This is a genomic window from Scytonema sp. PRP1 (assembly GCF_036697665.2).
GTDB lineage: Bacteria > Cyanobacteriota > Cyanobacteriia > Cyanobacteriales > Nostocaceae > Kalymmatonema > Kalymmatonema gypsitolerans.
Genome location: NZ_JBAHYJ020000030.1, coordinates 115,344 through 230,686, shown reverse-complemented (window position 1 = coordinate 230,686; position 115,343 = coordinate 115,344). Strand labels below are relative to the sequence as shown.

At 43.4% G+C, this 115,343-nt stretch carries 98 protein-coding genes, 1 tRNA gene and 8 pseudogenes (1 of these 107 only partly in view); 56 read left to right on the top strand and 51 right to left on the bottom strand.

The features are described 5' to 3' along the window. Positions 1–600, top strand: the 3' portion of a protein-coding gene (locus V5G28_RS06325; RefSeq protein WP_332994016.1) for a peptidoglycan-binding domain-containing protein. It extends 579 nt beyond the left edge of the window; only the last 600 of its 1,179 coding nucleotides appear in the window; its start codon lies beyond the left edge, outside the window; its stop codon occupies positions 598–600. 126 nt (positions 601–726) lie between these two features. Here V5G28_RS06325 and V5G28_RS06320 read toward each other — a convergent pair whose 3' ends face one another. From V5G28_RS06320 to lipA, 4 genes are all read right to left on the bottom strand, one after another. Continuing rightward, complete coding sequence (locus V5G28_RS06320) at positions 727–1,182, bottom strand: Fur family transcriptional regulator (protein WP_096566494.1); 456 nt, start codon at positions 1,180–1,182, stop codon at positions 727–729. Positions 1,183–1,545: 363 nt separating this feature from the next. Continuing rightward, positions 1,546–2,793 (bottom strand): RNA polymerase sigma factor SigC, encoded by a 1,248-nt coding sequence (sigC, locus tag V5G28_RS06315; protein WP_332994013.1) that lies wholly within the window; start codon positions 2,791–2,793, stop codon positions 1,546–1,548. A gap of 517 nt (positions 2,794–3,310) precedes the next feature. Continuing rightward, entirely contained in the window at positions 3,311–4,231 is a 921-nt protein-coding gene (locus V5G28_RS06310) for an NAD(P)H-dependent glycerol-3-phosphate dehydrogenase (RefSeq protein ID WP_332994011.1), read from the bottom strand. Positions 4,232–4,237: 6 nt separating this feature from the next. Continuing rightward, a complete protein-coding gene (gene lipA, locus V5G28_RS06305; protein ID WP_332994008.1) occupies positions 4,238–5,152 on the bottom strand; it encodes a lipoyl synthase in 915 nt (304 codons plus the stop codon). A 131-nt stretch (positions 5,153–5,283) separates the two neighbouring features. Here lipA and V5G28_RS06300 point away from each other — a divergent pair. The 7 genes and pseudogenes from V5G28_RS06300 to V5G28_RS36600 form a co-directional block, all read left to right on the top strand. Next, positions 5,284–5,357: transfer RNA gene (locus tag V5G28_RS06300), tRNA-Pro, on the top strand. Positions 5,358–5,788: 431 nt separating this feature from the next. Beyond that, the gene (locus V5G28_RS06295) at positions 5,789–6,034 is read left to right on the top strand and encodes a type II toxin-antitoxin system RelN family antitoxin (protein ID WP_332994006.1); all 246 of its coding nucleotides are present in this window, start codon (positions 5,789–5,791) and stop codon (positions 6,032–6,034) included. Continuing rightward, positions 6,024–6,401: pseudogene (locus V5G28_RS06290) on the top strand (type II toxin-antitoxin system RelE family toxin). The gene V5G28_RS06295 and the pseudogene V5G28_RS06290 overlap by 11 nt, the downstream one beginning before the upstream one ends. Positions 6,402–6,493: 92 nt before the next feature. Then, positions 6,494–6,694 (top strand): hypothetical protein, encoded by a 201-nt coding sequence (locus V5G28_RS06285; RefSeq protein WP_041040578.1) that lies wholly within the window; start codon positions 6,494–6,496, stop codon positions 6,692–6,694. Further along, positions 6,685–7,086 carry a type II toxin-antitoxin system VapC family toxin gene (locus V5G28_RS06280; protein WP_332994003.1) on the top strand — a complete coding sequence of 134 codons (402 nt, stop codon included), beginning with the start codon at positions 6,685–6,687 and terminating at the stop codon, positions 7,084–7,086. Before V5G28_RS06285 ends, V5G28_RS06280 begins: the two co-directional genes overlap by 10 nt. 339 nt (positions 7,087–7,425) lie before the next feature. Next, positions 7,426–8,276: pseudogene (locus tag V5G28_RS06275) on the top strand (IS701 family transposase); the annotation flags it as partial. A 51-nt stretch (positions 8,277–8,327) separates the two neighbouring features. After that, positions 8,328–8,489, top strand: a pseudogene (locus tag V5G28_RS36600) (DUF7219 family protein); the annotation flags it as partial. A gap of 117 nt (positions 8,490–8,606) precedes the next feature. Here V5G28_RS36600 and V5G28_RS06270 read toward each other — a convergent pair. From V5G28_RS06270 to V5G28_RS06260, 3 genes are all read right to left on the bottom strand, one after another. Then, positions 8,607–8,873 carry a hypothetical protein gene (locus tag V5G28_RS06270; protein ID WP_332994001.1) on the bottom strand — a complete coding sequence of 89 codons (267 nt, stop codon included), beginning with the start codon at positions 8,871–8,873 and terminating at the stop codon, positions 8,607–8,609. A gap of 558 nt (positions 8,874–9,431) precedes the next feature. Further along, positions 9,432–9,719: a hypothetical protein gene (locus V5G28_RS06265; RefSeq protein WP_332993999.1), complete on the bottom strand. Its 288-nt coding sequence runs from the start codon at positions 9,717–9,719 to the stop codon at positions 9,432–9,434. Between the two features lie 116 nt (positions 9,720–9,835). After that, complete coding sequence (locus V5G28_RS06260; RefSeq protein WP_332993996.1) at positions 9,836–10,024, bottom strand: hypothetical protein; 189 nt, start codon at positions 10,022–10,024, stop codon at positions 9,836–9,838. Between the two features lie 285 nt (positions 10,025–10,309). On the opposite strand from V5G28_RS06260, the gene V5G28_RS06255 reads away from it, so the two are divergent. Then, positions 10,310–10,651, top strand: coding sequence for a hypothetical protein (locus V5G28_RS06255; RefSeq protein WP_332993994.1), 342 nt, complete (start codon positions 10,310–10,312; stop codon positions 10,649–10,651). Here the strand turns inward: V5G28_RS06255 and V5G28_RS06250 are convergent. Further along, complete coding sequence (locus V5G28_RS06250; protein WP_332993992.1) at positions 10,595–10,957, bottom strand: DUF5615 family PIN-like protein; 363 nt, start codon at positions 10,955–10,957, stop codon at positions 10,595–10,597. The genes V5G28_RS06255 and V5G28_RS06250 overlap by 57 nt on opposite strands. Continuing rightward, positions 10,947–11,288: a DUF433 domain-containing protein gene (locus tag V5G28_RS06245; RefSeq protein ID WP_332993990.1), complete on the bottom strand. Its 342-nt coding sequence runs from the start codon at positions 11,286–11,288 to the stop codon at positions 10,947–10,949. Before V5G28_RS06245 ends, V5G28_RS06250 begins: the two co-directional genes overlap by 11 nt. Positions 11,289–11,484: 196 nt before the next feature. Between V5G28_RS06245 and V5G28_RS06240 the strand changes: the two genes are divergently transcribed. The 3 genes from V5G28_RS06240 to recJ all read left to right on the top strand — a co-directional run bounded on the left by V5G28_RS06240 (position 11,485) and on the right by recJ (position 15,482). Further along, entirely contained in the window at positions 11,485–12,309 is an 825-nt protein-coding gene (locus V5G28_RS06240; RefSeq protein ID WP_332993988.1) for a PD-(D/E)XK nuclease family protein, read from the top strand. Between the two features lie 26 nt (positions 12,310–12,335). Then, positions 12,336–12,974 (top strand): GNAT family N-acetyltransferase, encoded by a 639-nt coding sequence (locus tag V5G28_RS06235; protein ID WP_332993986.1) that lies wholly within the window; start codon positions 12,336–12,338, stop codon positions 12,972–12,974. 156 nt (positions 12,975–13,130) lie between these two features. Next, complete coding sequence (gene recJ, locus V5G28_RS06230) at positions 13,131–15,482, top strand: single-stranded-DNA-specific exonuclease RecJ (protein ID WP_332993984.1); 2,352 nt, start codon at positions 13,131–13,133, stop codon at positions 15,480–15,482. 24 nt (positions 15,483–15,506) lie between these two features. Here the strand turns inward: recJ and V5G28_RS06225 are convergent, their stop codons facing one another. After that, the gene (locus tag V5G28_RS06225) at positions 15,507–16,208 is read right to left on the bottom strand and encodes a YdcF family protein (protein ID WP_332993982.1); all 702 of its coding nucleotides are present in this window, start codon (positions 16,206–16,208) and stop codon (positions 15,507–15,509) included. Between the two features lie 299 nt (positions 16,209–16,507). On the opposite strand from V5G28_RS06225, the gene ctpB reads away from it, so the two are divergent. From ctpB to V5G28_RS06210, 3 genes are all read left to right on the top strand, one after another. Further along, a complete protein-coding gene (ctpB, locus tag V5G28_RS06220) occupies positions 16,508–17,851 on the top strand; it encodes a carboxyl-terminal processing protease CtpB (RefSeq protein WP_332993980.1) in 1,344 nt (447 codons plus the stop codon). A gap of 159 nt (positions 17,852–18,010) precedes the next feature. Next, positions 18,011–18,982, top strand: a complete 972-nt coding sequence (locus V5G28_RS06215) for a glycosyltransferase (RefSeq protein ID WP_332993978.1) — start codon at positions 18,011–18,013, stop codon at positions 18,980–18,982. 52 nt (positions 18,983–19,034) lie between these two features. Beyond that, complete coding sequence (locus V5G28_RS06210) at positions 19,035–19,730, top strand: response regulator transcription factor (protein WP_332993976.1); 696 nt, start codon at positions 19,035–19,037, stop codon at positions 19,728–19,730. Between the two features lie 820 nt (positions 19,731–20,550). Here the strand turns inward: V5G28_RS06210 and V5G28_RS06205 are convergent. Then, positions 20,551–20,832, bottom strand: coding sequence for an Npun_R1517 family heterocyst differentiation transcriptional regulator (locus V5G28_RS06205; protein ID WP_041040596.1), 282 nt, complete (start codon positions 20,830–20,832; stop codon positions 20,551–20,553). Positions 20,833–21,305: 473 nt separating this feature from the next. Between V5G28_RS06205 and V5G28_RS06200 the strand changes: the two genes are divergently transcribed. The 3 genes from V5G28_RS06200 to V5G28_RS06190 all read left to right on the top strand — a co-directional run bounded on the left by V5G28_RS06200 (position 21,306) and on the right by V5G28_RS06190 (position 22,780). Continuing rightward, positions 21,306–21,851: a LeuD/DmdB family oxidoreductase small subunit gene (locus V5G28_RS06200; protein ID WP_332993973.1), complete on the top strand. Its 546-nt coding sequence runs from the start codon at positions 21,306–21,308 to the stop codon at positions 21,849–21,851. Positions 21,852–21,903: 52 nt separating this feature from the next. Beyond that, the gene (locus V5G28_RS06195; protein ID WP_096566452.1) at positions 21,904–22,278 is read left to right on the top strand and encodes an NAD(P)H-quinone oxidoreductase subunit M; all 375 of its coding nucleotides are present in this window, start codon (positions 21,904–21,906) and stop codon (positions 22,276–22,278) included. 262 nt (positions 22,279–22,540) lie between these two features. Beyond that, a complete protein-coding gene (locus V5G28_RS06190; RefSeq protein WP_332993969.1) occupies positions 22,541–22,780 on the top strand; it encodes a hypothetical protein in 240 nt (79 codons plus the stop codon). Positions 22,781–23,069: 289 nt separating this feature from the next. Here V5G28_RS06190 and V5G28_RS06185 read toward each other — a convergent pair whose 3' ends face one another. Then, complete coding sequence (locus tag V5G28_RS06185) at positions 23,070–23,342, bottom strand: hypothetical protein (protein ID WP_096566450.1); 273 nt, start codon at positions 23,340–23,342, stop codon at positions 23,070–23,072. A gap of 794 nt (positions 23,343–24,136) precedes the next feature. Here V5G28_RS06185 and V5G28_RS06180 point away from each other — a divergent pair. The 3 genes from V5G28_RS06180 (at position 24,137) to V5G28_RS06170 (ending at position 29,032) form a co-directional block, all read left to right on the top strand. Beyond that, positions 24,137–26,470 carry a PP2C family serine/threonine-protein phosphatase gene (locus V5G28_RS06180; protein WP_332993965.1) on the top strand — a complete coding sequence of 778 codons (2,334 nt, stop codon included), beginning with the start codon at positions 24,137–24,139 and terminating at the stop codon, positions 26,468–26,470. 181 nt (positions 26,471–26,651) lie between these two features. Next, complete coding sequence (locus V5G28_RS06175; RefSeq protein ID WP_332993963.1) at positions 26,652–28,235, top strand: CHAT domain-containing protein; 1,584 nt, start codon at positions 26,652–26,654, stop codon at positions 28,233–28,235. A gap of 149 nt (positions 28,236–28,384) precedes the next feature. After that, positions 28,385–29,032 (top strand): hypothetical protein, encoded by a 648-nt coding sequence (locus V5G28_RS06170; protein WP_332993961.1) that lies wholly within the window; start codon positions 28,385–28,387, stop codon positions 29,030–29,032. A 227-nt stretch (positions 29,033–29,259) separates the two neighbouring features. Here V5G28_RS06170 and V5G28_RS06165 read toward each other — a convergent pair. From V5G28_RS06165 to V5G28_RS06135, 7 genes and pseudogenes are all read right to left on the bottom strand, one after another. After that, positions 29,260–30,668, bottom strand: a pseudogene (locus V5G28_RS06165) (PrsW family glutamic-type intramembrane protease). 245 nt (positions 30,669–30,913) lie between these two features. After that, complete coding sequence (locus V5G28_RS06160; RefSeq protein ID WP_332993958.1) at positions 30,914–31,513, bottom strand: DJ-1/PfpI family protein; 600 nt, start codon at positions 31,511–31,513, stop codon at positions 30,914–30,916. 220 nt (positions 31,514–31,733) lie between these two features. Next, positions 31,734–32,183 (bottom strand): nitrate reductase associated protein, encoded by a 450-nt coding sequence (locus V5G28_RS06155; protein ID WP_332993956.1) that lies wholly within the window; start codon positions 32,181–32,183, stop codon positions 31,734–31,736. A gap of 15 nt (positions 32,184–32,198) precedes the next feature. Then, positions 32,199–32,654 carry a phosphate-starvation-inducible PsiE family protein gene (locus V5G28_RS06150; RefSeq protein ID WP_332993954.1) on the bottom strand — a complete coding sequence of 152 codons (456 nt, stop codon included), beginning with the start codon at positions 32,652–32,654 and terminating at the stop codon, positions 32,199–32,201. Between the two features lie 101 nt (positions 32,655–32,755). Further along, positions 32,756–35,008 carry a molybdopterin oxidoreductase family protein gene (locus V5G28_RS06145; RefSeq protein WP_332993952.1) on the bottom strand — a complete coding sequence of 751 codons (2,253 nt, stop codon included), beginning with the start codon at positions 35,006–35,008 and terminating at the stop codon, positions 32,756–32,758. 470 nt (positions 35,009–35,478) lie between these two features. Next, on the bottom strand, positions 35,479–36,981 hold the full coding sequence (locus tag V5G28_RS06140) for a NarK family nitrate/nitrite MFS transporter (RefSeq protein WP_332993949.1): 1,503 nt from the start codon (positions 36,979–36,981) through the stop codon (positions 35,479–35,481). A gap of 167 nt (positions 36,982–37,148) precedes the next feature. Beyond that, a pseudogene (locus tag V5G28_RS06135) lies at positions 37,149–38,725 on the bottom strand (ferredoxin--nitrite reductase). 561 nt (positions 38,726–39,286) lie between these two features. Between V5G28_RS06135 and V5G28_RS06130 the strand changes: the two are divergent. The 3 genes and pseudogenes from V5G28_RS06130 (at position 39,287) to V5G28_RS06120 (ending at position 42,729) form a co-directional block, all read left to right on the top strand. Next, entirely contained in the window at positions 39,287–40,507 is a 1,221-nt protein-coding gene (locus V5G28_RS06130; RefSeq protein WP_332994054.1) for a HEAT repeat domain-containing protein, read from the top strand. 103 nt (positions 40,508–40,610) lie between these two features. Beyond that, positions 40,611–41,560, top strand: a pseudogene (locus V5G28_RS06125) (LysR family transcriptional regulator). A gap of 80 nt (positions 41,561–41,640) precedes the next feature. Next, on the top strand, positions 41,641–42,729 hold the full coding sequence (locus tag V5G28_RS06120) for an anthranilate phosphoribosyltransferase family protein (RefSeq protein WP_332993944.1): 1,089 nt from the start codon (positions 41,641–41,643) through the stop codon (positions 42,727–42,729). A 117-nt stretch (positions 42,730–42,846) separates the two neighbouring features. On the opposite strand, the gene rpsU is transcribed toward V5G28_RS06120, so the two are convergent. The 8 genes from rpsU to V5G28_RS06080 form a co-directional block, all read right to left on the bottom strand. Further along, positions 42,847–43,032, bottom strand: coding sequence for a 30S ribosomal protein S21 (gene rpsU / locus V5G28_RS06115; RefSeq protein ID WP_041040619.1), 186 nt, complete (start codon positions 43,030–43,032; stop codon positions 42,847–42,849). Positions 43,033–43,282: 250 nt separating this feature from the next. Beyond that, positions 43,283–43,612 carry an RNA recognition motif domain-containing protein gene (locus V5G28_RS06110; protein WP_096566424.1) on the bottom strand — a complete coding sequence of 110 codons (330 nt, stop codon included), beginning with the start codon at positions 43,610–43,612 and terminating at the stop codon, positions 43,283–43,285. Between the two features lie 397 nt (positions 43,613–44,009). Further along, on the bottom strand, positions 44,010–44,909 hold the full coding sequence (locus V5G28_RS06105) for an MBL fold metallo-hydrolase (protein ID WP_096566422.1): 900 nt from the start codon (positions 44,907–44,909) through the stop codon (positions 44,010–44,012). Between the two features lie 12 nt (positions 44,910–44,921). Next, complete coding sequence (gene panD, locus V5G28_RS06100; protein WP_332993939.1) at positions 44,922–45,305, bottom strand: aspartate 1-decarboxylase; 384 nt, start codon at positions 45,303–45,305, stop codon at positions 44,922–44,924. A gap of 101 nt (positions 45,306–45,406) precedes the next feature. Beyond that, the gene (locus V5G28_RS06095; RefSeq protein ID WP_332993937.1) at positions 45,407–45,928 is read right to left on the bottom strand and encodes an inorganic diphosphatase; all 522 of its coding nucleotides are present in this window, start codon (positions 45,926–45,928) and stop codon (positions 45,407–45,409) included. An 856-nt stretch (positions 45,929–46,784) separates the two neighbouring features. Next, positions 46,785–46,973 (bottom strand): hypothetical protein, encoded by a 189-nt coding sequence (locus V5G28_RS06090; protein WP_096566416.1) that lies wholly within the window; start codon positions 46,971–46,973, stop codon positions 46,785–46,787. A gap of 932 nt (positions 46,974–47,905) precedes the next feature. Further along, the gene (locus V5G28_RS06085; RefSeq protein ID WP_332993933.1) at positions 47,906–48,877 is read right to left on the bottom strand and encodes a DUF362 domain-containing protein; all 972 of its coding nucleotides are present in this window, start codon (positions 48,875–48,877) and stop codon (positions 47,906–47,908) included. Positions 48,878–48,947: 70 nt separating this feature from the next. Next, positions 48,948–50,384: an aspartate ammonia-lyase gene (locus V5G28_RS06080; protein ID WP_332993931.1), complete on the bottom strand. Its 1,437-nt coding sequence runs from the start codon at positions 50,382–50,384 to the stop codon at positions 48,948–48,950. Positions 50,385–50,624: 240 nt separating this feature from the next. Between V5G28_RS06080 and pgsA the strand changes: the two genes are divergently transcribed. After that, a complete protein-coding gene (gene pgsA, locus V5G28_RS06075) occupies positions 50,625–51,161 on the top strand; it encodes a CDP-diacylglycerol--glycerol-3-phosphate 3-phosphatidyltransferase (protein WP_332993929.1) in 537 nt (178 codons plus the stop codon). 104 nt (positions 51,162–51,265) lie between these two features. On the opposite strand, the gene V5G28_RS06070 is transcribed toward pgsA, so the two are convergent. From V5G28_RS06070 to V5G28_RS06060, 3 genes are all read right to left on the bottom strand, one after another. Beyond that, the gene (locus tag V5G28_RS06070) at positions 51,266–52,144 is read right to left on the bottom strand and encodes an SMP-30/gluconolactonase/LRE family protein (RefSeq protein WP_332994052.1); all 879 of its coding nucleotides are present in this window, start codon (positions 52,142–52,144) and stop codon (positions 51,266–51,268) included. 105 nt (positions 52,145–52,249) lie between these two features. Further along, entirely contained in the window at positions 52,250–53,548 is a 1,299-nt protein-coding gene (iscB, locus tag V5G28_RS06065) for an RNA-guided endonuclease IscB (protein WP_332994048.1), read from the bottom strand. Between the two features lie 142 nt (positions 53,549–53,690). Beyond that, positions 53,691–54,629 (bottom strand): NAD-dependent epimerase/dehydratase family protein, encoded by a 939-nt coding sequence (locus V5G28_RS06060; RefSeq protein WP_332993928.1) that lies wholly within the window; start codon positions 54,627–54,629, stop codon positions 53,691–53,693. Positions 54,630–54,901: 272 nt separating this feature from the next. Here V5G28_RS06060 and V5G28_RS06055 point away from each other — a divergent pair. The 4 genes and pseudogenes from V5G28_RS06055 (at position 54,902) to V5G28_RS06040 (ending at position 59,910) form a co-directional block, all read left to right on the top strand. Further along, a pseudogene (locus V5G28_RS06055) lies at positions 54,902–56,041 on the top strand (glycosyltransferase). 359 nt (positions 56,042–56,400) lie between these two features. Next, on the top strand, positions 56,401–57,108 hold the full coding sequence (locus tag V5G28_RS06050) for a sugar transferase (protein WP_332994045.1): 708 nt from the start codon (positions 56,401–56,403) through the stop codon (positions 57,106–57,108). 754 nt (positions 57,109–57,862) lie between these two features. Beyond that, complete coding sequence (gmd, locus tag V5G28_RS06045) at positions 57,863–58,942, top strand: GDP-mannose 4,6-dehydratase (protein ID WP_096566397.1); 1,080 nt, start codon at positions 57,863–57,865, stop codon at positions 58,940–58,942. A 23-nt stretch (positions 58,943–58,965) separates the two neighbouring features. Next, a complete protein-coding gene (locus V5G28_RS06040; protein WP_332993924.1) occupies positions 58,966–59,910 on the top strand; it encodes a GDP-L-fucose synthase family protein in 945 nt (314 codons plus the stop codon). A gap of 104 nt (positions 59,911–60,014) precedes the next feature. Here V5G28_RS06040 and V5G28_RS06035 read toward each other — a convergent pair whose 3' ends face one another. Then, positions 60,015–60,488, bottom strand: coding sequence for a GNAT family N-acetyltransferase (locus tag V5G28_RS06035; protein WP_332993921.1), 474 nt, complete (start codon positions 60,486–60,488; stop codon positions 60,015–60,017). Positions 60,489–60,720: 232 nt separating this feature from the next. On the opposite strand from V5G28_RS06035, the gene V5G28_RS06030 reads away from it, so the two are divergent. The 4 genes from V5G28_RS06030 to V5G28_RS06015 all read left to right on the top strand — a co-directional run bounded on the left by V5G28_RS06030 (position 60,721) and on the right by V5G28_RS06015 (position 66,520). Further along, positions 60,721–61,308: a 5-formyltetrahydrofolate cyclo-ligase gene (locus V5G28_RS06030; protein ID WP_332993919.1), complete on the top strand. Its 588-nt coding sequence runs from the start codon at positions 60,721–60,723 to the stop codon at positions 61,306–61,308. A 4-nt stretch (positions 61,309–61,312) separates the two neighbouring features. Continuing rightward, positions 61,313–62,143: a carbohydrate ABC transporter permease gene (locus V5G28_RS06025; protein ID WP_332993917.1), complete on the top strand. Its 831-nt coding sequence runs from the start codon at positions 61,313–61,315 to the stop codon at positions 62,141–62,143. Positions 62,144–62,739: 596 nt separating this feature from the next. Then, on the top strand, positions 62,740–65,427 hold the full coding sequence (locus tag V5G28_RS06020) for a U32 family peptidase (RefSeq protein ID WP_332993915.1): 2,688 nt from the start codon (positions 62,740–62,742) through the stop codon (positions 65,425–65,427). A 151-nt stretch (positions 65,428–65,578) separates the two neighbouring features. Then, on the top strand, positions 65,579–66,520 hold the full coding sequence (locus V5G28_RS06015; RefSeq protein WP_332993912.1) for a tetratricopeptide repeat protein: 942 nt from the start codon (positions 65,579–65,581) through the stop codon (positions 66,518–66,520). Positions 66,521–66,796: 276 nt separating this feature from the next. On the opposite strand, the gene V5G28_RS06010 is transcribed toward V5G28_RS06015, so the two are convergent. From V5G28_RS06010 to V5G28_RS05965, 10 genes are all read right to left on the bottom strand, one after another. After that, positions 66,797–67,627, bottom strand: coding sequence for a Nif3-like dinuclear metal center hexameric protein (locus tag V5G28_RS06010; protein ID WP_332993909.1), 831 nt, complete (start codon positions 67,625–67,627; stop codon positions 66,797–66,799). 39 nt (positions 67,628–67,666) lie between these two features. Next, complete coding sequence (gene trxA / locus V5G28_RS06005; protein WP_096566380.1) at positions 67,667–67,984, bottom strand: thioredoxin; 318 nt, start codon at positions 67,982–67,984, stop codon at positions 67,667–67,669. A gap of 297 nt (positions 67,985–68,281) precedes the next feature. Further along, a complete protein-coding gene (locus V5G28_RS06000) occupies positions 68,282–69,265 on the bottom strand; it encodes a tetratricopeptide repeat protein (protein WP_336229839.1) in 984 nt (327 codons plus the stop codon). 365 nt (positions 69,266–69,630) lie between these two features. Continuing rightward, the gene (locus V5G28_RS05995) at positions 69,631–70,323 is read right to left on the bottom strand and encodes a hypothetical protein (RefSeq protein WP_332993904.1); all 693 of its coding nucleotides are present in this window, start codon (positions 70,321–70,323) and stop codon (positions 69,631–69,633) included. A gap of 84 nt (positions 70,324–70,407) precedes the next feature. Beyond that, a complete protein-coding gene (locus tag V5G28_RS05990; protein WP_332993901.1) occupies positions 70,408–71,547 on the bottom strand; it encodes a fibro-slime domain-containing protein in 1,140 nt (379 codons plus the stop codon). Between the two features lie 138 nt (positions 71,548–71,685). Then, positions 71,686–71,925 (bottom strand): hypothetical protein, encoded by a 240-nt coding sequence (locus V5G28_RS05985; RefSeq protein WP_096566372.1) that lies wholly within the window; start codon positions 71,923–71,925, stop codon positions 71,686–71,688. Further along, positions 71,918–72,193 carry a hypothetical protein gene (locus tag V5G28_RS05980; RefSeq protein WP_096566370.1) on the bottom strand — a complete coding sequence of 92 codons (276 nt, stop codon included), beginning with the start codon at positions 72,191–72,193 and terminating at the stop codon, positions 71,918–71,920. The genes V5G28_RS05985 and V5G28_RS05980 overlap by 8 nt, the downstream gene beginning before the upstream one ends. A gap of 67 nt (positions 72,194–72,260) precedes the next feature. Then, positions 72,261–72,485 carry a hypothetical protein gene (locus V5G28_RS05975; RefSeq protein ID WP_096566368.1) on the bottom strand — a complete coding sequence of 75 codons (225 nt, stop codon included), beginning with the start codon at positions 72,483–72,485 and terminating at the stop codon, positions 72,261–72,263. A gap of 66 nt (positions 72,486–72,551) precedes the next feature. Beyond that, positions 72,552–72,785, bottom strand: a complete 234-nt coding sequence (locus V5G28_RS05970) for a hypothetical protein (RefSeq protein WP_096566366.1) — start codon at positions 72,783–72,785, stop codon at positions 72,552–72,554. Positions 72,786–73,047: 262 nt separating this feature from the next. Then, positions 73,048–73,485, bottom strand: coding sequence for a hypothetical protein (locus V5G28_RS05965; protein ID WP_096566364.1), 438 nt, complete (start codon positions 73,483–73,485; stop codon positions 73,048–73,050). Between the two features lie 823 nt (positions 73,486–74,308). Between V5G28_RS05965 and V5G28_RS05960 the strand changes: the two are divergent. After that, positions 74,309–74,764, top strand: a pseudogene (locus tag V5G28_RS05960) (TIGR00341 family protein); the annotation flags it as partial. A 217-nt stretch (positions 74,765–74,981) separates the two neighbouring features. Here the strand turns inward: V5G28_RS05960 and V5G28_RS05950 are convergent. After that, positions 74,982–76,127: an extracellular solute-binding protein gene (locus tag V5G28_RS05950; RefSeq protein ID WP_096566362.1), complete on the bottom strand. Its 1,146-nt coding sequence runs from the start codon at positions 76,125–76,127 to the stop codon at positions 74,982–74,984. An 855-nt stretch (positions 76,128–76,982) separates the two neighbouring features. Here V5G28_RS05950 and V5G28_RS05945 point away from each other — a divergent pair. Beyond that, on the top strand, positions 76,983–77,363 hold the full coding sequence (locus V5G28_RS05945) for a hypothetical protein (protein WP_096566360.1): 381 nt from the start codon (positions 76,983–76,985) through the stop codon (positions 77,361–77,363). A gap of 211 nt (positions 77,364–77,574) precedes the next feature. Here V5G28_RS05945 and cobT read toward each other — a convergent pair whose 3' ends face one another. The 3 genes from cobT to V5G28_RS05930 all read right to left on the bottom strand — a co-directional run bounded on the left by cobT (position 77,575) and on the right by V5G28_RS05930 (position 80,348). Further along, positions 77,575–78,798, bottom strand: coding sequence for a nicotinate mononucleotide-dependent phosphoribosyltransferase CobT (gene cobT / locus V5G28_RS05940; RefSeq protein WP_332993895.1), 1,224 nt, complete (start codon positions 78,796–78,798; stop codon positions 77,575–77,577). A 92-nt stretch (positions 78,799–78,890) separates the two neighbouring features. Further along, entirely contained in the window at positions 78,891–79,517 is a 627-nt protein-coding gene (locus V5G28_RS05935; protein ID WP_332993893.1) for a DUF2232 domain-containing protein, read from the bottom strand. A 132-nt stretch (positions 79,518–79,649) separates the two neighbouring features. Continuing rightward, the gene (locus tag V5G28_RS05930; RefSeq protein ID WP_096566354.1) at positions 79,650–80,348 is read right to left on the bottom strand and encodes a Crp/Fnr family transcriptional regulator; all 699 of its coding nucleotides are present in this window, start codon (positions 80,346–80,348) and stop codon (positions 79,650–79,652) included. A 936-nt stretch (positions 80,349–81,284) separates the two neighbouring features. Between V5G28_RS05930 and V5G28_RS05925 the strand changes: the two genes are divergently transcribed. After that, positions 81,285–85,847, top strand: a complete 4,563-nt coding sequence (locus tag V5G28_RS05925) for a hypothetical protein (protein WP_332993889.1) — start codon at positions 81,285–81,287, stop codon at positions 85,845–85,847. A gap of 488 nt (positions 85,848–86,335) precedes the next feature. Here the strand turns inward: V5G28_RS05925 and V5G28_RS05920 are convergent, their stop codons facing one another. Continuing rightward, a complete protein-coding gene (locus tag V5G28_RS05920; RefSeq protein WP_332993886.1) occupies positions 86,336–87,052 on the bottom strand; it encodes a biliverdin-producing heme oxygenase in 717 nt (238 codons plus the stop codon). 569 nt (positions 87,053–87,621) lie between these two features. Here V5G28_RS05920 and glmM point away from each other — a divergent pair. The 8 genes from glmM to V5G28_RS05880 all read left to right on the top strand — a co-directional run bounded on the left by glmM (position 87,622) and on the right by V5G28_RS05880 (position 97,601). After that, positions 87,622–89,094 carry a phosphoglucosamine mutase gene (gene glmM / locus V5G28_RS05915; RefSeq protein WP_332993885.1) on the top strand — a complete coding sequence of 491 codons (1,473 nt, stop codon included), beginning with the start codon at positions 87,622–87,624 and terminating at the stop codon, positions 89,092–89,094. Positions 89,095–89,647: 553 nt separating this feature from the next. Further along, positions 89,648–90,427 carry a glycosyltransferase family 2 protein gene (locus V5G28_RS05910; protein WP_332993883.1) on the top strand — a complete coding sequence of 260 codons (780 nt, stop codon included), beginning with the start codon at positions 89,648–89,650 and terminating at the stop codon, positions 90,425–90,427. Between the two features lie 256 nt (positions 90,428–90,683). Continuing rightward, positions 90,684–92,384, top strand: a complete 1,701-nt coding sequence (gene hpsL / locus V5G28_RS05905) for a hormogonium polysaccharide biosynthesis protein HpsL (RefSeq protein WP_332993880.1) — start codon at positions 90,684–90,686, stop codon at positions 92,382–92,384. Positions 92,385–92,444: 60 nt separating this feature from the next. Beyond that, positions 92,445–93,431 (top strand): hormogonium polysaccharide biosynthesis glycosyltransferase HpsN, encoded by a 987-nt coding sequence (gene hpsN, locus V5G28_RS05900; RefSeq protein WP_332994042.1) that lies wholly within the window; start codon positions 92,445–92,447, stop codon positions 93,429–93,431. Positions 93,432–93,542: 111 nt separating this feature from the next. After that, positions 93,543–94,718, top strand: a complete 1,176-nt coding sequence (hpsO, locus tag V5G28_RS05895; RefSeq protein WP_332993877.1) for a hormogonium polysaccharide biosynthesis glycosyltransferase HpsO — start codon at positions 93,543–93,545, stop codon at positions 94,716–94,718. A 213-nt stretch (positions 94,719–94,931) separates the two neighbouring features. Then, complete coding sequence (gene hpsP, locus V5G28_RS05890) at positions 94,932–96,125, top strand: hormogonium polysaccharide biosynthesis glycosyltransferase HpsP (RefSeq protein WP_332993875.1); 1,194 nt, start codon at positions 94,932–94,934, stop codon at positions 96,123–96,125. A 134-nt stretch (positions 96,126–96,259) separates the two neighbouring features. Then, entirely contained in the window at positions 96,260–96,898 is a 639-nt protein-coding gene (locus tag V5G28_RS05885) for a peroxiredoxin (RefSeq protein WP_332993873.1), read from the top strand. Positions 96,899–97,016: 118 nt separating this feature from the next. Next, entirely contained in the window at positions 97,017–97,601 is a 585-nt protein-coding gene (locus V5G28_RS05880) for a Uma2 family endonuclease (protein ID WP_332993871.1), read from the top strand. Positions 97,602–97,609: 8 nt separating this feature from the next. Here V5G28_RS05880 and V5G28_RS05875 read toward each other — a convergent pair whose 3' ends face one another. After that, positions 97,610–97,975 carry a CU044_2847 family protein gene (locus tag V5G28_RS05875; RefSeq protein WP_096566334.1) on the bottom strand — a complete coding sequence of 122 codons (366 nt, stop codon included), beginning with the start codon at positions 97,973–97,975 and terminating at the stop codon, positions 97,610–97,612. A gap of 75 nt (positions 97,976–98,050) precedes the next feature. Here V5G28_RS05875 and V5G28_RS05870 point away from each other — a divergent pair, with 75 nt between their 5' ends. Further along, entirely contained in the window at positions 98,051–101,320 is a 3,270-nt protein-coding gene (locus V5G28_RS05870) for an nSTAND1 domain-containing NTPase (protein WP_332993866.1), read from the top strand. A 55-nt stretch (positions 101,321–101,375) separates the two neighbouring features. Here V5G28_RS05870 and V5G28_RS05865 read toward each other — a convergent pair whose 3' ends face one another. Both V5G28_RS05865 and V5G28_RS05860 read right to left on the bottom strand, forming a co-directional pair. Then, positions 101,376–101,600, bottom strand: a complete 225-nt coding sequence (locus V5G28_RS05865; protein ID WP_332993863.1) for a hypothetical protein — start codon at positions 101,598–101,600, stop codon at positions 101,376–101,378. 46 nt (positions 101,601–101,646) lie between these two features. Then, entirely contained in the window at positions 101,647–101,769 is a 123-nt protein-coding gene (locus tag V5G28_RS05860; RefSeq protein WP_332993861.1) for a hypothetical protein, read from the bottom strand. Positions 101,770–101,896: 127 nt separating this feature from the next. Here V5G28_RS05860 and V5G28_RS05855 point away from each other — a divergent pair, with 127 nt between their 5' ends. From V5G28_RS05855 to V5G28_RS05845, 3 genes are read left to right on the top strand one after another with little or no spacing between them, the layout of a single operon-like run. Next, entirely contained in the window at positions 101,897–102,175 is a 279-nt protein-coding gene (locus tag V5G28_RS05855) for a hypothetical protein (protein WP_332993859.1), read from the top strand. 12 nt (positions 102,176–102,187) lie between these two features. Then, on the top strand, positions 102,188–102,403 hold the full coding sequence (locus V5G28_RS05850; RefSeq protein WP_332993857.1) for a type II toxin-antitoxin system HicB family antitoxin: 216 nt from the start codon (positions 102,188–102,190) through the stop codon (positions 102,401–102,403). Then, positions 102,403–102,630: a type II toxin-antitoxin system HicA family toxin gene (locus V5G28_RS05845; RefSeq protein ID WP_332993855.1), complete on the top strand. Its 228-nt coding sequence runs from the start codon at positions 102,403–102,405 to the stop codon at positions 102,628–102,630. Before V5G28_RS05850 ends, V5G28_RS05845 begins: the two co-directional genes overlap by 1 nt. A 400-nt stretch (positions 102,631–103,030) precedes the next feature. Here V5G28_RS05845 and V5G28_RS05840 read toward each other — a convergent pair whose 3' ends face one another. Continuing rightward, the gene (locus V5G28_RS05840; RefSeq protein ID WP_332993853.1) at positions 103,031–104,236 is read right to left on the bottom strand and encodes an argininosuccinate synthase; all 1,206 of its coding nucleotides are present in this window, start codon (positions 104,234–104,236) and stop codon (positions 103,031–103,033) included. Positions 104,237–104,395: 159 nt separating this feature from the next. On the opposite strand from V5G28_RS05840, the gene V5G28_RS05835 reads away from it, so the two are divergent. Further along, positions 104,396–104,950 (top strand): Uma2 family endonuclease, encoded by a 555-nt coding sequence (locus V5G28_RS05835; protein ID WP_332993850.1) that lies wholly within the window; start codon positions 104,396–104,398, stop codon positions 104,948–104,950. A gap of 7 nt (positions 104,951–104,957) precedes the next feature. Here the strand turns inward: V5G28_RS05835 and V5G28_RS05830 are convergent, their stop codons facing one another. Further along, positions 104,958–105,941 carry a cation diffusion facilitator family transporter gene (locus V5G28_RS05830; protein WP_332993848.1) on the bottom strand — a complete coding sequence of 328 codons (984 nt, stop codon included), beginning with the start codon at positions 105,939–105,941 and terminating at the stop codon, positions 104,958–104,960. 276 nt (positions 105,942–106,217) lie between these two features. Between V5G28_RS05830 and V5G28_RS05825 the strand changes: the two genes are divergently transcribed. From V5G28_RS05825 to V5G28_RS36595, 7 genes are all read left to right on the top strand, one after another. Then, the gene (locus tag V5G28_RS05825; protein WP_332993845.1) at positions 106,218–106,883 is read left to right on the top strand and encodes a hypothetical protein; all 666 of its coding nucleotides are present in this window, start codon (positions 106,218–106,220) and stop codon (positions 106,881–106,883) included. A 426-nt stretch (positions 106,884–107,309) separates the two neighbouring features. Next, the gene (locus tag V5G28_RS05820; RefSeq protein WP_332993842.1) at positions 107,310–108,320 is read left to right on the top strand and encodes a glycosyltransferase family 2 protein; all 1,011 of its coding nucleotides are present in this window, start codon (positions 107,310–107,312) and stop codon (positions 108,318–108,320) included. Between the two features lie 218 nt (positions 108,321–108,538). Continuing rightward, entirely contained in the window at positions 108,539–109,339 is an 801-nt protein-coding gene (gene rpsB / locus V5G28_RS05815) for a 30S ribosomal protein S2 (RefSeq protein WP_332993840.1), read from the top strand. A gap of 468 nt (positions 109,340–109,807) precedes the next feature. Continuing rightward, the gene (tsf, locus tag V5G28_RS05810; protein WP_332993839.1) at positions 109,808–110,749 is read left to right on the top strand and encodes a translation elongation factor Ts; all 942 of its coding nucleotides are present in this window, start codon (positions 109,808–109,810) and stop codon (positions 110,747–110,749) included. Positions 110,750–111,063: 314 nt separating this feature from the next. After that, positions 111,064–112,161 (top strand): primosomal protein, encoded by a 1,098-nt coding sequence (locus tag V5G28_RS05805; RefSeq protein WP_332993838.1) that lies wholly within the window; start codon positions 111,064–111,066, stop codon positions 112,159–112,161. Between the two features lie 248 nt (positions 112,162–112,409). After that, on the top strand, positions 112,410–114,902 hold the full coding sequence (gene recG, locus V5G28_RS05800) for an ATP-dependent DNA helicase RecG (RefSeq protein WP_332993836.1): 2,493 nt from the start codon (positions 112,410–112,412) through the stop codon (positions 114,900–114,902). After that, on the top strand, positions 114,899–115,069 hold the full coding sequence (locus tag V5G28_RS36595; protein WP_442994225.1) for a hypothetical protein: 171 nt from the start codon (positions 114,899–114,901) through the stop codon (positions 115,067–115,069). The genes recG and V5G28_RS36595 overlap by 4 nt, the downstream gene beginning before the upstream one ends. The last annotated feature ends 274 nt before the right edge of the window (positions 115,070–115,343 follow it).

Sequence of the window (115,343 nt, the reverse complement as noted above, 5' to 3'; positions counted from 1 at the left end):
GATGTCAGAATTCTGCAAGAACGATTGCGAATTGCAGGGTTTTTCACTGGTAATTCAACAGGGATATACGGTCCAATTACTGAAGATGCTGTTAAGCGGTTCCAAGAGACTTACAATTTAGCTCCTGATGGAGTCGTCGGATCAGCAACGCTAGCAAAATTACCAGCCCTTGGTGTCGGTTATGGAGATGATGCACCCAGTAAACCGCGTACTGCTGGAGACAAACTCCGCCTAGGAGACCGTGGTGAGGCTGTGAGAGTTCTTCAAGAACAATTAATTAAGGCAGGATATTTACAAGGAGAGCCAAACGCTTACTTCGGTCCTAACACAGCAGATGCTGTACGGCGCTTCCAAGAAGATAATTACCTCGCATCAAGCGGTATTGCTGGTCCAACGACCCGAGCCAAATTGTACAGCTTGGTCAATACTGGTTCCAATAGTGATTTCAGTGTTTTGGAAATTCAAAGACGACTACGGGATCGGGGCTTCTACAAGGGTTCTCTTAACGGTGTGATGGGAGATGAAACAAAACAAGCTATTAGACAAGCCCAACAATTCTACGGTATCAGTCTGAGTGATGTCAGAAGCGGACGCTATTAACATCCGCTTAAGTGTTGCTCGTATCGATACCTAACAGTTGGTTTACCTCCCATGATAGTAAGCTGACCGCTGGTATTTTCCAAGGTACTTGAAATAAAGGCTTTCCAGAATTTTAAAACCTAAGTGCTAGAGTGGCATGAGTGCCCTTTGGCACTTAGGACAAACAGCATGAATTGTCAACTGACAATCGAGCAGTTGAAAACCTTCTTTTTGAGCAGTTTTCGCTCCAATTTTTAATATCGAGTCGTTTTTGAACTCGATTGTGGTGTTGCACCTGACACAAATGAGGTGATGGTGGTGATGGGGGTAGGGTTGATTGAGTTCGTAATGCTTATGTCCTTCTCCCAGTTCCAACTCTCGCAAGATTCCCATCCGCGCCATCAACTTGAGGGTGCGATAAATAGTCGATAGGCTAATTCCCTCGTTTTCGGTTTCTAGCCTTTCGTAAAGGTCTTCAGCGCTGAGGTGTTCTCCTTGCGGAAGTTCTTGAAAAATGTGTAAAATAACCTCGCGCTGGGGTGTTAAACGCCAACCACGTTCATTAAGTTCTGCCTTTAGTGAGGCTGCTGTGTAGACTGTCATACTAATTTTTCTCAACAAAGCCCATTAGTTGCGAATATAGCAAAAGTTTGGACTAATTTGCAATAATCCAACAGTATTGAGAATAATTGCTAAATGTTTAAAGGTAGATGGTAAAGCCTTGACCACGCAAAAAAGTACGATCCCCGCCTGATAGAAGTCGTGGAAAAGGGCGAGCGTTGCTCCCCTGCAATTAGATGAAAATAACTTGCCATAAGGAACGTGCGAAGTTTTGGCAAGGGGGATCAACTTAGTCAACAGTCCAAAGTTAAAAGTCTTTGAGAACAGGTATTTTGCTCTTGTATGAAGAATTTATAATTTTCTTGACTGGTAACTATTGACTATTGACTATTGACTATCGACTAACTAGCTCAAAGACTCTAAGTAGTCGCGGATGAGATTGCGGCGCTTGGGTTGGCGCAGTTTCTGCAACGCTTTGGACTCAATTTGCCGTACCCGTTCCCGTGATAAATCAAGAGCGCGTCCAATTTCTGCCAATGAGTAAGGATGACCATCAGCCAAACCAAACCGCATCAGAATTACATCGCGCTCACGGCTCGTTAAATCTGCCAGAAGATTATGCAAGTCTCTTTGTAAAGATTCTCGCATGAGCGTTTGCTCTGGCGTGATGTTATCGGTTTCGAGTAATTCTCCTAACTCTGTGTCTTTGTCCTTACCAACTTTTGTTTCCAAAGAAACGGAACGAGGTACTCGCAAAAGAACTTCCCGGACTTGTGCAGGTGTCATGTCTAACTCTTGAGCAAGGTCTTCTAAAGTTGGGGTACGACCTTTTTCTTGGGCAATTTTCCGCTGAGCTTTTTTGATTTTGTTCAGCTTTTCTGTAATGTGAACAGGGAGGCGGATAGTACGGCTAGAAGTTGCGATCGCCCGTGTGATTCCTTGACGAATCCACCAGTAAGCGTAGGTGCTGAAGCGATAACCTTTGGTAGGGTCAAACTTCTCAACAGCTCGTTCCAAACCAAGAGTCCCTTCTTGGACTAAATCCAACAATTCCAAACCGCGATTTTGATACTTCTTAGCAACAGAGACAACGAGGCGAAGATTAGCCTTAATCATGTGTTCTTTTGCCTGGAGTCCACTGCTTTGAATTTTCTCCAGTTCTTCCACAGTGATTTTGGCAATTTCAGCCCAACGCCGTTTGCCTTGTCCTATGATCTGCTTAAGCTCGAACAGTTCTACACCAGCAGTACGAGCCCACCGTTCAAGAGAAGGACGATGTCCCAGCGCCGATGCCAAACGCTCTTGAGTTTCAATCAGCCTCAGATATGGTGCAATGACTTGATCTCCTTGCTCGGCGGCGTCAGACAGAAGTATCCGCATCCGCAAGTAGCGCTGGACTTTTTGAGCTTCTGCAACTTCTTCATCCCGTCCTAATAACCGAACGCGACCAATTTCCTGAAGGTATAGACGTACTAAATCTGTGCTGCGTCGATTAGGTGTAGCTAAGCTTGCAGGGTCAACAGAAGCTATCTCCAATTCTTCCAGTTCATCGATCGGCAACTCACTTTCATCAATTGTGAGTTCCGGGTCAAAGACCTGGTGGGACTGTTTGCTATTGTAAGCGGCATCTGCGTAAAAAGATGTTGCTGGCATAAAAATTCGTCTCAATGGCTCCAGGTAACAATAGATGACGTTCAGCTAATTAACTGTTGCTATTGTTCCCGTGATTCTTCAAGAACTAACACGGTAGAGGGTGACCTTTAGGTTTTTTTTTCAAAAAACCTTTACTGGTTTTTGTTAACACAGTGCCTCCGAAGGCTCGGTTGCAGTAGCTTTCCCATGAACCAATAGCTATTCAAATTCCCTACTGGGCGTTAAATTGCGAATGACGTAATAAAGATTTGAACCTTACATATTTTGACTGTCGCTTAGGAAGAAAAGTATAATCATATATCAGTGAAAAGTCCTGTTTTTATATGGATAGTCATATCTACATCGCTGTCTAGGTAGTTTCCTGAAGATTTACGAATTTTCCTTCAAAAATGATTAGTTCTGCGGTGAGGTCTAGGAAAGATGAGGGAGTGAGGGAGGTGAGGGAGATGAGGGAGATGAGGAACAGACTCCTTATTTTGAACTAAGAATTTCGCGAATTTTGAATTGATTTGCTCCCCTACTCCGGCTTCTTATCTCGCAGCATCAGTTCTAAAAGCCCTTGTCGGGGTGTGATTTCACCCTGAAGTAAACGATAAACTTGCTCGGTAATTGGCATAGGAATATTTTGCTGCTGAGATCGCTGTACTAAAACCTGAGTCGTATTAACTCCCTCAGCAGTTCCTTCTAAATGGGCGAGAATTTCTGCCAGTGTTTTACCACCAGCCAACTGGTAGCCCACTTGGTAATTACGACTCAAGGGACTGTTACAAGTTGCTAACAAATCGCCCAAGCCGGACAAACCGTAAAATGTTTCCATCTTCGCACCCCAATGCACACCGATGCGAACCATTTCTGTCAGCCCACGGGTGACTAAAGCAGCTTTAGCGTTCGTTCCCAACTGCAAGCCATCACATACACCTGCGGCGATCGCCATGACATTCTTCAGTGTCCCCCCCAGTTCCACTCCCAACGGGTCAGAATTGGTGTAAACCCGAAAACGATCAGAAGAAAACACCACTTGCACGAACTCTGCTGCAGTCATGACACTGCTTGCAACAACACTTGCTGCTGGTAATTCCTGTTCTATTTCTTTAGATAAATTGGGACCAGAGAGGACAACCACAGCATGGGCGCTTAAAGCTTCTTGCCAAATATGTGACGGCGTGCAAGTCGTTTCTGGGTCTAAGCCCTTCGTCGCCGTCACAAAAATCGTTTCTTCAGAAACGGGTAAAGACTGTATTTGGGTAGCTATAGCTCTTACGCCTTTCATCGACACAGCAGAAAGGACAATATCAGCACCTTGTATGACCTCCGCCAGCGTTTGCGAACTCCGACGTGACCACACGCGCACTTCATGACCATTTGCGATCGCCAGACTAGCAAGAGCGCTTCCCCAAGCACCTGCACCCAGAATTGCGACCAATTTTGAATTAGTCATTGGTCATTAGTCATTAGTCGTTAGTCCTTCCCCTGCTCCCTCATCTCCCTCACTCCGGGGGTAACGCTCCATCAATTGCCTCACTTGCTCTGCATGATATGAACTTCTTGTCAATGGAGAGGAGACAACTTGTAAAAATCCTAGCTCTTCACCGAAGACTCTCCAAGCAGTAAATTGCTCTGGGGTGATAAAATCATCGATTTTCAAATGTTTTTGACTGGGTTGGAGGTATTGCCCAATGGTCAAAATATCGCAATCCACAACTCGCAAATCTCGCATAACTTGGCGGACTTCCTCATCAGTTTCGCCGAGTCCCACCATAATACCGGATTTGGTGTACACACTAGGAGCAATTTGGCGAGAACGCTGCAATAATTCGAGCGATCGCTCATAGTTCCCTTGGGGACGCACCCGCCGATACAAACGCGGAACCGTTTCTGTATTATGGTTGAGAACTTCTGGATGTGCTTGGAGAATCAACTCTAGCGCCTCCCAGTGACCGCACAAGTCAGGAATGAGAACCTCAATAGTGGTTTGGGGTGAGATAGTGCGAATCGCTTCAATACATTTGACAAACTGCAAAGCCCCACCATCTGGCAAGTCATCTCGGTTTACAGAGGTAATAACCACATGATTCAGTTTCATGCGGCGTACCGCTTCTGCCAGTCGTGCTGGTTCCGTGGGGTCTAGAGGTTTGGGTTTTTTCTCAAAATCAATATCACAGTAGGGACAAGCACGCGTACAAGCTGGTCCCATAATTAAAAATGTGGCTGTACCAGCGTTGAAGCACTCACCAATATTTGGACAGGACGCTTCCTCACAAACCGTATTGAGGGCTAAATCCCGCAAAATTTCTTTAACGTTACCAACGCGCTCCCATTGAGGCGCTTTTACCCGCAACCAGTTTGGTTTAACAGTCACAATCGGCTTCTACTACTTTATTTGTACATAGTAAATGGTAGCAAGCTTCATCAATTGGTGGATAAATATGCAAACTACTTTCCGATTCATCACTCTTTGTGATATTCTTTGATATATTGGAATAATTGTGCCGGGATGTGGCGCAGCTTGGTAGCGCACTTCGTTCGGGACGAAGGGGCCGCTGGTTCGAATCCAGTCATCCCGATTTTTTTGTACATTTGCAAATTAAATGTCGCAATTTGACAAATTTGTGTTGTTATTCACACATTAATGTCGCTTTGGTTATTTTAACGAAGTAGCGGAAGTCCCCACCTTCAACCGTAAGCGCAAAGCGCACACTTCGTGTTGGCGCAGCCTGTGCGTAAGGACTTACGCGTAGCGTGCCGAAGGCTTAGGTAGGGTGGGAATAGACAGCAGACAATGATCTAGCTGTCTATTCCCAACGGCTCGAAACCATCTACCGCCAAAAAATCGCCGCCCTCAAAGAACTCAAACAATCCATCCTGCAAAAAGCATTCACTGGCGAACTCACCGCAGACACCGCTAAGGAGAAAATTGCCGCATGAAGGCGAGATGGGTGTACTAGACTAAAGCTAGATTGAATTAGCTCGATATTTAACAACACTATCACCATGTATGAAAGCAATTGAAACCACAGCCACAATTAATGAAAATGGGGAACTGACACTAGATAAATCGCTAGAAATTACCAAACCACAGCGCGTTCGCATTATTGTTTTACTTTCCGAAGAAGACGAAACTGACCCAGATGAAACACCGACACAAATAGTTATAGAAGGAATTCGGCAAGGTTTACATGAAGCTTTAACAGGACAAACTATACCCCTCTCAGAAATGTGGGAAGGAATTGATGCAGAGTGAACCATCACCGATCCAAATCGCTCTGACTGCTCGTTTTAAAAGGGATCTTCGAGAACTTGCTAAACGGTATCGTTCAATTCGTAGTGATATTCAACCCTTAATAGAGCAACTTCAAGCAGGTGAAATCCCTGGAGATAGAATTGCTGGAGTTAAATATCAGGTTTTCTAAGTTCGTCTTAAAAATAGCAACATTCAAAAAGGAAAAAGTGCAGGCTATCGAGTCATTTATTATCTGAAAACTGAACAAGGAATCATACTCACTACAATTGATTCCAAATCTGATGTTTCAGATGTTGCTAATGAAACAATTGAAGAAGCGATCGCACAATATGAACAAGAAATTCAAAAAGAGGATAACCCAAATTAACACTACCAATAAGTTCAACTTCCTGACTCACTATCAAGTGTTAACTGTCCAATAAACACTAATTAATCACCAACTACCAAAGAGTTTGACTTATGCTGATCCAGAAGATTGTCCAAGAACTGCAAGACATCCCCGAAGACAAGCTGGCAGAAATTTATGACCTGATTCACTATTTTCGCCTAGGTTTAAGTCAAGAACGTACACAACCCCGCACCCCTGGTTTACTGAAAGGACAACTTGGCGATGCTTTTTTTGAACCACTCCCAGAAGAGGAACTCCAGCAATGGGAATGAGCTACCTCATCGACACCCATATCTTTCTGTGGTGGCTCTTTGACGACCCAAAACTTGATACGACTTCCCGAGACATCATTCGCAACCCTGATCATCGCATTTTCGTTAGCAGTGTTTCCGCTTGGGAAATTGCTACCAAATACCGCATTGGTAAACTACCTGAAGCAAAACAACTCGTTGAGCAATATTCACAAATATTACATCAGGCAAGATTTATAGAACTTGCCATCACCTCAGCCCATGCACTCAGAGCAGGAAGTCTACAAATTGCCCATCGAGATCCTTTTGATCGCATGATTATGACTCAAGCTGAACTCGAAGGTTTACCCGTTATTACCTACGACAAAGAATTTCAGACTGGACTGATTCAGGTAATTCCCGACCTCAGGTAAAAACGGGTGAGACGTGGGGCTTCTGCCCGATTACAGCTATTTTCAGGTAAATAGACCACATTTGCCGTAGCTTATATCTTGCACCTCTCGGGATAAACCACTAATAGACCAATAGGAGCGTAAAAAAGTGACTCCAGCAGTGATAAGGTATTTAAGTAGAAAAAAGAAATTTATATAACAAAACAAGGGTTGAGATTACGTAAATGACCAAGGTTCAGGCGATTGCGCGGAGCGCACTGCCCCTTGGGCAATCGCCAACTTGGGGAGTGCCTGGATTTGCGCTCATGAGCCGAAATATGAGAGAAAAGGGCGTGAAAAGCATAATTAACAGCAAGAAAAATGATCTCAATTCTTGCGCACGCCCAAGGGCTAGTTTACACTTTACTATCGTTGATGCCCTCAAAATACCAGCAACAAAACTTAGAAGCAATGTTGGGATTGTTCCTACAGGCGCAAGGACATCCTTTACCTGAACACTCTAAAAGTAAGTCAGAAGCGTGCCTTAAGCCGATTTCTCAATATTTATGATTGGTCAACCCGAAGTGTAATTCGCACTGCTCGCGCTCGTATTATTCAGGAGATTTTGTCTCATTGCCCAAAAGGACGGAAACGTTTCACAAGTCATCATTGACCTTACAACTTTAGAGAAATTTGGTAAATTTCCACAATTTAAGGATTTAATCCGTGTCTACAACGGAAAACGAGGCTTGCATTTAGTTGTGGTCTATTTGGTTGTTGGTCAGTGGAGAGTACCTTGGAGCTTCCGTGTATGGAGGGGAAAAGGCACTTCCTCTCCTGCACAGTTGGGATTAAAGCAGATTTTATGTCTGCCTAAAAAATTAACTAAACACTTCCAGGTGATGGTTCTTGTAGATACAGCTTTTGGCAGTGTGGAATTTCTACATGGTGTCCGAAAGCAGAAATACCACGTAATTGCTGGTATAGCTTGTACCCGTAAGTTGGTTGATGGCCGCTGTGTTGCTCGTCTACATAAGCGAGGACAACAGCTTTACCTTCGGAGTTTTAAGTTTCCCGTCTATGTATCTTGGTACTATTTTAAACGTGATGATGGTAAATATGTAAAACGATTTGTCATTTCTACTAAAGCTCTCAAAGCCAGTACTATTTCTTGGTGGGGCAAACGACGGTGGCAAATAGAGGGTTGGTTTAAAACTGCAAAACACCGTTTCGGGTAAGGGAGCCTGCATCACTGCATCTCCCTCCCCTAAGAACCGGAGAATTTAGTATTCAATGCCAACTTACAAGAATTTGCAAGACACGTAAGTTACATTTGTAATTTACAAACTCTTGGCAAGATTTCAGTCGAAGATTCATACAAGCAAATTAATGAACTTTGGCAACAGTTAGAACGTAGCTATTTAGAATTGGGGATTGACGACTGATAGGGCATTGTATGCCTTTTTGTTTTTTTTTGTACGCTTAGTTACGCTGTAATCAGTAGATGAGCGTGAAAATCAATCGGCATGGTCGCGCCAATCATAGCCGTTTAGCGAGATTTTTTAATCCTCACACTTTTTCTGATCTTTTAAACGAATTTCTGAAATAACGGAGCTAGCAGGATATTGTTTTTGAAATGACACTGCTAATTCAGAGTTTAGTTTCCTAAAAATATCTTTAAATTTATCAATTTCTTCAGGAGTTAAATTAAACTCCGTTAAATCGATAATTGCTTCAGCGTCAACGACAACAAAATCATTTAAATCAGAAATTTGAACAGCTAAAAAAAGTTGTTCGACAGCAACTAAATCTTCTGAAAAATTTTGCATACTATAATAGTGGATAAGCAAACACCCCTAATGAAAAAGTATCAGGGGAGAACATGATACAAGAATATTAACTTTAAGTGTTGCAGACACTACATTGCTTAACTTCCTACTTCAGGTAGATAAATGTTTTGCTGATTAATACGGTATCTATTCCTTCTATCAGAGGATTGATGACTGATAGGGTATTGTATGCCTTTTTGTTGTACGCTTATTTACGCTGTCATCAGTAGACGAGCGTGAAAATCAATCGGCATGGTCGCGCTAAAATTCTCACACAGCAAGAGATACAGCTAGTATTTGCTCAAGAATTTGATTCGGAGCGCGGTAAGAAGACCCGGTTCTGCAAGAGAAAGGGGCTAAGTATTTATTCATATCGCGACAAAATCCGAATCTTACCAAAGTGTTGGCGAGTTTTGATGAGGTATCAAATATCTCTCTAAAAGTTTGACTTTCTTTGTGTTCGCTCCGAATTTTTCAGATCTGTTTTTACAAAGAACCCCAGCCCAGTCATCATGATTGTTGATGTGACAGTTCAAGGTGCGGAATATAGGGTTAAATCTAATTGTCTACTTTGTCAGGTAGAGCAATAACTTGACTGTCTGTAGCATTAATACGATTGAGTTGTCCAGTGGTGGTATTGATCAAGTCAATGCCAATTAGTTGGTAGTCATTCGGGTCAGTAGAAAGTTCGGGAAGTTCTGTAAGATTACCTAAGTAGAGTACAGCAACAGTAACTGAACAGGCGTTGGCTGTTCCTGTTGAACATCCATCTGGATAATTAACACCGCTAAGAACCCCTGGAGTTCCAGGCGGAAGACCGAGAAACTCAGCTTTAAGACCTGGCACTACTTTCCAACCAGCATTCTCCTTTTTTAAATCCCTCTCAAGTCCTGAAAAAGAGAAATCAGAAACAGCGTTAAAGTATGAAAACTCTCTACCGAAATCTCCTAGTGCATCAGTGGCTACAGTAGCTGTGTTGAAGTCAAAAGAACCTTTCCCCCACCCTCAATAGTAAACTTAAATCTCAGTACGGTTTTAGGTCTGCCAGCAGCCAGAGTACGAAGAAGTGGAAAACTTCCTGCGGCAGTGGCTCCTACAATTAAGCCTCCACCAACTTTCAAAATTTGACGTCGCGAATAGATGTTAAACACAATGCTTTCTCCTAAACAAAGAAAATTTTTTAAAGGTAGAGTGAACTACTCTGCTTTTGCTAAGTAGCCCAACCAACCGCAGTGTAAGGCTGGCATTCGCAATTCGAGCAGAGGTATTCCATATGAGTGCTGGTGAATTGGAGTTAGTTCACTTTGAAGATAGGGAAACAATTTGAGGAACTTGTGAGCAAGAGATTTATCAGTTTTAGGATGTTTTTATAGATTTCTGCTTTCTCTCGGTCGCATCAGTTGTAGTCTGTAGATCACAAGGTCTACAGTTTGGCGATGAAAATCAATCGGCACGGACGCGCCAAAATTCTCACACAGTCTGAGATACAGCTAGTATTCGCCCAAGGGTTTGACTCGGAGCGCGATAAAACCTTGTTTGGCGTGTGCCTGTTTACTGCTGCAAGAATCCGTGAAGCGATCGCTCCTTTAGCTTGCGAAGGCGGGCTTTGTTTGTATAGCCGCGACTTCAGTCGTTATGTCTGTATACAACGCGATTTTCTTGGCGAAGCACAGCATCAAGTCTTGGACAGCAGAACTTTCGGACATGGGTGTTACCGAGGATTAGCTCAAAGGAATGTGAACAATTCGGTCTTGATATTCAGTTTCTTCTGCGGCTAGCGCAATCAAAATTAAGTCATCAAGTACTTGCTTAATTGTTCTTCTTGGGCGCAGAACAAAAATTCCTGGGATGTGGCGACCTTGAGCAAGGTGTGCAGCAAGATGTATCGGCATGGAACTACGATTATTTGTAACCAGGATAAAGTTATTAAGTTCACACCAAATTAAAATTTCTGGATCTAATGTGCTTTTGGGTGGTACTCCTGGGTCGCCCACCATCCAAACAGTTAAATCAGCTTGTCGGCTGAGCAACTGCACTCGATATAGGGGAGGGAGGTTTTCATCAAGTAAGTATTTAATGCTCATTCAGCACTTGTTTTGCTACCTCTGTTTCTGCTTTCAATTTCCGGAGTCGGATGATAAAGGCAGGAGGATTTTCATCCTGTTCTCGCTCGGAGTTGAGGCAATGCTCTAACCAGTCTGCCATATATTTGCTAACTTTTTCTTTTTTATGCAGGTAATAAAGTATGGTTGCATAGATTTGTTCTAGGCTAAGAGTTGTGTATATTTGGGCAATTTCTTCGGCGGTAAGGTCACGATAGATATACTCATATAGAATGGTTTCAATACCAATACGTGAGTCTTTCAGTCGAATGTCATTTGGGGCGAGAAAGTTAAAGTAATCTTCGAGTTGCATAAGTTAATTCTCCGGTTTTATTAGAATTTGGAGTATGTGGTGATAGATTATTGTCGCTTTAACAAACTAGAGGCTGCTGAGGAGCATCAACAAGGCCATTGCTTTAAAATAGCAACACAAAATAATTTACTATAGCGGCAAAAGAATTGGGACATTAGGGAATACCCTTTCTGACAATCCTTGCTAATCTAAAAGTATGCAATCAACTCAAACTCAACTCTTGCGACTTTCGCAAGGACAACTCAACCTCTTAGAACGTTGTCCGCGTCAATTTCAACATACCTACCTAGAACAACTCCATTCTCCCGCAGATCCAGAACATGAGGAACGGCAGACTTTAGGAAGCCGCTTTCACTTGCTGATGCAACAGCGAGAAATGGGTTTACCTATTGATACTTTCCTACAAGAGGATAGCCAACTGCAAAGCTGGATGACAGGCTTCGCCAATGCAGCACCAGAAATTTTAACACCTGTACCTGGTAGCCATTTCCGTGAAAGCGAACACTACCGGACTCTGCAAGTTCAAGACTATTTACTCGCAGTTATCTATGATTTATTGATTGCAGATAACCTGCAAGCACAAATTCTGGACTGGAAAACTTATCCCAAACCGCCGAATAAAGGCAAGTTGGAACAAAACTGGCAAACACGTCTTTACTTGTATGTATTAGCTGAAACCAGCGATTATCTGCCAGAAAATATTTCTATGACTTACTGGTTTGTCCAATCGGAAGGCAAACCGCAAAGTATTAAATTTAGTTACAACACTCTTAAGCACCAACAAACAGCAAGGAGACTGAATCAACTCCTCAGTCAATTAACACATTGGCTGGAACGTTACTACCAAGGAGTACCATTTCCGCAAGAGCCGGAAGGTAGCAAAGCTTGTGATTACTGTCAGTATACAAGGCGGTGTAACCGCTCGCAAGCCACTCCCGAACAGATATCTACCGCAAAATCTCCGACAACGCTAGACACGAACCTACTGAATCTAGCTAGCATTCAAGAAGTGATGCTGTAAATTACAGATAACTTCTTGATTATTTTATGCAATTTGATGATACTGAAGCGGTTTATGTCCGCGAATTAGGAATAGATGACATAGCCCCTGTCTATCACTTAGGGGAAGAGTTATTTACCAGCGATTTATATCCCTACTTATATCGTTGCTGGGACGAATGGGAGGTGATAGGGCTTTATAACACTGATCCAGAATACTGTCTTGTTGCAGAAGTTGATGAGCAACTAGCAGGATTCATTTTAGGAACTATTATTACCAAAGCAACCTGGACTTACGGATACATTCTCTGGTTAGGAGTCAGTCCTAAGTTTCAGCGTTGCGGTGTGGGAGACAAGCTTGTTGATAAAGCTATTGCACGGATGATTGAAGATGGGGCGCGTTTCATGCTGGTAGACACTGATCCAGCAAATGTTCCCGCAGTGAAGTTTTTCAACCGTAAGGGTTTTGGTAATGTCCGCCAGCATGTTTTCTTGTCGATGAATTTAAGCAGCCACGACTACTATGGCAGACTGATTGAATACGAACACCAAAAAGCTGAAAGGGCGGGTTACAAGCGTTCTCGTCCTGCTATACGGGGAACACGCAAGTCTGATGGAGTTGTTAGTGAAGTCGCCCTGAATACTTTGGTAAGTGATCACACTTCGGAAGAAGAAGCGCCAGTTTAATTCATTTACTGCCAAAATCATGATTTAGTATTTGGAACCGCTGATGAACGCAGATGCACGCAGTTAAATCATCTGTATTCATCTGTGTCCATCTGTGTCCATCTGTGGTTTTATTTCTTAGAACTCGGTTTTTATGAATAGATTTGTTATTTCCATATGTCAGAACAGCAGTGGACTCTTTCGACAACTGAACAACCCCCAGAATGGTTCATCCAAGCTGTGAAGCAATATGCACCCATATCAAATGGACTTTTTGCAGCGCAGTTGTTATGGCAACGAGGAATACGAGAAATTACACAATTAGCAGCTTTTGTCAATACAAAAACTTATCAACCTGCGAGTCCGTTTGAGTTTGGGCAAGAAATGCATCAGGCGGTGGAACGGTTGCAACAAGCACGAGATGCTGGTGAAAAAATTGCCATTTGGGGGGACTTTGACGCTGATGGTATTACTTCTACTGCTGTCGTGTGGGATGGCTTGGGACAATTCTTTGCCCAAAACACGCAGCTTATTTACTACATTCCCAATCGCTTAACAGAATCCCACGGGCTGAACTGCCAAGGAATTGAGAAGCTGGCAAAACAAGGTTTTCAGTTAATTGTGACCTGTGACACTGGCAGTACAAATATTAGTGAAATTATTTATGCGAATCAGCTAGGTATAGACATTATAGTTACAGACCACCACACTTTACCTCCGGAACGTCCACCAGTTACGGCAATTATTAACCCCCGCTATTTGCCACAGACACATCAGCTATTTCATCTTTCCGGAGTGGCGGTGGCTTACAAGTTGGTGGAAGCTTTTTATCAAACCCTGCCAAATGTCCCGCAACAACCGCTACAGGATTTATTGGATTTGGTGGCGGTTGGGTTAATTGCTGACTTGGTGCAGTTGAGTGGAGATTGTCGTTATTTGGCACAATTGGGAATTGGGCGACTGCAAGAGGATTTTAAAAAACCACCAGGAGAAAGACGGCGTCCCGGAGTCGGGCGATTGTTGGAATTGTGCCAGAAAAGTGGCGATCGCCCCACAGATATTTCCTTCGGTTTGGGTCCGCGAATTAACGCTGTCAGCCGCATTCAAGGCGATGCTTCTTTTTGCGTGGAATTACTGACAAGCCGCGACCAAAACCGTGTCAAGGAACTTGCAGAAGTCACAGAATTAGCAAACACCCGTCGTAAATCTTTGCAGAAAGATGTTGCTTACCAAGTCGCGCAAAAGCTTTCCAAAATGGACTTATCAACCACTAGCGTCATCGTTTTGGAAGACCCTCAATGGGCTGTTGGCGTCTTGGGGTTAGTCGCTGGACAAGTAGCACAAGACACAGGACGCCCGACGATTTTGTTAAGTACAGAGGGAGTGGGGGCTGGGGAAGAATCTTCCCAATCACCAATCCCTAATCCCCAATTCCTAGCCCGTGGTTCGGCGCGTTCGGTGAATTCGGTGGATTTATATCAATTGGTAAAAGACCAGGCACATTTGTTACATCGTTTTGGCGGACATCCCTATGCAGCAGGATTAAGTCTGCCAGTAGAGAATATTCCATTATTTACAGAGGCGATTAACCAAAGGTTGCGCCAATCTTTGGGAGGTGCAACTTTGACACCAACTGTACAAGCAGATTTGGCTGTCACAGTGGCAGATTTGGGGAAAGAGTTATTTTTGGAGCTGAAACTACTAGAACCTTGTGGAATGGGAAACCCAGTTCCAAAACTTTTGATTGAAAACTGCTGGTTTGAAAATGCTTGGCATCGCAATCAACAAGATTCCCAGGGGAAAAAGGTACAGTACATAAAAGCTGAGTTTGACATTCGGGATGATTCGACGAGAAGTCCTTTTCCTGGCGTGTGGTGGGGACATTATAAGGATGAATTACCTTTAGGAAGATGTGATTGCATCGCTGAACTGGACTACAACACCTTCAAAAAACGCTATGAAATCCGACTGATAGCTGTCCGTTCACGTCAGCAATCAGCAATCAACAATCAGCAATCAGCACTTATACTAGACTGGCGCAACCCATTATTAGAAAAAGACTCAGCACTCAGTACTCAGGACTTAGCACTTGTCATTAAAGATTGTCCAACAAGCTGGGACGATTTACGAGGGCATTTGAGGCGATCGCTTCACAACCAACAACCCCTGGCGCTGGCTTGGTCTAAACCCGACCCCAAACCACCAGAACAAATTTGGTTCACCCTTGTGGGAATTGCCAAATATCTCAGTCGTACAAATCAATCCGTTACCCGCGTCCAGTTATTGGAAAAATTGCGTATCAGCGACCAAGCCTTACTTTTAGGATTAAGAGGTTTAAAATCTTTGGGTTTCAAAATCTCACGCCAAGACCGTATGTTAGTTTTCACTCAGCATTCAATTATTGAACCAATCGCGGAGGCTGCTGTGGAAAAATTTTTAGCTGCTGTTCGGGAAGAACAATTTCAGCAACAGTATTTCGCTGATGTACCTTTATCTACAATTGAGGCGATGGCGCAAGCGTCTGCTTAAGAGCTTGAGAGAGTAAGGAAAAATTTACTCCCAAATTCGACCCTGACGTTCGCATTTGAAACGCCGATTCTGCCAAAAGTCCATATTCACCTCTGTTAATTTCATAACATAGGCGCATTTGGGCTGAATAATCGGACTTAAACCTGCCCATAACAAACTACGCGTGACATCTAATCCTGTTTTTAGCCAAGACTCCTGATTACCCGGAACACCTTGCTCTTGAACAATGTCTGTTTCCACCCAAATACCATGAACACCAAAAAGAATTTGTGCCATCCATTTAGCTCGCGGTACGTGTGTTGGGGAAGTAATCAGCTTCACCTTGTGTACTCCCCAACGGCGGAGGATAGGAATACTGTAGTAAAAATTACCAAAAGTAGAATCCGCGCACTTTTCCAACCAAACATTTTGCATGAAATCTGGCGCTTGCCGTTGAAAAATTAGCCAAATACAAGGGTCGGGAGAACCTCGAGAAATTAAAATAGGGGTTTGCGGGTATTGTTTTGCCAAATCGGCAACATAAATTTCCCGACTAATGCTACCACCAAGCACAAAAAAGGCATCTATCTGTTTGGAAGATGCAGAAATAATGGTTATAGTGTTAACAATCAGGCAGACAGCTACCACAAAACACAGCCCAAAAGTTAATCTTTGTAAAAATTGCCACCTTCTCCGCAATTGCTTGGACACTGAACTGGGTTGAGTGTTTGTCACTTTAGGTTTCATAAGGTACTCAATACAAGCTTTTTTTCCGAAAGTTGGCAACACTAGTTGAGCCAGCTAAGTGCTATTTTAGAAAGTAATATTGAATGCTTAGATGGCACTGATGAAAGCGCCACAAGGTGGCAGTAAGCTTGCGGGAGAAGTAAGCTAGAGTTAAAAAGCTGCCTCTCGCAGTATGCAGTATTTTCAAGAAACATCAAGGAAAAATGATGAAGAAAGTCTAGTTGAGAAGAAAAACCTATAAATTCCTGGAAAGCCGGATTGCTACACTGTCAACAACACTATTATTCCAGCTAATATACATGAATCGATCTGCGAAACGTTACTCGCCGCTCCAAGTAGCCTTTCTTAGCGGAGCAATCGCCTCAACCGCTACATTGTCCGCTCTTGGTCCAGTTTGGTGTCGCTCTGTGCGTGCAGCTCTGCAAGATAGCCCAAAAGCAACACTTGACCAAGTTTGGCAACTAGTGAATCGTGAATATGTAGATGGCTCATTTAACAAACAAAATTGGCTAGCAGTGAGGCAGACTCTGCTCAGTAAAGACTACACTTCCCGTGAAGAAGCATACACTGCTATCCGCCAAGCCTTAGAAAAGTTGGGAGACCCTTACACTCGATTTATGGATCCCAAACAGTTTGAGGCTCTAACTAACCAAACATCTGGTGAAGTCACTGGAATTGGCATTCGGATGGAATTGAACGAGCAAACTAAAAAGCTCACCATTATCGAAGCTATAGAAAATTCCCCTGCACTCAAAGCAGGTATTAAAGCTGGGGATATTATTTTGGCAATTGACGGCAAAGCCACGAGCCAGATGAAAGTCGAAGATGCCTCAAAGCTGATTCGCGGCAAAGCAGGTACTAAGTTGAATTTGCGGCTAGGAAGAAATGGGCAGAGTGCTTTTGATGTGGCTCTGACACGGGCAAGTATTGAAGTGCCGACAGTGCGTTACAGCTTGAAGCAAGAAGGCGATCGCCGTATTGGTTATATCCGCCTGCGTGAGTTCAGCGCCCATGCTGCAACTCAAATGCGACGAGCTATCAGCGATTTAAATGCTAAGCAAGTTGATGGGTATGTATTGGATCTGCGTAGCAACCCAGGCGGTTTGTTGCAGTCGAGCATTGAAATTGCCCGGATGTGGATGGATAACGGTGCAATTGTCAAGACAGTGGATCGTAAGGGAGGAAGTGAAGAAACCAAGGCAAATCGCACTGCCCTTACAAAACGCCCCTTGGCGATACTCGTAGATAACAATTCAGCAAGTGCTAGCGAAATCCTCACAGGCGCACTCAAAGATAATAACCGAGCAGTCGTTGTTGGCGGTCAAACCTTTGGCAAAGCTTTAGTTCAGTCAGTTCATGAACTGCCAGATGGTTCCGGCGTCGCAATCACCATTGCCCATTACTACACTCCTAAGGGAACAGATATCAATCATAAAGGAATTGCGCCAGATATCAAATTAGAACTGACACAGGCACAACAGCGTCAACTCGCCGCAAATCCAAATTTGCTGGGAACTCAAAATGATCCTCAATACGCACGTGCACTAGCAGTTCTATCTAGCAACAACTTTGCTCAACCCACTCAGCAAAATCGACCGTTGCAACAACCGATGAGCAATCGCTCAGTAGATTTAAAATTTTAAATCTTAAAACATTAGCTGAGCTTCCAGATCTTGGATTGGGAATCCTGGACAGAAATTAGGAATTATCAATTATGAATGCTTAATCATGAAAAGTTCATAATTTATAATTCCTAATTCATAATTTTTATTAATCTATCCCTAATCCAAAATCTTAAACATATGAATAATGAATCAATTGAGATAACCACCGCTAACGCCTTCTTGCCAAAGGTATCGGTGGTTGTCCCTATTTATAACGGTGAGGCAGATTTACCAGAGTTAATCTCTTGTCTGTCGGCTCAAACTTATCCAAAACACCAGGTAGAGTATTTGCTGGTGGACAATAATAGTGGCGATCGCACTTTTACTTTACTCCAACAAGCTGCTGAAAATAGCGAAATCACAATTCGTCCTCAGAGCGAAAACCAAATCCAAAGCTCCTACGCCGCTCGTAACGCTGGTATTCGTGCCGCAACTGGTGAGATACTTGCCTTTACGGATGCAGATTGTCGTCCACAGCCTGAATGGTTAAACGCATTGATTGCTCCTTTTGTCAAGGAAGATGTGGTGATTGTCGCCGGTGAGATTGTGGCACTACCAGGAAAAACACTGCTAGAACAACATGCAGACCGTCAAGACACCCTATCGCAAAAACACACCCTTGCCCATCCTTTCTGTCCTTACGGTCAAACAGCGAATTTAGCCATACGACGGCAAGCTTTGGAACAAGCAGGTTTGTTTCGTCCTTACCTAACCAGCGGTGGGGATGCCGATATCTGTTGGCGAATTTTGCAGCAAAACATGGGACGTTTGGAATTTGCCCCCAATGCAGTGGTCAAGCACCGCCACCGCGCCACACTCAAAGAACTAGAGAGTCAATGGCGGCGCTACGGGCGCTCAAATCGCTATTTGCATGAACTCCACGGTGTGGATTTGATGCGCGACACCACACTCACCGAATGCTTCTACCGCTTAGGACGCTGGGTGTTGAAGGAATTGCCAAAGGACAGCGTCAAAGCATTAGCAGGTAAAGCCAGCCTTGTAGATTTAGTGAGTACCCCTATCGGATTGTACAATGCTCGGGCGCGTACTGCTGGGCAACGCGAAGCCAAATTGCCAGAGAACGCCAAAATAATTGAATGGCTGTGCTGAGTGTCACTCAAGTTCGCTAAATTGGAGAAAAGTAGCGCAAAGGAAACGGTAAATGGGAGCACAATTGTTACTGGTGGATGATGAACCGGGATTGCGTGAAGCTGTAAAAGACTATTTGCAAGAGAGCGGTTTTAGCGTTCAAGTTGCCAGTAACGCCCGAGAAGGCTGGGAGTTGCTGCAGCAAAACACACCAGACTTAGTGATTTCTGATATTATGATGCCACAGGTGGATGGCTACCAGTTCCTCAAGCAACTGCGAGACGACCCCCGCTTCCGGTCGTTACCAGTGATATTTCTCACTGCAAAGGGTATGACGACTGATCGCATCCAAGGTTATCAAGCTGGTGTTGATGCCTATATACCCAAGCCCTTCGATCCAGACGAACTGGTGGCTGTTGTGGAAAATTTACTCGAACGCCGCGCCGCTAGGACTCCAGCGCCAACTCAAGAAGGTGAAGCGCCAGATATTACTGAACTCGCGAATCAGATTGCCCAAATTAAAGCTTTGTTAACTCAAAAAAATGCAATAAATCAATCTCCAGCACCTTTTGCAATTGACTTGACGCCCAGAGAACAAAGTGTTTTAAACTTGGTGGCTGAGGGGTTGATGAATAAAGAAATCGCTCGTCGTTTAGAGACAAGCGTCCGAAATGTAGAGAAGTATGTTAGCCGTTTGTTCAGTAAAACTGGTACCAATAGCCGTACAGAGTTAGTTCGCTTTGCTTTAGAACACGGTCTAGCAAAGTAGTTATGAACAAAGAAGGCACAAGTGAATCATCGCTTTGCTTGTGCTTTCTATTCTCTTGTTTAAAATCTCGGATTACCTGTAACGACATTGGATGTCTAGTTTTTCCCACAGTTCCCCTGACAGACAAAACTGAACTTTTCCACGTGAGTCATTTCAGGGTTAGCTCATCATACTTAACTAATTCAAAAATCGCAAAATTTACTGTCTACACTGAAGCTCTCTGTTTTTGCTGAACTTACTCAGCCTCGTCCAAGTATACCTTGAATTCTACCAAAAAATTTCGGTCTTATTCAAGCTCCTTCAATTTCAGGAGGAGTAATGTGGATATAATGACCGCTCAAAATTTTCTGGTGAAGTCTGTAGATAATATTTTGCCTAACATTTCAGTTATTTTTGTTCACAGTAGTCAAGGTACTAGAAGCAAAAACGGGAATTTTTCGATTTCCTCAATCAATAGGGAATCACTTTTGATACAGTAAACAAAGTTTTTTACCTAACAAATTCACCTTGTAAGACTGTTTTGGTCATAAAAACTTATTTCTAGATTACTGTATTAACCAGTTAAACACAAGATTTCTGTAGATTTTTGTTTGACTGTCCATAAACCCCGCTTATAAGCAAGGCATAAATGCAACATTTAGTAGGCACCCATTTGTTTGGGTAATGCTAAGGACTAATGGAAGCCCCAGCGTTATGGTTCGGTTAGTTAAGCAAGCCAAGTCATTATTAGAACAAATCACCAAATTGGCAAACGAACACTAAATCTGATACTCTATGCTCGACATACTCTTTGCCACTGCTAGGGTGACAACAATTTTAACTATTGACTAACTTCAGCTGAGTTGCGTAAGCGCATGAGCTGACGTCTCATTTGCGGTGATGCTTTTAACTCAGAAACTTCTTGCGCCTTAACAGTTGCTTGTAAAGTCTCTAAAAAGTCGTCAGACCCCTCGGTTAAAGCGTCTAGCAGTACCTGCAAAAGTTGGTCGCGATCGCTCAACAGACTTTTTTCCTCTATCAACCGGAATTTTAGATGTATTTCGCACTCATAAACACCTACATCGACACTGTTCACCTGCCGTGGTAATGCTTCAAAGTTCATGTTTTTTGGCTTCCTTGTACTAGGTGGTAATTTGGTTGAGGAACTATGTTTCAAGCAAGAATTCTTTATATTTTTTTGACTCTCACAGTTTTTGAATTAACAATTCCTGTTTGTCAACAATCAATTTAATTGCATTTTACTCTCCCGTGTGTTTTCACGCTTGGTTTTCAAGGTCTAGCTTGTGTTGGTTTAGTGCAATAGGTCTGGTTCAAGTAAACCATAACTATTATTCAGTTTTTAAGATTCCATAGAATAAAGTTTCTGTAAGAAGTTGTTCGAGCTTTTTAAAGGTTTTTACATCAACTTTATCTAAACGTCAATAACAGTTTGAGTTTTTACTAAAAAACTGGTGGGAGTACGTAAGTAAATCCGCTGAAGATTTTCTATCTAATGATAGCCAGACATTGCTGTACCACAATTCCGTAAAATTACTAAATGTACAATTTATTCATTTAAAAAGGCAGGAGACCTCAATGACCAAAGTAATTAGGGGTAAGATTTTTGTTCTTGATGACAATATAGACACAGATCAAATCATTCCAGCCGAATATCTCACCTTAGTTCCTTCCAAAGCGGATGAGTACGAAAAGCTTGGAAGTTATGCTTTAGCTGGTTTACCCGACCGCTACGGCAAATTTATAGTCTCTGGGGAAATGAAAACAGCCTACCCTATCATTGTGGCAGGAGAAAACTTTGGCTGCGGTTCCTCACGCGAACATGCCCCCATAGCCTTGGGTGCGTCGGGCGTTAAAGCAGTCGTTGCCCAGTCTTATGCTCGCATCTTCTTCCGCAATTGCGCTGCCACAGGAGAACTTTATCCTTGGGAGTCAGTCGAAAGGCTCTGTGACCATTTTGAGACTGGTCAAGAGGTGTCAATAGATTTTGCAACCAATCAATTGATCAACCACACTCTTGGTCAGATATATAACCTCAAACCTTTAGGAGAAGTTGGGCCGGTGATTGATGCAGGTGGCATTTTTGCCTATGCTCGTCAGACAGGCATGATTCCTTCTCGTTAGGGATTGGGTCTACAATAATTGAGAGCGCGATTAACCCTATTTAGAACCGCCTATGGACAACCCGATGCTGCTTAAGTCCACAACCCGGCACATACGGATTTTTGCCGCTGAAATAGACCGGGATGGAGAGTTAGTTCCCAGTAGTCAAGTTTTAACCTTGGATATTGACCCAGACAACGAATTCAACTGGGATGAAGATGCTCTGCAAAAGGTTTATCACAAGTTTGATGAACAGGTAGAAGCATATAGTGGCGCAGACCTGACCGATTATAACTTACGCCGCATTGGCTCTGATCTGGAGCATTTTGTGCGATCGCTCCTGCACAAAGGCGAAATTAGCTACAATCTCTCCGCACGCGTCACCAACTACAGCATGGGACTTCCCCAAGTTGCATCCGACGAAAATCAAGAGAGCTATGGGTTATGAGCTAAGACTGAAGAATCAAGAGTGAAGAATCAAGAAATTGTTCTATCTTCTGTCTTGTTTCTTCTTTCTTTGTCTAAATGGTCAGTTCCAATCCTTAAACTCCCAAAATGACTGGCTGGTCTGCTGTTACTGCAGCCTGCCTTTCTTTTGCTACTTGTCGTCAATCAGTCCGACGCTACCCAACAAAGGAAGGACGTGCTGTTTTGAGAACCAGTACCTTTTTAGTCCATTTTTGCTTTATATGGAATAAAAGGGTGAACTTGTGGTTCCTACTCCTGTTTTGAAATTACTTGGCATTGGTTTATTGATTGCGATGCACCCCATCGTCCAACCTCCAAAGCGTGCAAGCGAGGAGGTGCAAGATATGAATTTCGTTAAATTTTGTGAACTTCAAAATCGAAGTCAGATGAAAAACGCCCCAATTTTGTTGACTATTGACCGTTCAAGATTGACAGGAATTTTAGTCAACTATCCACGCGCTCATGCGCCATATTTATGCTGACGGATGAGTTCAAAAAACAGTGGCGTTCACTAAATTTAATATTTGTCTATAAAATTTATAAGTATGACAAAAATTTATAAGTATTACAGAGAAATACCAGAAGACTGGTATTCATTAACAAGAATAATGCAAATTTTGTTAGTAGTACTCTTGGAGTATTTTCTCATGGAGAATTTATAACCATTCAACGAGAGAAACCTCATGTATTGACTCAAGAGAAAACGGTCAGCAGTAATCTACCTGAAAGCTAATTCTAAAAGCTAATTGCTGACTACTGACCGCTAAATATCTACCACCAAACCCTATTTCCTTCTTCGTCAACCCGTGCTTGTCGAATCACATCAGAAATTTCTTCTGCATCTTTGACATGATGTAGAGCCTTTTGTTCGCCATCAGGTTCGTCAACGACAAAATAAGTCGGAACTTCAATATGATCTCCCGTGATATCTGGAGAATCAACGGCAAGTTGTTGTGCCTTCTCTTCAACTGCTTGTGGTTCTTCAGATATCACATCACCAGGGTTAACAGCACGATGAGTATCTTTTTGTTTGTTATCTTCCATTATTGTCTCACCAATAATTAAGTGTGCTAAATGCTGTTTAAAGTGGGGATGTTATCAATAAGCTAAAATAAGGTTTATCGTTAAGACTTCATAGCAACGAGCAAGCGCCAGCTATAAGTTGCCTTGGGTCTTAACTAAAAGCTTAATTGATTCCCACATACATATAAACTAGAGAAAAAGTAAACTTATCTCCTCTTTCTGATGGAATAACTTGTTTTTCCAAAAGTGTAAAGTGTAGGGTAAAGTGAGTTCACACTGAGCGCCCTATCTGGAGATACATGACAAAAAAAATAAAAGCAAAGAAAAAAACTTGTGATTGAAAACATAGTTTCTTTCTCAGGCAAGCGTTGAACAAGGGAGGTGATGAAGCTTTCACAAAGTTATCTGAGATTTTAGGTAGAGGTGTGAATTTTTGGTGAAGTGCGCTCTTGTTTGAATATCTGTTCTCTTAAGACACAGCTGCAATAACCAGAGGACTGTATGCGTTACTTAACAATGCCTTCTCATCTTTGTGGTTTAGTGCGTGCCATATTGATAAAAGGACAGTGGAAGCGGCTTGATGCCTGCTCAAGCGGGAAGTATGTGTGAGTAGATTCAGTGGGTCGCGTTGCGTACCAACTGGAAAAGCTCCCTTGTTGATCATTGAGCAAATTTTTCAAAACTCTTAGCATCTTAAGTTTCGTCCGCAAGTTAAAATCGTGATCCAAAATTGGATATATCAGATATGAGCGGTCAACAGTGCCGCTGCCAATGCTGTTGAAAACAAAGCCAATCTGCTGATCGGTGCGAAGACTATGGAAAATGATGCGCCAACGCTCTACTGCCCAAATGAACTCTGTCAAGCTCCAAATCCCCTGACACACAAGTTTTGCCTGCGATGTTCCACACCCCTACCCAAACGTTTCCTTTGGGCTGTGGCAGACGGGCAGAGCGTGGCTAACGCTGGAGAATTATTAGCCGATCGCTATCTAGTTATCAGCAAAGGGCTTCTTTTAGATACCAAGCCTGCGTTCTTACCTCAAGCACCAAATGTAGAACATTTACAGGCACTCAGACCTTACTTGCGGCTATTTGCCTACCGCTTGCACGTACCACAGGTGTATGGAGTGCTGGGGCTGACAGATAGCAGTTCTGGCAAAGAAATATTACTTTTAGAAAAACCTCCGCTTTCTGTGCTAGAGAATACAGCGCTCTTAAGTACAGCTTCGTTGGAAGTGCAGCTGGCGAGCGAGTTAACCACTGCTTGGAGTTCTGCAACATCAATGCGCCAACTCAATTGGCTGTGGCAAATAGCTCATCTGTGGCAACCTCTCTCCAGTGAAGGTGTAAGCTCTAGCTTACTCAACCCAGAGTTAGTCAGAGTAGAAGGACCGTTAGTACGTTTACTGGAATTGCGGCATGACAATCAAACTTCCCCTGGTTTACCTGAACTTGGGGAATTTTGGCAGCAGTTACAGGGAAATGCCAAAGGAGCGATCGCCGAATTTTTGAGTGAAATTTGCCGTTCTCTGATTGCCGGAGACATACACTCAGGTGAGCAACTGGTTGCCGTTCTAGATAGAGGGTTGGCACAATTAGGTCAACACCAAACACCAGTCATCAAAATTGCCACCAAGAGCGATACCGGACCGAGTCGCCAACGTAACGAAGATGCTTGTTATCCGCCTAGTGGCAGCGTGATCAGCAAACCTCCTCAACCGACAGCCCTGGCTATTGTATGTGACGGCATTGGCGGACACGAGGGAGGCAATGTTGCATCCAATTTAGCCATTGAAACCATCCAACAACAGCTGCAGGATCTGACAAAAGCGTTCTCTGACCACACAGACCCCGCAACTCTACTTGCGGACTTAGAAAGCGCAGCAGCAGCAGCTAACGACAAAATCAGCCAGCGCAACGACAACGAACATCGACAGGGGCGTCAACGCATGGGCACAACCCTAGTGATGGCATTGCCCATTGCCCACGAAATGTACATTGCCCATGTTGGTGATAGTCGTGCTTACTGGATTACACGCCACGGCTGCTATCAAGTCACCCTAGATGATGATGTTGCCTCGCGTGAGGTACGCTTAGGGTATGCCACATACCGGGATGCCGTCCAACAGGGAGCATCCGGTTCCTTAGTGCAGGCGTTGGGCATGAGTGCTAGTAATTCATTGCATCCGACGTCACAACGGTTTATTCTCGACGAAGACTGTATTTTCCTGCTGTGTTCCGACGGTTTGAGTGACTTTGACCGGGTGGAGCAATATTGGGAAACAGAAATTTTACCCATTATTACTGAAAAAGGTAATGTACTAAATGTAACAGATAAATTATTGGAAATAGCGAATAATCAAAATGGACATGATAACGTCACTATCGCTGTTGTACACTGCCAAGTTCAATACTCAGAACCAAAGTCAAGCCTGAAAACCGTGCTTGCTGACCTCTCCACAATACCAGCAGCCACAGCCGCGCAAAGCCAGCCAAGAACGGCACTCACGCCAGAGTACAGCCAAAACCAGAAAACTCGCGTTGTTTCAACAAGCAAGCCCGTTAAAGGTATAAAAGTACCGCTACAGTTGCTCGTTATTCTGCTACTGTTTGTAGCAGGTGGTATAGTTGGATACTTGTGGCGACAGGAATTGCTCGCTATGCTGAAAATACCTCAATCTTCACCGTTCGCAAATCCTACGGATGCCGCACCATTACCATCAGCGGTGACAAGTGGTCCTCAAGGCAGTTCGGGCAATTCCAGTGTGAATGCCAAAGGGGTGATTCAGACTAACAGCGAAATAGAATTCATTCGGACGACCGGCTCCCCAACTCAAGCTATTGCCCCAAACGGTAGTGTTTTGCAAATTCTCAAGACGCAAAACACAGACAAAGACACCTGGGTCTATTTGCGAGTCTGCTCAATTGTTGCCAAAGCAAGCCCATCAAACTCACAATCAACTTCTGTTGCCAAAAAACCTTTGCTCACCCCAGGGGACGAAGTCAGAATTTTATTCTCCAAACTCAAATCGTTGAATCTCCCCAACCCTAAACCAGAAGTGGTAAGCCTATGTCAGCCGCAAGATGCTTCTCTCCCGACTGTTGAAGAGTTAGCAACTGAGCCTAAGCCAGCCGTGCCCAAACAGTAAGGTATTAAAATAGGTGACACCTGCTAGTCGAAGAGCAGCATAGCGTCAAAAAGTCGATAAACTGGTAGAAGACTGAAATATTACAGGTGAGAACTTTAAATAAAAAACTTTAAAGGCAAAAATTTTTGCCTTTTAAAATTGTTATTTGATATTTGATTTTACCTTTTAGATTAACGAATCCATGCCATCCCTTAACCTGGCGATCGCGCGTCTCGTCAACACCGGCACTGACAGTTTCGCCATTTGGGTGGTGAACGCTCCCTATCCCAGTGGCTATGTTTTGCGTGATTGCGTGTGGCTTCCACATCTGTCTCAAGCTTGGCTTGAGTGGCAGCAAATGTTTGCCGCACACAGTCGTTTGGAGATTTCCCCAAAAGCAACGCCCAAAGTGGCAAATCCTCTGCCTCTGGATTTTGTTGTCCCAACTTCTGGTCAAACGACCAGTTACAGCAGCCGTCTGATGCAATACTTGGGCATCAGCCTGTGGAATTGGGTCTTTGACGGACAAATTCTTAATAGCTTTGAACGCAGTCGCGGGATTGCTATGGGTCAACATACGCGTTTGCGCGTGCTGCTAGAAATTCGTGATCCGGATCTGATTGCTTTGCCTTGGGAAATTATGCAGCGCGAACCAGGTCAATCTGCCGTTTCTCTGTCGCAACACATACTCTTTAGTCGTACGACGAGCGAAGTCGAACCCCTACCTTATCTACGCTCAGAGCAAGCGTTAAACATACTGCTGGTTTTGGGTGAAGATGAACAGCAGCTACAACTAGAAGAAGAAGCAGCTATCCTAAAAGAAACCCTTTCCAATGGCTCGCTTGTAGCAAGCAGTTACAATGGTTATGCACCCTGCATGGTGACAACACTCCTGCAACCCACTCCACAGGAGTTGATTCAACAGCTAGAAACAAAAGCATACAACATCTTATTTTACGCTGGTCACGGTCAGAAAGGACCAGACGGAGGGTTACTGTTTTTGGCACCAGGTATGACCCTCAACGGAATGGAATTAGCCCAAGTGTTGACTCATACTGGTGTGAAACTGGCGGTTTTCAATTCTTGTTGGGGAGCACAACCAGCTGCTATTGCACACCAAGCTATGCCCCACAGCAGCTTGGCAGAAGTGCTGATCCGTCAAGGTGTACCTGCGGTTTTGGCAATGCGTGATGAAATAGCACCATCAGAAAGCCACACTTTTATTCAAGCTTTTGCTGCTGCTTTGCGATCGCGCAAACCAATTGATGAAGCGGTGGCGGAAGCAAGACAAAAGCTATTGACAACTTACAGGTTCAATCAACCCGCTTGGACATTGCCAATTCTCTACCTGCATCCAGACTATAATGGTGAACTTATAAAGAGTTTTGATGAGGGAATTACAGAACTACCAGAAACTTCAATTCCTGGCATAGCTTCAATGTTTCCTAATGCTTGTTTGCGATCGCTCTCACCAGGAGGTAGAACTTGGTCACTACGACCAGGAGTCACCCGCATCGGTCGCACGACAGACAATGATATTGTGATTCCAGAACCTTCTGTTTCCAAACGCCATGCCGAAATCTTATCTCGCAATACTCTGACAGGATCTACCCCACTGCGAACCTATTACCTGCAAGATTTGTCCACCTACGGTACCACCTGGGTTTTACTCGCGAATGCTTGGCAACAAATCCATCGTCAGGAAGTCCCTTTACAATCTGGTATGCAGTTAAAGTTTGGTAGTACGAAAAGTCAACCTTGGGAGTTCATCATTGATACTGTTTGAGCTTAAGGATTGGAAACATGGATTTTCAAACCAGTTGAACATAGCCAAGTCAACCAACACTTTTCTGTGAAATTGCATTCTTTTTGCGGAAATGAGATTCTGGCACTTGTAGCTGTCAATACCGATAAATAATTCAACAGGAGCGACACATGGCTAACAAAATTAACGGTTCAAATACTTTTCATTCCGTACCACCTCAAGTCGATTTAGAACTTTTAGAAGCACTCTTGGAGCCAGAAGATGCTACATATCCCTGGAATCCAGCAGACGAAGAATCAGAAAGCTATTTTACACAACTAGAACAGCAGTTTCAGTTAGAGGATGTCCTCGATGAGGAACTGACAACACGCTCACAAAATTTTTATAACCGCTTAGACACGCTTTGGTCTAATAATTTTAATTCCAAGAACTACAAGTGTAGTACAAAATCTTCTTTAGTGGCGAATCTTCAAAAAAATTTACAAGCTGGTTTTGCCGCCAGTGTACCTCAAGATTGGATAACGGTTATTGCCCAAAAAGCTGCTGAAATTTTTAATTCAGGGCAATCGATGGGTGAAAAACTGGTTGAGTGCGTTGAATCTGTCTTACCTAGTTGGGAAACAGATGACCTTTTGGTTATGGCGCGTCCTTTTGCCTACGCTATGAGAAGCGGCGAACAGCAAAACGTAAATTCCGTGGTAGAAAACGTAGAAAATCGTGAGTGGACAAATCTATCAGAAGTTGAAAAGGCAAAAGTCACTTTAGCAGTTGCTTATCAAGCCCTCAATCAGCTAAACAAGTCTGCAGATGAAGCCTAATTTCAACTTTCTCTTTTCTGCGTTGATTTCATTGAAGCCACAAGTTGTGATGTCAAGCGGCAATTTTGTAGTGCACCTCAAAATCCAGAAATTTTCATCTCTATTCAGACAGAAATGTCCAATGTCATCTAACCTTAACTAGCCCCAAAACGACCATCATCTATCCAAAGGGATAAAAATCATCTGCCCTCTTCTCTCCCTCATTTTTCTTATCTCCTCGCACTGCTTTATTTAGGTCCAAGGAAACGGGTAGCGAAATTTTGCGATCGCGTTGGTGAAAGCGCCCTAGCTTTGAGAATAGCTGCCATCAAAAAGGCGTAAGACAATACTCCAACTACCACCAACAGCAAACCGTTGATAACTCCTGTTACATTCCACAAAGCGTGCAGCCCAGAGGCTGTCAAATAACCAACTGGCAGAATTTGTAAACATTTGCTGGGCTTGAGTACAGCTAACCCAATAAAATACCCAAAATAACCACTATAAGCCATATGTCCGGCGACAGAGCCTAAAGTTCGAGCAATTACCAGCTGCAAACCTGCTAGATCACCAGCCCCGTCCCCGAATGGGCTGAAACAGCTTGAGTAATATTAGGTACATATTGTCCCAGAGTTTCCAACAAGGTAAAACCCACAGCAGAAGCCGTTCCCAGGAGAATACCATCAAGAGGTTCAGCAACACCGATACGTTCCCGCCACGGCGATGGTAGTCGTCTAGCAATGAGAAACGCCGCCAATACAGGTATTGCCTTGAGTAATTCCTCCATCAAGCCAGCGCCGAAAAGCATCCGCACCAGCAACTCTGTGAAAGTGATGGACTCTTGTTCTGAGGGCAAGTTACCAGGCAAGATACCGCGAAACACAAAGATAAACAAATCTAACACGGGAGTGAGCAAAACCACTGCCGTCGTTAACGCCGAAGCAAGCAGCACCCACCAAGGCTTTGGCTTACCACACAACTGGTAAATAAAGTAGTAAGCAGCGGAAGCTATATAAATGGCGACTATGACTTGATTTGTGGTTGGTTGACCTACCGTGGCAAACATCAATACCACGAAGACAACTGTAAGAATTCCTGGTATCAGGTAAGCTTTACGAGTTAAATCTTTGCCAGTAGAAATAATCGGAAACAGCTGGGTGAAGCTGATGGAGTCTGGTGGCTTTGGAGGGTTTGGAGGAGGTTGGTAAAACGTTGAGGTCGCTGTTGGGTAACTATTTGCTGGAGGAAGCGGTGTCGCTGCTGCTGGGGCGATCGCAGTGGCTTGTTGTTCTTTGAGTTCACACTCAAAAACGAATTCTGGACCATCATGACCCAGAGTAATGCGATCTCCGCTGATCAATTGCTGACAACCCTGCAACCGTTGTCCGTTCAGGTACGTGCCATTGGCACTATTCAGATCACAGATTATCCAGCTAGGTTGTGCATCTGGGGATGAAGCAAGAGGACGAACTGCCGCATGACGACGAGATACCATGCGGTACAACATGGCATCTAATACAACTTGGGAACTGGGATCACGTCCAATGACTACCTCTTGACTCGAAAGCAGCGAGTAGCGAGTTTCCGATCCAAAAGACGCTCCCATACCAGACACTTGCCGCAGGATTGCATTCTGTCTTGCGTTTTTGCCTGTCATCGAGTTACAGGGTGTTTCTAAACTATTTATTGTAGGAATTGGCAGTAGGACTTAACCCAAGCCACAACAGCAAAATTGCTAAATCCACTATAGCTTCAGTCACTGCATATCAATGAGAAATTAAAAAAATCAAAATAAACATAGAGTTTTCCATAATTTTGCTCAGCATGATCGTTGACAGTTGACGGTTGACCGTTAACTGTCAACACAAGAGCGAGTCAAGCACTTGAAATGCTACGCGCGTTCTAAACAGCAGCCAGTTCTAGATGCTCAATTTTAGTACCAAGTACCTTGAGGAATTCTGCCAACCAACGGGGATGAGCAGGCCAAGCTGGTGCTGTTACTAAATTACCATCAACGACAACCTCATTTGCTGGAACATCCACATAAGTACCACCAGCACGCCACACATCCGGACCGCAAGCAGGGTAAGCAGTACAGTTTTTGCCTTGCAGAACATCAGCAGCAGCTAACAACTGCAAGCCGTGGCAAATAGCAGCAATAGGCTTGTTTGCTTGGGCAAAGTGGCGGGTAATTTCTAGCACCTGCTTATTGAGGCGAATATATTCGGGCGCTCGTCCTCCAGGAATGATCAAGGCATCATACGTTTCCGCTTGTACCTCGGCAAAAGAGGCATTAAGAGTGAAGTTGTGACCGGGTTTTTCACTGTAAGTTTGGTCACCTTCAAAATCGTGGACAGCAGTCCTAACTTTTTCTCCAGCTTTTTTGTCCGGACAAACTGCATGAACGGTATGCCCTACCATTTGCAAAGCTTGGAAGGGAACCATCACTTCGTAGTCTTCTACATAGTCCCCAACAAGCATCAAAATTTTTTTAGCTGCCATTCCTTTGATATCCTCTGTCTTTAATGATTCGTCATTAGTTATTTGTCAATACTGTGATAAGTAGGTAAGCAAAAACAAATTGAAGATAGCTTCGCCTAACTCACCCGAAGCCGCAGGGCACCAACCCCGCTAATTTGATGCTGTACTCAAAGCAAAAACGCATCCTACAGTGGTTTTATATTTCATTCAGCCCACGTACTTAATTGTATATCTACCCAGCTTAAAGCAAATGAAATTCGTGGAGTGCTTTAGGAAAGTTTTGATTTTCATGACTAGGACGGCTGAGTTTAATCAGGGCAAAACGTTGTAGGGGAGTTAATTCTGCCCACTGTTGAGATGAAACGGTAACACCAAAATCTTTGGCTTTTTCTTGAAGGTTTATTGGTATGTTAGTATCCAACCACGCGGGATGCGGTTCAATTGGCAATTCGGCTGGCGATGTACCTGTACGTTGTAGAATCAGGTTTTGGAGATATTCCCTGTAAGCTTGAATTTCGGTTTTTGTAGAGCAAGGTAATTCAACCAAAGCTTCACGATCAGCTTTTGTCAAATGGCTCCAATCAGATAACTTTAGCTTGATGCCACAAGTATCAAGTTTACAGCGTACCTGCATGGGAATACAACGCAGGGAATCAACAAAATCTGCTTCAAATTCAAAGAATTCTGCCATATTTTTTGTTGAGATTTAAGAATTTTGTTTATTGCTAATGCGAATTATTAAATAACTGATTGATAAGGCAAGGATGGCAACACCTAGGCCTATTATATCAATGCCTGATACTTTTCCTAAATCAAGAATGATAATTTTTCTAGCAACAGCAATGAGGGATGTAACAATAACTAATTCAACTTGCAAAACGTGTTTTTTGAGATAACCAGTGATATTTTCTAAAATTTCTAAAGCAATTAAAATATTCAAAAATAAACCAAAAATTTTATATAATGTTGTATTAAACTTACCGTAAGGTGTGTCAAATAATTCTTTAATCAGAAAAACGGCTAAATCCGCGATTGTTGCAAAAATTACCAGTACCATCAACAAAGATAAAACTTTGGAAACGATCACCTCTATGTTTTCAATAAGGTGCATGAACTTTTCATCTTTGAGGCTTTCTTTAACTTGCTTGACTAGTTTCCTCATGTGCCGCGCCTTATTTTGAAGTCAGTATAAAGTATGAAGTAGAAAAAACTGGGATACACACTTTTCACTTCACACTTTATCCTGTTTCGAGGGTTAGCAGATCAACATTCAGAATGTAAAAGTTGGTAATTATTAACAGTTAACTCAAGGGTAACTGGCATGAGCTGTACGGCACAGGCTTTTAACTCTGGTTGCCCAGAATCAGGGCAAGATTCTGGATGAGTCAGGGCGTTGGCTTCGGCATTGTCAGCCCACAGCGCACCCCAATGCATAGGGACAAACACTGTACCAGGAGCGATCGCTCTTGTGACTTTCGCCGGGAACCTGGCTTTTCCCCGACGCGATCGCACTTCCACCAACTGATTTTCTGTAATTCCTAAATGTGCAGCATCACGGGGATGAATCTCAATAAACGGTTCGGGATGCAAAGAGCGAATTTTTTCAATTCGACCAGTGCGTGTTTGGGTGTGCCAATGACCATAAAGTCGCCCAGTTGTCAAGACAAAAGGATAATTCGGGTCTGGTGGTTCTGCCAATCCCCGCGAGTGATATGCCCCAAAACGAGCGCGTCCATCTGGGGTGTGGAAACGGAGGTTGGTGTACAGGCGCTTTCCTCGCAAGGGAGACGCGGCTTTCGTAGAGGCGGAAAGTTTTTCTAAAACATTCTCCGCGTCTCCGTGTCCCCGTGTCCCCGTGTCCTCTTTCGGGTGGGGCCATTGCGTGGGACCTTGCGCCACCAGTTGCTCGTGACTGATCCCAGTCATATTGCAAGGGCGATCGCCAGTTAGTTTCACAAATTCAGCGTAAACTTCAGCAGAGTTGGCAAAAGCAAACTTGTCTACAAAACCTAGTCTACGACCAACTTCTGCGAAAATTTCCCAATCTGCTTTCGCTTCTCCTGGTGGGTTGCGGAATGCTGGACACAGCGTGACCATCCGTTCGGAATTTGTCATCACGCCAGTTTTCTCACTCCATTGGGCAGCTGGTAGCAAAACGTGAGCGTAAGCAGCGGTTTCTGTGGGGTAGTAGGCGTCTTGGTAAATGGTAAAGGGCGATCGCAACAAAGCCTTCTTAGTCCGCTCCAAATCCGGCATACTCACAGCAGGATTCGTTGCAGCGACCCACAATAACCCTACAGTGCCATTTTCTAACCCAGTAATCATATCCCAAGCCGTCAGACCAGGATTGGGTGAAATTTGCCCTGACTTCAGCCCCCAAAAAGCCTCAACTTCTGCACGGTGCTGGGGATTTTTCACCACCCGGTAACCAGGTAACAAGTGCGCCAAACCTCCGGCTTCCCGTCCTCCCATTGCGTTTGGCTGACCTGTAAGCGAGAAAGGTCCTGCTCCCGGTTTGCCAATCTGTCCGGTCATCAGGTGGAGGTTAATGATAGTTCTGACCTTAGCGGTGCCTTCTGAAGATTGATTTACACCCATTGACCACAGAGACAGCACCCGTGCAGATTGACCCCAGTATTTGGCTGCTGTTTCTAAATCTTCAATGCTGATCCCACATTGATGAGCTACCACTTCTGGAGAATAGTGGCGAATCACTTCAGCGTAGGCGGGAAAGTTGCTGGTGCAGTCGTCAATAAACCCAGCCTCAATGTAGCCCCAGCGCATCAACAAGTGAGCGATACCGTTCAACAAGTCGATATCTGTACCAGGACGAATCGCTAAATGTAAATCAGCGGCTTCTGCGGTGGGTGTGCGCCGGGGATCAACCACAATCATTTTGACTTTGCGGTTCTTTTTGTGGTATTTTTCGAGCCTGTTGAAAACAATCGGGTGACATTCCGCTGTGTTGGTACCAATCAAAAACGCACAGTCGGTTAACTCCAAGTCTTCATAACAGCATGGAGGACCATCCGAACCAAAGCTTTGAATGTACCCAGCCACAGCACTAGACATGCATAAGCGCGAGTTCGCATCAAAATTATTGGTTCCCAAACACCCTTTGAGGAGTTTCTGAGCTATGTAGTAGTCCTCAGTTTGAAACTGACCGGAACCATACATGCATATGGCTTCTGGTCCCTGGGTGAAGCGCACGGTTTGAATGCGCTTGGTGATCAGATCAAAAGCTTCATCCCAACTGACGCCTCGAAACTCCTGATCTAAAGAGTCTCGTACCATTGGGTAATGCAGTCTGTTTTTGTCTAAAGACTCTGCGATCGTAGCGCCTTTAACGCACACCATACCTTGACTGGAAGGGTGCGTTTTGTCGCCCCGCACCCGCCAAATTGGATTTCCTTGACTATCTCGATGAGTTGCTTTGCCATGTTGTGCTGGTGGAGAAACTTCCAGCCCACACCCAACACCACAGTATGGACAGAGGGTTTTGGTAAATTCTGTCATGGTAATAGCACCATGTATGTTTATAAATTGTTGAAAGGTTTAGTTTGTAGAAGAGCAATTTCATCAAATTGCTATGTTTTCAAACCTTTTTTATTCAGTTGACAGCAATGACACAATTGTCGAATCTTGATTGAGAAAAATTTAAATTTTAGTGAGCAAGCTTTACTTATTTTCAGTAACCGATTGCAAAAGTATTTCTACTTAATTAAATATGACTTGAGAAAATAAAAATGTTACTGCAGATACTTTTTGTTCTTTTTCTTGACTTATTAAATAGATTATTATGATGCAATTTATGCAAATCATGAATTTTCTTAAAAAAGCTATTCTTGAGAAAATTAAACCACAGATGGATACAGACAATTTATCTACGTTGATCTGCTTTTATCTGCGGTTTAAAAGTCTCTGCAAGTAGGGTTATGTAAAGAAGATTTTCAAAAAATGCAGGTTAAGGCATCAATTGTTCTGTCTTATTTCTCAGCTAAGATGCCAGTATTTTGAGGTGCAACTTCTGGTGATTCACCTTCATAAGCAGCAGCAAAGGAACCCTTTGGTTCTTTGAGGAAGAAGGCACACATAAAAGCGCAGATCAGAGCAGCTACACCCATTGTGGTAAACAGTGTTGGTGCATCGGTTAAGCTGAAAATTGTCAGATAAACAACGCCTCCAAAGTTACCGTAAGCTCCCACATTCCCGGCAATTTGTCCAGTAGCTTCCTTTTTAATCAAAGGTACAATACCGTAAGTAGCACCACAGCCAGCTTGAGCAAAGTAAGCGGCAACCATAGTAACTACAATTGCCACTGGAAGCGCCCAACTGCCGTTAATATAATGTGCCGTCAAATAGCTCACACCAATGCCAGCACTGATAATTGTCATTGTCCATTTGCGAGAGCTAAATTTATCAGAAATTAAACCACCGCTGGGACGAGAAATTAAATTCAAGAAGGGATAAGTGGCAGCAATCATACCAGCTACCACGTGTTCTAAACCAAAAGTTTTTTCAAAAAACGCAGGCAACATGGAAACGACAGCAAGTTCAGAACCAAAGTTAGTTATGTAAGTGAATTCGAGTAAAGCGACTTGGCCAAACTGATAACGTTCAGAGGGAGCGTAAGTTTTCTTGCCAATAAGAAGTTCTTTGTTAACCTGCCAAGCTTTATATGTTTGGTAAGCAAATAATCCTGCCAACAGTACCCAAACCAGATACATTTGACTCTGATTTAAAAAGTGAATGTTCTTTTGTGCTAAACGCCAAGCTAATAAACCCAAGGCAAAAATCAAACCAAAATTCGAGATAATCATTGCCCAGAAGCTTTTGACGCTAGTCACTTCCAAGGCACCATTTTTCTTGGGTCTTTTGTAAGCTTTGCCGGGAGGCGTATCTTGGACGCTATTGAAATAAATCACGCCGTAGATAGCAGAGATGATCCCGGTGAGGGCGATCGCAAACCGCCAGTTGGAAGCGCCACCAGTCATAAAGCTAGCAGCAACTGCAATCAGAGGTAGGGTAAACTCTGCCCCAAAAGCACCAAAGTTACCCCAACCACCATAAATACCTTGGGCAATTCCAATCTCCTTTGGGGGGAACCATTCCGACACGAGCCGAATACCCACCACAAACCCAGCACCAACAATTCCCATTAGCAGGCGACTGATGACGAGATGGTCAAAATTCTGTGACAGCGCTGTAGCAAAACACGGAACAGCTGCAAACATCAGCAGCATTGAGTAGGTAATCCTCGGACCAAAACGATCCAAAAGCATACCAATGATAATCCGTGCTGGAATTGTCAGGGCAAGGTTGCAGATGCCCAAAGTTTTAATTTGTTCTGGCGCTAGATGGAGCTGCTTGCCAATGGTTGTAGCGAAGGGCGCAAAGTTAAACCAACAAACAAACGTGAGAAAGAAGGCTAACCAAGAGAGATGCAGGATGCGATAGCGACCGTTAAATGACAATAACCCTTTGAGCATTGAGCTTTCCCAAGTAGAGAACAAAAAAATTGCATAGAGAAATCTAGGGGCAATGGTTGCAATTGCCCTAAACGAATGGCACTAAGCTGTGATCCATAAAGCTAGCAGCTAGTAGGATGCTTGTAAGGATTCAGCTTCACCATTCTGAATTTTGAATTTTGAATTGCTTAGACTGTGGCTGGTTCTGGCAAGCGTGCGCCAAAGTGTTCAATCAGCAGTTCGCGCAACACTGGCTGCAAGTCCTCGCAGGGAACGCCTTTGGTAACACAACTTCCCAGTTGTGCCTCCTTGCCAACTTTGCCGCCCATGTAAATGTCAACCCCATCCACGGCTTTACCATTTTTGCGTGCTTTGGTGCCCATCAAGCCGATATCTGCAACTTGTGGCTGTCCGCAGGAGTTCGGGCAACCAGTCCAATGAATTCGCACAGGACGAGTCAGTTCTAACTCCATTTCCAATGCTTTAATCATTGCCAAAGCGCGGTTTTTGGTTTCAATCAGGGCAAAGTTACAAAATTGTGCGCCCGTGCAAGAAACGAGCGATCGCGTCAGTGGTTTGGGGTTAATTAGAAACCTATTCAGTAAAGATTCGGTTAAAAATACTTCCAAACGCGAATCAGGAATGTTGGGGATCACAAAGTTTTGTTCAACCGTCATCCGGATTTCACCGCTGCCGTAAACTTCCGCCAGGCGGGCTATTTCAAACATATCCTCGGCATACAACCGCCCCACAGGAACGTGCAGTCCTACGTAGTTCAATCCTGGTTGCTTTTGTTTGTATACCCCAATGTGGTCGCGTTTTTCCCAGTCAATTTCATCATGCGCTGCTGCGCTGATCAATGACTTACCAAACTGCTTTTCGACTTCAGCGCGGAACTTTTCAAGACCCCATTCGTCAATTAACCACATCAAGCGTGATTTTTGCCGATTTGCGCGTAAGCCGCGATCGCGAAAAACTTCCAAAACAGCTCTGCACAAAGCGACGACATCCTCTGGAGGAACCCAAGCATTCAGGGGAATAGCCGCGTCACAACGCTTGGCTGAGAAAAAGCCACCGACGAGGACATTGAAGCCAAACCGAGGTTCAGATTCTTCCCCTTGTCCCTCCAAGAAGGCGGGAACGAAAGCCAAATCGTTAATTTCGGCGTGAACGGAATTATCCCGTCCACCAGTAATGGCAATGTTAAACTTCCGTGGCAAATTGCTAAACTCAGGGTTGCCTTCACCTTGGTTGGTGATCATGTCTTGAATTTGTTGCACCAACTCTCGCGTGTCGAACAATTCATCCGCATCCAACCCAGCAAGTGGATCACCTGTAATATTGCGGACGTTATCCATCCCTGACTGCACGCTGGTTAAGCCAACTGCACGAAATTTATCAAAGATATTTGGTAAATCCTCAATTCGGATACCCCGTAGTTGGATATTCTGTCTGGTTGTAATGTCAGCGCAGGCGTCATCACCGTAACGCTGAATCACTTCAGCGAGTACACGCATTTGCTCGCAACTGAGAATACCATTAGGCATCCGCAGCCGCATCATAAACTTGCCGGGAGTGACTGGGCGAAAAACACACCCATCCACTTCAGCCGATGATCCCGGTCAGTTTCATCCATCGCCTCCCAGCCAAGAGAGGCAAATTTTTCTATTTCTGCCTTAACGGCAAGTCCATCTTTTTCTGCCTTGAATTTCTCAAACTTGTTTAAGCTGGGTGTGGTACTGGTGGTAGTTGCTGCTTCTGTCATGAGTAAAACTCAATTGCAAATTGCTAGTTCCAGAAAACTTCTGGTGGTCGTTGCTCAACGTGAACTTGTCACCCTTCCGGTTCACTAGTCGCCTCAACGGGGGGAACCCCTGCACGGCGCTAGTTCACCTCATAACATCCCGCTTTTATAGGTTTATGAGGTTTATAGTGGAAAAAAGTTTATTTTTTGGTGTTTATATACTTGCTAAAAACAATCTGTCTGTGCACGGTTTGCATGCAGATTGTGTAATTGCTCCGATACACATACATTACTGTTACAAAGCTATTCAAATCGTATACTTCGTTACGAAAAATTATATATATTGCTTAAAATGTATCGAAATGATGCATTTTTTGCATAATATCTACGAACTCAACTGGTGAGGTCACTGTCCTGCCCAGCATACGTACTCGTTGGTGGGGGAGGAATGCCGCTCTGGGATTGGGGATTAGGGACTGGGGACTGGGCAATAGTCTTCCTAATCCCCAATCCCCAGCCCCCAGTCCCCTTTACGTGCCGAGTAAAATCAATTTGGTATGGTTATTTGGAATTTTGCAGATTGTGGATAACATCAACCAGCTTTTGGTGCAGGCGCAAGCAGCATACAATGCGTCTAACTGGTCATCGCTGATTCAATGCTTGCAAAATTTGACTCTGGCAAAGCATTTAGAACATCCAGAGGTACTTAAAAATCAAGAACATCTGCTGGAATTAGCACTATCGGTTTTAGAAACAGGCGATTTTCAGCAACGCTGGGAGATTGCTAAGGTAATAATTTCCTTAGGAAGTATTGCCATCCCCCCATTGATAGATATTTTGAAAGATGAAGACGCAGATGAAGAGTTGCGCGCTTATGCAGCAAGAATTTTGGGGGATTTGAAAAATCCAGATGCAATAGCACCTTTGGTGAAATTACTGAAAACCAATGAAAGTCAGGAACTCAAGGAAATAGCAGCCACTGCTTTAGGGCAAATGGGCGCTGTTGCGATCGCCCCGTTGGCAGAACTTTTAGCACAGGAACAAACACGGTTGTTAGCAACTCAAATGCTTTCCTTCATCCGACAAAAAGAAACTATCACACCTTTGTTGAGCGTCGTGCAAGATCCACAAGTTGCTGTGCGTGTTGTGGCGATTGAAGCACTCAGCAGCTTTCACGATGATCGCGTGCAAACAGTGCTTCTGAATGCTTTGAACGATGTCGCCGCCCCAGTGAGGCGGGAAGCAGTGCTTGGTTTAGGTTTTCGCCCTGAGTTACGCGAAACATTCGATTTGGTGGCAAAACTGCAACCGAGGCTTTATGACATTGACCAAGACGTTTGTTGTGCCGCAGCAGTCGCCCTTTCTAGAATGGGTTGTGACGCTGCGGCACAGGCATTATTTCAGGTTTTAATATCGCCAAATACACCGAGAAGGCTGCAACTAGAAACCATCCGCGCTTTAAGCTGGGTGGGGACACTATCCGGCTTAGAATATTTGCAAACAGCACTTGCTCAACTGCAAACACCCGTTGTCTGGCAGGAAATTGTTACCGTTTTGGGGCGAGTCAGTGGTTCTTTAACCGACAAAGCCGCAGAAATTTTGCTGGAAATCTTGCAAGACAACCATCCAGGAGTTGAAATTGCCAGCATCAAAAGTGCGATCGCCTTATCTTTAGGGCAGTTAGGGAAAATGCAGGCAATAAGTGCATTAACCGAGATGTTAACAGATAAGGATGTTCAAGTCAGACTACACGCCAGCGCTGCAATCAAGAAACTAGATCCTGAAAGCCAATCAAGTGAGTAAAAAAAATTCTTGGCAAACATTGAGCGGTAACAAACAGTACTAATTTACGCCAGAAACTAAGTTAACTTAATGAAAGCATAAGTGTAATTCAGGCTACATCAACATGCGATTAGAGCAGTTGCAAGCCTTTCTGGCGATCGCAGAAACTGGCAGCTTTCAGGGGCAGCAAGAAAATGTGGTGTAACCCAATCGACTATCAGTCGCCAAATTCAGGCAATGGAAGAAGATTTGGGGTTGGAACTGTTCCACAGAACAAGTCAGGCAAAGTTGACATTGGCAGGTGAACGCTTGCTACCTCGCGCCCGTAAAATTTGCCAAGAGTGGCACAGCGCCACGCAGGAAATAGCTGATCTCTTGGCAGGAAAACAGCCAGAACTTTGTGTAGCAGCAATTCACTCGTTATGTGCTTATTATCTGCCACCAGTTTTGCAAAAATTTTGTCATAATTATCCAGATATACAATTGCGCGTGACCTCATTAGGTAGCGATCGCGCCTTAAAAGTCCTCAAAGATGGACTCGTAGATCTGGCAATAGTCATGAATAATCGGTTCTTAACCGCTGGTAAAGAAATGGTGGTAGAAGTACTGTATGATGAACCGATAGAAGTTTTAGTCGCGAACAATCACCCGCTAGCGCAATATGAACGCATCCCTTGGTCAGAGCTGATTCGTTATCCGCAAGTGGTGTTTAAGGATGGTTATGGGATGCAACGCCTGGTACAAGATAAATTTGATCGCTTAGAAGCCACACTACAAGCTGCTTTAGAAGTCAATACCCTGGATGCTTTCCGGGGAGTCGTGCGCCAAGGAGAACTCATAGCCATGCTGCCGTATTCCGCATTAGTTGAAGCACGTATTGACCCCAGCCTTGCAGTTCGTCCCTTAGCGTGCAACAGTCATAGTTCTTTAGCCGACAGTTCTAGTTTGACTCGACAGGTGGTTATGGTCACGACTCAAGACCGACTTCAAATTCCTCCAATTAAGCACTTTTGGCACTTGGTTAAGGACAATGTACCACCACTATTTGACTCTGTTGCACCGTCAGCTTGTTAGCAGTTGTTAGTTGTTAGTCATTTGTCATTTCTCATTTGTTACAAATAATAAACTTTTGACAAAAGACAAAAAATAAAAATATGAGCAAAGTATTTAGGGATTTACTCAAAAAGGTAGGCGGTGGGGAGCATACTGCACAGAACTTAACTCGTGCTGAAGCAGCCACAGCCACCAAGATGATGTTGCTAGGAGAAGCGACACCAGCCCAAATCGGGGCTTTTTTAATTGCTCACCGCATCAAACGTCCTACAGCGGATGAGTTAGCAGGAATGCTGGATGCATATGATGAACTAGGACCCTCACTGCAACCACTCGCCTCCGAAAAAACAGTCATAGTTTTAGGCATACCTTATGATGGCAGAACTCGCACTGCACCCATTAGCCCCGTAACGGCTTTGGTTCTAGCAGCAAGTGGACAACCAGTGGTTATGCATGGAGGAGATTGTTTGCCCACAAAATACGGAGTACCGCTGGTAGATATTTGGCAGGGCTTAGGAGTTGATTGGACTAGACTATCACTGGAGAAAACCCAGCAGGTGTTTGAAAAAACTGGAATTTGCCTTGTTTATACTCCTAAGCATTTTCCCTTAACAAATAGTCTCTGGGAGTATCGTGACCAACTAGGCAAACGTCCGCCTTTGGCAACAATGGAACTGATTTGGTGTCCTTATGCGGGGGATGCTCATATAATCACTGGGTTTGTTCATCCTCCCACGGAAACCTTATTCCAAACGACCTTGGCTTTGCGAGGAGTGACGAAGTTTACAACAGTGAAGGGGTTGGAGGGTAGCTGCGACTTACCACGCGATCGCACTGCTATCATCGGCTTAGCAACAACTCCCAAGCCAGATGACATAGGGATTATACCCATAGAACGCTTACACCTAACCCCTCGTGATTATGGCTTTACAACCAAGAATGTACCCCTCGGTACCACTCAAGAATTGATTGCGGATATGCAAGGGGTATTCGATGGCAAACCCTCCGAACTTATGCAAACAGCCTTGTGGAATGGAGGGTTTTACCTGTGGCGTTGTGGAATTTGTTCAGATATGCGTGAGGGTATAGCCAAGGTAGAGGAATTGTTAACTCGTGGTGTGATTGCTCAGAAACTACAAGAACTTTCTGGGGCAGTCAATTCAGTTTCCACAGTCTTTCAGCCTGTCTAAGAGGTTCATCTTCCTCATGGCATTGCGCTAAGGATGACTTTCCCTTGGTTAATGTCAACATGACACACCGAGTGCGAAGCCATCAGAACAAAACACACAAGCTTTCAGTTGTCTTGATTAGCGGAAACGGCTCTTACGCTGCTTTGACCTGGCGACTGCTTTACGCTTGAGTTTTTGCAGAGGTGTTTCAAAGTGACGATGTTTCTTTAAATCTGGAAAAATTCCCGCCTTGGAAACTTGTCGCTTAAATCGACGTAAGGCTGACTCAATTCCTTCATTTTCGCCCACAACTATTTGGGTCATTCTCTCTCCTACTAAATTGACTTAATTGGTACTTGGGTACAAATAATATAGTAACGTGTGAGTAAAAAGGGCAGAGAAGGAGTCTGCCCTTGTGACCCGAGAGTTAAATCCTTTAGTTTAGGATAAAACAATTGGAGAAGGAGTCAGGCAGGGTATAGCCAGTCTCCTTCTCCACGAATAATAGTGTGGGGCTAGTTTGATAACCCAAAAAACCTGGCTCCTTCTCAAAGTACATAACTTATCTCAAAGCTTAGTAGCGTCCACCACGAGAAGAGTATCCTCCTCCTCCTCCGCCTCTATTGTTTCCGCCCCGTCTATTACCACCCGAACCTCCTTCGGTCTTGGGCTTAGCTTTATTAACTTTGAGGTTCCGACCCATCCATTCAGCGCCATCTAGGGCATCAATCGCCGCTGCTTCTTCATCCTCTGTTCCCATTTCTACAAAGGCAAAACCTCTCTTTTGACCAGTTTCCCGGTCTGTCGCTACTTGAACTCTCTTAACAGTTCCATATTCTAAAAAGACCTCTTTGAGGTCTTGTTCTTCTACATCATAAGATAGATTGCCGACAAAAATTGACATAGAACCTCTCCAGAATCAGGGGTGTAGAGATTTAGATTCGGAGAGACGACTATAATACTAGTCACACAGCCGAAAATAATTCTCACTTTTTTAAAGATAACATAGAAAACGTGATTTCACTTGCGCAACTACGGTCAAATATAGTAAAGTTATTATAAACTGTGTACTATTATCAAATACAATTTGAAGCTAAAAATTCTATGAAATAAGAGTTTGTGAACCAACTTATTTGCAGATGCTGAAATCCTTGCTATGGTTGGTCTACATCGTAATGCGGTAGTTAAAAAACTGCAACCACCAACTCAATGAGTGAAGGCGGTTTCAGAAGTAGTTAATATGTATAAGCGATTATTTATTATTCATTAGAAACCATTAACTATTAACAACTAACAATGAATTAAACAACAGGGAAAATTAAACCTTCTTGGGCTAGTAATGCTTTAGGAAAGATAGATTGGACTTCTAACTGAACTTGATCAAGAAAATCATCATTGTCATCTGGATGATGATGAGAAATGATTAACCATTTCACTTCAGCAGTTTTAGCCAAATCCACAGCAGTATCCCAGTGAAAGTCAGGTTCATGATGATTACGTGCTGCTGGAGGAGCGTAAGTTGCATTAGCAATCAGCAAATCAACGCCTTTTGTGATCTGTGCTATGCGTCCTCGATCCACTTCATTAGAACTTTTCGGCAAATCTGTGACATAGGCAACACTGTACTCTTTCCAAGTGACTCGATAGCCAACTGATTTTTGGTGGTGATTAATGATTGCCGTTGTAATCGTAACATCATCTATCTTCACCACCTTACCAGATGTCAAATTATGGAAGTGCAAGTCAGATTGCATGATCTGCAAAGGGTAAGGGAAGTGCGGCTGGAGCATTTGATCACACAGGCATTGTTTGATCGAGGCTCCATTTAAGGCGGCTGTCCCGTAAACGTGGAGGGAATTTTCGCTGACAAATGCGGGGGCAAAAAAAGGAAATCCTTGGATACGATTCGATTGGGAGTTGCTAAAAAATAAATGAACTTCTAGCGGCGATTGCAGTTGCAGGCAACTTTTTCCAAGTAGGCGTAAACCAGTACCCCCATCAAAAATCAAGTGTTTCCCGGCTACCTGCATTTCTACACAAGCAGTATTGCCACCATATCGGCTGGTGTGGCTGCCTGGTGTGGGAATTAAACCCCGCACACCCCAAAATTGCACCACAAATTCCGACCTTGGGCATAAATGCTGTAGGGGTTGCTCTGAAATTAAGTGGTTATAGGAAGGCGACAGCTCAAAATTTGACATCTTTGCTCGAAACTAAGTCTGACTAAGCAGGTCATCGTAGCGTCGCACTTCCAACAGTCGATTTCTGTCGTCTACAATGACTACTGTGGGAGAGTATGTTTTTAACTCTTCCGAAGTGAACTGCCCGTAAGACATTATAATCAAGCGATCGCCAATAATGCCTAAACGTGCTGCTGCTCCATTCAGTTCAATTGCTGCTGAATGAGCTGCCGCCGGGATCGCATAAGTGATGAAGCGCTCGCCATTGGTAACATTCACTACCTGCACTTGCTCGTAGGGTAAAATACCCGCTTTATCCAATAAAACTTGGTCTATGCTGATACTCCCTACATAGTTGATGTTTGCCGCTGTGAGCGTGCAGTTGTGAATTTTTGCCAAAAGAAGCGTGCGCTGCATTGAGTTTGAGTTTGAGTTATCAGTTGTCAGATACCAGTCTAGACAATAATTAACTGATTACTGTGAGCGTGTTTACTGGTTCAGTGGAACGTGGAAAGGTTTCAGGTCGTTTTTTCGCGACCAGCTTGAACGCACTTTTCTACCAAAGGCAAGACTTGATCAACATCTTGCCACCCACGAATCTCCGTCACCTTTTTCTCTAAATTTTTATATGTGCGGAAAAACTCGGCTATTTCTTCTAGTCGGTGTGGTGCGAGGTCTTTCAAAGATTTGACCGAAGCGTAACGCGGGTCTTTGTCAGGAACGCAAAGAATTTTCTCATCGCGATCGCCACCGTCTATCATCTCTAGCATACCGATGGGTCTTGCTGCTATGACACATCCTGGGAAAGTTGGCTCATCGATAATTACCATACCATCCAATGGATCGCCATCATCCGCCAAGGTGTTGGGTACAAAGCCGTAGTCATATGGGTATTGTACTGACGAGTAAAGTACCCGGTCTAGGGCAAAAGCTTCCAGTTCTTTGTCGAATTCGTATTTATTTTTACTCCCGCCTGGAATTTCAATCAGAACATTAATCAGACCTGGTTTCGGTTGGGCAGGAATACGCGATAAGTCCACAACAAAACTCCTCAGATAACAGTGAATTATGGTAGCTCCATGCTTAGCTCCCCGTGTAGAAGTTTAGGCTAAGATGGACTACTGCTATGTAAAACTTATACAAACGCCCTACATTATTGCATTTTTTGAACGTTAAATTGACACTTATGCGAATTAGCCCCCCTTTTTAACAGTGAACAGCTACCTACGCAGTTATCAGTTAAATACGAGTGGTCGTGCGTCCCCCACCAAGAGCAGCTTTATGCGTTGGTGGTGAGCCACTGCGGTCTTGGGGTTTCCCCAAGTAGAGCAAGTGGCGTTCGTCGTATCCCTTACGGGACGCTCTGCGCTCAGACGTGCCGTGCCTCCTCCGGAGGACGCACGGTACAGGCGATAGCCGTGGCCGTACCCACTAGGCATACCTGGAGGGCGGTGAGCGCATCCCCCAAAGCGCCCGCCTGACTGACTGATAACTGATAACTGATAACTGATAACTGATAACTGTTTTAAGCAACCTTGGGCAGATCAAGTTTTATCCAAAGCGTATTCAGAGATTTCCCCGAAGCGGAAGCAAAGTGTCCATCGTTTCACCAAAGACGCAAAAAAATGAGAAAACAAGAGAAAAAGATAATGACATCAGTCCTGATCGGATTTTTGTCTCTTATTTCCCTTGTTTTCCTTTGTCCTGTTTATTTTTACCGAATTAATTAAGCCTGTGCAACTCTACTTTATGTAAAGTCCTACTTTTAAGGCAAAATAAAATCTCACATTGGATTATTCCTGATTATCTCTCTACAAGCTCTTTGGCAGAAAATTCTGTTTTCTGTTTTTGCTTTCAATAGCTTCCTTGCGGAGACTTCATCTTTTCAACTTTTGTTTAATCTGCATTTGTTTTTACATTATATGTAATGGGTAGGTGGTCATTCTGAACACTGCTTGAAGAGTAGTGTCCAATGACAAACAATGGTAGCGTCAAAGTTAAAAGACCGATTGCAGTTCCCACAATCTCTGCCAATCTATGGGGATATGTATCAGCAGAGTCGGCAGATTGGGTATTTGAATGCATAGAAAATCGAATTTCGTTCCCTGAATTTTAGTTTGGCTCTTTTTAAAAGAGTCTTGCTACTATTTTAGCTATTTTTTGACCTTATACTGTTTTTTAATAAATAATATCAATCGTTTTCTCAGTGAATTATACTTTTTTTTTTATACATGAAACACTTGATACAAAGTTGCTAGAAAACATTTGATTTTTTAGTTTGTCATTAATTTTGCAAGCTACTTTACTTTCCAAAGTCATGATTATTTTACGCATATAGAAATAATTTAGTATTAAATTTTACAATTTAGTTATTTTAGATTATATTTGTAGTCGAACTAAATGTAGGTCATATTTGCGCATTTTAATATGCTCAAAGTCTCGTATAAAATCAGCTTGTATATCATCAGTTGTTGTTTTATACCTTAAATACTTACCCAAGACTCGCTGTGTAAGCATACGCAAAATGAACCATTTACAAGTAATTGTACTTACAATTGTTTGAGACTTTGGGAGAACGAAGCTATTAATCAGTTTTTTGACCGCATATCCACATAGAATAACTACAAATAGATGAGCGAGCAGGTAAAGTATTTGTCAGTGATTACACTCAAAAAATGTTTTTAACTGTGGCTGAATAAATTTGATAGTTCGTCACACAAACATTGATAGCTCAACACTAAAATGTACCAGGTAGTGAGAAAAGTTGATAATTTCCCCTGCACCTCACGCCCTACGTCTAGAAAATCACTCCAGCCTTATAGGGGAGAGGAATGGAAGCGAAGTCAAATGAAATTCATCAAAGTCACGTCATGATTAATAACTCATGAAAAAAACCGCCACTTAATTAGGGCGGTCTGGTTAAGCAATCGGAGGGTATTTACAGCTTACTCTGCCAATGCATGGAATTGTTGTAACAGAGTTTGCAGTTATTACTAGCATCAAGCGCGATCGTTCAACTATCGTCTGGCATATGCACTCATGCGTTCTTTAATAAATCTTATGTAAAGGTGTTTGAACGTAGACTTGATCACACGGGGCATTCCAAAATCGATGGGTAGAAACTTGTCTGGTAGCCGCCAATCATCTATTTTTAGTAAGTCGGGATGCAGGTGAGGAAAGTGAATGCTGTGCAGTTCACCAACCAGCCCCAACCGCATTGATGCAGCGACAGTGGGTACTTGTTCTGGTGGAACATTGAGGATTTCCACCATTGCCCGATCCAACGCAAAGACATCTGGTGATGCTGCCAAAACGCCGAGTGGACGAGGTTCACCGCCACTGGGACCATTGCCTTCATGACCAATGATCCCGTCTATTATGGTTAAGTCGGGATCAATTGCCCTAGCGGTTTCCACTAACATTTCACCAAATCGATTCGCGTCTTTTCCTGCTTCCATATGCCACCAAGCTTTCATCTTGCCTGGAACGCAACCAAACAGGTTTTTGACTCCCAAGGTTAACACCAGTTGGGTATGGGATTTCACCTTCGGTAGGTTAATCACTACATCCGCTTCCATCGCCTCTTTGCACAGCAGCAGATGGTTAAAGCCTTCGTTGACTGTTTGGTAACGCTGACCGTGAAATTCGATAATGGGGAGATTGAGTTCTTCTAAAATAGGCAGATAACCATTTGCCACTGCAACTCCCTTGGCGCTACCAAAAGCAGGACTATCGCCCAAAAATGGCTTGCCACCTGCTTCCATGACTATCTGGGCGATCGCGTAAACGAGTTCTGGACGAGTTGTACACTCTTTGCCAGGACGTGCGCCTGTCAGCAGATTTGGTTTGAGTAGGACGCGGTTTCCTGGTTTCACAAACGCCGCCATTCCTCCCAAAGGTTCCAGCAGCGTTTCTAAAGATTCTTGAAGTGCTTCCCGTTCGTAGGAAGTAGCGCGAATAAGACTAACCGACGGTATTTGGGTTGGCATGATTAAGTAAAGAACGAAGAAGAAAAATAAAGAAGGAAGAATTCTTTCTTATATCTTCCTTCTTTGTTCTTTAATCCGATATGCCGTCGTCTATACTTAGAGGCAAAATCGTACTCATTTGTTCCAGGTTTAACACTTGAGCTAATTGGGCTTCACTCATGAGTCCGCGTTCCAAGACAATCTGCCGTAAAGACTTGCCCGTTTCCAAAGATTCTTTGGCGACAGCTGCCGCATTCAAATAACCAATGTGCGGATTTAATGCTGTTACTAAAGCTAAACTGCCTTCAGCGTATGCCAAACAACGTTCTTGGTTAGCAGTAATTTCCTTAATACAGCGTTCGGTAAGTGCGGCGATGGTATTGCCCAGAATTTCGATACTGTGAATCAGGTTATAGGCAATCAGGGGCATCATCACATTCAGTTCTAGTTGTCCTGCTTGTGCCGCAAGGGCGATCGCACTATCGTAACCCATGACCTGAAAGCATACCATTGATGTCATCTCTGCCATCACTGGGTTGTACTTCCCTGGCATAATCGAGGAACCTGGTTGAACCGGTGGTAGTTGAATTTCTTTTAAGCCAGTTTTTGGTCCTGAATCCATCAGACGCAAATCATGAGATATTTTGACTAGGTCTTGAGCTAGGTTGCGTAAAGCACCGGAAACATTAACAAACGGTGCCATACTCTGCATTGCTGCCATAAGATGGGCTGCAGGTTCTAGAGGCAAATTAATTAACTCTGATATAGTTTTTACCACACGCAACCGATATTGGGGATGAGTATTTAACCCCGTACCGGCTGCACTCCCTCCCAAACCCAGCACCATCAAGTCAGAAGAGGCTGTGTAGATGCGGTTTTGGTGTTCAGTAAGGATGTACGCCCAAGCGCGAAAATTCTCACCCAAGCGCACGGGTACGGCATCTTGCATATGGGTTCTGCCGGATCTAACGACATCTTTGAATTCTTCGGCTTTTTGTTCTAGTGCTGCTATTGCCTTGTCTAAAGCTGGGTGTAGCGTTTTTGATAAAGCCAATAAGCCACCAATACGAATTGCTGTCGGAATCACATCATTGGTAGACTGCCCATAGTTTACATGGTCGTTAGGACTCACGCGCTGGTAATTGCCTTTTTCTTCCCCCAGAATTTCCAAAGCGCGATTTGCTAGGACTTCGTTAACATTCATGTGATGGGAAGTCCCAGCACCAGCTTGATAGACATCTACCACAAATTGGTCGCGAAACTTTCCAGCAAGCACTTCATCAGCAGCTTGGACAATTGCCTCACTTATATCTTGGGGGATACAGCCCAGTTCACCATTAACAATTGCTGTAGCTTTTTTAATAATTATGCCCGCCTCTACGTAAGTAGGTAAAGGGTTAATGCCACTAATGGGGAAATTTTCTGTTGCCCGCAGCGTTTGAATACCGTAGTAAGCAGTACTAAGTAGTTGGCGATCGCCCATCGAATCGCGTTCTATTCTTACGCCAGAATCTGTTTGTTGTGTCATGCTATTTGTTGAAATTAGTCATTTGTAGAGACGCGCCATGGCGCGTCTGTACATCTTCTCATTAGTCATTAGTCAAGAGGTGTGGTCGTAAGTAGTTGGTTAAAGAAGACTTCCTTGTCCGCCCTTGTCCCCTTATCCCCCTGTTCCTAACCTCTTACACCTATAGTTAGCAACTAGACGCATTATCAGCATTGGGTTTTCTAATTTTGAATTAAGAATATCGCGAATTTTGAATTGCTTATGACCTTACCTAACTGGATTACTTTCTCTCGCCTATTGGGTATACCATTTCTGCTATATGGTTTACACAACCCAACACCCGAAGCTAGATGGATTTGTTTGGCGATTTTTCTCGTCGCCTCGCTGACTGATTGGTTAGATGGGTATTTAGCACGGAAACTTAACCAAATCACCGACTTGGGTAAGTTTCTTGACCCTTTAGTTGATAAATTACTGGTGCTTGCGCCGTTACTGGTTTTAATAGAACTAAGGCAAATTCCTGCTTGGGGAGTGTTTCTGATTTTGGCGCGGGAGTTAGCGATCGCAGGTTGGCGCGTCAGTCAACCTAAGATTACGGGAGCAAATATTTGGGGTAAGCTCAAAACTGTGAGTCAAATTGTGGCGATCGCACTTTTGATTGCACCATTACCTCAAGCGTGGCAATTACCTTCTGTGATTGCCTTCTGGATTTCTGTGATCCTCACTTTAATTTCTGGGGCAATTTATCTTTTGCCCGAAAAAGATAACATGACTACCCCAAAAGAAGAAAAAATTTAACATTGGGTAAGGGACACCAAAGAAATAATGAACCACTTATGGAACACTCATGCGACACAAATAAATAATTACTTCATCCAAACGAGAAGTGCTATATTGCTGTTCTAGCCCAGAAAATCATATGTGGGCAATCCAGCAATATCAGTCTGGAGAGCAAACAAGTCACCAGAATAGAAACTTTTTTGGATCTCCTGTTCACTGAGTCCGACTGAGGCAGTGGTGATGTAAAGTGTCTGCAAATCTTCACCACCAAAGGTGCAACTGGTGGGGCGTTGCACGGGTAATTGTATCCGCAATATCTCCTCACCTTTGGGGTGAAAGCGAATCACACACCAACCATCCCACATGGCAGACCAGATATATCCTTCACTATCTATAGTCAGCCCATCGGGATAAAAAGACTCACCAGTTAAATCTACAAAAATCCGGCGATCGCTAATATTGCCTGTGGCTGCATCAAACTCGTAAGCATAAATTTTTTGGTGGGCAGAATCCGTCAGGTAAAATGTCTTTTCGTCAGGACTCCAACCCAAACCATTAGAAATCGTCAGCCCGGTTTCCATTATATGCAATGAACCATCAGGGTCATAGCGATAAAGGCTACCCTGACTTTTACCAGGACACATCGAACCAAACCAGAAACGACCTTGAGGATCACATTTGCCATCGTTAAAGCGATTCTCCGGCATACCTGCTTCCACCTCGATGATCGGCGTTACCTCACCTGTTTGTGTATTGAGAAATGCCAGGCGATCGCGCTGTCCCATAATCAAGCGATTTGCACCTGCTACCGCAAGACAACCGACCACGTCTTGTACATCAAAAAACAAGTTTTGTCCAGTGGCAGGATTGAATTGATTTACCCTATGGTTATAGATATCCACCCAGTAAAGCAGCTTATCGGTTGGATCCCAAGTTGGACCTTCACCCAGACGGGCACGCGCTGCTAAAACGTTATCGAGGTGGTAGTTAGGTGAACTCATATCAGCAAAATCGTTCCAAGTGCGAGATAAAATTTGCGACCGTTTGCCCACTCACAATTTACACCAGCGCCGCAACGGGCGATCGGTACGCCTCTAATGGCGGATTCAATGGACAATACTGGACAACAAGTATAAATAACCATCATGGCGTTGTAATACTGTGCAGTACTTGTGATTGATTATCTGTAGGGTTTTTGTTCCAGTGTTGATATCAAACTGTCCAATTTTGCGAGTAGTTACTCTTCCTGTGTAAGTACCCGCATTTTTTCCTTTGGGGACATTAGCCCTGACAATATCACCCGTTGTGAATCCAAAATGAAACTTGGTATTAGTTTTATGGCTTTTAGGGAAACCGAATTTGTCAGTTACAGACATTTGTCGGCTTCCATGTCCAGTAGCTTTTATTATTAAAGGTTTGACGCCTTTAACGATTAACTTATCTGGAGTTGACCGACCCACACATGCCGCATCAAAATAGTGAGTTTTGGGTAGTTCAAGTTTTGTCCTATTAAACTTTGTCAAACCGCCACTACCTGTTTCTACTAGCAATCCGGTGGATTTTAAAACTTCAAGTAACTTGAATCTACTTGCATTAACAGCAGCAGTGTCGGCTAATTGTTTCTTGGCTTGCGCTTCAATTTTTTTCAAGTGTTCAGGGTCTTTCTTCAGGAAATCCTTAATATCTTTGGTTCCCTTTTTGATGTTGCATTTTTCACAACTCAAGGTAAGGTTTGAAATTCTGTTCGTTCCTCCCTTAGCTCGTGGGTGAATGTGTTCAATCTGTAAAGGTACATCCTGCTTGTCGCAGTATACGCACTTTCTACCAAACTTTTCTAGGAGGTATTCACGAGTTTCGTAGCCTGCCAATGTTCCTTGTTGATATTCCTTCCCACTCATTTCAGGATTTTGTATTAGTTGAGTGTCAAACTTAACTAGTTCTTGTGATATAGCCGTAATTGGTGCAAGTCTCATCAATCGCCTTACCCACGTCTGAATGTTGTAAACACGACTCATTAAACTTGGTGGCAGCCAACCGTCAGGACGTTTTCTGTTATTAAAACGTGGTTGACGATAACGGCTTTTTCTGGCTCTCCTACTTCTTCTTAATTGTCTGCGAGAAGTTAAAGCAACTCTTACAGAAAATCCTCTATGTTGAAGTTCTGCGGTAAATACGACTTCACCAGTTGAATCATTAATTACGGCTATCCCTGTAGTTTTTGAACCTGGATCAATTTTGATTCTTAAAGGTTGTACTGGTACATCTGGACGTGATTCTTTTAAAATGATAGTAAAGGGAAATTTGCGAAATACCGCAGCTTTACCATTTCTTAAAAGCTGTCTTGCTTGTGCCGAATGAACGGGATCAAGCCTAGAGTTGCAACAGTGAGTCGTCAGAGGCTCCAAACCCTCGTTACCAGGTTCAACCTGGTAACGAGATATTAGAGCCTCTGGCTCTTGTTGGGTGCAAAATCTGAGTTTTGGCTTTTTACTTTTAACCAAAGAAGTCGTGCTAGTACGGAGGCAGTTAACTGTCAAGCGTCAACAATTAGCTGTTAGCTTGCAAAATCTCCTCATCCACAGAAAAATCAATTTCGGCTTTATCGCGTCCAGAAGCAAGATAATCATTTTTTAACGAGTCTCTTAAACCAGAAATCAGGTCATACTCGGGTTGCCAATTTAATTCTGTTTTCGCTTTATCCACTGAAGCAAAGAAGTGTTGCGCCCGCAGGGGAAAAGCTTTACGCTTGCCGAAATCAAATTTTTTGGGGTCGTAATGCACAATTTTTATTTCATCAGCAGATTTGCCAGCAGCGACAGCACAGGCGCGGGCTAAACCATCAAAAGTGACGAAGCGATCGCCGGACACGTTGTAAATTTGTCTAACCGCCGTAGGATTGCCCAAGACTTGCGACATTGCCCTTGCTAAGTCTTTTACATGACCAAGTTGCGTGATGTGTAAGCCATGACCTGGAATCGGAACGGGACGGTTACGCACAATTCTGTCAAAAAACCAGGCTTCCAAATCGTTATAGTTCAGGGGACCGTAAATGTAGGTGGGACGAATTGAGGTAAAGGGCAATTTCTGTTGGGTTAAGTAGGCTTCGGTTTCATGCTTACCTAAGTGGCGACTTTTTGGATCGATAGCATCGCCTTCCACATGAGGCATTTGGTCTGATTTGAGATACACTCCCGCAGAACTCATGTACACAAAATGTTGTACACGGTCTTGAAAAATTTCTGCCAATGGTTGAGTATCAGTAAGTTCCCGTCCATTGTTATCAAAAATGGCATCAAAATTTACGGATGATAATTTTTCTTTTAACTGGCCAGCATCAGTGCGATCGCCGATAATTTGCCCTACCCCTTCAACGGGTGCAGGACGGTTCCCACGATTAAACACTACCACTTCATGTCCTTGTTCTACCAGCAGTTTAGTTAGGTAGACACCAATAAAGCGCGTCCCACCCACAATTAGAATTCGCATAAATTCCCAATCTTAAAGTTGCCTTATCAAGGGGCTAGGGACTGGTGAGGTGGTGACTAGCAACTGGAATCAATACCCAGTACTTAGTACCCAAGACCTAGTATTCAGTCCCCACTTTGAGGTTATCAGGTTGCGGCATTTCCTTGGAACCTCTTTAAAAAGGATTACGTCTTTTGCTGAAGTGGGGCGTTGCCCATTCATTCCGTGGGAAACTTTCAGTCAACTAACCTCTAACTCCCGCCTTGCGTGTTCTCTACCAACTATAGTTAGCTGTGCCTTTGAAATGTGCCCTTGTTCATGAATGGTTGACACCTCAAGCCACTGGTGGTTCAGAACTCGTTGTGCGAGAAATTCTCAACCACATCGATGCTGATTTGTTCGCCCTCATCGACTTTGAATCAAGTAACCCAGAAAGTTACTTATATCAGCAGAAGATTGGCACAACGTTTCTTCAGCACTTTCCTTTTGCCCGTAATGGTGTACAAAAATACTTACCTTTGTTGCCACTAGCAATCGAACAACTCGATTTACGGGCGTACGACGTCATCTTGTCTTCATCTCACGCTGTTGCTAAAGGAATCCTGACGACTTCTGAACAGTTACATATTTGCTACTGTCACAGCCCGATGCGCTACGCCTGGGACATGACTTTTGATTATCTGAGGCAAAGCAAACTGGGAAGCGGTTTAGCTGGTTGGATGACGCGGTATTTACTGCATCGTCTGCGTCAGTGGGATGTCTTGACAGCAAATCGAGTTGATTACTTTATTGCTAACTCAAAGCATACTGCTCGTCGTATTTGGCGCTGCTATCGAAGAGAAGCAACAGTCATTTACCCGCCAGTTGATATCGAGAGTTTTCCATTTGTACCTCAAAAACAAGACTATTATCTAACCGTTTCCCGGTTGGTTAGTTATAAACAAGTATGTTTAATAGTCAGGGCTTTTAATAAATTGCAACTACCTTTAGTAGTAATTGGGACAGGACCAGAGATGAAAAAAATCCGGAGGATAGCAAAATCCAATATACAAATACTGGGTGGCAAGCCAATGATATGGTAAAAAAATATGGCTCATGCCAAAGGTTTTGTATATGCAGCTTGCGAAGATTTTGGCATTGCCTTGGTGGAAGCGCAAGCTTGCGGCACTCCGGTAATCGCCTACGGTGCAGGTGGTGCTTTAGAAACTGTGCGAGATGTACGCGAACATGGCGATCAGGGGACTGGTATATTCTTCAAGGAGCAAACAGAGGAGGCATTGGTAGACACAATAAAACAGTTTGAAATTTCTCAAGGAAAATTGAATCCTGAATGTGCGCGACTGCACGCCGCTCAATTTTCCCCGCAAATCTTTGCACAGCGTTACCTAGACTTTTTAAATAACTGTACACAAACAAGACCATCACCTGAGTGATGGTCTTGTTTAGCAAGCTTTTGGAAATTTGACCCCAGAAGCACCTCCTTTTGGCTTTAAGATTGGGACTATGTGTGGTGTGGATTGTAAGGAGTATGATGACTGCCCAGAGCTCACTCCTCTCCGGGAAGCGATCGCGTAGTACGCCCGGTACTGGCCGCTGTTTTAAAAGCAGCGTCCGCCTGTCCGAAGGACGGGCACAACCAATTGAAGCAAAGTTGCCGTTGCTCCGGCGATTGCCCTTTAGGGCATTGCCTTCCCTGCAATCGCATAGAGCGTCTTTACGCCCAAGTCGAACAAACGTGACTGCCCTATTACCGCTCCCCAGGGCAGGTGTTTCGGAGACAAATGCCTCGGCAATATACAGACGCTCGCGTACTTTCTTCAAACGCGGTCAACAGAAAAAGACGCCTAAAGTTCAAACTAAAGGTCTGTCTTTTCAGATTTTAAACGGAGAGTTTGCTAAGCGACTATTCGACATTCTGTTTTCCCTGTTGGTGCTAATTTTGTTTTCTCCTGTGTACTTAATTTTGGCCTTGCTGATTGCTTTAAGCTCAGAAGGTCCAATTTTTTATATACAAGAACGGGTTGGTAAAAATTACAAACCCTTTAATTGTATTAAATTCCGAACAATGGTCACTAATGCCGACGAAGTCCTAGTGCAAATGATGCAAACATCTCCTCATTTGCAGCAAGAATTTGAGGCAAATTTTAAACTCAAGCATGACCCGCGAATTACGAAAATCGGTCGTTTTTTGCGAATCACGAGTTTGGATGAATTTCCTCAATTCTGGAACGTTTTAAAAGGAGACATGAGTGTTGTCGGTCCACGACCTTTAGTAGCAGAAGAACTACCCAAGTATGGTTGTCACATAGATCAGATTTTAACTATCCGACCAGGAATTACTGGATTGTGGCAAGTTTCTGGACGCAATGATATCCCCTATCCTAGGCGGGTTCAAATAGATCTGTATTATGCCAAGTTCAGAAATTTTGCGTTGGATTGGTGGATAGTTTTTAAAACAATTGGTGTTGTCGTTATGCCTAAAAACAATGGGGCATACTAAGCAATTCAAAGTTCAAAACGGGACTTGCCAATAGTAACTAACATCCTGTCGGTGCTTTTACAAATTAAATTCGTAATACTTAACCCGTGATTTCTAATTCGTAATTCGTAATTGAAGTCGTCATTATGAATTACGAATTTTTAATCATAAATTATTGGTTGGCAGCAATTTAACTACTAATACCAATTCTCTGTGAGGTTGCGCCAAATAAATTTTGTAGAGACTGTACTGTCTCTACGATCAGGAATCAGTAGGTCAGCGTAAATAATTAAAGGCTTCGCCGTGAGTTCAGCCGAACGGTATGTAGTAAGCGCTGTCTACGCGCCCGCAAGAGCGGCTGTACCGTGCGACCTCCGTAGGAGGCACGCGCTTTAGCCCTTACTACGAGCTAGTTTCCAAGCTTGACTTTTTTTTACATAATTTGATTTTTTCTCGCCTACTTACTTAAAGCGCATCTTCATAAAGAAATGGTATAGCTTACATTTTCTCTAATTTTAAGATAATTTTACATTACCTCAAAGTTATATAAAATTTTGATGAAGATAAAAAAAATTTACAGAAATAACATGAAACAATCTGCATAGGGTAAGAGGGGCTTGTTGTAAACTTACAAATCGGCAGATTTACTTATAATAATCAGCTAGCCTGCAAGTGAGACTCGTAGGTTTCCCGTTGGGAAATTGAGCAATTACCTGTTAGGTTGTACCAGGTCGCCTGTGTTGATCTATTCAGTAACGACAAGGAATAATAAAGCATGACGCAAAAGAAGCGAGCGTTAATTACTGGTATTACCGGTCAAGATGGTTCATATCTCAGTGAGTTTTTACTAGAGCAAGGATATGAAGTTCATGGTATAATACGCCGGACATCCACTTTCAACACCGATCGCATAGATCATATTTACGAAGACCCTCACAAAGAGGGAGTCCGCTTATTTCTACACTATGGTGACTTGACGGATGGTACCACGCTGCGCCGCATTCTAGAGGAAGTTCAGCCAGTAGAAATTTACAACCTAGGCGCTCAATCCCATGTACGGGTAAGCTTTGATTCTCCAGAATACACCGTAGATTCAGTAGGAATGGGAACGCTGCGTTTGTTAGAAGCGATTCGTGACTATCGGCATCGCACAGGTATTCAGGTGCGGTTCTACCAAGCCGGTTCTTCAGAAATGTATGGCTTGGTACAAGAAGTTCCCCAGAAAGAAATAACTCCGTTTTACCCCCGTAGTCCTTATGCTTGTGCTAAGGTTTACGCTCATTGGCAAACAGTAAATTACCGTGAATCTTACGGTATGTTCGCGTGTAATGGCATACTTTTTAACCATGAATCGCCTCGGCGGGGTGAAACATTTGTTACGCGTAAGATTACAATGGCAGTTGCCAGAATCCTTGCCGGCAGACAGAAAAAACTTTACATGGGTAATCTGGATTCCCAGCGAGACTGGGGCTATGCGAAAGATTACGTTAAAGCAATGTGGTTGATGCTACAGGAGGAACAGCCGGATGATTATGTGATTGCTACTGGTGAAACCCATTCCGTGCGCGAGTTTCTCGAACTGGCGTTTGGTTATGTGAACCTCAATTGGGAAGAGCATGTGGAGTTTGACGATCGCTATCTTCGTCCGGCTGAAGTAGATTTACTGATTGGTGATTCTAGTAAGGCACAACAAAAGTTGGGTTGGAAACCATCGGTCACATTTGAGCAGCTCGTAGCCATTATGGTAGAAGCTGACCTGCAAGCCTTGGGACTGAGTTCGCCAAATGGTAAGGTCGCAAAAGTTTTGCAGGATAATGCCATGATTCGGCAAGAACTGGGTGCACTCCACTTGTGATTTACACCAACGAGGAAGAAAATATGAACGCCTTAGAACTGAAGAACAAAAGAATTCTCGTAACTGGTGGAGCTGGTTTTTTGGGGCGTCAGGTGATAGACCAGCTATCTAAGGCTGGAGCTGATCGCGATAAAATTACGGTGACGCGATCGCGCGACTGCGACCTACGTGTCCTAGAAAATTGCCAACGAGCAGTAGATCAGCAAGACATTGTTATCCACTTAGCAGCTCACGTCGGCGGTATCGGTCTGAACCGTGAAAAACCGGCTGAATTGTTCTACGACAACTTAATGATGGGAACCCAGTTGATTCATGCATCCTATCAAGCGGTCGTAGAAAAATTCGTATGCGTTGGCACCATCTGCGCCTATCCGAAATTTACCCCAGTTCCATTCAAAGAAGATGACCTGTGGGAGGGCTACCCAGAAGAAACCAACGCCCCTTACGGAATTGCAAAAAAAGCTCTTTTAGTCCAACTACAGGCTTACCGCCAGCAATACGGCTTTAATGGCATTTACTTGCTACCCGTGAATTTATACGGACCAGAGGATAACTTTGACACCAGAAGTTCTCACGTTATCCCAGCGCTGATTCGCAAAGTTCACGAAGCGCAGATAAAGGGAGAAAAGAAACTCCCAGTTTGGGGTGATGGTAGTCCCACCCGCGAGTTTCTCTATTCAGAAGACGCAGCGCGAGGTATTGTCATGGGTACTCAATCCTACAATGACGCTGAACCTGTAAACTTGGGAACTGGTTATGAAATCTCCATCCGTGACTTGATCAATCTTATCTGTGAGTTGATGGAGTTTGACGGCGAAATTGTTTGGGAAACCGACAAACCCAACGGTCAACCCCGTCGCTGTTTAGATACCGAACGGGCGAAGAAAGCCTTTGGATTCACCGCTCAAGTAGACTTCAAGCAAGGGTTGAAGAATACGATTGAGTGGTGGCGTCAGCACGGCGCATAGTTGACCTGAAAGGCTCAGATTCCCGACTTCTTGAAGAAGTCGGGAATCTTGTTGTTCACACGCATAAAATTGTCACGAATACCCCTTAACTGAACGGTATTGATTCAAAAGTGCAATTTTAGGAAAATTTCAGATTTGTGCTGTCTCGCCCATTCAATGTCCCAATCCACAAATCCAAGGCTGCGGTAAAGTTTTGATGCTACCTCGTTAGCTGTCTGATGGCTCGTCGCGATTAACTCAACTTCTGCGTGCAGCTTGAGACGCCTTATCACCTCCAACATAGCCCCTCGTCCGTAGCCCTGTCGTTGATATTTGTGGTCAATCATGAGGCGAAGAATAAAACCAACTCCAGCTGTGATTTCATACATTGTGAAGCCTATCATTGGTGACTGAGGCTGTTCCCAACCCGCAACTTTGGCATCATAAATACCTAGAGGAAACAGATTTGGGTTCACGTAAGCCTCAGCTAATGATTTCACGTTTGATGCTACAAGCCCCTTTTGAGATTCCTCCACTTCCAAGCTGATGCATTCTCGGAAATTATCGAGCGTGACCTTTCGTAAATGAACCTTAGCCAAGCATCCTCCTTTTCCTGGATACCTAATTTAACGTGAATTCGACGAACCTCTCCCACCCAACGGATCTCTTTTGTAAGGAGAGGGAGGAGCTACGTAAAAATAGGATTTTTAAGCCTCTCCCCTACAAGGGGAGAGGTTTGGAGAGGGGTCAAATTAGGATACATCGAACTCACGTTAATTTACAATTAGAACGCACAATGCTATCTAAGAAATAAGCTTTTTTAATAAACCTGTGGAGAAAGTTGATAATCAACTAGAGAAAAAAGAATTACGCAAATCGCTGCTCAAAACACGTCAGTCAATATCTGTAAAAGAGTGGAAACAAAAGAGCGATCGCATCTGCACGCACCTTTTAACCTCTCCCCTGTTTAACCAAGCAAAAACAATACTCGCTTATTTTAGCTTTCGCCAAGAACCAGACTTAAGCCTATTATTTACAGATACCTCTCACCGATGGGGTTTTCCTCGCTGCGTTGGTCAATCGCTTATCTGGCATATTTGGACACATAAAGACTCTGTAATAACTGGGAGTTATGGAATTCCGGAACCCCAGCCTGATGCGCCAATTGTAGCTCCTGATGAAGTTGATTTAATTCTCATTCCCTGTGTTGCTTGCGACTATCAAGGATATCGCTTGGGATATGGCGGGGGATATTATGACCGTATGTTGAGTTCTCCTGAATGGGTAAACAAGCCTACCATTGGCATTGTCTTTGAATTTGCCTATTTGCCAAAGCTACCTGTTGAACCGTGGGATAAACCGTTACAGGGTGTGTGTACAGAATTTGGTTTGAACCCAGTACAAATGATTGAATTTTAAGCAGATGACTCATTTGAAAATCCAAAATCGGGTATGGACTTATGGACTATTAGGGGCTGTCGCACTCGTAACGCTGTTTCCCCTGTTTTGGCTAATCAGTACAGCGTTGAAATCCTCAACAGAAAATATTTTTCAATTTCCTCCGCAGTTGTTGCCAAGTCAACCAACCATCGAGAATTTTGTCAATGTTTGGCAAACCAACCCCTTTGGACAATACCTGTTTAACAGTACCTTGGTGGCAGTGCTAACTGTGTGCCTGAATCTGATTTTTTGCGCTTTAGCTGCTTACCCATTAGCAAGGCTTTCATTTCCTGGAAGAGATTGGATTTTTATTGCGATTGTTTCCACGATTATGATTCCCTTCCAAATCGTGATGATTCCGCTGTACATTTTGACAGTTCAGTTGGGTTTGAGAAATACATATTTGGGAATGATTTTTCCTAGCTTGGCTTCTGCTTTTGGGATTTTTCTGTTGCGACAAGCTTTTATGAGTGTCCCCAAAGAGATGGAAGAAGCCGCACGTATGGATGGTTGTTCGGAGTTAGGCATATGGTGGTTCGTCATGCTTCCAGCAATTGGTCCTGCACTTGTCACTTTGGCAATTTTCGTATTTATCGGTTCTTGGAGTGACTTTCTTTGGCCGTTAATTGTTATTCAAGACGAAAACTTATACACCCTTCCTTTAGGAGTCGCGAAGCTGGCGGGTACATTTTCCTTGAACTGGCGCTTGGTAGCTGCAGGCTCAGTCATTTCTATCGCTCCAGTATTATTATTATTCCTGTTTGTACAACGCTACATTGTCCCCACAGAAACTGGTAGCGGTGTTAAAGGGTGAACTACCCAACCTTGGCTATGCCTACGGCACGCCTAACGGCGAACGCCTGTTCGGGCTTTGCCCGTGTCGAAGACATAGGTTGGGCTTCTGTACTCATAGGCGAGTGCCTCAAATGAGACTTTCGCCCCATCTTTGGTCTTACCTCCCCTCCTAGGGGGAAGCTACAGGGTAAACGCATCTTATTTTTCAAGCGCCCATTGAACAAGATGAGTTATACCGTCGCTACTTTTCGCCCCAATCAATGCAGAAATGATTTCTTTTCTAGATTTGTTAAAAAAGTTTAAAAAAGTGATTTTCGGTCGGAAAAGCCACTCTCAATGTTGAAGTAAATACACGCTTTTTTGTGCCAAGAGTTTGACTTGGTAAATTGTGTAGGCAAGTGTTGAACTTTAGCCTACTTCTATTGCCTATAAATATATGAGAGTATTATATCTTGCATCAAAGAACCAGAGTTGAGAAAAAAAGGGGTAGCAAACAAACCGATGAAAATCTTCCTCCCCTGCTCAAGAACTGCTTATTTTGATCACCTTCTCCCCACCATCAATAAGCACAAACGATAGAATCGCAATGGTGCTCTCTAATCCATCCCCAAGTTGATGAAAGCTGATCGCAAACCAACCCCCCAACTCACCTTACCCACCTTTCAACGCCCTGAATTACTCGCCCCCGCAGGTAATTGGGACTGTGCCAAAGCTGCTGTGGAAAATGGGGCAGATTCTATATATTTTGGGTTGGATCGCTTCAATGCGCGAATGCGGGCGCAAAACTTCACTGAGGCTGACTTACCCAAGTTGATGCAATTTCTGCACTGTCGAGGTGTAAAGGGCTATGTCACCCTTAATACAGTTGTTTTTCCGCAGGAAATCAGAGAGGCAGAGCAGTATTTACGCTCAATTATTGCCGCAGGTGTGGATGCGGTGATTGTCCAAGACATAGGTATTTGTCGTCTAATTCGTCATTTATCGCCAGATTTTCCTATCCATGCTTCCACGCAAATGACCATCACCAGTGCCGCAGGGGTGGAATTTGCTAAATCCTTGGGTTGTCAGTTGGTAGTACTTGCTCGTGAATGCTCGCTAACGGAAATCGAGAAAATTCAGCGCCATCTGCGTGTAGAGAGCTTGGATAAAACGTCTTTACCTTTGGAGGTCTTTGTTCACGGTGCCTTATGCGTGGCATATTCCGGTCAATGTTTGACGAGTGAAGCGCTAGGCGGGCGTTCTGCGAACCGTGGCGAATGTGCCCAAGCTTGCCGGATGCCCTACGAATTAATATCTGATGGTCAAGCTGTAGATTTGGGAAATCGCAAATATCTCCTCAGTCCTCAAGACTTGGCAGGGTTAGAGGTGCTGCCAGAATTGGTGAAAGCAGGGGTTAGTTGTCTTAAGATTGAAGGTCGCTTGAAAACGCCTGAGTATGTGGCTAACGTTACACAGGTTTATCGACAAGCGCTGGATAAGGTGATGGCGGATTTAAAAAATGTAGAGACGCACCGCCAGTCGCCTGCGGAGGGAAACCCTCCTGCAGCGCTGGCTCGCCACCTCTCGTCTCTAGAAGCGCCGGAACAAGAACGCTACAATTTGGAGATGGCGTTTTCTCGTGGACTGTACACAGGTTGGTTTCGCGGAATCAACAATCAGGAACTGGTTCATGCTCACTTTGGAAAAAAGCGTGGAGTTTACTTGGGCGAAGTCACCCGCATCAGCAACGAAAAGGTGATAGTACGGCTACAAGCCCCAATTAAGCCTGGAGACGGTGTTGTTTTTGATTGCGGTCATCCGGAAGCGCAGGAAGAAGGTGGTCGAATTTATGCGGTGGAACATAAAGGAAAACAAGCAGTACTAACCTTTGGTCGCCGCGATCTTAACCTACGACGGATACACGTAGGGGACAAGGTTTGGAAAACTAGCGATCCAGAACTTGATAAGCAATTGCGTCAGAGTTTTGCTGGAGAAAATCCGCAATTTCAGCGTCCAATTCATATAGAGGTTTATGGAGAAGTTGGTCAATCCTTAGGGGCGATTGCGCAAAGCGCAGCGCCCTTACGGGCGATCGCCCGCGACGAACTAGGTCATGTTGTCCAGGTAGAATCTGCAATGCCCCTTGAAGAGGCGCACACCAAACCCCTCACCACAGAACGTTTACAAGAACAGTTTGGTCGTCTCGGCAACACTCCCTTCTGTTTGGGAACTTTGACAAATCATCTCAAAGACGCAGTCATGGTACCTGTGAGTGAGTTGAACCGAATGCGGCGGGAAATTGTGACGCAGTTGGAAGATTTGCGTTCCCAACCTAAACGCTGGCAATTACACTCAAGCGCTTCTATAAAAGACTTACTTCCTTCCCCCTCATCCCCCTCATCCCCCTCATCTCCCTCTCTCGTTGTACTCGTGCGAAACTTGAAACAACTACAAGCTGCACTGTCCGTGGCAATCGAAACACTCTACTGTGAATTTGAAGACCCCCGTGCTTACCGGGAAGCAGTCCGGATGGTACGTGGGGCAAAGAATAAAGATGGAAAAATCAAGAATGAAAATGTTGCTTCCTCTTCAATTTTCTGTGCTGACTCTTCATCTCCCACTATCTGGGTTGCGCCTCCAAGAATTACCAAACCAGGAGAAAACTGGATTTTGCAGCAAGTGCGCTCCTGTGAGGCGGATGGCTATTTGGTGCGGAACTATGACCAACTCCAGTTTTTTGCTAATGACCGTTGCATCGGGGATTTCTCTCTCAACGTTGCGAATGCCTTAACAGCAGACTACTTTAAGCATCAATGTGGCTTGGAACGGGTGACAGCGTCTTACGATTTGAACATCACCCAATTGCAAGACCTGCTGACAAGTTGCCCAGCCCACTGGTTTGAGGTGACAATTCATCAACATATGCCAATGTTCCATATGGAACATTGTGTATTTTGTGCCTTCCTATCTCAAGGAACTGACTACACCAACTGCGGACGCCCTTGTGAAAAGCATTCTGTGAAATTGCGGGACAGAGTCGGGACAGAACATATCCTCAAAGCTGACGTTGGCTGTCGAAATACTGTATTTAATGGCACGGCGCAAACCGGAGCCGAATACGTACAACACCTGATAGAGCTTGGTGTACGAAATTTCCGTATTGAATTTGTGAATGAGACACCCGAGAAAGTGATGCAAACAATACACCACTATCAGCAACTATTGCGGGGCGAGATCACAGGCTCTCAACTCTGGCGAGAGTTAAAATTGCAAAATCAGCTTGGTGTGACTCGCGGTCCAATGGGAGTGAATGCAAGTCGTTGATCAGGCGTAGAGAGTGAAACTCAAGACACAACACACAAAATATGCCTCATATTTCCGCTACTGGATCTGTTTGTTGAGTCATGTTATTGTTTTGGGCATCTAGAATAGAAAATATATCTAAAGTATAATCAAGGAATATATCTAGAGCGGGATGCCAAATTTTATGAAATTGACCCTCAACCTGGAGGCGGAATTTTTTTTCCAACAAGGATTACGCCGGAATAAAGCAGCAAAGTTTGAAGCAGCAATAGCAAGTTTCGACAAAGCTCTTAGGTGTAAACCAGATTATTCGGAAGCCTTATCTCAAAAAGGCTTTGCTCTAGGTTCCTTGGGTCATCATGAAGATGCGATCGCTTGCTTTGACCAAAGCCTGAAATTACAATGGAATGCTTGCTGGGTTTGGCACAACCGGGGAATTGCGTTAGGCAAGTTAGAACGCTACCTTGAAGCGATAAACAGCTTTGACTGTGCCTTAGAGTTGAATCCAAATGCCGCGACTATCTGGCATAATCGCGGTATTACCTTGTGTGACTGGGGACAGTATGCAAAAGCAGTGAAGAGTTTTGAGCGCACTTTGGGGTTGCAACCAGATGCTTATTGGGCATGGAACAACAAAGGCAATGCTCTCAAACAGCTAGGATATTATAAAGAAGCTCTTGATAGCTACGACCGTGCTATTGAGTTTGACCCTGATAATGTAATGGCGTGGCAAAATCGAGGCATGAGTTTGCTCGAATGGGGGCGTTACGAAAAGGCGCTTGCAACCTTTGATCGAGTTATAGGAATTCAACCAAACCACGAGAAAGCTTGGTTAAATCGGGCTATCGTTTTGGAAAAATTACGGCGTTATCCGGAAGCGATCGCAAGCTACAAACAAGCTGCCCAGTTGCAACCATGCGATGATACCATCTGGTACAACAAAGCTCGTTGCTATGCTATGGAGAACAATATCGAAGAGGCAATTAACAACTTACAACGAGCAATTCTTTTGTGTCCAGATAAATATCTACAAATTCTTAAAAATAACTCCGAATTTGATAAAATCCGTATGGATGAACGCTTTCAGGCTATGTTCCAAGAGCAAAATTATTAGCCTGTTGACAGTTGACAGTTAAGCGTCAACTTTAAGAAGAACGCAGAACACAGAATGCAGTAATCAGAAAATCCCCACGGATAGAATCCGGAGGATTTAAGTACGGAAAAAGTTTGTTAGTCTCCACGGATCAATCCGAGGGCAGCCATACCAATGCTCAGCAACCTTAACTCTTAATTTATGACGAGAAAACGCGTTTAATATTCTGATTACTGAGTTCTGAGTTCTTTTTTTTGGTCAAGTATCCTACGACTTATTTTCTTAAGATTAACTTAATTAGGAATTTTGAAGCACAACCACTTCTAAACTAGACCATCGTTCGCGCAATACTCCAGCAAGTGCGCGTAAACCCCATAGTTCACCTTGACGATGACCGACGGCGATCGCCCCAATTTTCGTTTCTTCCACTGCTTGTTCGGCTGGGTGTCGTAACTGCCCGGTAATGTAAACATTAGCACCACGGCTTGCTGCTTCACGCACGAGCAAGTCCGTCATTGCACCAACAACAGCAATTCGTGTCACTTCAGTGGGTTCTGCTGCGGGTTCTGCTGCATCGACTTGCTCGTATCCGCCAAATATTTGATTGACACAATTACACAAATGAGCAAAGCTTTGAATTGGAACCTCTCCAATCATACCGATTGCTCTTTTGTCTTTCTCTCCCAGCACTTCTAAACCAGACATTCCCAAGACTTCTGCCAACCTGGGATTGAAAGAAAATGTCAAGCGCTCATCAAATGGTAAATGATAAGAAATGATGCCAATATCTGGTGCAAGTTGTTCTGGTTGAAGTTTCCAAGGACGATGTAGAAACAGCGCGTCTAAGTTTTGAGTTCTTACCCATTTGTGTAACTGTGCGGACGGTTCTAAGAGTAACCCCAAACGTTTAACACGACGTGTTGAAGGCAAATACACACCGCCTCTTTCCTCTTGAGAGTATAGGTCAACAGCAAAGAATTGGTTGAGAAATTCTGCTATATCTTCTAAAGAAATCGAATTGCTTCCAGTCGTCATCAGTTGTGAATTGGAATGAAGCGATTGCCCTTTGGACAGTGTGTTCTGCGCGATCGCCTGCTTGTGCGCCATCCCTTGTTTCATCAAACTCATTCTGGATGACGCGAACGGTGAGTTAATTTTATTAAATGATTAAAGATATTTTGTCAAGTGTTGCATCAGATTAGGGGCTTGCATGACACCCTTGATCCGACTAGCAAGTTCTCCATCCACAAAAAGAAGTGTCGTCGGTAAAGCCTGAACTTGGTATTGAGACGCTAATTGAGGATATTTCTCTGAATCAATTTTGACCACTTGGATGCGATCGCCCATCTGTGCTTTAACCTGATCTAGTATTGGTGCCAACGCCTTACAGTAGCCACACCAAGTTGCATAAAAACTAACTAACACAGGAGTATTTGCGTTTGCAATCAGTTCTTGAAAGCTAGAAAATTGTTTTTTAATACTCATGCTCGCTCTGAAGTTTACTGATAAGAACGGGTAAAACAAAAAAAGTATACAAATTATACTGGCACCAATACAGTTCAGTTAAGGATTGATCCTCCCTAGCCCTCCTTAAAAAGGAGGGAACTAAGCCCCCTTTTTAGGGGTTGGGGGATCTTAACAAAACTAAACACCACTAACTGAACCGTATTGATACTGGCACAATTGTACAAAATCTTTTTGATCGCATCGTAAGAACCGCCTTTCAGGATAACCCACAGCCCACACTATGGGTGAGCAAGTGTGTTCTCCCTCGTTTATACTCTAACTTCGCATGGCTATTTGTAATTCTTTGAGAAGAGTTGTATTTCCTTGTTCTTGCGCTAAGCTAAGTGCCTTTTGCAGGTCATTTCTGGCTATCTCATTGTTCCCTAATCTTTTATAGGCAAGCCCTCGATTGTAGTAAGGTTCAGAATAACTAGGCTGTATTGTCAAAGCTTGATCGTAATCTTTGATTGCGTCCTGATATTGTTCTAGAGCATAATAAACATTCCCTCTATTGTTAAATGCTTCAGGCTGTTGGGGCAAAATCTCTAGGGATTGATTATAATTTTCGATGGCTTCTTCGTATTTCTTTAGCTGATAATAAAGATTACCTATGTTATTGTAAACCTCAGCAAATGCAGGGTTAATCTCAATTGCTATATCATAATCTTCAATCGCTTGTTGATAATTTTTTAGAGTACAATAAATACTGCCTCTATTGTTATAAGCTTCAGCATATTTTGGATTTAGATTGATGGCTTGATCATAATCGGCGATCGCCTGTTGATATTGTTGCAATGCCTGATAAGCATTGCCACGATTATAATAAGCTCTTGTATATTCAGGATTAATGTCAAGAGCTTTGGTGTATTCCTTAATAGCTTGTTCATAATTGGCTAACTGATAATAAATATTGCCAAGATTGTTATATGCTTCAGCATAATCAGCCTTGGAATGAATCGCTTTAGTATAAGCTTCAATTGCTTTTTGATAGTCTTTTTGATGGAAAAACTGATTTCCTAAATTGTAATACTCTTGAACCAACTCAAAATCATTTTCAGAGATGACACTTTTGCTTTCAACCTGTGCTTGATGTTCTTGATTATGATTTTCTTTAAGTTCTTGGGATTCCTGTCTTTCAAACTGAAAATCATTCATATTTGTGAAATTTCCGCTTTCCAGAGCGTCCTGGTTGTCTTCGTTTTGAACCTTTTTAAATTTTTTTTGTTGAGATTGAGAATTATACTGTCGTTTAAATATCAAAACTGAAAATATGAGTAAAAAAAAGACAATGAATAAACTAATTATGGTAATTGTGGTGAGGTCTATCCTGGAAAAAGAATTTCCGTTCAGTGGCGTAACAGATTTAATCATTTCCGGTCATTATCGTGAAGTATAATGAAATATTTTGGTTTTATAAATAAACAACAGGACTAAGAGAGCTAATCTTCCCTGTTAGCAAATCCCTAGCCCTGTGACAAATATCAGTTACCAGTTATCAGTTATCAGTTTTTTGGTCACTGTTTACTGGTCACTGTTTTAATTCTCTTGCCGTTACGACTCTTGAGCCGTAATTATTGGGTAAGCAAGACTTGCATCGAGAACTTTAACTTTCCTGAGTTCCCAAACTATGAAACTATCGTCCATTCAACAGTGAGTTCTTTATCATTGTCGTTGTAGTAACCAGGCTGGTCGTTGTTGATAAAGTACAATCTTGCGCCTGGTTGCAAGGTAAATTCCCGCTGCAACTGCTTTCCATAAGCAATAGGTTTGTATTGAAATTCACCCTGATTTTCGATTGTGAATGCAACTAGCATTGCTGGGCGAATTTCCGTAAAGAGTAAATCTCCGTCTGCTCTCTCTTTAGGTGCCATGCTTTCATTACCATCAAAACCTACGAGCGCATTAAACTCATTAGGACCGTAATTCCAATTGCCCTCAACCTTAAGTTTTACTTTAATCGGTTTGTCTTGATCGTTAGCAATATAAGGTAACTTGCCGTTAGCCCAAAGTGTGCGAACAAATTCCTTTCTATCGGTGATAGTATCCTGTTCCTTCGTTTGTAGACCAGCGTTTGCATAAACAATGAGTTTATAGCTTCCAAGCTGGATTGTATTAACGGGACAAGCAGGACTAGCATCAATTTCCTCTACTTTGCGAACCCGACGAATCAGAACAATCTCCTCTTCTCGTCTGACAATCGTACGAACTGGAGCTACGCAAACGATGTCATTTCCAGGGTTACGTCCAAAACTATCGAAGCTCAGGGACTCAACATTCAGTGAAATGAGTTTGCCAGAATCCGAATTTTGAGAGTTCATAAATTTTTCCTGAAACTGTTTTGTTTTTAGAGAGAGAAAAGCTGAAATTTTCTCTTTAAGACTACATCTGTCCTCTTGTTGAACCTAACTCAACTCAGTGGTGTTGACTGGACAAGCTGGACTTGCTTCAATTTCTTCTACCTTGCGAACTCTACGAATAATCGTAATTTCTTCTTCTCGGCGCACAATAGTGCGGATGGGTGTGACGCAGACGATATCCGTTTTAGGATTGCGAAATGAGTCGAAGGTTATTGTATCTATAAATGGTGGTATAAATTGGGGTGGTTTTGGGATATCTGGTGTTGAGTCAGGTGGAGTCTCAGGCGTTGTTTCTGGAACAGATTTCAAGTGTAATGAGGTATAGACACAACAATTGGAGTCGAAAGTATGACGCTCTGCATAGAACATCCTCAGGTCATACTGTTGCCCAACTTGCAGAACCAGTTCTAGATATTCGTCGGCTTGTTGAATACCTAAATCCTCTCTAAGTCTCAATGCCAACGTAGTGGATTTGTTTGCAGCTCGGTTTTTTGGGTTTGTCAGTCTCAAATCAATCTCTTGCTCTGCTGATTCATGAAGTCCCCCGAGATCAATAACCAATTTGCCATCAATGAAAATCCACAGGTCATCATCCCCATAAAATTTAAAATATTCTGTGCCCTGATAAGTAAAAGTTGTTACTGCCTCAAGAGTGAAATGGTAATTGTGTTGTTTTGAACGGTCATCAAAACGAAACCTTCCTTCCACATCTTCCCAACTAAACGGTCTTCCATCCTGATGCTTCAGGACACCCTCATTTTTTTCTATTGCTTTACGACCAATTGGAGTTAATTGGTGCTGACTATCAAAAATCTCCTCATACAGCGTGCCAAATGTCTCTTGTTCCCCATCTAGTGGGAAAAATGAGCGACTCTCAAATTTATAGTTCCCATCACCAGTATGTTCCAACACCAGTGGATACACAAACGATTTATTCACGCCGGGAACATCTCTGTACCACTGATCAAAACACTCTGCTTGACCTGAGGTTGATAAATGGTGATGCTGAAGATTATAAATTGGCTTTCCATCAGCACTCAACCTGACTTGCACGATCCCCGTTTCCGGCTTGCGTAGATTATCCTGATTCCACAGTGTGAAACGATCTGTCTCAAAATCAGGATGGTCAGCTCGAAAGTCTCGAGCGATCGCATTGATAGTTATTTTATCCGGGTGATCACTCATAGCTCTGTCCCTTTACTATCTTAATTTATTAAGTAAAATACTTTTACCATTGCACACAGACTGTTTCCCAGCCTTCTTTTGCAACCATACAGATTTAACCAGATTTAACAGTCTGTGCAAATCCAAAAACTGTTACAGTTATAGACCGCTCTCGCCTTCTTCTAATTTAGAAAAAACGAAAACATCCAAAAATAGAGAAAGTCCAATAAAGTAGAGCAGCCAGAAAACAGCTTTTCTAAGGATGCACCAGTTGTCCACATCATCCACTCCTAAATGATTGGCGTGACTTTGAACAACTGAATGCATATTCTCTAACCACGCTAGATAGTTCAATTCTAGTTTCGGCTTAATTCTTGCTTTCTGGTTTTCACTAGCCAATTCCTACCCTTTGTTGTTGAGCTGGTGCGCCTTCTAGTTGAACCTGGCTCAACTGAGTTGTGTTCACTGGACAAGCTGGACTTGCATCTATCTCTTCAACCTTACGAACTCGACGAATCAAAACAATCTCTTCTTCTCGTCTAACTATCGTACGGACTGGAGCCACACAAACAATGTCGTTTCCTGGGTTGCGTCCAAAATTATCAAAACTTAAAGACTCGATATTTAGCGAAACTAATTTGCCTGATTCCGAATTTTGAGCACTCATAAATCTCTTTTTTGTAGTTACTTCAGATGATTGAGTTTGATTAGGTTGATGTACCCTCTAATTGAACCTAACTCAACTGAGTTGTGTTTACTGGACAAGCTGGACTTGCATCTATCTCTTCAACCTTACGAACTCGACGAATCAGAACAATCTCTTCTTCTCGTCTAACTATCGTACGGACTGGAGCCACACAAACAATGTCGTTTCCTGGGTTGCGTCCAAAACTATCGAAACTTAAAGACTCGATATTCAACGAAACCAATTTGCCTGAATCCAAATTTTCAGCGCTCATAAATCTCTTCCTTGTAGTTGCTTCAGATAATTGAGTTTGATTAGGTTGATGTACCTCTAATTGAACCTAACTCAACTGAGTTGTGTTCACTGGACAAGCTGGACTTGCATCTATCTCTTCAACCTTACGAACTCGACGAATCAGAACAATTTCTTCTTCTCGTCTAATAATCGTACGGACTGGAGCCACACAAACGATGTCGTTTCCTGGGTTGCGTCCAAAACTATCGAAACTTAAAGACTCGATATTCAACGAAACCAATTTGCCTGAATCCGAATTTGTAGAATTTTGATTGCTCATCAATTTTTTTCCCGTGACTCTTAAATTTTTTAAAGTTGACACTTGAAATCTTAGCACAAACCACTAGAAGATAAGGAACTACCAGAAAAGAAAATATACATATAATAAAAATGGATAACTTACGCAACTGGCATCGGGAAGTATTTCTTAAGAGTTATCCGACAAAGGGGTATGAAGAAACTACCAATGGTAGTCTCTTCATACCCCTTAACGTCATAATTTTATGATTGACTGTCTTTTGCCATACAATCAAGTAAACAACTTAACTCAAATCATTAAGTTCACCAACTTTTATTACTGAAACTGTCACATCTCCATCATTATCCCCAATTTCAACATCAAAAAAGAAGGCACAAAGTGTTGAGGTTTCTGATACAGCTAAGGTCAGAGTATCGTCATAACCGTTCAAAGTAGACCAGCCTGCTGGAACCTCTATATTAGTTTTTAGATTCTTGAACTTCCCACCATAAATCCAGAGCATTACTATAGGTTCACCCTTCTGAACATCGCCTTGAACATAATCAAAAGAACCTTTCCGAATTCTGATAACGTGAATCCCTGGCTGTAGTTCTGTGTTAACTCCTGTGTTTTGAATCTCAGTCATACGCTGAGAAAAGAGGTGGTAGCAGTTCTTTTTACTGTTAACCACTAAATCTGTAATATTAGTTGTTTGAGTTGTTGCTTGAGTTGCAGTTGTCATTGTTTTTAATTCTTATGGAGAATGTCATTGTGTAGAATTGCGTTGTTAATTGCAAAAGAAGGGAACGGAGAACAGGGAACAGGGATTCTCTGTTCTTTGTTTTGCGTAAAGAAAATGCGCGTTATGGGTTGAAAGCGAATTTAGAAAAAAGATTTTTTATGTCCTTTGGACACGCTGCGCGAACGAGACGTGGAGTGCTTCGGAAAAACGGCTTCCAAGCTTCAATCCCACAGTTTTTAGTGTGGCTCCCTGTTCCCTCTGAGTTCAATTTCATAAGGTACAGTAAATCAGGATCAAAAATGCTGCTCTTTATATACTTTTAAGATTTTTTGACCTCTGATATCATGTCTAGGTAATTAGAAGTTTCTTGATTGTTGCTAGAGGTTCCTTGTTTTTAAATATAAATACTTAAATTTTTAAGTAGCCCTCATAAACTGCGTACACCCTATGGCTGACGCCACACCTTACGGCTATCGGGTATGTGCAAAGTGCACGCAATCATGCGTTAGCAAAGCTCCTCCGTTCGCCCTTGGCGTGGCGAACCCATAGGAGGCACAGCAGTCGCCTGGCTCGGGAAACTGATGAAATGATGGCTGTTAGACTGAAGTTTGCCCGTACAAAGTATTAAAAATTCCTAAATTACTTGCTACACGAGTAGTCTAGCAGGCGCATGTTAAATCAATTGCTTTTCCAAATTACTATATACAGATTACAGTCCTAAATCCAAACAGAAAATCATGTTTAACAAAAATACAATTATTTGGTAAAAGACCATTTATAAAGTCAATCTTTAGACAGCTAAGCGGCGCAGGCTAACTGGTAATTGAGTTTGGGAGCAACTCTGCTTTACCTTACTAATTTACTAGGCATAGCCCTATCTTGTATGCCGACCTTTTTGGTAGCAGGTTACACTTCTCTAGCACGGGCACGCAAACCCTTAATCTGGACTTTTGCTTTGATGGCAATCCTAGTGATTCCCTTGGGCGTGAGCTTTGCCCGACTCGTGCGACAAGTGCAACTAGAAAGTAGTCTTCAACGGGCGCTGTTAAACAAAACTATAACCTTTCAACACTTGCAGTTACTCGGCAGTAATACTAACTGGCTAACAAATCCGCCGCAAGTGCGTCTGAGTCTGCGGGCTAAGGAACCACTAACCCCTCGGCAAATGCAGTTGTTGGAAGAATTTATCGAGCGCCAGATGGGACAACCCTGCACCCTAATATTTGAAGTCGGGCAAGTGGAAGAAGTCCGGCGAGAAGAGGCAACCAATCGACCATAATTGAGGAGCAAGTAACATCTGCCGATCGCTCTGAGCAACGTGAAGGCTCGCCAGCAGGAGGTGGCAAAGTCCCTTCACCTCGCCGCATTAGCGATTCTCTCAAGCTGCTTGCCCAAATGCGATCGCAACACGATGACAATGGCAAAGTAGATTCAAAAACTGCTAACGACCAAAAATGAGAATCTAGTGCATATATACTATGTAAAAGCCCTAACAATCACCCCTTTATTTTGGCGAATAAAGACTCATACTGAGCAGCGACTGGTTGGGGTAGGGGAAGTAAAAATTCACTTTTCTCTAAAACTTCAGAATTAACAAGTAACAAACTGCTTAATGATTCTTGGAAATCAGACACAGTAATGTTTGTAGGAATTGGTGAATTCGTTTTGGTCAGCAAAGAAATTTGTTTAGCAATGCCAGGGTTTAAACAAAAATCTAACCATTCATATAACAAAGATTGCCTGTCTTCACCTAGAGGATTTACCCATACGTCTGCCCAAAGTGCTGTTCCTGACTGGGGAACAACTGTCGCAAGTTGCGGGTAGCGCCCAATCACTCGCACTACATCGCTTGACCAACCAACTGCAAGCCAAGTATCCCCAGTAATCAGAGGTTCCAAGTACCGAGTAGAATCGTAGAATTTTACTTGTTGGTTTAATGAGTCCAGTTCCTTTTCCAAGTTTGGAATGTCTAAATTGTTTGTGTTATAAGATTTTCCCAGCTTTTTTAAAACCAAACCAATCACTTCCCGTGGTTGATTCAAAAGAGAAATGCGCCCTTGCAGTTCATTTCGCCACAAATCACTCCAATCTTTTGGTACCCAACCCAATTCTTGGAACTTGTCCCGGCGATAAACTATCACCGTACTACCCCAACGGTAAGGAACAGCCCAAACTTTTCCTTGAGGATCAACTAGACCTTGGTCGTTGCGCGTCACCAATTCCTGCCATTGTTTGGGTAAAGCAGACCACTGTTTTATCTTTGCCACTTCTAGTGGTTGTATAAGTTTCTTCTCAATGGCTAAGTTTATCCAGTAATCTCCCAGTGTTACTAGGTCAGCTTTGGTAGCTTTTTGGGATTGGGCAAATGGTAAGATGCGACGCCATCCTTGCTCATCATTGGTATTTGGTTTCTTCTGTAAGGACTGCAATTTTTCAAATAAATCCTGTAACTTTTCTACAGGAGCGAACTTTAACTGCACCTTTTGCTGCAAACCTTTGCTGAATTGATTTACCACCTGACCAGGGATAGAACCTTTTAACAGTTGCACATTTAGTGTCGCCTGTTTGTTGCCACCACACCCAACAAGCAGTTGTGAAAGCGCTACAGTACCTATACCTAGCAAAAAAGAACGTCGCTCCATTGATTTTGACTTTTAGAGTGGAAAAGCGTGATTTAGTAGCAGTTTCACCAAATCCAAGTGTAGCAAGAATGAAGCCAAACGTTCTGATTGCTTTTATCTTTGGGTGTCTCTTTTGTGATTAGGTTTTAGTTTTTTGTTAGCTGAAGTTATATTTTTAATTTTTATTTACGAAAAAATATTTAGTTCTGGTCAATATTAATGCAGCGGGCGTCAAAATAACAAAGCCACAAAAAAACCCCAAACGATTACTTAATAAGTCTTATTTTTTTCAGAACCCCCTGCCTTCAGTCTCCGCTGCCTTCTTGCACTACTCAGTCTGGCTAATTGTCAGAGTTTGTTGATGACTTGACTTTAAATTTTGTTTGTCAACTTGATACCAGTACAAATCATCAGTGAAATTTTACTTAAGTAATTATTCACAGAAACATTCCTAAGTGTTGAGTGATCGGTATGTCATTTTTTGTTTTACAGTCTCTAGAGTAAAAGGCGCTCACAAAAAGATCCGACATCGTAAATTTGTTTGGACAGAAAAAGAGTCTTTTTTTGTTGACTATGCCAAATTTATGCGGGGAATTTACTTAGAAAATACTTTATTTGCAAGGGTTTGCGCTTCTAGAGACTTAGTATTGATGAAACATTAAGCACGAGTAGTTATGAGAATAAATCCAAAAAATTAATTTTTTTAAACACAAAGGTTTAGTAATACTTCTATAGAGTATGTAGATATATTTCCAAATTCAGATTTAAGTATTGCATTTCAACAGAACATATCAAAAGTTAAAAAAATCATAAGTATAGTTAACCTTCCCAAGAGATTGAATACTATAGAGATAGATAAACGGATGAGGGTATTAAATGGAGCCATTACAAAAGCAGGTCCTGACTTTGAGTCAAAAACTGGATGCCCTCTACCAGGTGATTGAGCAGCTTGATACTAAAGTTTCTCGAGCTTTATCAGAAGGCTGCTTAGTAAAAACACAAGAGGCTAACGATAACTTCCTGGAAAGCAGTGACACAAGGCGTTATCAGTTAAAAGGACAGATAAGTTTCAATTCAGAGCTTGAACACAAGGATGTCATCGCAGATGGCATGTATTTAGACACTAATCTTCAAGGCGGAGATAGACATTTAACCCCAGAAATTCAAATCCAACGGCTGACAGCGCAATTAACAGCAGCATACAATCGCATTGCTGCTTTGGAAGAGCAATTACTGCTAAAAAGAATTCACTCTTAAGCAACTCTTAAGCAAAAAAACTCAGAAAGGCGTCAAAACTCAGAATGGGTTTTTCTACCATTTTTTTATGAGTTCACTGTATGCTTGCTGACTTTACAAAAATTACATGCAAAACCCACCTCACGCGCGGGATGTGGATTAATCTGCTGCTCTTAAAGGGGCTGTTCTTAAGCAAAAAGAAAATTCTTTTAAAGCTTGAACCAAGCACATTCTACGCTTGGTTAGATTCCGAGTTGTAAGTTCGCAATTCGGAATTCTTTTGATATTGCTCTAATTGAGCTTCAATGGCTTGCAAAAGTTGATGTTGTTGCCAACCTCGGCTCAAATGAGCAGCTATACAAGCGCCTCCAGCACCGACACCTTCTTTGACAAAACCCTGCTCGTAAGCTCTAAGTTGCGGATAACAGGAATTAGTAAAACTCAGCCCAGTCGCTAGTAACGACGGAGCGACTCCGTCAGGAGTTATGCTGCTCCTACCCACTAGCCGGGCTAATTCTATTGTGCCACCCGTTGGGTCTTCTGCTACCCAACGGGTTGTTCCAATGACCACTTCTTCTGGTCGCCAAGATAAGGTGTAAGCTTGAGCAATGGCACACATTAGAGCATATACGGCAAGCATTTGCGTTCCACCAGCAAGCAAAACGCCACAACTGCGACTCAGAGCGATCGCCATCCCAGCGACTACAACTTGCATGGGATCGCCTACTGCAGCCACGAGTTCGAGGGGATCAATCGGGACAGGAGAGCAGGAGAGCAAGTGAGCAGAGGAGAGTTTAAATTCTGATTCCCCTCTCTCCCAAATCTTCAGAAGCCCAGCTTGTACCACCGCCCACTTTTGCTCGTGATTGCAAACGGGGTGACTGCTGTTGACTTTTCCTCCTGCTGGTATGCCTAAGCCAGTTAAAATTGCGAGGGCGGTTGTCGTTCCTCCTACGACACACTCGCTTAAAATAAAGTACCTGTTTTCAGTTTTGCTACTTAGTCGTTCACCCCAAACCAGCCCTTGTTTGAACAGGTGGTGTACCGTTGCTAGTTCCATAGCAGCACCTTGACTCAAACACTGAGCCGGATAGCCACCTAAATCAATGGCTGGGACAGCAGGAGGCTGAGGTAAACCAGCATTGAATAAATAAACCGGAATATTTAGCGCCTCAACCACGGCGCGGGAAATGAGGACGGGGGAAGCTCCAGCAGCTAATGGTGGTAAAGGATACTTCGGCTTATGTATAGAACCGTAGTATAAAAATTCAGCATCCGCACAAGCCGTGTATTTCCGATCTTCTGGAGTGCGACCTGCTGCGGAAATACCTGGAATCAAACCAGTTTCGGTAAATCCTAAAACACAGGCAAATACGGGTAAACAAGCGCGATACTTAGCTGTCCATTCCTGAGCCTGTTCAGTCTGAGTATAAATGCAAATAAAGTCATTAGTCATTAGTCATTGGTTAAGAATTATTCAAATAATGACAAATGACCGAAACAATTTTATTTTGAATCAGCGAATGAGCGAATTCCCCTAAGGGGTGACTATTCTTCATAATCCATGATCACTTGCACCCAACGTGGAGGGCGAGGGATGGGATTGCCTAGGCGATCCAACAGTAGCCATGCTGCTATATGTACCGTGAATAGGTAGATAAAGTTGTTGACAAGAATTAAGGCGATCGCCCCCACCTGAATAAAAAATACGTTGGGATTCGCCAAAATGCTTAGTCTGAGGAATAACCACTCGATAAAATCCGTCACCTGGTTAATGACGTAAACCCAAAGGTCTTCATTAGAGAGTACCGACGTCAACCACACCCGAAAAAAGACTCCTATGGTCCCTAGCAGCGCCCCCAAGGTGATGGAAACAATCCAAGGAACACGGCGATTCCATGTTGCTCCCAAAAGTACGCCCATGAAGGCAAAGGGCATGACAAACAGCAAACTGCGGACTGGTCCCATTAGCACCGAAAGCAGCAACCCGGATGTTACTGCTGCCATCCATGCTGCTCGTTTGCCCCAACGAAGGTACACCAGAGCGATCGGCACGGGGAAAAATATCCGTAACAGAGGTCCCAAAGGAAAGTAAAAATTAATAAACCAGATTAAGCTAGCCGTGCTAGCTAAAAACGCCGTTTCCACGATTCTCAACGGCGTTTCCAGTTTCATTGAGGTCTTGTTAAAGTCTTTTGTTTGCCTAACCATTCATTTACTCGGGGGTTGAAATCAGAAGAACACAGAACTCAGTTATCAATTCACTGTTGACTGTACAGAGTTCTGAGTTCTTTTTTGAGAAGACTGTTAAACTATCATTCTTTCTAAGGCTGACAAATCGGGAATACAAATTACGTCCTGCTCCCGTTTAATCAAGCCTTTTTTTTCCAGCCTTGTCAATACTCGTGTGACTGTTTCTCGTGCCAGTCCACTCAAACTACTCAATTCCCGGTGAGGTAAATTGGGAATTTTGGTTCCCCCTTCCCCTTTCTTTCCCTGTCCCTCGGCTAAAAACAATAACGTGTCTGCTACCCGCGACTGACTGTCAGATTCCCTTAACCGCAATCGCCGATTCACTTGCCGTAACCGACGTGCCATCAGTTGCGCCAATCGGACTCCCGCCATTGGTTCTGTTTGAAGTAACTTGAGAAAATCTTGTGCTGGCATACTACCAATCACCGTGGTAGTCAGGGTAATGACATCGGTGGAACGAGGCACTTCATCAAGAGCTGCCATTTCACCAAACAATTCTCCCTTGCCGAGAATATTTAGTGTTACTTCTTTGCCTTCCAAATTGTAAGTACGTATTTTTACCCATCCTTCTACAATAAAATATACGGATCCTCCCCAGTCATTCTCCAACAAAATCACTTGATTAGCTGGGTGAGTGCGGCTTACTAAATGGGTAAGAGCCTGCTCTACAACGGTTTCTGGTAAGCCTTGAAAAAACGGTGCCAAGTGCATCAGAGGATTGGTAGTTGCTTGTACGCTATACCGGTCTTCCATTACGAGATTTTTCTAATATAAGCTGCAATATACAAAAAAATAACAGTACCTTTATTAGCCTAAGCTATCAAAGTACAGCCACTAGAATCTAAAAATAGACTATGTTACACAATAAAGCGAGCCAAGCGTTTTTTATAAAAAGTATTAAGTTACAGCTTAAAATTTGGCTAAAGTTTTGCAACAAAGGGTGTACGGCTTGCAGTTCCGTGGTTGGGGAATAGCAGCAGTATCACTAACCCCTGCCCTACCGCTTGGGGCTTGTAAGAGACAAGTATAGCCGTGTGTGACTAGCAAGCGTGAGCCTAATTCTGGCACAGACTTCCGAATACTTCCCCAAAAAAAGTATTCTGTAGGGTGGGCAATGCTCAGCAAAACCCAGATATAGTAGGCATTGCCCACCCTAGGTGTATTTCTGACTCCTGACTCCTGAATACTTCTTAGTAAAGATTACTACTTAAAACTATAGACCAATTAAATTAATAATACTCATAGTAATTAATTTTTGCTAATCTATAATTTTTACCTGTTTTCGGTAAGCCACGACCGACTATTTCCTGCGGCAAAGACTGTCCACTCCTACAGGAAGCCGCCATGCATTATGTAGATCAAGGTTAATTGACAAATTTAATTGACAAATATAACAGCTCTTCTTTGGATGAAGTACAAGTTCGTAGTCATCGCTGTCTTCGATTAAAGAACTAGGGTGTATTGCACTCAATTCCAAATCGCCATAATATTGCTGGACGCCCACATGATGCATAACGAATAGTTGCAAGCGTTGAAAAATTTCTATAACCACACCAAGCGTGAAAAAAGAATGCGACAGATACACACTCCCAAACCCTAGTTATCTTAGGCTTTCTTAATTTTGAATTTTGAATTTTGAATTTTGAATTGGTATCACCTGACTTAAAGTTCTAGATAAGGTAAATTAACGTGACTTCTCGTGCAGCAGAAACTCAACAACTGATCGCAGATATTGACCGCTTAATAACCAATAAGCGCCTGTCTAGGTTTCTCTCCACTCAAGCCTCAGAACCACGACAGGTTTTAGAACGAATTCGCGATTTCTTAGTCAGTTTATCGGAAAATGATGCTCAAACCCAGCCACAAGAATCGCCTCTGGTGGCAAAATTTGTTGAACACGGTTCTCACCAGTCCTTACCACAGCAGAATGAAAAGCAAGAGGAAGGTGCTTATGTTGTGGCGGGACAAGAAAGCAACGCATTAGCGGCAGTGCTTGCGCCTTTGCAAGAAGAAATAAAAACATTGTTGCAAGAACGAGCAAATCTTGTAGAGGAAATCAGGCAATTAGAACAAAAGCGGCTGCATAACTACTCTCTAGCACAGCAATTAGCGAATCAGGAGCAGATAATTTCAGAATTTTTGCAGGTTCTCAGCAGTCGTGTTGTGCCTAATTCAACACAACAACTTGCGGAAACTACAACAAGTTCTGAAATGCCGCAGTTTTTCAAAATTGATACTGCTCCTTCTTTGTTTGCAAGTCATGAGGATTATACAGAACCTGCAACCGCTTCGACTCCACCCGATCAAATGGAGCATTTGTCAAGACTTGCTAGGGATCTGGATCAAAAGTTACTCGCTCTCGATGGAACTGTGAATGTTGTCTTTGAGGCATTACAGCGCAATATTCACACTTATGAGGAGTCCTTGTCTCAAGCACTGGCAAGAATGCACAGCAAAGGAGTGCAAGGCGAACAGTTGTTAGCAAGCTTAATCAGTAATTTGACTTCTCAGTTGCAGCAACCAACTTTGACTAATGAACCGTTAAAGGATCTAAAAGATGAAACCGCAACAGAATCTCAAGACTTAGCTTCAGAGTTAGTTGAATTTCAACAAGCAGAAGCTTCATCCTCACTCACGCAAAATCAATCTATAAGCCTGGAAGCACAAGAAACTGGTAGTACATCTGATTTGGATGCAGTGTTTCAGCACACGCAAGAGGAGCAAAGCTCTACTATAGAGACTCCTCCTAATACGAGTAGGATACATCGGCTGAGTTCCGGGTTAATTCGTGATGAAATAGACCAACTTTACGCCAGTTTGTTTGGTATTGAGGTAACAAATGACACGGATAAGTTACCTGCTACCAATAATGAAGTTATAAATATAAATGAGATAAATGAGATAAATGAGTTATTTGAACCAACAGTAACCTCATCTAAGACAGATGTGGCAACAGAGGCTATGGATAGGTTATCTGCGCCTGACTCTAGTGAAATCAATGAGTTATTTGAAGAGCCAACGATAACGCCACTTGCTGTGACAACAGATCAACAGACGGATGTCACTGATAAATTATCTGCGTCTGTCACCAATGAGTATGAAGTTACAAGTATTATAAATGACCTATTTGAACCAACAGTAACCCCACTGGCAACAAATGAGGTTACAGATGTAACGGATGTGGCAACGGAGGTTACAGATGCCACAAATCAGTTATCTATCGAGCCAACAGTAAACCCGCCTGCTGACACTCCACCATTAACTGCAACTCATCAACTGCCATCAGAGGGTTTCCTGTATGAGGTGACTTTTGAGGCACCGGAGGTGGCAACCCATGAAGCCAGAGATGTCACAGATGAGTTTTCGGAAAATGTTACAACTCCTTCTTCGGTGTCTCATCTCTCTGAAACTCCATTAGAAGGTGGAACAAATCAAGAAAAGGTTGTCAATGCTACTGTTGAGCTTCCCGATCCTTGGTCGGAGGAACCCCAAGCAGGTCTTTTGGAACCAAGTAGCAATGACGCTAAAGATACACAAGATGTTTCATTAGCGACAGAACAATCCTCGACACTTCAGGAAAATACATTTGCAGAGTTACCGCCTGGAGGCGATCGCGAAGCGGGAGAAAAGCGCCATCACCCTCAGGTTGTTTCTTTCGCAAGCACCACTAGCTCAGTTAGTCCAGCAAGTGAAGATACAATTACAGTGCTCAGTGAGCTACTGCTTGCTATAAGTGATGCCGAACAGTTGCTTGAAATGCCATCCTCTGCTGAAGCACTAATCACAACTCCAGTTACTTCAGAAGTTGTAGAAACTCCTCCACAGATAACTTCACGCGAAACTTCACAAGTCGAGATTCAAAATCCTGATCTAGAGCAGTCTTCAAATAATGACATTCCCGCTTCGCCAGAGGAAAATTTGCTATTTCAAGAAGAACAATCTACAGAAATGTTTGATATTTCCTTGGAAGAAGCGCAGTTGCAGCAATTGGAACAGGATTTAGCGAGTTTTGATGGGGAAATAAATGCTCTGTTGCAGCCCTTAACTCAGCCAGAAAATTTAGAAAATCCACCTGAGAGCCTATCTCCCTTACCACAGCAAGCAGAGACTGAGCCAGATCCAATCGCAACAGAAGCGCATGCGGCGGAAATTGAAAATAAAAGTATCGTGAAAGAAACAGTTGATGGTTCTTCTGTTTCAATTTCTCATTCAAGCAACGATACAGACGTTCCACACGAACAAAATACTCCTAAATCTATTTGGTATTTAGGAATTGATTTGGGGACAACTGGAATTTCTGCGGCTCTGTTAAATCGCTCCACAAGTGAGGTGTATCCTCTTTATTGGTCAGCCGAAACGCAACCGGAAGCAACTTCTGTAAAAAGGTCGTTTCGTTTACCAGCAGAAGTTTATTTGCCAACGGCTTCTGTAAGTGGTAAAGGGGATTCGGGATTGGGGATTCGGGATTGGGTTGAAACAGAAAGCAAAGAAGCACAAGAGCAAATACCACCAGCGCCTGTGGCTGAAGAAAAAGTCCCTGAGGATATAGCGACGGGTTCTACACTACCTGAGTCGGCTGCGGTTCCAACGCAAAACTTATTTTCGGCGCAGTTGAAGCCTTATCTGCACATTGCTCTACCTTACAAGAGCGATCGCTCTTATTGGGAACCAGTTTTGCAATTAAACGAATTTTCCACGGTTCCATTAGTTTGGGTTGTGCGATCGCTCTCAAAATTGCTGTTAACATTTACGTCGGATCGCAGTAGCACAACTTTGGGTTTAACTGCGGGTGCTGTTGGTCTAGACCAAGAAACTTTCCAAAGTATCATCAGCAATATTACTGGTGTTATTTGCACTTGTCCATCCAACTGGTCGGAACAATATCGCTTCAACATCCGTGAAGCTTTACTCATTAGCAAATTAGTCCAGCATCCGCAACAAGTCTTTTTTGTGGAGGAAGGAATTGCCTGCTTGCTTTGCGAACTCGATGGTGCTGAAGGTGAAATCGTCAAAATCAGAGGTCGTCAAGGTTTTCGTCCTGCAAGAAGTAGCGATCGCGAAGCGGGAGAAAAGCGCCATCGCCCTTTAGTTGGCAATACCCTCGTAATCAATATTGGTGCTGGTGCAACAGAAATGGCGCTGGTTGATTTGCCAGAAAATCTGGAAGACCTCAGCCACAGTAATTTCATGCTCCACGGTTTTGCTTATGCTGGCAAGGGATTAGAGCAAGACATTATCTGTCAACTGCTCTTCCCATCAAAATGGCGACAACCACGTATGCCTATGCAGGAAGATAACAAAACTGTTACCAGTAATCCTTCGCATTGGCAACCAGCAATTCCTGGTTTAGAACAGATGCGCTTTTCTAGTTTGGGGTTGGAAGAATTGAACCTGCCTCGACCTGGGGAAGCTGATATCATGGAGCGCATTCGCTTACAGCAGCGGTTGGAAAGTTCTCTTTTAGGAAAGGCAGTTATAGATTCAGCGATCGCCCTCAAGCTGATTTTGCAACATCAAGAATCTTTTACCCTAGAACTGGCAGATCAGCGATGGGTGTTGCAGCGACGAGACTTAGAAAGCCAGGTGTTTGTCCCATTTGTGCGCCGCCTCAACCGAGAACTCAACAAGTTACTGGTCGCTAAAGGCATACCCACAGAAGCAATCAATCAAGCTATCTTAACAGGCGGAGTTGCTTCCTTAGGGGCGGTGAGTCGTTGGCTGCGACAAAAACTGCCCAACGCCAAAATTATCCAAGATGTGTATCTCGGTGAAAATGGCTCTCCCTCTTGCAGTCGGGTTGCATATGGTTTGGCGGTGCTACCGCTGCATCCTCAGGTGGTAGAAGTCCCTAGACAACAGTACACCGACTATTTCCTGTTCACAGAATTGCTGCGAATTTTCCCAACCAGAGCCATATCCTTTGGCGAAGTTATCGAGTTATTTGAGAATCGTGGCATTAACACGCGCAGTTGTCAACAACGCCTGCTGGCTTTTTTGGAAGGTGAGTTACCCCCTGGTTTAATCCCCACCAGCCTAGATGCCATCAGCCTTACCCAAGCTTCATCTGAAAATGCTGATTATAAGGCAATGAGCGCTGCACCACTTTTTGAAAAGCAAGGAAGCCTCACCTATCGCCCTAATGTGGAACAACTGCGAGTTGTTGCTCATTATCTCGATTGCCTAAAAGCGAGTATTCAGCAATCTCTAGAGGAACCTTATACGGTTAATTTCGCCTTGGGGGTTGTTGATTAGACATATAGCGCTTCTGGTTTCGTTGCAATACAGTTAGAACCCCACCCCGGCTTTGGCTTGCGCCAAAACCGCCCCTCCCCGCTTGCGGGGAGGGGATTAAGGGGTGGGGTTAAAGCGCAATACGGTTCAGTTAGTGGTGTTTAGTTTTGTTAAGATCCCCCAACCCCCTTAAAAAGGGGGCTTATACCATTTCACGTTAATCGCGATACATTGAAATTCTGTAAAGACGCGCCACCTCTCGTCTCTAGACTACCGATTTGTATCATCCTTTTCGTAAAATGGTATTAGTTCCCTCCTTTTTAAGGAGGGCTAGGGAGGATCAATCCTTAACTGAACTGTATTGGGTTAAAGCGTACTGCATCCAAACGAAAATTGACTAGGGGCAACTTCCCCGCGACTCCCTTTCTACAAGGATAATCCCAGAGACGCTGCCCCTAGCAATTGATCAAAATGTTGTGTTAAGTTGTGTTAATCGTATTGACTCAGCTTTACTCAGCAGTTGCGAGTTCCGTGCTACCGCGTGTGCGACGCCTTGTGATACTGTTGTACAGCATGACTCCAATGGCTTTAATCAGATTGCCTTCCAATTCTTGGAACATCTTCATGTTCATACCAAAGGCGGCATTTGCTTCATCGACAATGCGATCGCTTGTAGCATCATCTATTGCCAGTTCATCCAAAGCTTGACGGTATTTGACTTTAAACGCCTTCTCATCAGCAATATCATCAAATTCGTAAAAGGCGAGACCTTGTCCATCAGAAAGGTTCATCGCAGTTTGGGCAATGCCTTTGAGAATTTGCCCGCCAGACAAATCTCCGAGGTATCGGGTGTAGGAATGGGCAACTAACAGTTCTGGTTCTTTTTCAGACACTTCCCGAATCCGCTGTACGTATGCTGCCCCCGCTGCAGAGAGTTTGATTTCCTCTCGCCAGTTTACACCGTAGTAATAACTTAGGTCTTGCTCTAGGCTGTGCTTGCGGTGAAGTTCTGCAAAATTAATTTTTGAAACAATCGGATGATTGCGGTGCTTCTCCATCTCCTCTTCCATCGCTGAATAGGCGAAGTAAAGGTTAGCCACCAGCTTCCGATAAGAGTTTTTTTCTACAACTCCTTTTAAAAAACACTTGACAAAACCTACATTTTCTGCCATTGTGTGGGCTTTTTTCGTCCCTACACGTAATTTTGTTGCTAAATTACTGCTCATGCTAAATTGCTCGACTTTAAAAGGTCAACTGCTGGAGTTCTAATTTACGAACGGCTACAAAAGCCACTAAAACGTTACAGTAAAACCATTTGATGAGAATTTCTATTAATATTTTTTAAGTTTAGATGACCACATTGAGGACTAAAGACTGCTGGGCTTTGAATACAGATGTTTTGCAATGATTTCACAAGACAAGGCAGATGAGGCAGATGAGGGAGTGAGGCAGTGAGGCAGATGAGGCAGATGAGGCAGATGAGGGAGAGATTTCTAATTTTGAATTTTGAATTTTGAATTTTGAATTGATTTGTCTCCCTTGTCGCAAGCGGCATACGACTAGCATTGCTGAGGCGGAGTTAACAATTTACTTTAGTATAAATACTGATTTTACAATATCTTTACAAACGCTTGAAAAGACTTATAAGTAATTTTGCGGAAAGGATACAAGAATCAGAGTAAGTTGTAGAAAGAAAAAATACCAAAATGTCCCGATTAAAAGGTAATCAGTAGGAATTGTTCAATAAAGTTTAAAGTGTTATTCTCCAGTTTAATTATGTGGAGCTTTTTTTATTATGGTTTCATATATAACTCCGACTCAAGGTAGCATTCCTGCGAGTTCTGATTCTGAAGTTGAGAAATTGGAAAAGAAAGTCAATGAAGCGAGTTTTGGGCTTAACTTGATATCGCTTCCAGCAACACCCCTATTTGGCACAGATGGTATTCGGGGACGAGTAGGAGAATTGCTGAGTGCGCCTTTGGCATTACAAGTGGGCTTTTGGGCAGGTACTGTTTTGCGTAGCCATGCTTCAAATCCAGGACCAGTTATCCTTGGACAAGACTCCAGAAACTCCAGCGATATGCTAGCGATGTCCTTGAGTGCAGGGTTAACAGCAGCAGGGTTAGAAGTTTGGTATTTGGGACTATGTCCTACTCCCTGCGTTGCATATCTCACCAGCGTCACCGATGCCATCGGCGGAGTCATGATTTCTGCTAGCCACAACCCGCCAGAAGACAACGGCATTAAAATTTTTGGCGCAAATGGGATGAAGCTATCCCAAGGGTTGCAAACAGAAATAGAAGCTGGACTGCGTGGTGTGGGTTCTGCTGACTGTAGTCATTGCGGACGGCATTACTCGCGCTTGGACTTAGTAGAAAATTATCTTGAGGCGTTGAAAAAACCCCTGCACGGTGCCATGAATTTTCAGGGCATGAAAATTGTTCTAGATTTGGCATGGGGAGCAGTCGTTGGTTTAGCACCATCCGTATTTACGGAGATGGGGGCAGAAGTCATCTGCTTGCATAACGAACCGGATGGCGATCGCATCAATGTCAACTGCGGTTCAACTTACCTAGAAACTCTACAAGCAACGGTACAAGAACACAATGCTGATTTAGGTTTTGCCTTTGATGGCGATGCTGATCGCGTTTTAGCTGTAGATAACACAGGTAGACCAGTCAATGGAGATTATATCCTCTATTTGTGGGGACACAGCTTGCAACAAAAGCAAGAACTGCCCCATAATCTGATTGTTTCCACTGTCATGGCAAACTTAGGTTTTGAAAGGGCTTGGAAGCAAGTCGGTGGTCAATTCATTCGCACAGCAGTAGGTGATCAGTACGTCCAGGCGGAAATGCTCTTAACTGGAGGAATGCTAGGCGGTGAACAATCTGGTCACATTCTTTGCCGTCATTATGGTATGACTGGAGATGGCTTGTTAACAGCCTTACATTTAGCAGCTTTGGTACAAAGGGCAGGTGTTCCTCTATCAGAAATGGTGGATCAAAGCTTTCAAACGTATCCGCAACTGTTGCGCAACGTGCGAGTCGAAGACAGATGCAAGCGTTTGGGATGGAAAGAATGCCAACCTTTGCAACAGGCGATCGCCCGCGCCGAAGCAGCAATGGGAGATTCTGGTAGAGTTTTAGTTCGTGCCTCTGGGACAGAGCCACTCATCCGAGTTATGGTAGAAGCCGAAGCAGCCGAACTTGTTCATTACTGGACAAATGAATTAGTCACCCAAGTCCAGCAACACATAGCAGCTTAAAAATAATCCCTCGTTAGATATATTTAACTCGTTAATTCTCACTTGCAGCCAAGAAACTCTGCAAGTCAATAACTCCAACAAGCCCGCCGACGCGGGCTTTGTTCTTGTATCGACATTCCAGTCTGTGGGATGTATAGCAGGGGACGCTTGGACTGGGGACTGGGTCAAAAGTCTTTTTGTGTCTAGGTTTTATCATCTGTTAGCGTCGTACGCACCTTGGCTGTTGCTGTACAACCTACTGTTTGCACAAAATTTGTAAAATTTATATAAAAATTTTCTAATTTCATTTAAAGTTTTAAGGATAATATTTTATTAATATAGTCATCTCCACTGTACAAACGTGATATACACGTCTGTACTTATACCTCAATACAGTTCAGATAAGATAATCAACCTTCCAACAAACCCTGTTCAGACGCCAAATTTCGCGTTTCTACAAATCTAAAATTCCTATCATTAACCCTTAACTGAACAGTATTGACCTATATCCAGGTTTTAAAAATTTTTGATAGTCCTCATCCGCGCAAAAAGTTGTATATTAGCGTAAGTTTTGATGCTAGTTTTTGTCATACCCCTCAAAAGCCCGCAAGTTTCCAAATCTTGGGAGCTTGTAACCAAGTTATTTGAAAGAACCATTAAATCAATTTGCAATCAGACTTCATCAGACTATAGGGTGATTGTTGTTTGTCATGAGCGACCACGGCTAGAATTTCATCATCCTTACGTTAGATATATTGAAGTTGATTTTCCAGCAGCAAACGAGCCTGACGCCTTTTCTAGAGGGCATACCGATAAAGGACGAAAAATTCTCAAGGGATTAATTCATGCTCAAGAATTTTCTCCAACTTATACTATGACAGTTGATGCTGATGATTGTGTCAGCAAGTATTTAGCAGAATTTGTCAGTCAAAATAGTAATTGTAATGGTTGGTTTATAAATAAAGGTTATAAGTATCAAGACGGCAGTGATTTTATATATGTTAAAAGAAGAAATTTTTATAAAATTTGTGGAAGTTGCAATATTCTCAGGTATGACTTGAATAATCTACCGAACAATCCAGAGTACAACCGTGGTTATGGTTACTATAGATTCTATGTTGACCACGAGAAAGTCAGAGAAACTTTAGCGAAAAATGGTAATCATGTCCAGCAATTACCATTCCCAGGTGCCGTTTATATTGTTGCCACTGGAGAAAATCTTTATTACGGAACAACCAAGCTAACATTTAATATATTCAATCGTAAAGGCTTAAATCAATCAATTCGCGAAGAATTTAATTTATATCCATTGAATAAAAATTTAGTGAGAACAGAACCGCTATATTCAAGATAATCTGTAACAATAAAGCGATCGCTCACAACTTAACGGGCATATTTACCGACGAAAGAACTCAGAACTCACCGGATGAGAATGATCAGGGGGGTTTAAAATCGAGATCTCATTCTGGTTCCTAGCTGCGTGTATAGTGCCCTTAGATTCAATTAGGGAGGGAGAAAAGAATTCTTTCCTTACTCAATCCCCCAAATTTGTATCTGGGGATATTCTGTGTTCTGCGTTCTGCATTCTGTATTCTTCTTAAAGCGCCGCCATGCTGACAGCAAAGCTAAAATCCAAGAAATACAAAAAAGCCAAAAAACAGCAGCAAAAGGAAACTCCAACCCTTAGCCTCAAAGAACGTTTAGCCCAGAAGCGCAAATCTGCACAAGCACGGAAAGAATTCACCAATTTTTTAATCCCCGTTATTGTTGGCGGTATCTTCTTTGGCATTTTCATGGCTTTTGTCGGTGGAATCAAGGCAGCAGTCCCAGGTTTATTGGGAATCATTACTATTGCTTTGTCCTACAAATATCCCCGTCAAGCCCTTTTTGCCTTCCTGATTTACGTGCCGTTTGGCGGTACCATCACCTACTACATTGGCAATAGTCCCATACTTCAAATAGCCAAAGACTCCTTCTACATTCCAGCGCTGATTGCACTGTGGCAAATTTGTCGTAAGCAGCGGCTACCCCTGATTATTCCCCAAGCCATTAAAACCCCACTGTTTATTTTGTTGGGCATATGTCTGCTCACGCTGGTATTTGTCAATGGAGGACAGCAGTTCAACCCGCCCTCCACTCAACTATCGGATAATTCAGAGCTGGAAATACCGATAGGTATGGGAATACTGGGTTTGAAAGTACTTTTGGGCTATGTACCCTTAATAGGTTGCGCTTATTATCTCATTCGCAATAAGCGAGATTTCCTATTTTTATCGCGCCTACAGGTTGTTCTCATATTAGTGTGCTGTGTGCTAGGACTTGTTCAATACCTATTATTATCAAGAGGGATATGTCAAGGCACTAGATATTTAGAAGGAGCAGCCCAATTCAGAGCATCAATTGAAGCGCGTTGTTTCATTGGTGGTTCTCTCATTTATAGTCCTGACCAAGGGGTCATTCGTCTACCAGGAACCTTTGTTGCGCCTTGGCAGTGGGCATGGTTCTTAATTTCCAGCACCTTTTTTGCCTTTGCCTGTGGCTTTAGTGACCCTTCTAGAATCTGGCGGGTTCTCAGTTTAGGTTCTATGGCATTAGTCTTTATCAATGCAGTTGTCTCCGGGCAGAGAATAGCCTTAGCATTAGTGCCTGCATGCTTTGTCGCTTTGCTTTTGCTGACTGGTGAAATTCGCAACCTGAAACGATTTCTCCCTATAGGAGTCGGACTCGTCATTATTTTAGGAATTGCAATGGTAGCTAATCCTGAAATCGTAGGACAGAGGATAGAAAGTTTGAACGCACGCTGGCAAGCTTCACCGCCACAAGAGTTTATTGTGCAGCAATTTGCGGAGGTCTGGAAAAATTTAGATGGACCCTTAGGAAATGGTTTAGGACGTGCTACTAACTCTGCCCGTTTGCTAGGTCAAACCAAACTGGTGGAAACCTATTATCCCAAAATACTCCATGAAATTGGACCATTGGGACTGCTAGGGTTTATTGCTTTAGTCACAACTTTAACAATTGTGTGCTTCCAAACTTATCGCTCAGTCAAAAACCCTATTTTCCGAACTTATGCAGGTGCTTTGTGGGTCTTCATACTGTTTATAAGTTATAACACCTACTATTATCCTTTGGACGTTGATCCGGTAGCTGTCTATTACTGGTTTTTTGCTGGAGTCCTTTTGAAATTGCCAGAAATAGATAAGCAAGAAAGACTCGTAGAGGCACAAGCAAAAGGAGTGCGGAGGAAGAACATGAGGGAGATGAGGCAGCAGAGGGAGATGAGGCAGCAGAGGGAGCAGAGGGAGAACTAATGACTAATGACTAATGACTAATGACTAATGACTAATGACTAATGACTAATGACTATTAATATGAATTTTCCTTTAATTTCTGTGATTATCCCCACCTACTGTCGTGAGGAACCACTACGCGATAGCATTGCCGATGTCCTGAAACAGGACTACCCAAATTATGAAGTTTTGGTTGTGGATCAAACCCCGAAACATGATCCAGAAGTTGAAGCTTACTTGGAGGAATTAACCGCAGCCAGTAAAATAAAATGGTTCCGTTTAAATTGGGCAAGTTTGCCAGGGGCGCGGAATTATGCAGTGCGGCGGGCAGCAGGTGAGATTATTTTATTTATCGATGATGATGTACAGTTACCAGATGGATTTTTAGCAGCGCATGCAAAAAACTATTTGGAAAACCCAGAAGTGGGGGCTGTTGCTGGACGCGTATTTGACAGAATGAAATTAGGTGATTCTGGGGGAAAATTGCAGATTGAATATCTTCCTCCTCAGGCGATGGATCCAGGAATTGCTTGGTATTATATAGATTTAGTGCATACAATAAAACCCCAAGAAGTGCTAACAGCAAGGGGTTGTAATATGTCGTTTCGCAGCGAAATTTTTACCAAACACAAACTGAGATTTGATGAAAGATTTCGCGGTAGTGCGGTGCGAGAAGAATCTGATTTCTGTTTAAGATTGCGGCAGACTGGATATAAGATTTGGTACGATCCAGACGCACATTTGGTGCATCTTGGAGAAGAAACGGGAGGTTGCCATGATATTAGTATGCGCTCTCTAAAATATCAACTCACCTTTTACCACAACCATTTCTTAATGGGGCTGAAAAACCTCACCGCTACCCAAGCATTACGCCTCTACGCCCGTTTATTTGACTGTCACGTTCTCGGACGCCCTCCTTGCCACAAAAGCGGTTCTCCCATCAAAATTCTCACTCGCGGGGTTTTCTACTCTTTAGGTTTTTTGAAAGCTTTAGGTACTGTTATTCAATCAATTTGGAATGATGGTCAAATGTACACTCACATAGATGAACAAGTTAAAAGTATTTAAACCATAGATAAACACAAGATTTACACAGATAGATATCTTTCTGATGTATTATCTGTGTCCATCTGTGTCCATCTGTGGTTCAATATTCTAAATTCTCTATTAAAAATAGAAATGAAAATTATCGTAGCAAGCCACACTTATATTGTAGACATTAACTGTGAAAAATTACGTATTTTATCTCAACTAGAACCTGAAATTGAAGTAACAGTTGTCGTACCAAAAAAGTGGAAACCTGGCGGTGTTCAGAACAAAATAATTGAAACTCAATATCGTGATGAAGGCAAATTTCGCATAGTTCCCGTTTCTAACTTTAGTCAAAATCATCAAGGACTGCTGACTTTTGGCGCTGATTTGATACCTTTGTTAGGAAAGTTCCGTCCCCAGATTATTCAAGTAGAACAAGGATCTAGGGGACTGGCTTATGCTGAAATGATTACTTTAAATCAGTTATTAGGACTCAAGGCAAAAAATGTATTTTTTACCTGGTGGAATCTACCCTATAACCTGAAATTTCCAGTATCTTTATTAGAAAAATATAACCTAACCCACAGCCACGGTATTATTTCAGGTAATCAAGATGGTGCAGAAATTTTACGGCAACAGGGATACAAAGGACAAATAAAAGTAATGCCCCAACTGGGTGTAGATGAAACTTTATTTACTCCCACACCACAGCCAGAATTAGCAACCAAGTTAGGAATTGAACCACATGATTTTGTTGTGGGATTCGTCGGACGCTTTGTTCAAGAAAAGGGATTACTAACTCTTGTCAACGCCCTAGCTACTTTGAAAGATAAATATTGGAAACTTTTGCTTTTAGGGCGTGGTTCGTTGCAGTCAGAATTAATGGAGAAAGCAGCAGAACATAATATTCAAGACAGAATAATTTTGGTAGAAAGCGTTTCACATGATGAAGTGCCAAAGTATATTAATTTAATGAGTACTTTAGTCTTGCCATCGGAAACAAATTACAAGCTTAAAAACATAACTTCTGTTGGTTGGAAAGAACAATTTGGTCATGTACTAATAGAAGCAATGGCTTGCAAAGTTCCTGTTATAGGTTCCAATTCCGGCGAAATTCCTTATGTGGTTGGTGATGCTGGATTAATATTTCCTGAAGCAGATGCCAAAGCACTGGCTGATTGCATAGTTCAATTGATGGACAAACCAGAATTGGCTAAAAAATTAGGTGAAATGGGTTATCAAAAAGCAATGACTCAATACACAAATAAAGCTTTAGCAAAACAGCAATTAGAGTTTTATAAAGAACTTGTTAGTAGTCATTAAATCTTTTGCGGAAACCAATGTCATGAAAATGAAACCACAGATTAAAACAGATGCACGCAGATAAATTATCTGTGTTAATCTGTGTGCATCCGTGGTTCTAAATTATCTTATGACTTTAAACAACAAGATTCCCGACTTCTTAAAGAAGTCGGGAATCTGAACCTTTCTATTTTTAATTACGAATAACGAATGACTAATAACAACTAACAAAATATGCGAATTCTACAAATTGTTCCCTCAATTTCTTTAATATATGGCGGTCCCAGTCAAATGGTACTAGGGCTATCTTCTGCATTGGCACGGCAAGGAGTAGAAGTTACAATTCTGACAACTGACAGTAATGGTGATAGTGGTCAAGAACCCTTGGATGTTCCCTTAAATACCCCAATTCAACAGGATGGTTACAAAATAATATACTTCCGTTGCGCCCCTTTTCGTCGCTACAAATTCTCTGTTGACTTACTCAAGTGGTTAAATCTTCACGCCGCTACGTTTAATTTAGCTCATATTCATGCTCTATTCTCCCCTGTTAGCAGTGTTGCTGCAACCATTTGTCGTCGGCAAAAACTACCGTATATTTTGCGCCCTTTAGGAACTTTAGATCCAGCAGATTTACGCAAAAAAAGGCAATTAAAACAGCTTTATGCGGCAATTTTAGAACGTGCAAATTTAGCTGGTGCAGCCGGCATTCACTTTACCAGTGTTCAGGAAGCCAAAGTATCAGAAAGATTTGGAGTCTCTACACGAGATTTGGTGATTCCTTTGGGTGTTATCCCCCCTCAGCCCCCCCTTAAAAAGGAGGGAACTGAGGTGCGTCAGCAGTTCGGTATTCCCGTTGATGTGCCGTTGGTGCTGTTTATGTCCCGCATTGATCCAAAAAAAGGTTTGAATTTGCTGCTTCCAGCATTAGAGGCGCTTTTAGCTGAAGGGTTAAATTTTCACTTTGTGCTAGCTGGGACGAATCCCCAAGACCCAAATTACGAAGAAAAGATAAAATCACAGATACAAACCTCACCACTGCGATCGCACACAACTATCACTGGCTTTGTTACAGGTGAATTAAAATCTGCCCTTCTCCAAGCTGCTGATTTATTCGTTTTGCCGTCGTATTATGAAAATTTTGGCATTGCTGTAGCTGAAGCAATGGTATCACAAACGCCTGTTATAATATCAGACCAAGTGCATATTTGTCAAGAAGTCCGTGATAGCGAGTCGGGATGGGTGGGTGCAACAGATGTGTCAGACCTCACCAACTTACTTCGTATAGCTTTACAAAATCCCTCAGAACGCCAGCGGCGGGGGCTATGTGCTAAAGAGTATGCCTTGAAAAATTATAGTTGGGATGCGATCGCTCTTCAAACCATTGAGGCGTATAATCAAATCTTGTCCCACTTGGACGTAAAATAATAAGTCTGTTTGTGCAACTTTGCACAAGCTAAAATTTTGTTTCATTGAGCTAAACCCCAATCGGTTAACCGGGGTTTTATGGCATCATGGCAAGATAGAATACATATGCCTTTCTGAACTACAGGGAATCTCACATGGCTCTCCATCTAGGCGACACAGTACCAAACTTTACCCAAGCCTCCTCCACCGGAGACATAGACTTTTACCAATGGGCTGGCGACAGCTGGGTTGTACTTTTCTCTCACCCCGCAGACTACACACCTGTTTGCACAACAGAGTTAGGACAAGTCGCTAAGCTAAAGCCAGAATTTGACAAGCGCAACGTTAAAGCGATAGCTCTCAGCGTTGATGATGTTGAATCCCACAAAGGATGGATAGGAGACATTGAGGAAACTCAAAACGCCACTCTCAACTACCCCATTTTGGCAGACGCGGATCGTAAGGTTTCTGAACTCTATGACATGATTCACCCCAATGCGAATGCATTGGTAACAGTGCGTAGTGTTTTCATCATCGATCCTAACAAGAAACTACGTCTGACCTTAACCTATCCTCCCAGCACTGGACGCAACTTTGATGAAATTTTGCGGGTGATTGATTCGCTGCAGTTGACTGATAACTACAGTGTAGCGACACCAGCCGATTGGAAAGATGGCGATGACACAGTCATCGTTCCTTCGCTAAAAGATCCAGAAGTGCTGAAGGAGAAATTCCCCAAAGGTTATCGGGAAATTAAGCCCTATCTGCGCTTGACTCCTCAACCTAATAAGTAAATCTTGAAATAATTTCGCCCAAGTGCTGTAGAGATGAGAAATTTGCCGTCCCTACAGCATTTTTGCGTAAGAATAAAAAATATAAAGCCAGTCGGGTAGGCAGTTAGAGAAAATAATTATGCTTTCATCTCCTATTTTTTTACGAATGCCGCCAGATTTACAAATGACAGATGAGCAATTTTTTGAATTCTGTCAGGTTAATCAAGATTTACGTATCGAACGTAATAAGTTTGGTGAGATATCAATTATGCCTCCCACTGGCTCAGAAACAGGCAACCGTAGCGGTAGTATATTTGGCGAGCTTTATATTTGGGCAAATCAAGACGGAACAGGTATTTGTTTTGATTCCAGTACTGGGTTTAAGCTATCAACAGGTGCAGAAAGGTCGCCTGATGCCTCTTGGATGAAACTGGAACGCTGGAATGCTCTGACATCAGAACAACAGCAAAGGTTTGCCCCAATTTGCCCAGATTTTGTCGTAGAACTCCGGTCATCTTCTGATAACCTCCAGCCTTTAAAAGACAAAATGGAAGAATATATGAAGGAACCAGGAATACAATTAGGTTGGTTGATTGACCGCAAGCATCGCAAAGTTTATATCTATCGTCCTGGAATGCCAGAAGAATGTTTAGATAACCCTGCTACTGTCAGTGGTGAACAAGTTTTGCCAGGGTTTGTTTTGAATATGAGTAAGATTTGGTAGTGCAAGTCTTAACTGCTGCTAGAATTTTTCTTATTATCAGGAAACTTACACTTAACTTCAATTTCAAAGTTGCCTTCACTAGAACCTTCAACCAAGATAGGAATGCCAACTTTGCTACCTAGTTTGATGCCAAATTTTATTGTGACTTCTTCAGCTTCAGGTAAATTTCTGAACGCCCCAAGAGCTAATTTGGTGTAACCACGAAGCTTCGCGTGAAATTCCTGAATGTTAACTGTGGGGAGAATATCGCCAATACCACGGTATGCTAGTTGCTCGTCGTCTATTTCTGGCAATTCAGAGACCGTTTTCGACTGAATATAAAGCTCGTACTCTTCACCGTCATCTTTAATTATCAGGCGTTGTACTTCTGACATCGGTAGCCTCAAGTTATTACGGATTATATCTTTAGTTAGAATACTCTAAAACGCCCTTATGGTTCGTTGGACAGTATGGCTCGATATGCCTTGGTGATTGGCATTGCTAACTATAACCATTTCAGAAATCTGCCAAAGGCTGTCACCGATGCAGAAAGCATAGCGCGGGTACTCCGTGAACACGGTCGTTTTGATGTTCAGCCGTTACCTAGTAAACTCATTGAGGGTGAAAATTGCTGGTGTGTCGCGCCAGACAAAAAGTTAACTGGCAAGGAACTGGGTTTAACACTGAGGACGTTTTTGCTGGAGAAGGCAAAAAATCACGAAGCACTGATTTATTTTGCCGGACATGGATTTGAAGCAGCAAGCCTGACAGGTAAGCAAAAGGGCTATCTGGCAACGTTTGATTGTAGCAGCGATGGACAGAATGCGATCGCCTTTGACGACTTCAATGATTTAATCAGAGAATCTCAGCTTGCTAGTTTAGTGGTACTGCTAGACTGCTGCTATGCAGGTTCTTTTCTAGAAAAGAGTTTTCTTAGGTCAAGTTTCCCCGTTTTCCACAGCAAACAGGATTACTGCTTGATAACCGCCTCTCGTGAATTTGAAAGAGCGCGGGAAGATGTCGAAGGAGGCATTTTTACCCAAGCAGTTCTGAGAGGATTGTCTCATGATAGGGCTGATCAAGATACTAGTGAAGTAAACGCCAACGACTTGTTTAGCTTCATATCGCGCGAACTTAAGCAGAGTGGACAAGAACCAATCTACATGGGCGGAGGAAGGTCAATTCCTCTCGTTTGGTACCCGCCAAAGAATCCGGTAGTTACTGGGGTTGTGCGTGAGGAGTGCCCCTATCGAGGTTTGGAAGCTTTTGACAAGCAGCACGCCCAGTTTTTCTTCGGTCGTAAGAAAGTTGTTGAGGATATTTTACAAAAACTTACTCAGGCTCACTTTGTTCCGATAATTGGCGCGTCGGGAAGCGGTAAGTCTTCCGTAGTGCGTGCGGGTTTGGTTCCTCAGTTGGAGAAAAATGGCTGGCGAATCTTAGACCCGATTAAACCAGGAATTGAGCCATTGGCAAAATTGAGAGCAGCTTTTGAGCCATTTTTTCAGCGTCCAAAAGAAATTCAGCAGCTTTATGAATTCATCCGCACTCATCCGGATGGCTTGCGTTCCGTAATTGAACGTCTCCCTGGTTCAGAACGTTTCTTGTTAGTTGTGGATCAATTTGAAGAGGTGTTTACCCTTTGTCCCAAGGAGGAGGAGAGACGCAGGTTTATTGAGTTGTTAACCCAGGTTGTAGAACTCTCGGATGCAACGTCTCTACAAAGTTTGCGGTTGGCAATTGTCACCACTATGCGGGCGGATTTTCTCGAACCCTGTTTGAGCTATCCATCGCTGACTCAAGTGATTCAAAATCAGGCAGTGTATATGCCGCCGTTGCTAGGGGCAGATTTAGAGCAGGCGATCGCATCTCCAACAAACCTGCAAGGTTATCGCTTTGAGGACGGGTTGCTGGGAGAGATTATCCAAGATGTGGGTAAAGAGCAGGGATGTTTACCACTGTTACAGTTTGCCTTGACAGAACTTTGGGAGAAACGAGACTGCGAAAAGCATCAGCTAACCTTAGAGCAGTATCGCGCGATGGGTGGAGTGGTTGGTGCGTTGGATCGGCACGCGGAAAATATTTATCAAAGTTTCACAGAGCATGAGCAGGAATGGGTTAAGCGGATATTTTTGAAGCTGGTGCGAACGGGTGAGGGTGTAAAGGATACCAGACAGCGGCAACCTAAAGTGAAACTTTTAGCTATTAGAGGTAACAACGTAATCAGTGATGTTTTAAATGAGTTAATTCAAGGACGTTTGTTGGTAAGTGGGCAAGAAGATGAGCAAGGAGAAGCTTGGGTTGATTTAGCTCATGAAGCTTTGATGGAAGGATGGAAGCAGTTTGCTGAATGGCGTCAAGAAAATAGAGAACTGCAGCGATTGATTGACAGAGTGGAAGATGCCCTTCGGGAGTGGCAGAAGTTTCCGGACGATGAGAATTTAATGATGGGTGGATTGCTAGCGCAAGTGCGGGAGAAATCGTTTGAACTGGAACCGAATTTAGACGCGGCTGCTAAGGATTTTTATCAACGCAGTAATGCTTATAATAAACCTCGCTTAAGGGTACTGATTGAACATAGGTTGCGAGAGCAAGCACTAAGAGTGCAGGATTTACTACCTTTCCAACCGCTAGATGCTCTAGTTCTGGCAATTCAATCAATAGGAGAGAATCTGGAGAAAATGCCAGAGCAGATTCTTCCCTCAGTTCAGACTAGTCTGGAAAGAGTGATGGAAGCAGACAGAGAGTTATTAACCTTCTTTGGGCATAAAGGTTCTGTCTCTTCAGTCGCCTTTAGCCCAAATGGTAAAATGATTGCTAGTGCCAGTGCAGACAAGACCGTACGGTTGTGGGACATCGAAGGCAATGCTATCGGTCAACCCTTCCGGGGGCATAAACACCTTGTCACTTCAGTCGCCTTTAGTCCAGATAGGGAAATGATTGTTAGTGGTAGTCATGACAAGACCCTGCAGTTGTGGGACATCGAAGGCAACCCTATCGGTCAACCTTTCCAGGGCCATAAGGATATTGTCAGGTCAGTAACTTTTAGCCCAAATGGTAAAATGATTGCTAGTGCCAGTGCAGACAAGACCGTACGCTTGTGGGACATCGAAGGCAATACTATCGGTCAACCCTTCCGGGGGCATGGGGGTCTTGTGAGTTCAGTAGCCTTTGGCCCAGATGGACAAATGATTGCTAGTGCCAGTGGAGATATGACCGTACGGTTATGGGACATCGAAGGCAATACTATCGGTCAACCGTTCCGGGGGCGTGGGGGTCTTGTGAGTTCAGTAGCCTTTAGCCCAGATGGTCAAATGATTGTCAGTGGCTGTGCAGACAAGACCGTGCGGTTGTGGGACATCGAAGGCAATGCTATCGGTCAACCGTTCCAAGGGCATGAAGATAGTGTTTGGTCAGTCACCTTTAGCCCAAATGGTCAGATGATTGTCAGTGGTAGCGGGGACAGGACTGTGCGGTTGTGGGATATCGAAGGCAACCCTATCGGTCAACCCTTCAAGGGGCATTCGATTTATGTCAGTTCAGTAGCCTTTAGCTCGGATGGGCAGATGATTGTCAGTGGCAGTCATGACAAGACCGTGCAGTTGTGGCGCGTTGGCTGGCAGCCTTTACTCAAAGCTGCCTGCGATCGCCTCCGCCACCATCCCATCTTCAAGAACCCGCAAACTGAGGAAGCAACAGCAGCTTGTAAAACCTGTCGCAAATATGTTTGGGACGCCTAGGGGCTAACAATTGTGTACTTTGACAATGTGAGGGTGCTGCATTGAGTTCTGATACTCATCCACGAGTATCAAACACTCGCGCACGAGTCCCAAACACTCGTCCACCAGTCCCAAACACTCGTCCACCAGTCCCAAACACTCGCCCACGAGTCCCAAACACTCGCTCACGAGTCCCAAACACTCGCTCACGAGTTCCAAACACTCGCCCACGAGTATCAAACACTCGCCCACGAGTTCCAAATACTCGTCCACGAGTTCCAAATACTCGCTCACGAGTCAACAATCTTGTCCCCTCACTGCATTTTCAAGGAACAAGATACTCTTGTTCACACTGCCCAGCCTACAAAAGTGAGCGATGCTCCAGAGGAGCCGCCGGGGCGCGATGACGCAGAGCGTCCGCCATAGGCGATCGCCCTTTCTACGAAATCATGCTGTAGGCGATCGCTCATCCTGCAAAGCTATAAACTTCTATTTTGTTTCTCTCGTATTGCGCTAAGGCTTGAGCGATGCAAAAGCGCAAAATAACAACTCTTTTGGACAGACTTTGTAAAATTCTGAAGGATTGTCAAACCCTCTGTGACTCGTTATCCTTCAGACAGAAACGATGAATTATGGGAAACTCAAATGGCAAGCAATACTTCTTTAGAGGAGCGACTTGCAGCAGTAGAAGCAGCGATCGCACAGTTGCAGAAGCAAGTTGCGCCTTCTCAACCAGCGAATTGGCTGCAACAAATTACACGGTCTTTCAGAGATGAACCTGCCTTTGAGGAGGTACTTGCTTACGGACGAGCAATTCGCCAAGGAGATGAGTCTCTCCTCGAAGCGCAAGACGAGCTATCCTGTTTTATTAAGTAGGAAGATTCAGCAATGGATGTTACGAAGCGGGAATTCTACGTCATTATTGAACGAGATGAAGATGGCTATTATGTTGGGGAAGTCCCTCAGCTAAAAGCTTGTTATAGCCAAGGCGAAACTATTGATGAGTTAATGGAGAATATCAAAGAAGTTATTGAACTTTGCCTGGAAGAAGAAGGTGATGAAGAGATACCTGAGTTTGTAGGCATTCAAAAGGTAGTAATTTGATGCCAAAACTACCAGCTTGTACAGGTGATGAAGTTATTAGCGCTCTCAAAAAAGTAGGTTTTCAAGTAGTTCGACAAAAGGGCAGCCATATACGAATGCATCATGAAGATGGACGGGTTGTAACAATACCTATTCATGCTGGTAAAACTTTGGGTAAAGGGTTGCTACGTAAGATACTACGTGATGCCGAACTCACACGCGATGAGTTTATAGCATTACTTGGATAAAACGGGAGCATCCCAAATGTGTAAAATGATTTTATTTTGTAGTGCGGGCATCCTGCCCGCTTCAATAATAAAGTAGGGAGCAAGATGCTCCCACTACCGTCTTTTTTGCAAAATTGGGATGCTCCCGATAAAACAGCAATTCTATTGAGTGAGATTTCTTTGTAATCAGAGTTTCCAAAACTTCTCATTCCCTACTTAAGGACTTCCAAATTAAAAAGTATCCAATTTTTTCTTGTGGGATGGGCTTCTAGCCCGTCCTATTAACAGGGCGGGCTTTCCTGCCCACCCCACAAGATTGAATAATTATTTTTTGGAAGTACCTTCTAGCAGGGAACGTTATCAGGGTTTGAACGTTAAGTTGACACCAATGAGCAATGCCTTTGCCCCTACATCTTGTCCTTTATCTACCCCTTTCCTGCTGTGACCAAATGCGCGTTGGCAATCCCCAAACGTAGATAAAACCCTCAGCTGCCTTATGGTCAAATGTATCCTCAGCGCCGTAGGTTGCCAAGTCAGGAGTGTACAGAGAATTATCAGAACTCCGCCCAACGATGGTAGCGTTGCCCTTGAACAGTTTCACCCGCACAGTTCCAGACACTCGCTCTTGTGTCTTTTGAATAAAGGCATCCAATGCTGTTTTTAGCGGGCTGTACCACAGACCGTTGTAAATTAATTGGCTGTAAGTCTCCTCAATACCACGCTTGTAGTGCGTAACATCTGCGGTCAAAGTCAAGCTTTCCAAATCTCGATGTGCGTGAATTAACACGAGCAAAGCGGGTGCTTCATAAATTTCCCGCGATTTGATACCTATCAAGCGGTTTTCTACCATGTCGATGCGTCCAACACCGTGATTCCCAACGACTTGGTTAAGTTGTTCAATCAGTTCAACTGGGTTGATGAATTCACCATTGAGAGTAGTTGGAATTCCTCTGGAAAATCCAATTTCAACGTACTCTGGCTTATCGGGAGTGTCGGCGATCGCCTTCGTCATTGCATAGATTTCTTCTAATGGTTCCACATTAGGGTCTTCCAGAACGCCTGCTTCTATACTGCGACCAAGCAAGTTACGGTCAATACTATAGGGTGAGGATTTTTTCACTGGCGAGGGAATGCCATACCGTTCGCCGTAGGCGATGGTTTCCTCGCGGCTCATTCCCCATTCCCGTGCTGGTGCAAGTATTTTAATATTAGGGTTTAGTGCAGCAGTCGAGACATCAAAGCGCACTTGGTCGTTACCCTTACCAGTGCATCCGTGAGCGATCGCATCAGCACCGTATTTTTCTGCTGCTTCTACCAATGCTTTGACAATCAATGGACGAGCAAGGGCAGTACTCAAAGGATAGCGGTTTTCATACAGGGCGTTTGCTTGAATTGCCGGAAAAGCGTAATCTTTGACAAAGCTTTCTTTGACATCCACCACTAGCGATTCACTTGCTCCCGATTTCAGAGCTTTTTCTCTGACAGGTTCTAATTCATCTCCTTGTCCTAAATCTGCCGCTAGGGTAATGACTTCTTCCACGCCCCACTCATGCTTGAGGTAAGGAATGCACACTGAGGTATCTACACCACCAGAATAGGCTAAAACAACTTTCTTAGCGCGCCCCATTTATTTCTCCAGTTGACAAAACAGCACAATGAGTCACTATTATCTAACTTAATTTAATGTTTTATACATATTAAAATTTTTACCTAAAAAAAGTAACATTATATACATAATTATTGAAACCTGTACTATGAAATGAGATGTACAAATAGGTGATGTCTTATGTCTCTCACCATCAAAGACCTGGAAAAACTACAAACCCAGCTTAGCGAAGCTCATCTCGACTACCAACTGGAACTGATAGATGGAAAGATAATTGTCATGGGTCCATCAGATATTATCTCTAGCGAAATTGGGGTTGAGTTAAGTAGCCAGTTGAGGAATTGGGTTAAACCTCGCAAATTAGGGCGGGTATTTGACTCTAGCGGTGGGTTTATTCTCCCTAACTCAGATTTAACTGCTCCCGATGTGTCGTTTGTTTCTGCTGAACGTCTGCGACGCAGTCCAAGGTATTTTGGTGAGTTAGTTCCAGATTTGGTAGTAGAAATTAAATCTCAAAGCGACCAAATTAAACCGCTCAAAGAAAAAATTCAGTCATTCCTAAGCATGGGGGCGCGTGTTGGGATACTAATTGATCCTGATAAGGATACTGTGACTATCTATCGTACAAATGCCGAACCAGTTGTGCTAACTGATGGAGATGTTTTGACAATTCCAGAACTACTTCCCGATTGGAAAGTCGAAATTTCTGAACTTTGGCCAGTTGAATTTGAATAACTTAATTTTAAAGAGACAAATTTTTAACAGACAACATTGAGAGTAAATCCTGCTTAAACAAAGGATGAATAGGAATCGCTGCACTAGAGCTGCGGCTAGTTAACTGCAATGTGATTTCGTTAATACCAAAAGTTTGCTCCAAATGAGTTTGTAATTCCCGAAGCAGGCGATCGCGTTCTTCAACAGTCGCACAATCCACAGTTAGATGAGCGCAAAGCATGATCTGCTCTTTGCTAATTCTCCAAACGTAAAGTTTTTCTACCTGCAAAACTTTAGGAAAAGACTTGAGAGAGATTTCCACAACACTCGGGTTAATTGATTTTGGTGCATACTCCAAAAGAATCGAGATACTTTCTCGCACAAGTGGCAAAGCACTGACACCCATCAAGCTAGCAACTACTAAGCTAATAGCCGCATCTGCCCATAACCAATTCCAAAAGTGAATCGCGACAGCAGCAACAATCACACCCAAAGAACTAGCAGTATCAGCGATGATATGAAGCCAAGCACCCCGTAGATTTAAGTCGTCATGAGAGTGAGGATGCAGCAAAGTCATGTTGAGCAGATTGACGATTAAACCTACCACAGCTACTGCTAGCATTGGTAAGCCAGAAATTTCTTCCGGACTCCCCAACCGATGAATTGCTTCCCAACAAATGAAAATAGCGATCGCAAGCAAACTTAACCCATTCACCAAAGCCGCCATAATTTCAATGCGGCGATGTCCAAATGTTGCCCTACCGACAGCAGGTTGCTGTGCTAACCAACTGGCAAACAGTGATATTCCCAAAGCAGCAATATCAGAAAGAATGTGTTCTGCATCTGCCTGTAGAGATAAACTGCCACTCCATAAACCGACACTCCACTCAGCAACAAAAAACCCAGCCAGTAAACAAACAGTTATTGATAAAAGTTGAGTTTTTCGACTGTTTTGAGTTCCATCGACTGAACTATCTGAACACTCGCAGTTGTAATGTTGCTCTAAAAGCATGACCCGAATAACCCTATATAAATTACATCTTTAACATGAACAATGCCTACCATAGCTTGATTTCTAGGCATTGCTAGACAATTGACGTTTGATATTGCAGTACGAGTTCCATAATGTATATTTTAGTACAAAAACTCTCTTGAGTTAATTTCACAATGGCTTTACGCCTGCTTTATAACAATTTATTACGAATCGATTCATTTTTACGTATCATTTATAAAGATACACTGTTAGTTTATACTCAGTGCTTAACTAATATAGTACACAAGGTCAATTATGCTCCGTTCACACATCAAGTGGCTCATACCAGCAGCCTTAGCTTTCGGTGGTTTCGGGTTAAATGTGCAAAGCGCGAGCGCGCAGGCTACATATGATACCTATGACTTTACTGCTAACTACAAGACATCAGTCCAACTTCAGCCCTTCCTACCGGAACAGAACATCGTAAGGGCAACCATCACAGGTGAGAGTACTGATGCTCCTTACGGATTGACCAAGTTTACTAGCAATACTTACGGACAGACTGAGCCTCGTGGAGACAATACATTCACCAGATTCAATTCCGATCCAAGCACATTTGGCATACAAGGCGAAGTACTTGGCGATATATACTACGGCGACGGTCCTAATCAGTTATTTGGATTAGCAAATGACAGCGCTGAAATTAACCCCAACGAAGGCACAATTAGGGGTGGTGGTACCATAACTATCACTGGTGGAACGGGCATGTTCCAAAACACCACAGGCAGAATAGATTTTACTCAGGAGGACAGACTTGGTCCACCAGGAGCTCCTACTGAGGGTAACGCTGTACTGAAATTCTCCTTAAAGACTCCTCGGGCGGTTCCAGAACCAACAGCCACCACAGCATTAGTCGGCGTGGGTGTACTTGGAGCAGGTGTTCTGCTACGCAAACACCGTCGTAAAGCGACTTGCAACTGACAAAAACTGCTCATTGCATTATATAGCGGTTCTCACTTTGCTTAAATACCGCAGGAACTTTACCTCCCAATTCTCCTCTTTGCAACATCCAAAGGGGGAGTATTTTCTCTCTTAAGGGCAGGTGTTTTGAAAGTTATCAGCAAAGCCTATATTTTCGTTCAAAAATTTTTCTTTGCGTCTGGGTTTCTCCGCATCTCCACATCGGTCAAAACGCAAAATCTGTAAAACCTACCCTTGAAACGAGTATTTTCTCCCCTCTTCGCTTGCACCCTTTGGGGTAAGGTGTGGGGGTTTCTACGGTAAAAATTGTATTGCATCCAAATGCAAATCGCCATAATCCTCATCTCAACTACCTCCGCCCTAGTTCTTCTAGGGCGGTTTTGCTTTAAGGAACAGTGTTGTAGTCACTGCTGTCCTATCCTGGAGATGGGCAATACTGATGTGGGTGAGACTGTGTTTTTTAGCGTTGTGATTCCGACTTACAATCGTAAGCCAATTTTGGAAAAGTGCCTCAGAGCTTTGGAGGCACAGAAGCTAACTGATGTAGAGACGAGAGGTGGCGCGTCTTATCAACAAACATTCGATGGCGCGTCTCTACAAAATTACGAGATTGTCTTAGTGGATGATGGCTCTACTGATGGGACATTGGAGTGGTTAGAAGCAAACAAACAGGAGTTTCCCCATGTGCGAGTCTTTCGTCAAAATCATGCAGGACCTGCAGCAGCGCGAAATTTGGGAGTAGAAAAGGCACTAGGAGACACTATTATTTTTATTGATAGTGATTTAGTGGTGACAGAAAATTTTCTACAAGCTCATGAGTCAGCACTGATGCAAGGAAAAGAGAAATTGGGAGGCGATCGCTTCTTTACCTACGGTGCAGTTATTAATACTTGTAATTTTGACAACCCCACATCTGAACCATACAAAATAACAGATTTTTCCGCCGCCTTTTTTGCCACAGGTAATGTAGCCATTCCCAAGCATTGGCTGGAGAAAGCCGGACTTTTTGACACGTGTTTTCAACTTTATGGTTGGGAAGATTTAGAACTAGGTGTCAGACTCAAAAATCTTGGTTTAAAACTCATTAAATGTCCTGCTGCCGTTGGATATCATTGGCATCCACCTTTTAACTTAGAACAAGTTCCCCGCTTGATTGACAAAGAAATTCAGCGCGGACGCATGGGAGTTTTGTTTTATCAAAAGCACCCCACTTGGGAAGTGCGAATGATGATTCAAATGACTTGGTTACATCGCTTACTTTGGGGAATCCTGTCACTGAATGGCATCCTCAATGAACGTACAATGGCTCCATTTTTACAATGGTTAATTAATTTAGGTAAACCGCAGTTGGCGTTAGAAATTGCCCGAATTTTTCTAAACTGGTATAACGTCAAGGGTGTTTATGAAGCGTATACCCAAATGCAAAAGCCAGCTTGATAAGAGGCGAGCGGCGCAAGCCATTGCATTGGTAAAGATGATGTAGTAATTTCCTATTTTGGATGTCGTATTTTCTCGACACTCCCAATTTCCCAATAGCTGCCACAGCTATGCTACTCTAGTATGGTTAACTAATCTCGCACATCCAGGAGTTCGGGTGTTTCCTGCTTTGGGAAATACGCCTGGGTGGAGGTTTAACCCGAATCGGAGTAACAAATATGCCAGTTGTTTCATTGGCTCAAATGATGGAGTCAGGAGTTCACTTTGGGCATCAAACCCGTAGGTGGAATCCAAAGATGTCTCCTTATATTTACACCTCTCGCAACGGAGTACATATCATCGACTTGGTGCAGACGGCCCAGTTGATGGAAGAGGCTTATACCTATATGAGGTCACAAGCTGAGGCTGGCAAGAAATTCCTGTTTGTTGGTACCAAGCGGCAAGCAGCAGGAATTATTGCCCAAGAAGCAGCCCGTTGTGGTTCTCACTACATTAACCAGCGCTGGTTGGGTGGAATGCTCACCAACTGGACGACTATCAAAACTCGGGTAGACCGCCTGAAGGATTTGGAACGCCGGGAAGAAAACGGCGCTCTCGATTTGCTGCCCAAAAAAGAAGCTTCAATGCTGCGTCGGGAAATGGCGAAGCTTCAGAAATACCTGGGTGGGATTAAAACCATGCGGAAAGTTCCTGATGTTGTCGTGATTGTAGACCAACGGCGGGAGTATAACGCAGTGCAAGAATGCCAAAAGTTGGCAATTCCGATTGTGTCCATGCTGGATACTAACTGTGACCCGGATGTAGTAGATATTCCCATCCCAGCAAATGACGACGCCATCCGCTCGATTAAGTTAATAGTAGGCAAATTGGCGGACGCCATTTACGAAGGTCGTCACGGTCAATTGGATTCAGAAGAAGAGTACGAAGATTACGAAGGCGCTGAGGGAGACTACGACTACGACGAGACCGAAAGCGACTACAGTGACTTGGTGATTCCCGACGAAGAAGAGGAAGAATAATTGGTGCTAAGGAGCCAGCAAAGAATCAGGGCTTTCCCGCGCCTAGGCGACTGGTGAGTCCTGTAGTGTCTGTTTAAAGGACAGACCCGATAGCCCTCCGGGTATGCCTATGGCTAACGCCACGGCTTCGCCGAACGGCACGCTACGCGTTCGCCCTTGGCGTGCGCTTGCGCTTACGCCAGTCGCCTGCTGCGGGAGACCCTCCCCCAGCGCTGGACTCACCGTAAGGCGTGGCCGTTCCCACTAGGGCGTTGCTGAGTGCCGAGTAAAATAGTAGTACTTGGTACTCTAGAGTACTACTTATTTATGAGTCCTTAGCTACAGGTAAAATCCTAAGTTAGTGGTGAGTGCTGAGTAGAAATAACTCAGCACTTATGATTCATTGCTCAGGATTTTCTTAAACCCAGGACTCTAAACTTTCATTTGAGAGCGATTAAAACTGTCAGTCAAGTTAGGAATTGAGGCAACATGGCGGAAATATCTGCAAAACTTGTCCAAGAGCTACGTCAGAAAACTGGTGCTGGCATACTGGACTGCAAAAAGGCGCTGAAAGAAACTGATGGTGATATAGAAAAAGCCATCGAGTGGCTGCGGCAAAAGGGCTTTGCCAAAGCTGACAAGGTAGCAGGACGTACTGCGGCAGACGGTCTAGTAGACACGTACATTCAACCCGGAGGTGAGGTTGGTGTGCTCATAGAAGTCAACTGCCAAACTGATTTTGTTGCCCGTAACGAGGGTTTTAAAGCTTTAGTTCAGAACTTGGCGAAGCAAGCAACAACCGCCGAAAGCCCTGAGGCTTTGTTGACTCAACCTTACATTGAAGATGAAAGTCTAACGGTCGAAGCTTTTATTAAGCAAACGAGCGCCCAGTTGGGTGAAAATATCCAACTGCGTCGCTTCGCCAAATTTGGACTAGCAGAAGGCACACAAGGGGTAATAGATAGTTACATTCATACCGGCGGTCGAGTTGGTGTGTTAGTGGAACTAAACAGCCAAAATGCAGTAGCTGGTCGTCAAGAGTTTCAAACTCTGGCACGCAACCTAGCGATGCAAGTTGCAGCTTGCCCAAATGTTGAGTATGTCAACGTAGAGGACATTCCCCCTGAAGTTGCCCAAAAAGAAAAGGATATTGAAATGGGGCGGGATGACTTGGCGAACAAACCACAGAACATCAAAGAAAAGATTGTTCAGGGACGGATTGAAAAACGCCTAAAAGAACTGACTTTGCTGGATCAACCTTATATTCGTGATCAGAGTATCACAGTGGAAGAATTGATTAAGCAGACTGGCTCACAACTGGGCGAAAGCATCTCCGTTGGTCGCTTCGTTCGCTATATCCTGGGCGAGGGTATTGAGAAGGAAGAAAGCAACTTTGCTGAAGAAGTCGCTGCGCAAATGGGCAGCAAGTAATTTAGTCATTTGTCATTAGTTTTGGGCAAAAGACAAAGGACTATTTCCAAGACAGGTCAGGCAAGCCAAGCTGACCTGTTTTTCATTCATGGTCAGATTAATGTCAGATTTTCGTTTGGACTTTGGTAATAAAATTTACCATGATTTGCTGAGCGTTACTATAGATTAGAGTTCCTATCTGTGTGTAAATCCAAAATTCAACATTCAACATCTAAAATCAACATCAAGAATCTAAAATGCTTTGGATGGTTATTTTAAAATAGAGTAGTACGTTTATACCAAGATAAGGTTCAGATGGGCAATAGCAAGAAGATATGGCGAAAGCAATTGAGCGAATTGAACGGGATATTTTAGCACTAGAAGAAGCGATACAGGCGATCGCAAAAGAACTCCAAACCGCCTATACCAATTATCTCAGCGCCTTGGGGGAAACCGTACGCAAGCAGCTAATTCTGGCGACATATCACCTGTGTACCCAAGGGTATCCGGAAAGCTTTTTGAATTTGTCATTGCATCAGCGGCAACAATTGCAACAAGCCATCCGCAAGTTGGGTCAACAGACAGCCGAACAATTACAAAGTCTTATCAACCCAAGTGAACAGCAGGTAGCAGAGGAAGATGAGGGGGATGAGGAAGATGACGAAGATGACGAAGATGACGAAGATGACGAAGAGGACGAAGATGACGAAGATGACGAAGAGGACGAAGATGACGAAACATCTGCCTCTACTCCCACGACTTCCCCTACTTCCGTGACTCCCACAACTTTCCTTACTTCCACGACTTCCCTGACTCCCGCTACTTCCGTTACTCCTCCCAATCCTCTGACTCCCGCTATTCCACCTATTCCTCCTAGTTCCCCTAACCCCCCAACTTCTCCCATTCCTCCCACTCTTCCCACTCCCGGTGCTTCCTTCTCCTTATCCCCTTTGTCCTCCTTGTCCTCTTCCCCAAACACCTCTAACCCTATAGAACTAGCTAAGTGGCAACAGAATTTAGAAAGAGCGACACAAGAAAAGCTCAAAAGAGTTTCTCGTGAGGCGAATCTTCTCATACAGAAAGCAGGGATAATACCCAAAAAATTACCAGGACCAATTTTAGAAGCAGCTGCAGCTGCGGCATCAGAAGCATCTGCCGAAGTGATGCCAGGGCCACCCAATCTACTAAACTTGGTTATTGAAATTGAAAATGAGCAGCAGTCAGAAGACTCCGGCTTGACACAAATTATGGCTATCAACCTGCGGCTTGGGGAAATTGAATTTGCTGACGCGACACTCTCGTCTTATCGCAAGCAGATTCGCAGTGTCTTGCTTCAGCTCAATCGGCTAGGGCAGGAGTATCAAAAAAAACAGCGGGAACGTTCAGTTGCCCAAGCTGAAGCAGCATGGCGTGCTATTTGGTCTGATGATTAGTCATTTGTTCTTTGTCCAAAGTCAAATGACTAAGAAAGAACTCAGAATATGCCCTGCGGGCACGCTGCGCGTTTGCGCAGCTCCTCCGGAGGAGGCACAGGAGTCAGAAGTCAGTATGACTTTTATGCCATTGGGTAACACCTGTGGGAGAAAACAAAACTTATTCTTCTTAAAATCAGGCTGAATTAATTTGTGAAGTGATTCTGAGTTCTGTGTTCTGCGTTCTGTGTTCTTCTCAAGAATGACTAATGACTACTGACACACCAGATTGGATACGATTGCAGAAAGCCTTGGCAATAGAAGCAGAACAAGGTTTTACTGACTTGCTGGGTAAACAATACCGCTTCAGTGAGTTTCTTACCCTGACTTTTGGCAAATTCCCCACAGGGTTGCCCAGCATTGAACGTCGCCGCTGGCAAGAACTAGCGGCTGAATTTGCTAACTATCCAAATCTGGCAGTGGAAGATAGACAACACTTGGTAGCAGAGAGTCGTAGGTATCTGTACCAACTACAGCAAGCGACTGAAGGGGAAGCAGAGGAAGATGAGGGAGATAAGGGAGATAAGGGAGCAAAATCTTCCTACTCATTCTCACTTCCAAAATCTCCAATTGTCGCTGAGGTGAGTCGCAGACTTGCGCCTAACCTAGACCAAAAGCTGAGTGATATACCAGAAATAGGCGTTAGAAAAGCTGCAAATTTAGCACGTCTTGGTTTATACAGGGTGCGTGACTTACTTTTCTACTATCCCCGTGACCATATTGACTATGCGCGTCAGGTAAATATTCAGCAGTTGGTGGCAGGGGAGACGGTGACGATAGTGGCAACAGTGAAGCGCTGTAACTGCTTTACTAGTCCCAAAAACAAGAAATTAACGATTTTAGAAGTGCTGCTACGTGATAAAACGGGTCAGATCAAAATCAGCCGTTTTTTCGCTGGTACGCGCTTTAGCAGTCGTGGTTGGCAGGAAAGTTTAAAGCGTCGTTATCCAGAAGGTAGTATTGTGGCGGCGTGCGGATTGGTGAAAGAAAGTAAATACGGCTTGACGTTGGAAGACCCAGAAGTGGAAGTTTTGGCACATCCAGGAGATACACTTGAGTCGTTGACTATCGGTAGAGTGGTACCTATTTATGCCCTGACAGAGGGAGTTGGGGCGGATCTGGTGCGACAAGCAGTCATTGCCGCTTTGCCTTCTACTGTGCATCTCAAAGACCCACTACCCAGTGGTTTGCGGGATAAGTATAACTTGATGGAGTTGAAAGAAGCAATTAATAATATCCATTTTCCCCCAGACAGCGATCGCCTGCAAGCTGCCCGTCGCCGCCTTGTCTTCGATGAATTTTTCTACCTGCAACTTGGGTTACTCCAACGTCAGCATTATGCGCGGCAAAATCAAACCAGTGCCATTCTTGCCCCAAAAGGTGAACTGGTAAAAAAATTCTACGAGATACTGCCGTTTCAACTCACAAACGCTCAAGCTAGAGTCCTTAACGAAATTCTCAACGACTTGCAAAAATCTGTACCGATGAACCGTCTTGTGCAAGGTGATGTCGGTTCTGGTAAAACTGTTGTTGCCGTGATTGCTATTCTTGCTGCCCTTCAGTCTGGGTATCAAGCAGCACTAATGGCTCCCACAGAAGTCTTGGCAGAACAGCATTATCGCAAGTTAGTGAGCTGGTTTAACCTCCTGCATTTACCCGTGGAATTACTGACGGGCTCCACAAAAACGGCAAAAAGACGACAAATTCATGCTCAGTTAGAGACGGGTGAATTACCGCTGTTGGTGGGGACTCATGCGTTAATTCAAGACCCCGTAAACTTTATGCGATTGGGTTTGGTCGTAATTGATGAGCAGCACCGCTTTGGGGTAGAACAACGGGCGCGTTTGCAGCAAAAAGGCGATCAACCCCATGTATTAACTATGACAGCGACTCCCATTCCCCGAACTTTAGCGCTGACAATACACGGGGATTTGGATGTCAGCCAGATAGATGAGTTACCACCAGGACGCCAAAAGATTCAGACAAACGCGCTCATCAGTCAGCAACGCACTCATGCTTACGACCTGATCCGCCGGGAAATTGCCCAAGGACGGCAAGCTTATGTCGTTTTGCCGTTGGTAGAAGAATCAGAAAAACTGGATGTGCGATCGGCAGTAGAAGAGCATAAAAAGTTACAAGAAACTATCTTTCCAGAGTTTGAAGTGGGGCTGCTTCACGGTCGCATGAGTTCAGCCGAGAAAGACGAAGCAATTAGCAATTTCCGGGATAACAAAACTCAAATTTTGGTTTCTACCACTGTTGTAGAGGTAGGTGTAGATGTCCCTAATGCAACAGTAATGCTCATTGAAAATGCTGAGCGCTTTGGCTTATCTCAGTTGCATCAGTTGCGGGGGCGAGTTGGTAGAGGTGCCGCTAAGTCCTACTGTTTATTAATGAGTAGCTCCAAAAGCCCTGATGCACAGCAAAGGCTCAAGGTTTTGGAACAGTCTCAGGATGGCTTTTTCATCTCAGAAATGGATATGCGTTTTCGCGGTCCTGGGCAAGTCTTGGGAACTCGTCAATCAGGCGTGCCAGATTTTACATTAGCGAGTTTAGTAGAAGATGAGGAAGTGTTAATTTTGGCACGGCAAGCAGCTGAGAAGGTAATAGAGATAGATCCAACTATAGAGCGTTGGTATTTGATGAAAGAAGAGTTGAAGTATCGGTATGAGCGGTTAATGGGTGGAGCAATTTTGACGTGATTGACCATGATCGCTCGTTCAAGGAACTGCTCACCACATTTTTTGTGGAGTTTTTAGAGCTATTTTTCCCCGAAGTCATTGCCTATTTAGAACCTAATTCTTTTAAGTCCCTATCGGTTTGGGGAAAGAGCTACAGCCAGAAAATTGCTACGTTCAGTTGTGGTTGATGTGAGTTAGTAGTGCTTCTCTGATCTTCCATTGGGCGATGCTTGTTTTAACCGCAGGCATTTCCTTAATTTTTTATACCCATTCTTACGCATCGCGATCGCTACGCGGTCGCCGATTTTTAGTCTAAACTCCAGGAATTAAAATTACAATGTTTAGGTTTACTTATGAATAATATTAGCTAAAAATATATCAATCTAAGTATAAAGAAATTAAATATAAGTACGTAAAGAAAAATCTTACTTCTGGATAGTAGATGTATAAAAATATGTGGCA

Coding starts and splice junctions, on each gene's coding strand:
- V5G28_RS06090 (WP_096566416.1), bottom strand. CDS start 46,973: ATGCATTCAAATACCCAATCTGCCGACTCTGCTGATACATATCCCCAT.
- V5G28_RS06215 (WP_332993978.1), top strand. CDS start 18,011: ATGAATAATGAATCAATTGAGATAACCACCGCTAACGCCTTCTTGCCA.
- V5G28_RS06140 (WP_332993949.1), bottom strand. CDS start 36,981: ATGCTCAAAGGGTTATTGTCATTTAACGGTCGCTATCGCATCCTGCAT.
- V5G28_RS06170 (WP_332993961.1), top strand. CDS start 28,385: ATGGCTAACAAAATTAACGGTTCAAATACTTTTCATTCCGTACCACCT.
- V5G28_RS05885 (WP_332993873.1), top strand. CDS start 96,260: ATGGCTCTCCATCTAGGCGACACAGTACCAAACTTTACCCAAGCCTCC.
- V5G28_RS05930 (WP_096566354.1), bottom strand. CDS start 80,348: ATGGAAGACCGGTATAGCGTACAAGCAACTACCAATCCTCTGATGCAC.
- V5G28_RS05880 (WP_332993871.1), top strand. CDS start 97,017: ATGCTTTCATCTCCTATTTTTTTACGAATGCCGCCAGATTTACAAATG.
- V5G28_RS05950 (WP_096566362.1), bottom strand. CDS start 76,127: ATGGAGCGACGTTCTTTTTTGCTAGGTATAGGTACTGTAGCGCTTTCA.
- V5G28_RS05910 (WP_332993883.1), top strand. CDS start 89,648: ATGCTAGTTTTTGTCATACCCCTCAAAAGCCCGCAAGTTTCCAAATCT.
- V5G28_RS06280 (WP_332994003.1), top strand. CDS start 6,685: ATGGGAATGAGCTACCTCATCGACACCCATATCTTTCTGTGGTGGCTC.
- V5G28_RS06155 (WP_332993956.1), bottom strand. CDS start 32,183: ATGGCAGAATTCTTTGAATTTGAAGCAGATTTTGTTGATTCCCTGCGT.
- V5G28_RS05965 (WP_096566364.1), bottom strand. CDS start 73,485: ATGACAACTGCAACTCAAGCAACAACTCAAACAACTAATATTACAGAT.
- V5G28_RS06225 (WP_332993982.1), bottom strand. CDS start 16,208: ATGAAACCTAAAGTGACAAACACTCAACCCAGTTCAGTGTCCAAGCAA.
- V5G28_RS06195 (WP_096566452.1), top strand. CDS start 21,904: ATGGACAACCCGATGCTGCTTAAGTCCACAACCCGGCACATACGGATT.
- pgsA (WP_332993929.1), top strand. CDS start 50,625: ATGACCTTACCTAACTGGATTACTTTCTCTCGCCTATTGGGTATACCA.
- V5G28_RS05995 (WP_332993904.1), bottom strand. CDS start 70,323: ATGAACTCTCAAAATTCGGATTCTGGCAAACTCATTTCACTGAATGTT.
- hpsO (WP_332993877.1), top strand. CDS start 93,543: ATGAAAATTATCGTAGCAAGCCACACTTATATTGTAGACATTAACTGT.
- V5G28_RS06175 (WP_332993963.1), top strand. CDS start 26,652: ATGCCATCCCTTAACCTGGCGATCGCGCGTCTCGTCAACACCGGCACT.
- V5G28_RS06270 (WP_332994001.1), bottom strand. CDS start 8,873: ATGCAAAATTTTTCAGAAGATTTAGTTGCTGTCGAACAACTTTTTTTA.
- hpsN (WP_332994042.1), top strand. CDS start 92,445: ATGAATTTTCCTTTAATTTCTGTGATTATCCCCACCTACTGTCGTGAG.
- recG (WP_332993836.1), top strand. CDS start 112,410: ATGACTACTGACACACCAGATTGGATACGATTGCAGAAAGCCTTGGCA.
- V5G28_RS06110 (WP_096566424.1), bottom strand. CDS start 43,612: ATGTCAATTTTTGTCGGCAATCTATCTTATGATGTAGAAGAACAAGAC.
- V5G28_RS06205 (WP_041040596.1), bottom strand. CDS start 20,832: ATGAACTTTGAAGCATTACCACGGCAGGTGAACAGTGTCGATGTAGGT.
- recJ (WP_332993984.1), top strand. CDS start 13,131: ATGTCAGAACAGCAGTGGACTCTTTCGACAACTGAACAACCCCCAGAA.
- V5G28_RS06145 (WP_332993952.1), bottom strand. CDS start 35,008: ATGACAGAATTTACCAAAACCCTCTGTCCATACTGTGGTGTTGGGTGT.
- V5G28_RS05920 (WP_332993886.1), bottom strand. CDS start 87,052: ATGAGCAGTAATTTAGCAACAAAATTACGTGTAGGGACGAAAAAAGCC.
- V5G28_RS06015 (WP_332993912.1), top strand. CDS start 65,579: ATGCCAAATTTTATGAAATTGACCCTCAACCTGGAGGCGGAATTTTTT.
- ctpB (WP_332993980.1), top strand. CDS start 16,508: ATGAATCGATCTGCGAAACGTTACTCGCCGCTCCAAGTAGCCTTTCTT.
- rpsU (WP_041040619.1), bottom strand. CDS start 43,032: ATGACCCAAATAGTTGTGGGCGAAAATGAAGGAATTGAGTCAGCCTTA.
- V5G28_RS06060 (WP_332993928.1), bottom strand. CDS start 54,629: ATGCGAATTCTAATTGTGGGTGGGACGCGCTTTATTGGTGTCTACCTA.
- V5G28_RS06285 (WP_041040578.1), top strand. CDS start 6,494: ATGCTGATCCAGAAGATTGTCCAAGAACTGCAAGACATCCCCGAAGAC.
- V5G28_RS05990 (WP_332993901.1), bottom strand. CDS start 71,547: ATGAGTGATCACCCGGATAAAATAACTATCAATGCGATCGCTCGAGAC.
- V5G28_RS06185 (WP_096566450.1), bottom strand. CDS start 23,342: ATGGAAGATAACAAACAAAAAGATACTCATCGTGCTGTTAACCCTGGT.
- hpsP (WP_332993875.1), top strand. CDS start 94,932: ATGCGAATTCTACAAATTGTTCCCTCAATTTCTTTAATATATGGCGGT.
- trxA (WP_096566380.1), bottom strand. CDS start 67,984: ATGAGTATTAAAAAACAATTTTCTAGCTTTCAAGAACTGATTGCAAAC.
- V5G28_RS06320 (WP_096566494.1), bottom strand. CDS start 1,182: ATGACAGTCTACACAGCAGCCTCACTAAAGGCAGAACTTAATGAACGT.
- V5G28_RS06160 (WP_332993958.1), bottom strand. CDS start 31,513: ATGGCAGCTAAAAAAATTTTGATGCTTGTTGGGGACTATGTAGAAGAC.
- V5G28_RS06150 (WP_332993954.1), bottom strand. CDS start 32,654: ATGAGGAAACTAGTCAAGCAAGTTAAAGAAAGCCTCAAAGATGAAAAG.
- V5G28_RS05970 (WP_096566366.1), bottom strand. CDS start 72,785: ATGAGCAATCAAAATTCTACAAATTCGGATTCAGGCAAATTGGTTTCG.
- panD (WP_332993939.1), bottom strand. CDS start 45,305: ATGCAGCGCACGCTTCTTTTGGCAAAAATTCACAACTGCACGCTCACA.
- V5G28_RS06085 (WP_332993933.1), bottom strand. CDS start 48,877: ATGCCAACCCAAATACCGTCGGTTAGTCTTATTCGCGCTACTTCCTAC.
- V5G28_RS05825 (WP_332993845.1), top strand. CDS start 106,218: ATGCTCCGTTCACACATCAAGTGGCTCATACCAGCAGCCTTAGCTTTC.
- glmM (WP_332993885.1), top strand. CDS start 87,622: ATGGTTTCATATATAACTCCGACTCAAGGTAGCATTCCTGCGAGTTCT.
- V5G28_RS06310 (WP_332994011.1), bottom strand. CDS start 4,231: ATGACTAATTCAAAATTGGTCGCAATTCTGGGTGCAGGTGCTTGGGGA.
- V5G28_RS05980 (WP_096566370.1), bottom strand. CDS start 72,193: ATGAGTGCTCAAAATTCGGAATCAGGCAAATTAGTTTCGCTAAATATC.
- V5G28_RS05860 (WP_332993861.1), bottom strand. CDS start 101,769: ATGAGCGATCGCCTACAGCATGATTTCGTAGAAAGGGCGATCGCCTAT.
- hpsL (WP_332993880.1), top strand. CDS start 90,684: ATGCTGACAGCAAAGCTAAAATCCAAGAAATACAAAAAAGCCAAAAAA.
- V5G28_RS06180 (WP_332993965.1), top strand. CDS start 24,137: ATGGAAAATGATGCGCCAACGCTCTACTGCCCAAATGAACTCTGTCAA.
- cobT (WP_332993895.1), bottom strand. CDS start 78,798: ATGACTAATGACTTTATTTGCATTTATACTCAGACTGAACAGGCTCAG.
- V5G28_RS06070 (WP_332994052.1), bottom strand. CDS start 52,144: ATGAGTTCACCTAACTACCACCTCGATAACGTTTTAGCAGCGCGTGCC.
- V5G28_RS06105 (WP_096566422.1), bottom strand. CDS start 44,909: ATGTCAAATTTTGAGCTGTCGCCTTCCTATAACCACTTAATTTCAGAG.
- V5G28_RS05845 (WP_332993855.1), top strand. CDS start 102,403: ATGCCAAAACTACCAGCTTGTACAGGTGATGAAGTTATTAGCGCTCTC.
- V5G28_RS06240 (WP_332993988.1), top strand. CDS start 11,485: ATGCAATCAACTCAAACTCAACTCTTGCGACTTTCGCAAGGACAACTC.
- V5G28_RS06040 (WP_332993924.1), top strand. CDS start 58,966: ATGAACGCCTTAGAACTGAAGAACAAAAGAATTCTCGTAACTGGTGGA.
- V5G28_RS06025 (WP_332993917.1), top strand. CDS start 61,313: ATGACTCATTTGAAAATCCAAAATCGGGTATGGACTTATGGACTATTA.
- V5G28_RS05945 (WP_096566360.1), top strand. CDS start 76,983: ATGGAGCCATTACAAAAGCAGGTCCTGACTTTGAGTCAAAAACTGGAT.
- V5G28_RS05840 (WP_332993853.1), bottom strand. CDS start 104,236: ATGGGGCGCGCTAAGAAAGTTGTTTTAGCCTATTCTGGTGGTGTAGAT.
- rpsB (WP_332993840.1), top strand. CDS start 108,539: ATGCCAGTTGTTTCATTGGCTCAAATGATGGAGTCAGGAGTTCACTTT.
- V5G28_RS06295 (WP_332994006.1), top strand. CDS start 5,789: ATGAAAGCAATTGAAACCACAGCCACAATTAATGAAAATGGGGAACTG.
- V5G28_RS06210 (WP_332993976.1), top strand. CDS start 19,035: ATGGGAGCACAATTGTTACTGGTGGATGATGAACCGGGATTGCGTGAA.
- V5G28_RS06250 (WP_332993992.1), bottom strand. CDS start 10,957: ATGAGCATTAAATACTTACTTGATGAAAACCTCCCTCCCCTATATCGA.
- V5G28_RS05935 (WP_332993893.1), bottom strand. CDS start 79,517: ATGAAACTGGAAACGCCGTTGAGAATCGTGGAAACGGCGTTTTTAGCT.
- V5G28_RS05835 (WP_332993850.1), top strand. CDS start 104,396: ATGTCTCTCACCATCAAAGACCTGGAAAAACTACAAACCCAGCTTAGC.
- V5G28_RS06120 (WP_332993944.1), top strand. CDS start 41,641: ATGAGCAAAGTATTTAGGGATTTACTCAAAAAGGTAGGCGGTGGGGAG.
- V5G28_RS05830 (WP_332993848.1), bottom strand. CDS start 105,941: ATGCTTTTAGAGCAACATTACAACTGCGAGTGTTCAGATAGTTCAGTC.
- gmd (WP_096566397.1), top strand. CDS start 57,863: ATGACGCAAAAGAAGCGAGCGTTAATTACTGGTATTACCGGTCAAGAT.
- tsf (WP_332993839.1), top strand. CDS start 109,808: ATGGCGGAAATATCTGCAAAACTTGTCCAAGAGCTACGTCAGAAAACT.
- sigC (WP_332994013.1), bottom strand. CDS start 2,793: ATGCCAGCAACATCTTTTTACGCAGATGCCGCTTACAATAGCAAACAG.
- V5G28_RS06020 (WP_332993915.1), top strand. CDS start 62,740: ATGAAAGCTGATCGCAAACCAACCCCCCAACTCACCTTACCCACCTTT.
- V5G28_RS05975 (WP_096566368.1), bottom strand. CDS start 72,485: ATGAGCGCTGAAAATTTGGATTCAGGCAAATTGGTTTCGTTGAATATC.
- V5G28_RS06255 (WP_332993994.1), top strand. CDS start 10,310: ATGAAAATCAATCGGCACGGACGCGCCAAAATTCTCACACAGTCTGAG.
- V5G28_RS06200 (WP_332993973.1), top strand. CDS start 21,306: ATGACCAAAGTAATTAGGGGTAAGATTTTTGTTCTTGATGACAATATA.
- V5G28_RS06245 (WP_332993990.1), bottom strand. CDS start 11,288: ATGCAACTCGAAGATTACTTTAACTTTCTCGCCCCAAATGACATTCGA.
- V5G28_RS06010 (WP_332993909.1), bottom strand. CDS start 67,627: ATGAGTTTGATGAAACAAGGGATGGCGCACAAGCAGGCGATCGCGCAG.
- V5G28_RS06080 (WP_332993931.1), bottom strand. CDS start 50,384: ATGACACAACAAACAGATTCTGGCGTAAGAATAGAACGCGATTCGATG.
- V5G28_RS06235 (WP_332993986.1), top strand. CDS start 12,336: ATGCAATTTGATGATACTGAAGCGGTTTATGTCCGCGAATTAGGAATA.
- V5G28_RS05875 (WP_096566334.1), bottom strand. CDS start 97,975: ATGTCAGAAGTACAACGCCTGATAATTAAAGATGACGGTGAAGAGTAC.
- V5G28_RS05805 (WP_332993838.1), top strand. CDS start 111,064: ATGGCGAAAGCAATTGAGCGAATTGAACGGGATATTTTAGCACTAGAA.
- V5G28_RS05850 (WP_332993857.1), top strand. CDS start 102,188: ATGGATGTTACGAAGCGGGAATTCTACGTCATTATTGAACGAGATGAA.
- V5G28_RS05870 (WP_332993866.1), top strand. CDS start 98,051: ATGGCTCGATATGCCTTGGTGATTGGCATTGCTAACTATAACCATTTC.
- V5G28_RS05820 (WP_332993842.1), top strand. CDS start 107,310: ATGGGCAATACTGATGTGGGTGAGACTGTGTTTTTTAGCGTTGTGATT.